Below are 88,863 nucleotides of genomic sequence, written 5' to 3'. Positions count from 1 at the left end.
TTACAAAACATATATGAGAGTGATTTGCATATTGCAGATCACTTTTTTTATATAATAAAAGCGTCAAGACTATGAATATAAATTTCTTGCTTTTATTGTGTATACTGCATTACCATAAAAAAACTTTACTAAAACCGTTGACACTTTATAAAATGCATGTTATATTTATATACGTCAGTTGAACACGACGTATTACATGCCGGTGTGGCGGAATTGGCAGACGCGCACGACTCAAAATCGTGTTCCTTCTGGAGTGCCGGTTCGACCCCGGCCACCGGTATTACTTGCTCTTTATAAGAGCCGATAAGAAATTTCAAAACGCCCCTGAATGTTGGTCTACCAATGTTCAGGGGCGTTTTGCGTTTTTGAAGAACAAGACACAAAACGATATGTTTTTAAATCTTTTTGCACAAATTTTCACAGGAACCTCATTGGCGGCCATTTCCTCAAAAATGTTTACTGTCTCATTTTCATCTCTGGGACTGACCCCTGTTTTTGAGACAGGGATCAAAACACCTTTAAACAGCCAGCTGTTTTCAGACGCACTTTCTTTGTAGGCGTGGTTACTGGTACAGTTACAAAGCTGTTTTCTTGAGAAGAATCCCCAAGAATCTCAATATTTTCGGGGTTAGGAAAACGCATCATACGATTGTATCCTAAATCTTTTTGAACACCGTTAACAACGGCATATTCAAATCCTGACCAATCTAATTGATCATCAGAATTATTTTTTAATGAATATGTAATCTGGGCATAGGTGAAGGTACTTAAATCTTCTTTTAATGAGTTTTGAAGGTCGCTATGGTATTGATCAGCCATATTACTCACAGTAAGAACTTTTACACCTGTAAGATAAACACTTAAATCTCCAACTTTTAAAACTTGGTTCAGATCTTTAGATGATTCTAAAGTGACTGTACCCACATTGGGATCTTCTACACTATCTCCTACAGTATTCAATGTCTTTCTTTCTTCTTTTGAGTTGGTTGTATCAGTGGACTTTTCAGCAGAAATTTCCGTGTTCTCTGTGGTAAGAGTTTTAGAATTGTTACTATCACATGCAGATAAAGCTAAACAAATGAATGCAGACAATAATAAAATACAATATTTCTTCATTTGTAATATTTCCCGCTTTATGCTTATGAAGCAAGAATATCACATATGAAGATAAATCTTTCCTACTTGAATAAATTTCTCAATAGCTTATTTGTTGCCTTGCCTGCAGCACGACGGGCCATCCTTTTTCCGAGTGTGCCGTTTTTGGTTGCTTGAACATCGCCGAGAATACGCGCGATCTTGTACAATAAACCCCTTGTTTTTTAATGTTCATGATTATCGGAATTACACAAACAAAAACACTTAAAATATTTTTACACAAATTTTGCAAGGGTAAAAGAAAACCTTTATATATCAATGGTTCGAGGGGTTTATTCGACCCCGGCCACTGGTATAAAATCTAAGTACACAATTTATTAAATACTATTACCGAAAAAGACAGGAAGTAATTCCCTGTCTCTTTTTGTTATTGAAAATTTTTATTTGCATAAATGTGTTTGCATCGATGGATAAAATAATGGAGTGAAGAAATGGATGAGATGAAAGATATTCGTTCAAATAAAGGTTACGACTTACTATTAAGTGAATTCTTAATATTCCTTGCTATCCCATCGTACTACCACCTAGACCCATGGTAAAATAAAGGAATAATAGAGGAGGTTTGTACCTTGGTTTCTGTGGAGTTACAAGATTATTTGCAATACCATATTGTATTAAAAAATGAGAGTTTACATGTTAGGGATGCATCGGAAGAGAATGGCATTATTCATATATCAGTAATTAAGCGAACGGCGAGAACAAGAAGGATTGTTGCAAGGCTAATGGTTGGGATTAATACGGACTTACAGGGAATAGATAAAATTCCAACAAAACTAACCAACAGTTTTAAAAGTCCGAATACGAAAAAGCAGGTTGATCTTTCTGATGAAACCTATGAATGGATTCGTTTTGGGTGGATAATTCGTGAAATTCGTTTAGAAAAAGATGAGAGAACAGTAAAAACAGAACGATACCGAATGGGCTTTATACTTTATCAACTGAGCTTAAAGGCAGAACTAGAATCAGAAAAGGAGAGTAGAAACTGGATAAGTGATTGGAATAAGCAGTGGGAAGTTGCCAGGCGTAGCAATGTGCCAGGTTTTGAACAAGACCAGCGCGCAGATGTTGTTTCCCTATTAGCAAAGCACTTAGATGAAATTGCAAGTGAGACAGATAGGGTTTTAGCTGGGGAGGCAAAATTAATTAAGAGTATTCATCCATCTTGGCGTTTAAGGAAACAAGTAGTATTCCTACATTTTTTGATTGCTTTATACCAACTGTCATGTACGGAAAAACATTTTGATTGGAAGCAAATAGGTGCCACCTACTATCGGATAATAGGTGGATCAAAGCAGTTTGATGCTTATAAAAAGGAATTTATTGAAGAAACAGAAAACCTTCTTCAGCGTCCAATTCAATTGTTAGGTCTGGCAAGTATGGGGACAATTACACCATTGTTTTTTACTGGGCCAATGCAAGGGGACTACGTGGATTATAGTTATGGTACTGTCCATGCAACGACAGATCTAGCTGTTTTTTCGGAGACGTTTAATACGAAAGCAGACGTGTTGTGGCTGGTTGAAAATAGAGGTGTGTTAACACGTATGGCCTACGAGGAAGAATTTTTAAGAGGTACGAAAAGCTTTGTATTAGGTGTGGATGGACAAGTTAGGTCTGCACATAGACTACTAATTTCGCAAGTAGTAACGTGTGTCAGTCAAGTTATTATTTGGACCGACGTTGATGAAGCAGGTTATCAGATTGCCGAGAAATTATATAAGTTAACACAAGATGAACATGTCCTAACAAAATGGATAGTGCCACCATTAACCGTGGTGACTGAATGGGAAACTTTTGCAAATAAATATCAACAATCCATACAAATGAGGAAAGAAGAGCAGGAACAAGAAATTGGAGGAGTAGAGCTGTGGAAAAAGTGGATCAATCATTAATTTCGATCTTTGCTGTTACAGATGATAAACCTGAGCTACTACAATCGATGCGTGATATTGCCCAACTTTCGGGTGTATTAACGGAATTAAGTGATAAGGAATATTTTCAGTCACCAATCCACGTACTTCGTTTCCTCCGAGTGTTAAATATTATTAATCTAGAAGCACTCGGTATCGCAGAACCAATTGAAAGCGAGGAAACGTTATTTTATCGCTATCGCAATGTATATGGCTATGATGAAGCAATTACGCAGGGTTACATGAAACATCTTGTGTTCGTTTTGGGAAAATTCAATTGGGTAGCAAAAACAGCAAAACGAATTAAAATGCGTGATGTAGGAAAACGAATGATGGATGTACTAATTCGTTTAGCTAATGATTCTCTTGCTTATTATCTTAATGATGATGTGGCAAGGTCTCTCTTTCAAGCAAAAAGAGATGCAGAACTAAGTGAAGCATATGATGATAAAGGGATTTCTGGCGGGAATAAGCTTGCTAGTATGATTAAAAACGTGGAAGAAGCTGTATTGCTTCTCTATGAGAGGGAGCTTGAGTATTTAGCAGACCGAAATGCATTAACACAAGTAGAAGTGATTCATCATCTGATGACAGAGCTAGAAGGTAAGATGGCAGAACGAATGGAGAAATTTGAAACAGTAGATCAAGAGCTTGTGTTTTCCGATATAAAACAACGAGGTACGGCTGCGATTAGTGATGGGACAAAAATTAGCCTTGGGACAATTAATAAAATTCTAAAGTTCGCCCACCTACAAGAAACGGATTTTAACCATAGAATCAAGCCAGAAGAGTTTCGCACGTTCATCGTAAAATCGTTTGATCCGCCTCTTGGTTCAGAAATACCGAATGCACATCAAATACTAAGCTTCATGGAACAAGGACAATACGAGGACGAAAATATAGATGGTCTATGGGCGCCAGTGAAATTTGCTAGCCCGCTATCACCGAGGGCCATTGATGAGGGAATTAACTATATCGAAAATTATGAACCTATTACAGAAGAGATAGAGGAAACAGTGGAAGAAGAATTTACAGGCACAGAAGAAATAATGGAAAATCAGTTGGATGAAATAATGGGTGATTCGAAATGGCAAATGACGAAACAAATGATACACACAGAGCGGATTGAAGCATATCTGGAGGAAGTAGAAGAAGCGGGCCTTGACGAACTAATTATTCGGTCTGGATCATCCAAATGGAGTGACGTACTCAACGGATTAATTGGTGTTTCAGCACTAGTGGCTAATAAAAAAGCTGACATTGATGAATATGCGAAAAAGAAACTGCTTGATAACAAAGATCAACGTGATTGGAGGTGGAGTGAGGATGAACAAGGAACATATGGAATTAGAAAACGAGGAAGAAATCACGAACGTTAATCCGTTAGCAACCCTACAATCGATAAAAGGATTTTTAACTACAGAGGAAGAGCTTGCATTTATGCAAATCCTATTCTCATCGTCTGCTACAATTCGAAGTGGGAATTTTGGACTTTCACGTAAGGAAGTAGAAAAAATAATTGGTATTACAGATGATGATCAAGCATTTTTTTCTTTTCTCAAGCGAGTAAACCAAGCTGTTAGTCGTTATATGAAAGTGATTTATGATGAGCGGAGAAATCAAGTGGTAGTCCTCATGCGCGTGCCCGCAAAACAAGCAAAAACACTATTAAATAAACAAAGTCTAGCTATTCTCATGTTTATTTTTTATCACCAGGAAGTACTACAGAATGAATATACACTCTTTTCCCAATTGATTAATAGTTTTGGTCACGAATCATTGCAGGTAACACGAAAAATTCAAGCTAACTTGGATCCGCTGAAAAAGATTGGGGCAATTGAAGTATATGATACGAGCTCAGAGGAAGAAGCCTATCAACTTACATCTATCGGTGCTCATTTGTTTTCGAATTCCTTTTTACGAAGATACACCGAGTTTAGTCAATCGAATCAGTTGCACATGGATGATATCTTGCGGTTCTTTAAACGCTACAACATGAATGGAGGCACAAGTAATGATTCCATGGAGACTTAAATTTTCAGGAATACGGGATTATACGCCGACAGTTATGGATTTCTCTGATAAAGATCACCATATTTTAATATCTGGACCAAATGGTGCTGGAAAATCAACGGTTACGTTTTGTATGGGTGGCGTTCTTTATTCAAGTAAAGTTGATCTTGAAGGGTTAAAGTCAAACAACCTTCCAACAGACCAAACGTGGCGAGCAAAGGTTGAATTGCTGTTTAAAAATGATGGGCAAATCAAGGTTGATGCGCCACAGTTTGTGCAGTTTCGATTAGACATTGAACAGAAACCGGGTGATCCGATAAAAAGAGAATTTTATATTCAAGAGGGGGAAATCATTGACAAGTGGGAACGGGAAACGAAATATTCTTCTGGAGATCGGAACTTTAACTTTACTGAATATAAAAACCAGATTCTCTATAAATATGCTGTTGATCCGGATGAATTTTATTTGATTTGGTATCAAAAAGAGGTAAACCAATTTGCAGTGATGCATCCAGAAGAACGCTTCCGTATTTTCAGTGAAATGAATGGTATTGATAGAATCCAGAAAAACTGGGAAGAAAGCAAAGAACTTGTAAAAGAAACGGAGCAGACCTTGCAGGAAGCAGAGGGTAAACAAGGTCTTAACAAACTCCAGTTAACTCAAAAGAAAACGGAATTAGACAGGTATTATAATCGAAATGAGCGGTTAGAAGACGGATTCAAGCAGTATCTTTCAGCTCTTAAATGGTTGGAAAAACATCATCTTAATCAAATGAATACTTTAAAAGATCAAATAGAGACACTAAAAGCAGACAAAGAGGAGAAAATTACAGACAAGCAGCAAGATTTAATTTTACAAGCAGACCAGAGAGAAGAGCATGAAAAGTTTCAGTCAGCAATCACTCAAATGGAGTCCCGTGAAATCGGGCTAGCCGATGAGCTAAATCATTTACAGAAAGAGATAACCAGACATACAGATAAGGTGGAGGCTATCTCAAACGAAATCGAGGAAATTACGAAGAGAGTAGAACGAATAGGCATGACTGAAGAAGAAGTAAATGAAGCTTTGGTTAATGCGGAGGAAAAGTATGTTTCTATTGATGCTTCAATGGAAGAAAAGCAACAGTTGTTGAAAAGAAATAAACAAAAATTAGATGACCTAACCCCGCAAATTGCTGAACTAAAAGTGAAGATTGACCAAGACAGTGCTAGGGAACAAGACGTGCGTAAACTTATTGATGCATATAAAAGTAGTCAAGCTGTGCAGGAAGAGATGGAGTTCAATGAGCAATGACTAGAAAATGCAAAAAATGAAAAAGGGAAACTTATAATTAAAAAAGACAATTTAGAAAAAGAACTAGAAAATCTTAGAATGAATCGCGTTTACAGTTCTCGTCAGGAAGTGTCTATCCAATACTTCAAAAAGCGAAATATAGAAGTCTATCCTTTGCGGGAGCTTGTTGAATTAGATGAAACAGCTAAGCCGAATGATGAAGATTTGTTTGATACGATAAAGTATACGTTGTTTGTGAACCAAAAGGATTTTCATGCGCCAAATGATTTATACCATGTCCCATTGCCAAATATTGTTCCGGAAAAAACAATTACACAACTTCCGGGTAAACATTTGCAGATAAAAGAAAAATTAAGAAATAATCTTTATCCGCTTGCGGTAAAAGCACTGTGGTGGGTTAAGAGCTTTTTTGAAAATGAAAAACCACAGATTCAAAATGGTGTGCTTCTCGATGCGAGAGGGATAAGAGGTCCTCAAGAGGAAAAGCGGATTATTCTAAGTGAAAAAGTTTTAAAAAAATATCAACTACAAGTAGAAGATGAGCTTGATAGGGTTGGCAATGACATTAGCATTCTATCCAATGAAATAGATGAATTAACACGTAGAAATAGTACGCTATTTCGAAGACGTGAATCTTTAAAAGATGCGGAAGCCTTTTTGATAAAAGAAAATGAACGAGAATGGCGAAAGAGTAAGCATTACAATCTAAGTAATGAAAAACTTGAACTCGAAGAAAATAGGGATGAGATTCAGGGAGAGTGGAATAGGCTCAATGAAGAGCGTGCTGACTGGAAGCAAAAGGTAGAAACCTTTAAAAACTATCAGGAAATTTTTATTCAGTATGAAAAAGAGAAGGGAAAAATAACAGAAGTACGCCAATTGAAGCAATACTTAATTGAGTTAGAAGAAGAGAAGAAGAATAAAAATGCACAGTTAGAACAACTTGGTTCTCTTTTAGATAAGAAGCGACGTGAAGAAAAGAAATTAAATCGGGACATAGAAGATTTGAAAGAAAGCCTCCTATACAAAGACCGAGAAATTGAGTCAATAGAAAGGCAAATCAAACATCGGTCTGAAGAATATTTAACAAATGAAGAGAACTATTCAACAATCAAACATGACATCCAAAGGTTATTAGATTCTGTAAAACAGGAATTAAAAGATTTTGCATTAGAGCTTACAGAACTACCTAATGTAACTAAATCTGAGGCAGAAGACATGCGAGAAAGTGGGAAAATTAAATACTCTCATGCAGCAAATGAAACAGGGATTGATGAAGCTGCTCCAGAAAATTATCAAAAAATGAAAGAAGAGTATGATCGTTCTGCAACAGAAGTGAAGACATCCAAACTATTGTTAGAGGAATATACAGAGCGTATGGAACGTCTAAAAGAAGACTTAGAAAGCACAATTAATAGTAAAGTTATTGGTGTTAATCAAAAGTTTGTCCATTATATGTCTCTGTTTGGCTTTCAAGGGGAGATAGATTGGGATATGAGAACAGACCGACGTCATCAAATCCACTATGCTTTATATATTAAAGCACGTAAAGAAGGACATCGAGGAAAATTAGAGGATGTAAGTGTTAAAGCAAGAGGCGGCAAAGTAGGAAAAGGGGTATCTGGTGGGGAAGAGTCTCTTAGTTCCTTACTATTTGCTTTGGCATTATTACAAACAATTCAAGCAACACCAGGCTATATCGTACTCGATGAGTTTGATAGTGCACTCGATGAAGGACGTAAAGATAAAGTGTTTGAGTTATATGAACAGGAATTAAAGCGGAAAATGATAATCTTAACTCCTAAGTCTCATGAAGCAGAGTATCTATATCGTTTTTCTAAAGCATATGTTGTTCATCACAATCCCAATATTCCGCAGAGTAAGATCTTTAAGGTGAAAAGAAGTGAAGAAGTGCTAAAATGATTTACAGTCATTGAAATGAACTCGTTGGTCAGACCAACTATTGGACAAATATTCAGGAAGATGGTTAGACTCATTTTTATAATCTGTATTTTATTACTTATGAACGAACACTATTGTGGTGAATTTATACAAAGTGAGTTATTATAAACCAAAAACGTAACATGATTTAGAGAACGTATTGACAACAATACGAAGCTGCTTTTCATCAATGTGTGTATAACGTAGAATACGGTCCACCGGTATATTGAAAAACACAATTCTTCATATAAGAAACGGGTTTTTATATTTGATCTAAGAAAGGAGCCAAGCTTATTTGAGAGCTCCTTTTTCTAATTTATTCAGTGTTGGTCTAGGATCTCTCCTAGCACCTCTTCAAGCTCTTCTGTATCTTCAAGCTTTGATTGGCTGAAGCGGACACGTACGAGCTGTTCTCCGTCATTATACATCTCTTCCAGCCATCCTCGCAGTCCTCTTGCCGAAAGTTTTTTTAAAAATGACCTGTTAGATCTTCCCCTTTTTCTCAACAGACATACGTAAGAAAGAGGGAAAAGAATTCGTTTGATTCATACTTTTTTCTATTATTTTCCTGCCTTCGGGCAGACTAAGAATAATATTGCTGATGAATTACACAGAATGTTTTTAGCCGGTGAGCTGCAAATCACGGTAGAGAGGATATAAACAATATTTCTGAAAGGCTGAGAAACGGCGATCTCAATTTAGAGCGATTAAGCGGTGAAGACGCGTTTATAAAAGAAACGGTAAATGAGGCTTTAAGAAGAGTGGAGCAATAAAATAAAGAGACGGTGTCTCAAGACATCGTCTTTTTTGTATGACTTTGTTTCAGTTCTCTGCAAGATAAATGCGAATCAATTTGAAATTGTTTATCCAGGAGCCAACCTTTTTCCGACAGGAGTACTGACAGTTCACCATCAAGATGGACAACTGCATCTAATTGTTCATGCAGCGCTGTGCTAAGGCAGAGATTTGCGATTTCTGTTATTGCGACAGTATACTTTTTTATGCTGGTCTGTTAAGAAAATATTTATCTCTGCGTGTATACAACTGCTATAATGAATAACAAATTTTTCGGGGGGAGTGGGATGATGAAACAGATTATTGCGATGGGCGGCGGCGGATTCTCGATGGAGCCGGAAAATTTATCCCTCGATCAATATGTCATCACGCAATCAGAGCGAAAGTCGCCTCGTATTTGTTTTTTGCCGACGGCGAGCGGTGATTCTCAAAACTATGTGCAGCGGTTTTATCGTGCATTTCAAACACTTGATTGTGTGCCGTCTCATTTATCGTTGTTTAAGCCGCCGTCAACAGATTTAACTTCTTTTCTTATGGAAAAGGACGTAATTTATGTCGGCGGGGGAAATACGCGGAATATGCTTGTGTTGTGGAAGGAGTGGGGATTGGATCTTATTCTGAGAGAAGCATGGAAGAGCGGTGTGGTGTTAGCCGGATTAAGCGCGGGTGCAATCTGCTGGTTTGAAGAAGGAGTGACAGATTCAGCCGGGCCGCTGACCAGTATGAAAAGTTTAGGTTTTTTGCAAGGGAGCTTTTGTCCTCATTATGACGGCGAAAAGGACCGGAGACCGATGTATCACCAGCTGATATCTAACGAATTCTTGTGCGGCGGCTATGCGACGGACGATGGAGCGGCTCTTCATTTCATAAATGATCAGCTGTTTCAAACAGTGAGTTCAAGACCAGTTGCAAGGGCATATCGGGTGATGAGGGGGAAACATGGAATAATTGAAACTCCATTGCCTGTCAAATATTTGGGTTGAATTTGCTGAATATTTTCTATATTCCTCTTTTTTTTCGAATGTTTTTATGTTAAGATGAGTCCGAAATCAATAGTTACTGGGGGTGCCCGTCTGAGCGGGCTGAGAGAGAAGCGGCGGCTTCTTAACCCTTTGGACCTGATCTGGTTCGTACCAGCGTGGGGAAGTAAAGGTTTTATTATTGTTGAGGAAAACAATAATAGTTTCTTTCTGACTGCAAAACCGGGTTCTCCAATGAATCCGGTTTTTTTGTGCTGGTGCTGAGCTTGGTTCTGTTATTCAAATGGATAAGGGAGAGATTTGTATGCAAAATCAATCAGTACAGCAAGCGAACATTTCTATTATGTCGAGTTTTTCAGGCAGTAAAAAGGTTTATGTAAAGGGTTCTTCGCCTGACATACGAGTGCCGATGCGGGAAATCAGCCTTAGTCCGACAACGGGGGCGTTTGGGGAAGAGGAGAACCCGCCGGTCCGTGTTTATGATACGAGCGGACCGTATACAGACCCGGATGTACAAATTCAAATTCATGAAGGTCTGAAGCCGCTCCGCACAAAGTGGATTACAAAGCGCGGCGATGTGGAGGAATATAACGGACGGACCGTGAAACCTGAGGACAACGGCTATAAAAAAGAGGGCCGTGCCGCCGAATATCCCGGTTTACAGCGGAAACCGCTGCGGGCCAAGGCAGGGAAAAATGTGACACAATTGCATTATGCGAGAAAAGGCATCATTACGCCGGAAATGGAGTTTATCGCAATTCGCGAGCATGTGTCTCCCGAATTTGTCAGAGACGAGGTAGCCAGCGGCCGGGCGATCATTCCGTCAAATATTAATCATCCTGAAAGTGAACCGATGATTATCGGCAGGAATTTTCATGTGAAAATCAATGCAAATATCGGCAACTCAGCTGTTACATCTTCTATTGAAGAAGAAGTTGAAAAAATGACGTGGGCGATTCGCTGGGGCGCCGATACGATGATGGACTTATCCACTGGGAAAGATATTCATACGACACGTGAATGGATCATCCGCAATTGCCCCGTACCTGTGGGGACGGTGCCGATTTATCAGGCGCTTGAAAAAGTAAACGGCATCGCTGAGGATTTAACGTGGGACATTTATCGAGACACATTGATTGAGCAGGCGGAGCAGGGCGTGGATTATTTCACCATCCATGCCGGCGTATTGCTTCGTTACGTCCCGTTAACGGCCAAACGCACGACGGGAATCGTATCCCGCGGCGGGGCGATTATGGCGCAATGGTGCCTGGCTCACCATCAGGAAAGCTTTCTGTACACGCACTTTGAAGAAATCTGTGAAATTATGAAGACGTATGATATTGCATTTTCTCTTGGAGATGGGCTGCGTCCCGGCTCGATTGCGGATGCTAATGATGAAGCGCAGTTTGCGGAATTGGAGACTCTCGGAGAATTGACGGAAATCGCGTGGAAGCACGATGTGCAAGTGATGATCGAAGGACCGGGTCATGTGCCGATGCATAAAATTAAAGAGAACATGGACAAACAGCTGGAAATTTGTAAAGAGGCGCCTTTTTATACACTCGGCCCATTAACGACTGATATCGCTCCGGGCTATGACCATATTACTTCGGCGATCGGCGCGGCGATGATCGGCTGGTACGGGACGGCGATGCTTTGTTATGTCACGCCGAAGGAGCATTTGGGCCTGCCGAATCGTGATGATGTAAGAGAGGGAGTCATTACGTATAAAATCGCGGCCCATGCGGCAGACCTTGCCAAAGGGCATCCGGGTGCTCAGATCCGGGATGACGCTCTGTCTAAGGCGCGGTTTGAATTCCGGTGGCGCGATCAATTTCATTTGTCGCTTGATCCTGAAAGAGCAATGGAATATCACGATGAAACGCTGCCGGCTGAAGGCGCAAAAACGGCTCACTTCTGTTCGATGTGCGGCCCGAAGTTCTGCAGCATGAGAATTTCTCAGGATATTCGCGATTATGCGAAAGAAAACGGTCTGACTGAAGACGATGCCCTCAATGAAGGATTAAAAGAAAAAGCAAAAGAGTTTGTCGAGAAGGGAAGCCATTTATATCAATAAAAAAGAAAAGATGAGGATGGAGTGTGTCCATCTTCATCTTTTTTTAGAAAAACGGTGACCGGCGAAACGGCGGAATGCTCTGCTCAAAGCGGAATACGTTTTCCGGGTCATACTTCGTTTTGACTTGGCGGAGGCGGTCAACATTTCCTCCGTAATATGTCCGCAGCCAGTTTCTGATGTCTATATCAGGCCAATTCACGTAATCCCCCATCGTTTCTCTTGAAAGAGACGTTCTCAGCTCTTCGATCCAGCGGACGTTTTGTCTTTCCTCTTCAGGAGATGTCCAGTTTGTTATATATTCCTGGGCAATGATTGCATCGCGATAGTAGAATGCCGTTTGATCCGGAGCGATCCGTCCGGCCGCCCCGCCGAGAGATTGCTGCCAGACACTGGCGTTTTTATTCGGAGCGTGCTCCAAGTAGTATTTTAAAGCAGAAATTGCGCGCGTTGACAATGGTTTTTCAATAAAGGATCCTGACCGCTTCATCTTTTGCGGCTCATTGCCTCCCGGGCTGTTAAAAAAGGCTGCCGCTCTGATAAACGGAACTGTCTTGACCATGCCGCTTGTCGGGTTTCCCGCTTTCATTAACGGAGCCAGCAGTTCTTTCAGCTCATTTTTTGTTCCGATAAATTGGCCGAGCGCTTCTATGCGGTTGACTTCTTTAGGCCAAGACTGAATGGATGAAGTAAGGCGGTTATCTGTAAATGGAGCCCAGCGCTGCCACGTATTAAATACCTCTTCGAAATCATCCCAGCCCCAAGTGACAGAAAAAACAGTCACGTACGAGATCGGCACGGCTTTAAACACCATGGATGTGACAATGCCGAAGTTGCCGCCGCCTCCGCCCTGAGACGCCCAAAATAAATCAGGATGCTTTGAGCGGTTGACTGTTATCAATTCAGCACCCGCTTTTTCGTCTGCTGTGATCATCTCGAGTTGGAGGAGACGATCGCAAGTCAGGCCGGCAGCCCTTGTTAAATATCCGATTCCTCCTCCGAGCGCCAGCCCCGTGATTCCCACATTTGCAATGGTTCCCGCGGGAAGAGTCAAGCCGTACCGCCAGAGTGTCCGGTACACTTCTCCCAAATCGGCACCCGCTTCAATCGAGACCAGCCGTTTATCTTTATTCACTCTTATTTTCTTCATTTCACTGAGATCAATGACAAGCCCGTCATTTAACAGGGAAAAATTCTCGTAGCTGTGTCTTCCGCCTCTGATGCGGAAAGGCACGTTATTCTCACGCGCCCATCTCAGTGCATTGACGGCATCATGTTTGTTTTGGCAAAACACAATGATGTCCGGATATCTTTGCAGGCTTAAATTGATATTGGTTCTTGCTTCATTATAGTCGGGGTCATCTTTTCTGACGATGCGCCCGGTCAATGTTGTCTTTTCCACACTCTCACTCTCTTTCATCGGGATCTGTTATTTCTTCTAACATATGCGGAAAAATAAGAGAGTGTATGAGGAAAACCCCCGGAATGAAACGATATTTTAAATTGTAGTTGACAGGTAGGGATTGTATGAATTAACATAGTCAGTACATATTTCCAAACGTTGGCTGATCGGATCACCGAAGGCTCTTATCTTGTAAACAGATAAGGGCCTTTTTTTGCGTGAAAGCCATTGGATGAAAAGCGGAGGGATGAAAAGTGGCGTTAAAAAAGGCATCACATGTGCGCAAAAAAAGTAAAAAGCGAAAAAAGTACAGAAAACACACATTGAATTTCGAACTGCTTGTGGAGAAAAACAAACGGGAGATTATGAGAAATGAGGAACAGATGGAGCAGATTTATATAAAGATAGATGAAAAGCATGCGGGGGTTCGATCAAAATGAAGGGGAACACTTTGAGGATGAAAACAACGGGCATCATACTCGCGCTGTCGGTATCATTCATGTTATCAGGGTGCGCGTTAGGGAGTGCCGGAGAAGAACCGTCTTCTGCGGCGGATAAAAAACAGGAAACGCGTATCGCCCATGTCAAAACAAAGAAATTTAAAGCTTCTCATCCGGAGGCGCTTCCCGTTAAATCGAAAGCCAGAACGGACACTTTTGTTGCGGGGATTTCCGCGCCGGGGGGAGTGTTTCTGCCGTACTTTTATGAAAACGGCTGGGATGGAAATGCGACAGATCCTATTTTTGAACCGTTAGTCAAGCTGGATAAAACGGGTAAGCCCGCACCGGCACTTGCTGAAAGCTGGACTATTTCCAAAGATCAGCTTACCTACACGTTCCGCTTAAGAAAAAATCTCGTTTTCAGTGACGGTTCGCCGCTCACCGCAAAGGATGCCGCATTCACTTTAACACTGCTGCATGATCCCGCTTACGCAGGCTATGAAGATATCACCACGGCCTATATTAAAGGCGGCAAGGCTTATAAAGAAGGAAAAGCAAAGACGATAGAGGGCATTCGCGTCCTTGATGACAGAACCATTAAAATCACGACTGAGAAAGTCAGTGCGAAGTCGCTGCTTCTTTTAGGCGGGCAGGTGCTGTCGGAAGCTTACTACGGAAAGAACTATCGGTTCGGCAAACTGGACTATTTAAAAGAGCTTTATGCCAAACCGCTCGGAGCAGGGCCTTATCAATTTACAGAATACCTCCCGGGACAGGAAATACGCTATCAGGCAAATAAACACTATTATTCCGGAAAACCGAAAACAGAAAAGCTGATCTATAAAATTATTGATCCGTCAACTTCCCTTCAGCTGTTTGAAACGGGTGATCTTGATTACGCTTCATTTTCTCCTGATGATGATACGGTTGAGCATTTAAAAAGCCTCGGTTTTGCGAATATAAGCGTCTCGGTCGTGAATGATTACGGGCTTGTGTACGTGAATCATAAGCGTCCGCCTTTTCAAGATAAGAAAGTGTCCCAAGCGCTTATTTACGGGCTGGACCGTCAAAAAATCGTCGATGTCCGCTTTAAACATTACGGAGAAGTCGCTAATGTGCCGGTGTCTCCGGTTTCATGGGCTTATGATGACAAAGGAGTCAATCCGTATACGTTTAATCCGGAAAAAGCCAAGAAGCTTCTTGATGAAGCAGGCTGGAAAACGGGGAAAGACGGCGTGCGTGAAAAAAACGGCAAAAAGCTTGAAATCAGCTATTACACGTCTAAAGCGGATGATGATTTCATCCCGATCGCGAAAGAAAATTACGCGGACATCGGAATCTCATTAAAACCGGAAGTGATGGATTTTAATACAGAGGTAGCGAAAATAAATGATAAACAGTACGATCTTGCCGCCGTTTCCACCTCGCAGATTCTTGATCCGAATGGCACGGTGGAAAAGCTGGCTTCCGGCCATCCCAATAATGTGACGGGGTATTCCAATCCGAAAGCGGACCGGCTGATCGAGAAAGGAGCCGGCACGCTTGATATCAGCAAAAGAAAAGAGATTTATCACCAGCTGTACCGGGAGCTCGGGGAAAACCCGCCTTACATTCTGATTCATTACCGTCAGAGCGCAAGGGCGGTCAGCGGAAAAATAAAAGGGCTTGAGCCTGACAATTATTCGGGAATCAGTTCGAGTCTCTCAAACGTGTCAATTCAGTAGAACAATGGCGCAAAATACCCGGTGTCCAGGGTATTTTGCCCTTTCAGCGGAAGGGAGAGGCTTTTTGTGAAACGGTATGCCGCAGAACGGTTCATTCAAATGCTTGTGATCTTATTCGGTACGTCCTTTATTATTTTTTTCTTATTCGCGATGCTGCCGGGCGATTACATTGATTCCAATGTCAACCTGACCCCGGAGAGGGCGAAGGAGCTAAAAGCGCTTTACGGCCTGGATCAGCCGATTTGGCAGCGTTATGTGACGTGGCTCGGCAATGTGCTCAGCGGAGATTTGGGATTCTCTTTGAAGTATCAGGAAAACGTCCTGTCACTGCTTCAGAAATATGTCTGGAATTCGTTTTTTGTCGCGTTTTTGGCTTTGCTTGTCACATGGTCAGCCGCGATGATAACGGGTGTCATATCCGCTGTCAGGAAATACTCATGGTTTGACGGGATCGTAACATTTTTTGTGATTGCTTCCATGGCGTTCCCGTCTTTTTTTATCAGCCTTCTGTTTATTAAATGGTTTGGAGTGGATTTGAAAATATTGCCCGTCGGAGGGATGGTTGATACCGGAAGCACGAGTTCTGGTTTTTCGTACGTGCTTGAAGCTGCCAGACATATGATTCTTCCGGTCGTGATTTTATCTATGCTCGGCATCGGCTCACTGACAAGATATTTCCGCTCCGGGATGCTTGATGTGATCAGGCAGGATTATATCAGAACAGCGAGAGCGAAGGGGTTGAAAGAGCGCACCGTCATTTGGAAACATGCGCTGAAAAATGCGCTCCTTCCGGCGATCACCCTGCTTGCTTTTGAACTGCCGGGTCTGTTTTCCGGGGCTATTATTATTGAACAGATTTTCGGATGGCCGGGTGTCGGCCGTATTCAGCTGGAATCTGTGCATTATCGGGACTACCCGGTTTTGATGGCGTTTACTTTGTTTTTGTCTTGTTTAACGATTGTGGGGAATTTTTTGGCGGATATCGCTTATGCCGCGGTTGATCCGCGAGTCAGGCTGAAATAGGGGGTGTTTTGGGTGAAACAACAAAAAGGGGCGCCGCCTTCTCTTTGGAAGCAGACGTACCGCCGCCTGCTGCATCATAAGCTGACGGTCATCAGTCTTCTATTCTTATGTTTTATGTTTTTATTGTGTTTTATCGGGCCGTCTTTTTCTCCGTACATAACGGATCGGACGGATATTTCAAATGCCAATCAGCATCCGGGGGTTCATCATTGGCTTGGCACCGACCAGTACGGGAGAGATGTGCTGACGAGGCTGATGCTGGCGGGGCAGATTTCTCTGACCGTGGGGCTTGCTTCGATGGTGCTGTCACTTGTCATTGGTTCATTGCTTGGGGTTGCGGCGGGATTTTATCGGGGAGCCGCTGATATGATCATTATGCGCATCGCTGATATGCTCATGTCCATCCCGGGTCTGCCGCTGCTTTTGATTTTGGCTGCGGTGATGTCGGAGTGGAAAGTGCCTTCTGAATACAGGATGTACCTGATTATGATGATGTTAAGCCTGATCGGATGGCCCGGTTTGGCGCGGCTTGTACGCGGACAGATTTTGTCGCTGAAGGAGCAGCCGTTTATGATGGCCGCGGAAGTTTTGGGGCTCAGTGATAAACGGAAAATCCTCTATCATTTGCTTCCCAATACATTGCCGTTACTCATGGTAGCGGCGACTTTGCATGTGGCGGGGGCGATGCTGAGTGAATCGGCGCTGAGTTTTCTCGGACTCGGTGTTGCTCCGCCGACTCCTTCTTGGGGAAACATGATGGAAGCGGCAAATCATTATATGGATTTTACACTCCGCCCGTGGCTGTGGATACCGCCGGGTACGGCCATTTTTCTGACCGTTGTGGCGATTCATCTGCTTGGAGACGGTTTAAGAGACGCTTTTGATCCTAAGGTAAAACGGCAGGTGAAAGTGAAATGACAAAACCGCTTTTAGAAGTGAGGCACTTGGAAACCGTTTTTTATACGGAGGAAGGTGCGGTAAAGGCCGTGGACGATGTCAGCTTTACGATTCATGAGGAGGAAACGGTTTGCATTGTAGGGGAATCCGGCTGCGGGAAAAGCATGGCGTCATTGTCCATTATGCAGCTCATTCCCGAGGCGGGAAGAATCGAACGGGGAGCGGTGCATTTTTCAGGAAGAAACCTGTTGAAACTGAAACAAAAAGAAATGCAGAAAATCCGCGGCTGCGAAATCGGGATGATTTTTCAGGAGCCGATGACCTCTTTAAATCCGGTGTTTACAATCGGTGAGCAGCTGACGGAACCGATTCGCGAGCATTTATTGCTGAGTAAGAAAGAGGCATGGAGGAAGGCGGTTGAACTTCTCACGTTAGTGGAGATCCCCCATGCCGAGCAGATGATGCACCGATATCCTCATGAGCTGAGCGGCGGCATGCTGCAGCGCATTATGACGGCTGTCGCGCTCAGCTGCGATCCGAAACTGATCATTGCCGATGAGCCGACGACGGCGCTTGACGTAACCATTCAGGCGCAGATATTGGATTTATTGCGGGATGTGAAAAAGCAATTTCACACGTCTATTTTATTCATTACCCATGACCTTGGCGTGGTTGCCGAAATGGCTGATTATGTGATTGTCATGTATGCGGGGAAAATTGTGGAGGAAGGACCGGTTGCGGAGCTGTTTTCCGATCCGAAGCATCCGTATACGAAAGGGCTGCTCGCGGCAAAACCGGTTATCGGTCAAAGGAGAGAGACGCTCTATACCATCCCGGGCCAGGTTCCCGCGCTTGCAGACCTGTCCGGATCGTCTTGTTATTTTGCGGAGCGGTGTGAACACAGCACGGCAATATGCCGGAGGTCGAGCCCGCATTTTACTGAATTCGGGAAAGGGCATCAGGCGGCGTGCTGGCTTTACGGAGAGGAGAAAGCAGATGAGTGATGTGTTGCTGGAGGTCAAAGGGCTGAAAAAATATTATGAGGAGCAGGGGGGGATGAGAAAGGCCCGCAACAATCCCGTAAAAGCGGTGGACGGCGTCAGTTTTACGATAGGAAAGGGAGAAGTGTTCGGTTTAGCGGGTGAATCGGGCAGCGGCAAGTCATCAATCGGAAAAACCATTTTAAGACTTCATGACAAAACAGAGGGAGAGGTATTTTTTCAGGGGCGAGATGTGTTCCGGATGAACCGGCGTGAGCTGAAAACATTCAGATCGGAAGCGCAGCTCATTTTTCAAGATCCGTTCAGCTCTTTAAATCCTAGGCGACGGATCGGAGAAGCCATCGGTGAAGCGATGATCGAGCACCAATTGGCGGTCAAGCGGAACGCGCGTGATAAAGCGGCGGAGGTTCTTGAATCCTGCGGTCTTTCCGCAAACTTTATCGACCGTTATCCGCATGAGTTTTCCGGAGGGCAGCGGCAGCGGATCGTGATTGCAAGAGCGATGGCGCTTAAGCCGCAATTTATCATTATGGATGAACCCGTGGCGGCATTGGATGTCTCCATTCAGGCGCAGATGATCAATTTGTTCAGCAGCCTTCAGCAACGGCACGGGCTTTCATATTTGTTCATTTCTCATGATTTAAGCGTGGTGGAGCACTTATGTACAAAGGTTGCGATTATGTATTTAGGGACGATTGTCGAATACGCGTCAAAGGAAGAGCTTTTTTCACGGCCGCTTCATCCTTATACAAAAGCGCTGTTATCAGCCGTGCCCGTTCCTGATCCAAGAGTGAAAAGGGAGCGGGTGATGTTAAAGGGTGATATTCCAAGTCCCTCTGATCCGCCCTCAGGCTGTAAATTCCGAATGAGATGTCCGGCAGCCGAGAAGATATGTGCTGAGAAAAGTCCGCCGCTGTCGGAGAAGGGGTCTCAGCATTTTGCAGCATGCCATTTTGTATAATTGAGAAAAAGCATTTTTTATTGATAATACACAGGAAAAACCTGCCGGACAGACCGGCAGGTTTTTTGATGTTATTTTGGTAACGGCAGTCCGAGCCCTTCGGCAACGCGTCTGCCGTATTCAGGGTCAGCTTTGTAGAAGTGGCCGATCTGGCGCAGCTTAATTTCTTCCTTTTCCACAGGTTTCATCGCACCGACGATATTGGCGACAAGGCGTGCGCGCTCTTCCTCGCTCATCAGGCGGTACAGATCGCCGGCTTGTGTGTAATGATCATGATGATTATAGCTTACACTGTCAGCCAAACCTGATACAGGATATGCCGCCTGTTTATCTTCAGGTGACTCTTTCGGACCTCCGAAGCTGTTAGGCTCGTAATAGACGGAGCGGCCGCCATTATCATCAAAACGCATTTGCCCGTCACGCTGATAGTTTTTCACTTCATTGCGGGAACGGTTGATCGGCAGCGCCTGGTGGTTCGCGCCGACACGGTAGCGATGGGCGTCATGGTATGCGAACAACCGGCCTTGAAGCATTTTGTCAGGTGAGACGTCGACGCCAGGGACTAATGTTCCGGGAGAGAACGTCGCCTGTTCTACTTCCGCAAAGTAATTTTCCGGATTGCGGTCCAGAACCATGCGGCCGACTTCAATGAGCGGATAGTCTTTTTGAGACCATACTTTTGTGACGTCAAACGGATCAAAGCGGTATGTGTTTGCGTCTTCTAACGGCATGATTTGAACATATAATTTCCATGCGGGGAAATCGCCGTTTTCAATCGCGTTGAATAAATCTTCCGTATGGTAATCGGGATTTTCGCCCGCGAGTTTTGCAGCTGTATTGACATCAAGGTTTTTCACGCCTTGTTCTGTTTTAAAGTGATATTTAATCCAGACACCTTCGCCTTTATCATTTGTCCATTTAAATGTATGGCTTCCGAATCCGTGCATATGGCGAAGGGTTGCCGGAATGCCCCGGTCTGACATCAGAATGGTTACCTGATGCAGTGATTCCGGTGAAAGAGACCAGAAATCCCAAACGGCCGTCGGGTTTTTCAAATGTGTTCTCGGATCTCTTTTTTGTGTATGGATAAAGTCAGGGAACTTAATAGCATCGCGGATGAAAAACACGGGTGTATTGTTTCCGACGATGTCGTAGTTTCCGTCTTCTGTATAAAACTTAACGGCAAATCCGCGCGGGTCGCGCACTGTGTCACTAGAGCCCAGTTCGCCTGCAACGGTTGAGAAACGGACAAAGAGCGGTGTGCGTTTACCGACTTCTGACAGAAATGCGGCTTTCGTATATTTTGTAACGTCATTTGTGACTTCAAAATAACCGTGTGCGCCCGCGCCTTTTGCGTGAACGACACGCTCGGGAACGCGTTCTCTGTTAAAGTGCGCCAATTTCTCAAGCAGATGGACGTCTTGTATTAAAGCAGGGCCGCGATCTCCGGCCGTCATTGAGTTTTGGTTATCTCCGACAGGAGCGCCCCAGCTGGTTGTCAATTTATTTGAACTCATGTGATCACCTCTTTAGATTTATAAAAACATAATATCACCTATCAGTAAAAAGTCAATATTATTTTATAATGATTATAAAATAATTATTTTTATTATCGGAAAGAGAATTCGGGTTTGAAAGCTTACTTGACTGACGGGAATAATGGGTTTAAGATGAGAAAAAATAGAAACCGCTGACTTGAACACAAGAGGCTCTTATTCTTTATGGGATAAGGGCTTTTTTTCATTGTCGGCGGTAAGGGAGGCGGCGATTGTATGCTTTTCCGGCAGCATTTTAAACCTGTTGATATTCACGGTCATCTGCCGTACAGCCTTGATTTCGGCAAAAATGATAAGACATTTTCCGATTATAATCGGGAGCGGTCAGAAAGAATGAATCTGACTTGGGATTTTCCTGATCCGCAAGAGGCTGATGACGGGGAAATCCCTTTGATGACAAAATGGGAGAATGAATTAGATAAGTACGGCATCGGCGTACTGAATTTTTTAACAGCGGAGAGCAATGACCGGATGGCGGCGTTTATTCAAGCCAATCCTGCGAAGTTTACCGGATTTGCATATCATCCTTTGGAGCGGGAGGATGCATATGAAGAGCTGAAAAGAGCCGTAGAAGAGCTCGGTCTGAAAGGGTATAAACTATTCGGACCGCTGACAGACATTGAGTTTCATGATCCGGCGCTGAAAAAGCTTTGGACGTATTTAGCTGACAAAAGGCTCCCTGTATTAATCCACTTCGGGCTTTTAGGGAGAGCGGGGGGCATTGTCAGCCACCGCAACATCAATCCGCTCTCCATCTATCGCGTCGCGAGAGAGTATGCTGATATACCATTCATTATTCCGCATTTCGGCGCCGGATATTATCAGGAACTGCTGCAGCTGTGCTGGAGCTGCCCGAATGTGTATATTGACACGTCCGGATCAAACCAGTGGATGAGGTGGATGCCGTACCCGCTTGATTTGGAAATTCTGTTTCGGAAGACATCCGAATTAATCGGTGCTGAACGAATCATCTTCGGGACGGATTCGAACGGATTTCCGAGAGGATACGTATACAGATATCTTCAGGAGCAGGTCCGGACCTGCCGGGAAATCAACATGCGGGAAGAAGACATAGAGAAGATTTTCGGAAACAATGCGCGGACATTGCTGAAAATCGACCAGCCGCAAAAGGAAATAAATACGTGATACAGCTGATGCGCTCTTTGGCAGGTTTATGCCGGAGGGCGCATTTTTAATTCTTATAAAAAACAGTTGACAAGTCGGAATAATTTGAATTAACATGATATTCAAATTTAAAAACAAACGGGCAGCTGATCGGACCGCCGAAGGCTCTCATCTCTACAAGCAACGGAGATGGGGGCCTTTTTGTTTTTCGATCGCATGCGGCAAAAAGAGAGGGGAAAAGACAGATGGCTGTAACCATCAGCATACAAGAAAAAGCGTTTGAGCATGAAGGACGGAAAACAGCGGTGCTGAATGATATTGAACTGTCCATTGCATCAGGAGAATTTTTGACTGTCATCGGGCCGAGCGGCTGCGGAAAAAGCACGCTTTTAAAATTGATTGCCGGGCTTGATACCGATTATAAAGGCTCTGTCGCAATAAACGGCCGCCATGTGTCGGGACCGGGCATCCGGCAGGGATTTATCTTTCAGGAGCACCGGCTGTTTCCCTGGCTGACGGTGAAACAAAACATCGCTGCCGATCTCAATATAAACGACCCGGCCGTTCGTCAAAAAGTGGATGATCTGATTGAGGTTGTCAGGCTGCAGGGAGCAGAGGACGCTTATCCGCGCGAATTATCCGGCGGCATGTCGCAGCGGGTCGCCATCGCCAGAGCCCTGTTGCGTGAGCCCGAGGTGCTGCTTTTGGATGAACCGTTCGGAGCGCTTGACGCTTTTACGAGAAAACACTTGCAGGATGTGCTGCTTGATATATGGCGCGAGAAAAAAACGACGATGATTCTGGTTACGCATGATATTGACGAATCTGTCTATTTAGGCGATAAGCTGGCAATTCTCAGGGCAAAGCCCGGCCGGCTGCACAGTCTGGTGCCGATTCAGCTTCCGCATCCGCGCAATCGGACGTCAGCTGATTTTCAGGCCGTCCGGCAGAAGGTGCTTGCTGAATTTGAGAAAACGGAAGATCTCCGGTTTGCGGATGGATCAGGGATATAGAAAGGACGAAGCGAAGTGAAAAAAACCATCATTCTTTTAGCCGCAGCAGTCATGATGTTAGCCGGATGCAGTGCCGACGGAGCAGGAGGGAGCGGGAAAACGGTGAAAGAAATCCGGATCGGCATCCAGCAGAGTTTAAGCCCGCTTCTCATTGCCAAGGAAAAAGGCTGGTTTGAAGAAGCCTTCAAAAAAGACGGAATAAAGGTAAAATGGGTCGAATTCCAAAGCGGTCCCCCGCAATTTGAAGGTCTTGCCGCCGATAAGCTTGATTTTTCCCAGGTCGGCAATTCACCGGTCATTTCCGGTCAGGCGGCAGGAATTGATTTTAAAGAGATCGGGCTGTCCCAAGACGGGTTAAAGGCAAACGGCATTCTCGTAAACAAGGGCAGCGGAATTAAGAGTCTGAAAGAGTTGAAAGGGAAAAAAATCGCCGTAGCCAAAGGCAGCAGCGGCTTTGATTTTCTTTATAAAGCTTTGGATAAAGCCGGACTTTCCGCCGATGACGTCACCATCATTCAGCTTCAGCCTGATGAGGCGGTTTCCGCTTTTGAAAACAAATCTGTTGATGCATGGTCGATTTGGGAGCCGTATTTGTCGATTGAAACGCTGCAGCACGGGGCGGAAATATTAGCGAACGGAGAGAGCACGGATTTATATTCTCCGGGTTTTACGTTAGTCAGGACCGGATTTTCCAAGGAGCACCCGGATGAGGTCGTCCGTTTTCTGAAAGTGTTCAATAAAGCAGTCACATGGCAAAAGGAACACAAAGAGGAAGCTGTCTCTTTATATGCGAAAATCAAAAATCTTGATCCCTCAGTCGTCAGAAACGTGCTCAACAATACAGAGCCTCTTAATCAACCGATTAATGATGATATTGTCAAAGTCCAGCAGAAAACCGCTGATTTTCAATATCAAACAAAAGCGATTCATAAGAAAATCAATGTAAAAGACGTTGTCGACAATTCATTTATCAAAAAGGCGCTTGAAACGGAGGGCGGTAAATAATGAAAGCAGAAGCATCAACGGCTCCCGGCACATTGAGCCAATCAGAAAAGAAAGCTGCGGCAAAGTCCCGGCGGTATTCATACCAATGGATGAAAGGGTTTGTACTCCCGGCTGCGGTTATCGCGGTATGGCAGTTTATCGCAAGTCTGGGCATCGTCTCGGCAACGGTGCTCCCGTCACCCGTCGTCATTTTACAGACTTTTCAGGAACTTCTTCTGTCAGGCGAGCTTTGGGGCCATTTAGAGATTAGCTTATATCGGGCGGCCGCCGGATTTCTGCTTGGTGCGGGCCTCGGGCTTGTTTTCGGGCTGCTGGTCGGGTTCTCAAAACGGACGGAAGCGTATCTCGATCCGTCTCTGCAAATGCTCAGGACGGTTCCGCACTTAGCGGTGACCCCGCTGTTTATTTTGTGGTTCGGATTTGATGAGACATCAAAAATTCTGCTGATCGCATTGGGGGCTTTTTTCCCTGTATACATTAATACGTTTCTCGGAATCCGCAGCGTGGACGCAAAGCTGTTTGATGTCGCCCGGGTGCTGGAATTTAACTGGTATCAGCAGATGGCGAAATTGATTCTTCCGGCGTCTCTGCCGAGTATCCTGCTCGGCATCCGGCTCTCTCTCGGTATTGCGTGGCTCGGCCTTGTGGTGGCGGAACTGATGGGATCGAGCGCGGGCGTCGGCTATATGATTATGGATGCGAGACAATTTTCACAGACAAATAAGGTGTTTGTCGGCATTATCATTTTTGCGGCTGTCGGCAAGCTGACGGATGCATTGGTCAGAATGCTCGAACGGAAACTATTAAAATGGCGGAACAGTTATGAAGGGTAGCCTATTTAAAAAAGGAGAGATTCATATGGAGATTCTTTGGTTTATTCCGACGCATGGAGACGGACGGTTTCTAGGGACGCAAACGGGAGGAAGAACCGCCGATCATCTTTATTTTAAGCAAGTGGCACAGGCGGCAGACAGACTCGGGTATACGGGAGTTCTGCTGCCGACGGGGAGATCATGTGAAGACCCATGGCTGACGGCTGCGGCTTTAGCGGGTGAAACGAAAGATTTAAAATTTTTAGTGGCGGTCCGTCCGGGACTGATGCAGCCATCTGTCGCCGCGAGAATGGCATCGACAATGGATCGGCTGTCAGACGGCCGTCTGCTCGTAAATGTCGTAGCGGGCGGAGATCCTTATGAGCTGGCGGGAGACGGGATGTTTATCAGCCACGATGAGCGCTATAAGGCGACTGAAGAATTTTTGACCGTATGGCGCGGACTCATGCGGGGAGAAACGGTGACATATGAAGGGGACCATATCAAAGTGGAAAACAGCAATCTGCTGTTTCCGCCAAAACAGGCTCCGCATCCGCCATTATATTTCGGCGGTTCATCACAGGCGGGAATTGAGGCCGCGGCGAAACATACAGATGTGTATTTAACATGGGGGGAGCCGCCGGAGCAGGTAAAAGAAAAGATTGAAACCGTCAAAAAACAGGCTGCCCAAGAAGGAAGGACAATGCGCTTTGGCATCAGGCTTCACGTGATTGTCCGGGAGACTGAGGAAGAGGCATGGAAAGCGGCAGAACGATTAATCAGCCATTTAGACGAAGAGACGATTGCGAAAGCGCAGGCTGCACTCCGGCGCGCTGATTCTTCAGGACAAAAACGGATGGCCGATCTTCATAACGGCGACCGGACGAAGCTTGAGATCAGCCCGAATCTCTGGGCCGGCATCGGGCTGGTCAGAGGCGGAGCGGGCACGGCGCTTGTTGGTGATCCCCAGACCGTCGCCGATCGAATTTTAGAGTACCGGGCACTCGGCATTGAGTCGTTTATCTTTTCAGGCTACCCGCATCTTGAAGAAGCTTATTATCTGGCTGAACTCGTGTTTCCGCTTCTGCCGTTTCAAAACGAGCGGACGAAAAAGCTTGAGCGCAGACTGGGCGAAGCAATGGGCAACGACCATTTTGCAAGAGGGAACAAAGCGACAGTCTGAATAAACAAATGCCTCTTTTTTCTGATAATGATACAATCATCAAAAAGAGGTGTTTTTTCTGAAGGTATTCAAATGGGCGGCAGCTTGCTGTCTGCTGGCTGGATTCACGGCATGCGGACATTCCAGCGGCATGCAGATAAAAGAAGCTGATTTATCAAAGACAGAGAAATACAGAATGGAAATTGCCTCGTCAGAAAGCGGAGCGGCAGCAGTGACCGGGGTCACAAAAGACTTGGCGGCCGCACAGATGTATATTGAGCATTATCAAAACGGAAAACTGACGGATAAAGCAGGGCCGCTTGAATCAGATTACAGCGGCGATGCAACTAAACCAGAAGAATTGCAATTCATCTTTTACACGGACCGAGAAGACAAAGGGAAAAAGGAAAAAGACAAAGTTCGTTTCGGTATCGTCGATGACGGCGGGAAAGTCTCTGCAGACGCTGTTTTTACCCGGAATCAGGGAGATGACAGAGCATCATCCGTGTTTATCTCCTCTGCCGAGTCAGTGACTTATGGAAAACCAGTTTTGATCGGTGCGAGTGTGAAAAATTCAGGAAAGCATGTCCATATGTCACGAGATAAAAAGATGCTGATCAGCCATTCTGACGTATTACTCTATTATGTGAAGCTGAATAAGCGGGCTTAGCGGGGGCCCGTTTTCTTTATGCCGGAAGCTTGCTTTATAAACATACGGATGATACGATATAAAACGTAATTATTACGATTTAAAAGGAGTGCTGGAATGGCTAAAAAATCAAAAGTGATCAAAGAGCTCAAGCGGCAGAAGCTTGTTGAACAATATGCGGACATCAGAAGAGAATTAAAGGCAAAAGGAGACTGGGAAGCGCTGAGCAAACTGCCGCGTGATTCTGCTCCGGCCAGACTTCATAACCGCTGTACGGTGACGGGACGGCCCCGCGGATATATGAGAAAATTTAAACTGTCCAGAATCGCGTTCAGGGAGCTGGCCCATAAAGGCCGGGTTCCCGGAGTGAAAAAAGCGAGCTGGTAACATAAAAAACTCCGGATCTGTCATGAACCGGAGTTTTTGCCGTGCTTATGAAATGTGAAAACATAAGCCAAATGCTGAATCATCATCAGAATGAAAATCAAAAGAATCGGAAAAAAGGGAAGATGCGGCTGAATCAGCGGATAAAACAAAAGCAGAACGGCTGCGGCCGGCAATGAGAAGTAAACGGCAATATACGAGGAACGGCAGGCTTTAGCCGTCATCATCCGTTCTCTTTCATCCTGTTCCTCAAATTCATCGGGCACAAGCCTGTGCTTTTTGCCGTTCCGTTTTTTCTTTTCAGTGTAGATATATAATACGGCACAAACGGTAAACAGCAGAAACGGCGTGATGTTCAGCTCAAATGAATCGTTCCCCTCCGTCTGGAAAAACTGTGCGATACGCGGCACTGCTTCCATAATGGAAATAAGCGTCCAGCAGGCCAATCCGTAGAGTGCAAGGTGAAAACACGCTTTTCTTTTTAAACTCATTTTTTCTCCTCCTCCAGCCAGAATACTTCCTCCATCGGCAGGGAGAAAGCCCGGCAGATATTAAGCGCCAATAAGAGTGATGGCACATAATCTCCTTTTTCAATCGCCGCAATCGTCTGTCTGGTGGCTCCGGCTTCTTTTCCGAGCGTTTCCTGAGAATAGCCGAATCTGGCTCTCAGCTCTTTTACTTTATTTTTCATCATCAGGCGTACCTCAAGTTTTCTTCTTTCTTATATTGTATGGTATTCTTAACAAAATGTAAACCTGACTTAACATGTGGACAAAAGAAGAATTTTTTTCGACAAATTTTTTAACATTCCCTTGACGAAAAAAAAATATGCATGTAATATTAGAAACATCAAATCGGTGCTGACAAAAAAGCATTTTGATGCGGGTGTAGTTTAGTGGTAAAACCTCAGCCTTCCAAGCTGATGTCGTGAGTTCGATTCTCATCACCCGCTCCATACATACGTTATTAACGCAGTGTTTCGTTTCTCTGATAAACGAAGTATTGCGTTTTTTTATGTGAAAAAAGACACGGAAGGCGTGTCTTTTTATGAAAGCCAAGAGACGGTATGTGTGCCTCCGTGAATTTGTTCAAACATTTTGGTTAAGGATGTTAACAGCTCATCTGCCGCGTCGGCATGAATTGAAGGCGGAAAAAAGATCAGCTGCAGCATGTCCTTTGTCCCGGCTGTTACAGGGCGGGTGTTGATTTGTCCGGTAAGGCCGCCGAAAATGCCGCCAGAGTCGGAGAAAGCCAGTACGTGTTCTTTTTCTCCGATTGTGATTGAAATCGGTTCATTCATCTTTGCGGCGTCATACGCCATGATGGGCAATGAATATTTCAAGGAGAAAAAAAGTATGGTATCATGGGCTGAATTCACACTTTCGATGAAGCGCTCCCGGGAAATATCGCCGAGCATAAGCTCCATCGGCGTTTTTTGTCCTGAAAAGGCGGGACTGAGCTGTTCCATCATACGCGCCCATTCTTTCACAAAAGGCTGTTCATCTATACCGCCGTCAGCATAATCAAAGTAAAGCGATTCTTGAAATAAACGGAGGCGGCCTTTCAGCATTTGCGGGGCAGGCCCGACTTCAATCTGTTCATATAATACGGCTGCCGCTTTGATCCCCGGCACCCGTTCAGCAATAAGAGGATCTAAACTGATGTTCAACTGTGTTCACTCCATTTCGGGATGATAAAACTCTATTATACCCGTACGGGAGCCTGATCACAAAGAAAGGAGGCTGTGCAAAAAATGAATATTCATAAACTGAAAGAAGAATTAATCGAATACGCCAAAAGCATCGGAGTCGACAAAATCGGGTTTACGACGGCTGATACGTTCGACAGTCTGCGGGACCGGCTGATTCTTCAGGAATCACTCGGCTATTTATCCGGGTTTGAAGAGCCTGATATTGAAAAACGGGTCACTCCGTCTTTGCTTCTGCCAAAAGCCAAATCGATCGTAGCCATCGCCCTTGCCTATCCTTCCAAAATGAAAGATGCGCCGAGGAGCACGAGGGACGGCCGGCGCGGCATTTTTTGCAGAGCTTCCTGGGGGAAGGATTATCATGACGTGCTGCGCGAAAAGCTTGATCTGCTGGAGAATTTTCTCCAAAGCAAACATGAGGATATCCGCACGAAGTCAATGGTGGATACGGGAGAATTGTCCGACAGGGCCGTGGCGGAACGGGCGGGAATCGGTTTCAGCGCCAAAAACTGCATGATCACCACACCTGAATACGGTTCTTACGTCTATCTCGCTGAAATGATCACCAATCTGCCCTTTGAACCGGATGTGCCGATTGAAGATATGTGCGGATCGTGCACAAAATGTTTAGACGCGTGCCCGACCGGCGCGCTCGTTAATCCCGGACAGCTTAATGCCCAGCGCTGTATTTCATTCCTGACCCAGACAAAGGGGTTTTTGCCGGATGAATTCCGCACGAAAATCGGAAACCGCCTGTACGGCTGCGACACGTGCCAGACGGTCTGCCCGATTAATAAGGGGAAAGATTTTCATCTTCATCCGCAGATGGAGCCCGATCCGGAAATCGCCAAGCCGCTGTTAAAGCCGCTCCTGACTATAAGCAACCGGGAATTTAAAGAAAAATTCGGACATGTATCCGGTTCATGGCGCGGCAAGAAGCCGATTCAGCGAAATGCTATTTTAGCATTGGCTCATTTCAAAGATGCTTCTTCTCTTCCCGAATTGACGGCTTTGATGCACCAAGACCCGCGACCCGTCATCAGGGGAACGGCCGCCTGGGCCATCGGGAAAATCGGTGATCCGGCATATGCGAAGGAATTAGAAAAAGCGCTTCACAAGGAGCAGGATGAGGAAGCCATACAGGAAATAGAAAAGGGGCTGGAGCTGCTTTCGGTTTCTGATAAGACTAAAACCGGCCCGTCCTGACATATGTATAGAGAAAAAGCACTTGGCGTGAGTTCAGGTGTTTTTTCTTTATAAAACAGTATGGTGGGTGGAGCGCTTGAAGCATATTATTGAAGACTTAGCGGAGGCCCGGCTTCATTATTTAGTCAACGGAACCGAGATGAGGCACAATGGGCAGGCCGGCGATCTTGAGGTCCTGACGAGAAAAAAAGAGCTGTTTGAAAAACGGAAAGTTGACATCGTTAAAGCGAAAGCGAAAGCCGTCATTGTCAAAAGCAGTCTTGAGGATGACGGCACGTTATGCGTCATGTACACCATTCATTTCGAATATTTGTGCAAGGAGCAGGACGGGCATCTTTATTTAGAAGAGCAGGTTGAGGAACGGAATGCTTTTCTCTATGACCAGCTGCTGATTAAAGATCGGGAAATAAAGAAAAAACCGGCCGGATTTTCCGACGGAAACAGCGTGATCGAATATGAGCGGAGTGAACGGGAAGATTTCGGGCGGGCATTTCAATACGACCGTCTGGCTGCCGTTCAGTACGCGGAAAAGTTTTGGAATAAACGAAATCCCGCTTATAAAAATTTCGGCGACAACTGCACAAATTTTATTTCCCAATGTTTACATGCCGGAAAAGCGCCGATGCGGGGGCATCCGAACAGAGGCGCAGGCTGGTGGATGAAGGAAAGCTCATGGAGCTACAGCTGGACGGTCGCGCATTCCATGAAGATGTATCTGGCCCAATCCAAGGCCGGGCTTCGCGCGGTGCAGGTGTCAAGCGCAGAGGAGCTTATGCCTGGAGATGTGATTTGCTATGATTTTGAAGGTGACGGCCGTTTTAACCATACGACGATCGTGGTCGCAAAAGATAAAAGCAATATGCCGCTCGTCAATGCCCAAACATATGACAGCAGAATGAGATATTGGTCATATGAGGATTCAACGGCATATACTCCTTCCATCAGATATGTGTTTTTTCATATTACGGATGATACGACAAAAGAGTAATTAATGATATAATGGTGGGCGGAATAAAAAACAGAGGTGAACATCGTGGCATTACATGTCGTTTTATATCAACCCGAAATCCCGGCCAATACGGGAAATATCGCACGTACTTGTGCGGCAACAGACACAACGCTTCATTTGATCCGCCCGCTCGGATTCTCAACCGATGATAAAATGCTGAAGCGCGCCGGACTCGATTATTGGGAGTTCGTCAACGTCGTTTATCATGATTCATTGGATGAATTATTTGAGGCATATGAGAACGGAAAGTTTTTCTTCATTACAAAATTCGGGCAAAAGCCGCACACATCGTTTGACTACTCAAATACGGAGGAAGACTTTTTCTTCGTATTCGGCAGAGAAACGAGCGGACTTCCGAAAGAATTGATCGAAAACAATATGGACCGCTGCCTGCGTCTTCCGATGACCGAGCATGTGAGATCATTAAACCTGTCCAACACTGCCGCGATTCTTGTATATGAAGCGCTGCGCCAGCAAAATTACAGAGATTTGACATGAGAAAAAACCGCCCGGATTCGGGCGGTTTTTTTATTGAATGCAGCGGGGATTCATACAATGTTATATGTATAGGCTTAACAACGTAACAGTGTTATGTTACAATGTGTTCATCGAAGGAGCTGGATTTATGGAGGAACAACTGATTTCTAAAAAAGAATTGCTTGAAGAAACATCAATCTCATATGGACAGCTGTATCGCTGGAAGCGGAAAAATTTAATTCCTGAGGAGTGGTTTATCCGAAAATCAACGTTTACAGGCCAGGAAACATTTTTTCCGAGAGCGGAAATCTTAAAACGCATCTCAAAAATACAGAAAATGAAAGAAAATCTGTCTCTGGATGAAATGAGGGAAATGCTGTCTCCGCAAATGGCTGATGTCGATATATCGTCTGCGGAGCTGCTTCAAAAAGGGTTGATTTCAAAGGCCGCGCTGCAAGTTTACGGAGAAGACGGCGTGACATTCACGTCCCGGGCGCTGCTGTCTTTATATGTGCTTGAAAGGCTTTTGCAGTCGGGCAATATCAGTCTTGAAGAAGGAAAAATGGCGGCAGAGGTGCTGAAAACGTATGAGGCTTCTGAGCTGAAGGCAAATACAGAGCTCGTCATGCTCCGGAAACTCGGCGTAACGACGTGCTTCATCGCTGACGCGGAACATATTCTGTTTGAACCGTCTGTCAAAGTGGCTGAACGAGTGGCGCTTGCTGCGGCATCAGAAGAATTAAAAACAAAATGGATGCAGGAGGACCATCAATGGATGTAACAGATAAATTAGTCATTAACGGTTCAGGAAGTTCAAAAGGAGGCCGTTTTCATACGGTGGAAATCAACGGCAGCGGCACGGTGTCAGGTGACGTAGAGTGCACGAGCCTTTTGTTTAACGGCAGCGGTAAAACAGACGGAAATGTCAAAACGCAAACGCTGACGATCAGCGGTTCGGGGAAAATTTCCGGCAGTGCCGAAGCCGAATCCATCCGAATCAACGGAACGGGTGTCATTAAAGGTGATGTCAAAACGAAGCGGCTGAACGTCGCGGGATTTTCATCTTTCGGCGGCGGTGTAAAAGCTGATGATATTTTCATATCCGGGAAAGCCGGGATTGAAGGGGATTGCGAGACAGAAACGTTCCGTTCGGAAGGCAAATGCAAAATCGGAGGCCTGCTGAACGCCGATGACGTCAATATGAAGCTGGCGGCGGGCGAGAGCCGGGTGAAAGAAATCGGCTGCCGTCATTTAAAGGTGATGAGCAGAAAAAGCGTGCTTGCGCGGTTTAAGCTGATGCCGGCCCCGGTGCTGACCGCAGAGCTGATTGAAGGTGACATCATTGAATTGGCGGACACGCACGCGAAGACAGTCCGCGGAAATTCTGTGCAGATCGGCGCAGGCTGTATCATTGAGATGGTGGAATACAGCGGAGATTTTACATGTGATCCGTCAGCTTTAGTAAACAAAGCCGTAAAAATATAGGAGGAGCTTCAGTGGACACAACAAAAAAATTGAGTCATTTAAAAATGTACGGAGCCGGACACGCCGCCGGGGGCTCCTACCAGAATGTAAGCATTAAAGGAGAAGGCATTGTCGGCGAAGGACTTCAAAGCGAGCGCTGCCGGATATTCGGTACGGGGCGTTTTCTCGGAGATGCCGAAATTAATCGGCTGAAAATTTTCGGGGAACATGAAACTGATGGAGATTTATCGGCACGTTCCGCAAATGTGATCGGCACGCTGAAAATCGGCGGCTCCATGCGTTTCACCACGCTGAGGCTGAAAGGACTTGCCGACATTTCCGGCGGGGCCGCGGGAGAGCAGTGTCATATTAAAGGAAGCCTCACCGTCGGCGGCGATTGCGAGACAGAGCAGCTTCATGTAACAGGCTGTATCAATGTGGCGGGATTGTTAAACGCGGGAGACGTCAATATCCATTTGCGTTATGACCGAAGCAACGTGAAGGAAATCGGCGGTACATCGATCACAGTCAGGCGGAAACCCGGTTTTCTGAAACGGAAAGCCGGCATGCTTTCGGCTGAATTGATCGAGGGAGATACGATTTACCTCGAATACACGGAAGCGGACATCGTCAGAGGAAAGCGTGTGGAAATCGGCCCGGGCTGCAAAATCGGAAAAATCGAGTATCAAACAAGCTGCAAAGCCCATGAAAAATCAACTGTCCAAGAACACATTCAAATGTGAAACATTGTTATGTTGTACAGGAAAGGGTGCTCTTCATAAGGAGCACCCTTTTTGCCGTTATTCGTTTTCAGGTTTGCTGTCGTAACCCGCCGTAAAAATGGATACTAAAAAAGTGAGAATGACCCCCAGTAAGATGATCGTTTTCATCATTTCTCCTCCTCTTTGCTTTTCCATTTGATGTCCGAGTCTGGATGAAACTGTATTTCTTTCATTATGAACGGTGCACCAGACCCTTGTCAATGACCGCCCTTGAGCCGCCTTTATTTTTAAGAAACGAAAAGCATGTATTATCACGTCACCGCATAGATTGTAACAAAGTACCTTATTTCTAGTGCATTAACCATGATAGAGGAGGTTCTTATGGATATATTAAAGAAAATTGAAAAGTACAGAGAGGAAGAGCAGCGTCTCAAATGGGAAGGGACGTTCGCTGATTATTTGGAGATCATAAAAGAAAATCCATTGGTCGCGCAGTCTGCTCATTCTCGCGTTTTTAATATGATAAAAGACAGCGGAATCGAGGAGGATGACGGGAAAAAGACATACAGTTTTTTCTCGCGGGAACTGTTCGGCCTTGAAGAATCTCTGGAACGGCTCGTGGAGGAATACTTTCACCCGGCTGCCAAACGGCTCGATGTAAGAAAACGGATCTTACTATTAATGGGGCCTGTCAGCGGCGGGAAATCAACCCTTGTCACCATGCTGAAAAAAGGGCTTGAAGCCTACTCGTTGACAGACAACGGGGCAGTTTACGCCATCAAAGGCTGCCCGATGCATGAAGATCCTCTCCATCTCATTCCCCATCATCTGCGCGAAGACTTCTACAGAGAATACGGGATCAGAATCGAGGGAAGCCTGTCTCCGCTTAATGTCATGCGGCTTGAAGAAGAATACGGCGGCAGAATTGAGGATGTAAAGGTTGAACGCATTTTCTTCTCGGAGGATAAGCGTACCGGAATCGGAACCTTCAGCCCGTCTGATCCGAAATCACAGGATATCGCCGATTTGACGGGAAGCATTGATTTTTCAACGATTGCCGAATACGGCTCGGAATCAGATCCGCGCGCTTATCGGTTTGACGGTGAATTAAATAAAGCGAACCGCGGAATGATGGAGTTTCAGGAAATGCTGAAATGCGATGAAAAATTTCTCTGGCACCTTCTGTCACTCACACAGGAAGGGAATTTTAAAGCCGGACGGTTTGCGCTCATCTCAGCCGACGAATTGATTGTTGCGCATACGAACGAAACGGAGTACCGCTCGTTTATCGCCAATAAAAAAAATGAAGCCCTTCACTCCAGAATCATCGTGATGCCTGTTCCTTATAATTTAAAGGTGTCCGAGGAAGAACGGATTTATGAAAAAATGATTTCGGAAAGTGATGTTTCTGACGTTCACATCGCCCCCCATACATTAAAAGTGGCCGCGATGTTTTCTATTTTGACCCGGCTGAAGGAACCGAACCGGTCTGATATTGATCTCGTTAAAAAAATGAGGCTCTATGACGGAGAAAGCGTTGAAGGTTACAATTCCGTTGATCTGGAGGATATGAAGAAGGAATTCCATGATGAAGGAATGAGCGGAATTGACCCGCGTTATGTCATCAACCGTATTTCCTCAACGATTATCAGGAAAAATATGGAATCCATCAATTCGCTTGACGTGCTGCGTTCCTTAAAGGAAGGACTCGATCAGCATCCGTCCATTTCCGCTGAGGACAAAGAGCGGTATATGAATTTTATTTCCGCCGCCAGGAAAGAGTACGATGACATCGCCAAAAAAGAGGTGCAGAAGGCGTTTGTTTATTCATATGAAGAATCCGCGAAAACACTCATGGATAATTATTTAGATAATGTGGAAGCGTACTGCAACAAAAATAAGCTCCGCGATCCGCTGACGGGTGAAGAAATGAACCCTGACGAAAAGCTGATGAGATCCATTGAAGAGCAGATCGGCATTTCAGAAAACGCCAAAAAAGCATTCCGCGAAGAAATTTTAATCCGCATATCCGCTTATGCAAGAAAAGGAAAACGCTTCGACTATAACTCACACGAAAGACTCCGCGAAGCGATTCAGAAAAAGCTTTTCGCAGACTTAAAAGATGTAGTGAAAATTACGACCTCAACCAAAACGCCGGATGAGCAGCAGCTTAAAAAGGTTAATGAGGTAGTGGCGCGGTTAATAGATGAACACGGTTATAATTCGACAAGCGCAAATGAACTGCTGAAGTATGTCGGAAGCCTGCTCAACCGCTGATGCTTGATTGATGAAAGGCCCGTCCGTACAAGGACGGGTTCTTTTGTCTATGTTTCAAAATTGTTTGTCAATTGAAAAGTCCGTCCGGCATAAGATAAGAATAAATCTTTTCGCCGGACTTGTTTCATAAACAGGACCAAGCCGGAATACACATGTAAAACGACCATAACGGTTAAGGAGGGGAATTCATGTCCCGTAATGACAGCGGAAATTTTTTGATTTCAGAGGAAGACTGGTCCCTCCATCGCAAAGGCTTTGACGACCAGCAGCGTCACCAAAAGAAAGTACAGGAAGCGATAAAAAACAACCTTCCGGACCTTGTCACTGAGGAAAGCATTATTATGTCCAACGGAAAAGATGTCGTGAAAATCCCGATTCGTTCGCTTGATGAATATAAAATCCGTTATAACTATGATAAAAACAAACATGTCGGCCAAGGTGACGGCGACAGCGAAATCGGCGATGTCGTCGCAAGAGACGGCGCAGATAAAAAGCAGGGGGCCGGAAAAGGCCAGGGAGCCGGCGATCAGGCAGGCGAGGATTATTATGAAGCCGAGGTCTCATTGATGGACCTGGAAGAAGCGCTGTTTCAGGAATTAGAACTGCCGAATCTGCAGCAAAAGGAAAGGGACAATATCGTTCATACCGATATTGAATTTAATGATATCCGGAAAACCGGGCTGACAGGGAATATTGATAAGAAACGAACGATGCTGTCTGCCTATAAACGAAACGCCATGTCAGGCAAGCCGTCGTTTTATCCAATTTATCCGGAAGATCTGAAATACAAAACATGGAATGATGTGACGAAGCCGGAATCGAAAGCTGTCGTTTTAGCCATGATGGATACAAGCGGTTCGATGGGCGTATGGGAAAAGTATATGGCGAGGAGCTTCTTTTTTTGGATGACACGATTTTTACGGACAAAGTATGAAACGGTAGATATCGAATTTATCGCCCACCACACGGAAGCGAAGGTGGTGTCGGAAGAAGATTTCTTCTCGAAAGGCGAGAGCGGGGGAACCATCTGCTCCTCCGTCTACCGGAAGTCTCTTGAATTAATTGATGAAAAATATGACCCCGCCCGCTACAACATCTATCCGTTCCATTTTTCAGACGGGGATAATTTAACATCGGATAACGCCCGATGCGTAAAGCTCGTCAATGACATCATGAAAAAATCGAATCTGTTCTGCTACGGTGAGGTTAATCAATATAACAGGCATTCAACACTCATGTCCGCCTATAAAAACGTCAAAGATGATAAATTTAAATATTACATCTTAAAGCAGAAATCAGACGTTTTTCAAGCGCTGAAAAGCTTCTTTAAAAAAGAGGAAGCGGGGGTAAGCAAAGCATAAGTATTAAACATAAAGCCGAGTGAAGAATCGTGCGGCCGCGGTTCTTCACTCGGCTTTTTTAAATTAAAAATAAAGAGAAAAAAAAGGCATAAAAAAAATCCTTTAAAAATAAAACTTTTCTCTTTACAAATCTTCTTTCATTTATTAATATTTTATCTTGTGAACTATTATTAAGGGAATGAGGTGAAAATACGGTGATTGAATCAGAGCTCGCTTTGCTCAGTTTTGAACAACTGTTTGATACTTCCAGATCAATTTACAAAAAGCAGAAAATGATCTTGGAGACAGTTCTTGAACCTTTTGATATTACAGTCCTGCAGTATCTGCTGATGTTCAAAATACATAAGAGCAAAAGCACGCAGCTTTCAAGGCTGGCTTTGTCGCTTGATCTGAAACCGGCGTCTGTCACGAGAATGACCGATATTCTGTATAAGCGCCGCTTAATGGTTCGGAGCGACTATCACGACGACCGGCGTGTTGTTATGATTCAGTTAACCGAAGAGGGGGAAGAACTTCTAAAGACAGCTGCTGTTCAATATGCCGAAAAAGCGGCAGTCTTATACCGGCAGCTCAATACCGCTGAACTGCAGTACCTGCGCAAGCTGGCGGAAAGTTTAACGAAGCTTGCAAACGGCTGTGCAGTGAAAAACGGAAAATAAAAAAATCCCCACATATTTTTATCATCATTCCACAAAATGATAGAGGAAGAAACGAAAGGAGAAAACAAAATGAACAGAGGACGTTTAATTCTGACCAACATTATCGGTTTGATTGTTGTTCTTGCAATTATAGGCGGAGGTGCTTACTACTATTATCAAAGCACGCACTATGTAAAAACCGATGAAGCAAAAGTTGCCGGCGACATGGCTGCTATCACAGCTCCTGCTGCGGGTAAAGTAACTGACTGGAACCTTGATGAGGGGAAAGAAGTAAGCAAAAACGACGTTGTTGCAAAAATCAAAGGACAGCAAAATGCTGACGTTAAAGCCATCATGGATGGAACAATCGTGAAAAACGAAGTGAAAAACGGTCAAATGGTGCAAGCCGGTACGACAATTGCCCAAGAAATTGACATGAAACACCTTTACATCACTGCAAACATTAAAGAAACTGACATCAGAGACATTGAAGTAGGAAACAAAGTAGACGTCATTGTTGACGGTGACCCTAATACAACATTTGACGGAACTGTAGAAGAAATCGGCTATGCGACAAATTCAACTTTTGATATGCTGCCTTCTTCAAACTCAAGCGGCAACTACACAAAAGTAACGCAAAAAGTTCCTGTTAAAATTTCACTCAGCAACCCATCTGACAAGGTGCTTCCTGGTATGAACGCATCTGTAAAAATCTCTGAATAATACAGATCAGTCATCAAACCATGAAGGGAGGTTGTCTTAGGTGGCTAAATCAGATAATCAAGTAAAAAGTCCTAAAACATTGCTTATTGTGCTTATGGCCGGGTTATTCCTGGCGATCTTGAACCAAACGCTTCTTAACGTGGCGATGCCGCACTTAATGACCGAGTTCGGTGTGAGTGCGACGACGATTCAGTGGCTGACGACCGGATACATGCTGGTCAACGGTGTTTTGATTCCGTTATCGGCCTTCTTAATTACCCGGTTCGGGCAAAGAAGCCTCTTTCTCGTAGCCATGTTCTGTTTTACAGCGGGAACGTTAGTCTGCGGAATCGCGCCTAACTTCTCAACCATGCTGATCGGCCGGTTAATTCAGGCGGTCGGCGGCGGTATCTTGCAGCCGCTGGTCATGACAACCATTCTGCTTATCTTCCCGCCTGAAAGCAGGGGGAAAGGAATGGGGATTTTCGGTCTTGCGATGATGTTTGCTCCGGCGGTCGGACCGACTCTTTCCGGCTGGATCATTGAGCATTACACATGGCGCATTATGTTCTACGGCCTTGTTCCGATCGGGGCGATCGTTATTGTCATAGCGTTTTTCCTCTTTAAGAACTTGGTGGAACCGCAAAAAATCAAACTCGACAGCTTGGGTGCGATTCTATCCATTGTCGGATTCGCCTCCTTGCTTTACGGAGTCAGTGAAGCGGGAAGCGACGGCTGGGGAGACCCAATCGTTCTGTCTACCGTCATTGTCGGTATCGTCGCGATTGCCGCGTTTGTCATTCAGCAATTGCGCTCTGAAAAACCGATGCTTGACTTCCGGGTATTTAAATATGATATTTTCTCACTTTCCAGTGTGATTAACATCATTATTACCGTTGCGCTTTACACAGGAATGTTCCTGCTTCCGATTTATCTGCAGAACTTAGTCGGCTTTACGGCGCTGCAATCAGGCCTCTTGCTATTGCCGGGCGCGATTGTCATGCTGATCATGTCGCCGATTTCCGGTATTCTGTTTGACAAAATCGGTCCGAGACCGCTTGCGATCGTCGGGCTGGTCATTACGGTCGCAACGACATTCCAGTATACAAAATTGACAATTGACACACCTTATACGCATATCATGCTTGTCTATGCCATCCGCGCATTCGGTATGTCACTGTTAATGATGCCTGTAATGACAGCCGGAATGAACCAGCTTCCGGCACGGTTGAACAGCCACGGCACGGCGATGAGCAACACGCTCCGCCAGATCAGCGGTTCAATCGGAACAAGTTTGATCACAACGATCTATACGAACCGCACGACGATGCATTATTCGCAGATTGCGGATAAAACAAGCACGGCAGATCCAAGCTTCATGCAGTCGTTCCAAAGCGCGGTTTCGAATTTAATGGTCAACATGAACATGTCGCTTGATGCGGCGAAACAAACCGTTTATGCCTATCTCTACAAAACGGCTTCACTTAATTCCAACGTTATGGGAATTAATGACGCATTTATGTGGGCGACGATCTTTGCGGTTATCGGCGTAGTCTTGAGCCTGTTCTTGCGTGACGTACGGAAAGACAAACAGCGGGCGAAGAAAAAAGAGGAGCTGTCATTGCTTCCGGCCCCTAAAGAAGTGAAGGAATCTTAATCATCTGAATGGGAGGTTTCCTGAATGAAAATTTACGTAGTGTACGATAGTGAAGGCGAACACACAAAATACCTTGCCGAAGCCATTGCGGAAGGAGCAAGTGAAAACGCTGATGCTGAAGTCTTGATTGACCATGTCGATCAAGCCGACATCCGCAAGCTGAAGGACATGGATGCGATTATCTGGGGATGCCCTGGACACTTCGGCACCATCAGTTCAGGCTTAAAAGCGTGGATCGACAGACTCGGCTATTTGTGGGCTGAGGGCGAGCTGATTGATAAAGTCGGCGCCGTATTCTGTACGACTGCGACAACCCATGGCGGATTAGAAATGACAATGCACAATCTGATCACTCCTATGTTTCACCAAGGCATGATTGTTGTCGGTCTTCCCGGCAACGTTCCTGAAAATGCGCTGTACGGTTCTTACTACGGCGCGGGCGTCACATGCCCGGTTGACAGCGATGTGCTGATGACGGAAGAAGGCCTTCAATTAGGCCGTGCGCTTGGCAGACGTGTCAGCCAGGTCACAGGTAATTTAACTGCCGGACGACAGTAAGGAGAGGGTTATATGGCCATTATTATAGCGGTTATTGCTGCTGTCATTGTGATTGCACTTCTTATCACATTCAATGTCCGCAGCACTGCTGCAGGACAGGATGTCAAAGAAGAAAAGAGAGAAGCGATCGGCACTACAGCCGAACAGCCGGAAAAGCATGATCCGGCCGAGGAACGCTCAGCCGAGCATGTTCCCGTCGTTGTAAAATCTGAATCTCCCCGCGAGAAAAAGAATACAATGGGCGATGATGTGTACCGTCAGGCGCTTCAGAAGTTCAAGACTTCTGAGACGGATCAGGAAACAACAGATCCCGAAAGCAGCGGCAAAATGCAGGATAGCAGCTATCGTGATGCGCTGCTCTCCTTAAAAAACAAAAAGAAGTAATTGAAAAGGCAAATCTGCGTAAGAGCGGATTTGCCTTTTTTTTATTGAAGATATTGTAATTTGTGATGATCTAGTGTACTATGTGACTCATACACTGGTCCCGAATGGAGAGAGAAAGAATGACATCGTTTTTAGGTCTGCTGAAAAAAGATGCGAAGGTTTCATGGGTCTGGCTGGCGGTTTGGCTTTGCGGCATGATCTTCTGGGCGGCGGCAGCCCACGTTATTGCTGTCCGTCAGAAAGAACCGCTCGTCATTTTCGGCTTTTTTGCGGCAATGGGGTTTTTTCAATTTCTTGCGGCGCCGCTTTTTATGTACTATCACCTCCGCAAAGAAGGGAAAAATCAGCTGTGGCTTTACAATCCGAATGGCGGGTTTTATCTGCTGGCTTCCAAGCTGACGGCCTCACTGCTGTATCAGTTTATCGGGCAGCTGGCGCTGACCGGCTACGGTATTTGGATGTACCGGATGCTTGCTGCAAAAGGAGCGCTGGAACACACCATTCCCCTGGCCGGCACATTAACAGGACTGAATGCTTACCTGCTGATCAGCTCAGCATACTTATCTGTGATCGTGGCCGTATTTTGGACTGTTTTTCACTCGTTAAAATATTTCCCCGTTCTCCGCTGGGTGATCTGCATCGTGCTTGCGTTTGTCTGGGCCTATATTGACGATAAACTCATTACGCCTTTCACTTCATCTCAACACGATCTATGGCCGGTAAAAGTGTATGCGAATTTTGAATTTCATTATACAAAATTGGCCGGCTGGACGATGGAGCTGAACGCCGTCCACATCCCGCTTTTCAGCTTCCTGGCCGTGATTGTGCTTGCGGCGCTCTGTCTCGCGCTGGCCTCAATGCTGCTGAATCGCAAGGTTGAGGTGTAATGATGAAGCATGAATTTCAATCATCAAAGCCGATTTATCTGCAAATTGCCGACCGTGTATATTACCGGCTGATTCGAAACGAGCTTTCGCCGGGTGACAAACTGCCGTCCGTAAGAGAGATGGCCGTGCAGATGAAAGTGAATCCGAATACGATACAAAGAACGTACAGTGAAATGGAAAGGCTGGGGATCGTGGAAACGAGAAGAGGACAGGGAACCTTTATAGCTGAAAGGCCCGATCTGAAAGAAGAGCTGAAAGACAGGCTGACAAAAGACGTATTCAAACGCTTTATTCAGGAAATGGCGGAGCTGGGGTTATCTCCTGAAGAAATGCTCGACGGGATCAAACAATATGCGGAGGAAGCAGACGATGAATCTTGATTTTGAACACGTTACAAAAAAATACGGCCGCAGGCTCGCGGTCAGCGATGTATCATTTTCATTGTCTCCGGGTAAGATCTACGGAATATTAGGACCGAACGGAAGCGGTAAATCAACAACGCTGAAAATGCTTGCCGGGCTTGCATTTCCCACCTCGGGCGCTGTTCGGATCGGCGGACGTGCCGTAAGCCGGAAAATGCTTTTTCGTACGGCTTATTTAACCGAACATGATACGTTTTTCGCCCGGACGACTGTCGGTGATATGCTCACATTTTATCATTCACAATTCCCGGATTTTCAGCTGGAAAAAGCACGGAATCTATTATCGGAAATGAATCTCTCAGCGGAGCAGAAAATAAAAGAGCTGTCTAAAGGCAGCCGGGGCAGGCTGAAAATCGTCCTGGCCCTGTCGAGAAAAGCATCCGTCATTCTGCTGGATGAGCCGTTTTCCGGTCTGGATCCGGCGGTCCGGGAATCAATCGTCAACAGTCTCGTATCGTATATTGATTTTGACAGTCAGATCGTAGTTATCGCCACACATGAGATCGATGAGATTGAGACGCTTTTGGACGAAGTGATGGTGTTCAGAAAAGGGAAAATCGCTGAACGGCGTGAAGTCGAAGAGCTCAGGGAGCAGGAAGGAATGTCCGTGCTGCAATGGTATAAAAGCATTATGCAGGCGTACGAAAAAGAAGGGGGATTCTAATTGGAAACAGTATTGGAATTGCAACAGGTAAAGAAAACGATTAAAGGACGAACGATTATTCATGATCTGAGCTTCTCCGTCCGGGCAGGCGAAGTGTTTGGGTTTCTGGGACCGAACGGAGCGGGGAAAACGACTACGATCAGAATGATGGTCGGATTAATGAAACTGTCTCATGGAGACATCGTAATCTGCGGAGAATCCATTACGAAGAACTATGCAAAAGCGGTCAGGCATATCGGAGCCATCGTGGAAAATCCGGAGCTGTACAAATTCCTGAGCGGCTATAAAAATTTACAGCAGTACGCCAGAATGGTAAAAGGCGTTACGAAAGAAAAAATAGATGAGGTCATCGAGCTCGTCGGATTACAGGACAGAATTCATGACAAAGTAAAGACCTATTCTCTCGGGATGAGACAGCGCCTCGGTCTTGCTCAGAGTCTGCTGCATAACCCGAAGGTGCTGATTCTGGATGAACCGACAAACGGCCTTGATCCCGCCGGTATCAGGGAAATCAGAGATCATCTGAAAAAACTGACACGAGAAAAAGGAATGGCGGTGATCGTCTCGAGCCATCTGCTGTCCGAAATGGAATTGATGTGCGATCGAATCGGGATTTTGCAAAAAGGAGAGCTTGTTGATATTCAAAAGGTAAGAGATGAAGGAACAGAAGAAAAAGATACATACTTTTTCCATATTGAACAAAGGGAAGAGGCGCTTGCCGTCCTGAGTCAGTTTGACTGTGTGAAGAAGACAAGCGGCTTTGAGATCAAGCTGTCAAAACAGGAAGTGCCTGATGTGATTTCACTTCTCGTCCGTGAAAATATCCGCTTATATGAAGTGAAAATCATAACAAAATCTTTAGAAGACCGTTTCCTGGAAATTACCGGCGGGACGAAAGAGGAGGCTCAATATGCTTAAACTGATCTATAATGAATGGATTAAAATCTTCAGCCGTGTCGGCACGTGGGCTATGATTGTGATTTTAGGCCTTGCGATGACCGGCTTTGCACTTCTGTCAAACCATTTCACCTCCAACGAAGCCAATCCGAATTGGAAGCAGGAGCTCCAGGGTGCAAACAAAGAAATGAAACAGCAGATGAAGGAAACCGGAAATCAGACTGTCATTGATAGTCTGAAACAGAATATCGCGATAAATGAATACCGTATGGATCATAATATCCCCGAGGATACAGGGTACACCGTGTGGTCATACGTAGCTGATTCTTCGATGATGACGGTTTTGACCGGCTTGTTCACGATTATCATCGCAGCAGGCATCGTGGCGAATGAGTTCAACTGGGGAACCATCAAACTGCTGGCCATCCGTCCGCTCAGCCGTTTTCAAATTTTGCTTTCTAAATATATGACGGTGCTGTTGTTCGGACTGTTGATGCTTGTGATTTTATTTGCCGGTTCCGCTCTGTTGGGATTGCTCTTTTTCGGTACAGGCGGAGATACTGCGGCCAATGTCCATCTCGTATACAAAGACGGCCGTGTTTTTGAACAAAATATCATCGCCTTTCTCGCTAAAACATATATCTATGAATCTGTCTCCGCTTTTATGCTTGCGACGATGGCGTTTATGCTATCTGCGGTATTCCGAAACAGCTCATTAGCGGTCGGATTCTCTATTTTTCTATTGGTTATGGGCAACACGGCGACTGTATTTCTTGCCACGAAATTTGAATGGACGAAATATATTTTATTCGCGAACACGGATTTGTCGCAATATATGAACGGGACTCCTTTAGTAGAGGGGATGACGATGACATTTTCGGTTGTGATGCTTGTGATTTACTTCATTATTTTTATGGCGCTCGCATTCGGCGTCTTCTTAAAACGGGATATTGCTACCTGATGTAAAAAAGCTGTTTTGCCTAGGCAAAACAGCTTTTAGATATAAAAAAAACCGCCGGCTTGCACCGGCAGGTTTTTTTAAGACATTTATGCTTTTGTTACGTTAGCAGCTTGTGGTCCGCGGTTTCCTTCAACGATTTCGAAAGAAACAGATTGGCCTTCTTCTAAAGTTTTGAAGCCTTCGCCTTGAATAGCAGAGAAGTGAACGAATACATCGTCTTGACCTTCTACTTCGATGAATCCGAATCCTTTTTCAGAGTTGAACCATTTTACTTTACCTTCTAACATGAAATTTCCTCCTAAAGCGACATAACGCTTAAATTCACTATTCTTGCTCTAAAACAAACTTCCAAGACGAAAACTCTTACAAAACTTTCTTCTTAAAGATAGTTCGAACAAAAATAATTACCTTTACTCTACCAGTAATCCGGAGAAAAAACAACTGCTAAATGTAACTTTTTTTGAAATAACATTTTTAAAGTCGAAATCGCGCGGATACGGAAGGCTGATCTGAGATTGAACAGCACATTTTGCAGCTCATAAAAGCCGCTCTCTACAACCTTAACTTAATCATGAGCCCGAATGCATGGTGCAGTGCTGCACATAAAAATAGATAGGGAGTAGGTCATCTTGAAGCTGCGGATTATAAAGAATCTGGTTTCTCTTCATTTTGATCATGCCGCTTACTTCATGCCACGATCCCGCTTGGAATCGAGCCATTACTATTGGAATCAATGAATGTCATCCATTTATCTGGGGATTTGTTGCAAAAAGCCGGAGAGGAAGGATTGAAACTTTCATTGGTAACGTTTTCGGATTATGCCGAGGCTGATTTGGCATTTGCCAGCGGGGATTTTGATGCCGATACATTTCAAACCGTTGCTTATTTTAAATGTTTGCCGACTATTGGAAAAAAGAAGCTGCCCCTTTAGGAACGACGTAATGCGGCGTGTGCTCGGCATTTATTCCAAGCAGTATAAACGGCTGAAGGATGTACCGGACGTAGAGGTCATGATCATGCCTGATGAAGCTGTGGGTTTCGGCAGAGCGCTCTTTTTTATGCCAGGAGGCGGGCTGATTACATAGAAAAGGCGTGACGCAGCAGTTTTCGCCAAAAAAGCAGGATTTCATGCGGCTGCAAGAACTCCTGTCTTTGTATCGAATATCAGGACAGCCTGATTCTCGTTTTCCAGCCGGGCGCCGTTGTCACTGAAAAGAAAGAATGATTCTCCCTGTGGCGATCATTCTTTTTTTTCAGTGCTGCACACTTGATTGCGTCCTGAGGTTTTCGCTTTGTACAGCATCCGGTCTGCGATCAGAGGCAGGGTCTGCGGATCCGCCGTATTTGTCGGAAAGTGCGCGATGCCGATAGAAACGGTCACGAAAATTGTATCTCCGCTCGTCAGCAGAATCGGGTTCCCGTCCATCGTCTGCCTGATTTCTTCTGCGAGGTGAAGCCCTTTTGTATACGTGCAATTCGGTATAAGCACCGCAAACTCTTCGCCGCCGATACGGGCTGACGGATCAGAACTGCTGATTAAGAACCTCAGCCGCGTCCCCAGTTCTTTCAGCACTTGATCACCTTCATAATGGCCGTATTGATCATTGATCTGTTTAAAGTGATCAATATCTAAATAAATAAGCGCAAGCTGAGATGAGGATGATTGAGATGCCCGGTCGTACAGGACACGCGAGATCTCCTCGAATTTTCTTTTATTAAAAATCCCCGTCAGAAAATCATAATTCGCTTGAAACTTGTATTTCTTGAATAAAAGTCGGGCATCGGCTTCGTGTTTGATGATATACAGTGACAGCATTCCGCCCAAAGTGGAAATGAGCCAATAATAAACGAGGATTCCGGCAGGCTGTTCAGGCACAAGAAACAGCAGCGTCAGGGTGAAAATAACGTTTGAGAAAAGCAGCATAACGAACGCCTTTTTGCGATTCGGCTTTTTTCCTCTGAATACTGCCACAGAAAGTATGGCAATCATGCCGACTGCGGCGATGGAATAAATGGCGCTGGCATTGAAATTGATCAGGATACGGCCTGCCACAATAATCGCAAAGGCAACTGCCGTAGACACCCAGCCTCCGTAAAGAGCGGCGATGATAATCGGGATATTTCTGAGATCAATGATAGAATCAGAGTAAGAAAATCCGAAAGCAATCAGAAAAACCCCTAAAAGCCCGCAAGCCGCCCCCTTCAGTAATTGAAACATCGGACGGTCTTCTTTATACGACAGCGACTCTTTAAAAAGAAGGGTGAAGAGATAATTAAATGTGATTAAAATCGTCAAATTAAGAAACAGTTCCTTCAGCATAACAATCACCCTTATATAAGTTACTAAAGAAAGGGTGGAAAGAAAAGAGAAAAGTCTATAAAAATACATATATTGTAAAATCATACTTGACCGATCGGAATTCATATAATATAGTGTGTAAGGAAAATGAGCAAGGGAGTGTTTACCTGTTTTGGAGAATTTATTTGTAGTCTTACATGTTTTCATTATGCTTCTGCTTATAGCAGGTCTGTTTGTGATGCAAAAAAAACACGTTTCCTTTTCTAAACGTGTTTTTACCGCGCTCGGATTAGGCATTGTATTCGGTTTTGCACTGCAATTGATTTACGGACCGGCTTCACATATCGTGACACAAACAGCTGATTGGTTTAATATCGCCGGCGGCGGTTATGTCAAGTTGCTCCAGATGATCGTCATGCCGCTTGTCTTTATTTCCATTCTGGGCGCATTTACGAAGCTGAAACTGACCCATAACATCGGAAAAATCAGCGGCCTGATCATCGGAATTTTGATCGCCACGACAGCAATTGCCGCGGCAGTCGGAATTGTTTCGGCGCTTTCCTTTGATCTGAAGGCCGTTCATATCGACCAGGGGAGCACTGAGCTATCAAGAGGCCAGGAGCTTCAGCAAAAATCGGAGGATATGACGGCCAAAACGCTTCCTCAGCAAATCGTTGAGCTTCTGCCGGGAAATCCGTTTCTTGATTTCACCGGGGCCAGACCGACTTCCACCATCGGAGTCGTTATTTTCGCCGCTTTTCTCGGCATCGCTTTCCTTGGCGTGAAACGGAAGCAGCCGGAGCACGCCGCGACATTCAGCGGAATTGTCGATGCGGTTTACGCGATTATTATGCGCGTCGTGACATTAATTTTAAGACTGACGCCTTACGGGGTGTTGGCGATTATGACCAAAACGATCGCGACAAGCGACATCGACAGCATTGCGAAACTGGGGATGTTTGTGATCGCATCATATGCCGCGCTTATCGTCATGTTTATCATTCACTTGCTGCTGATTACGTTCAGCGGTTTAAATCCGATCACATACGTGAAAAAAGCATTTCCGGTCATGGTGTTTGCGTTTACGTCCCGTTCAAGCGCAGGGGCTTTGCCGCTCAATATTAAAACGCAAAAAAGCATGGGCGTACCGGAAGGAATTGCGAACTTCGCCGGTTCATTCGGCTTATCGATCGGTCAAAACGGCTGTGCCGGCATTTATCCTGCAATGCTCGCGATGATGATTGCGCCGACAGTGGGGCAAAATCCGTTTGAACCCGGATTTATTATTTCGGTCATCGCGATAGTGGCAATCAGTTCGTTCGGTGTAGCAGGCGTAGGAGGCGGCGCGACATTTGCGGCTCTTCTCGTCTTATCCGCTTTAAATATGCCTGTTGCGCTTGCCGGGCTGCTCATCTCAATTGAGCCGTTAATTGACATGGGGCGCACTGCCTTAAATGTCAGCGGCAGCATGACCGCGGGACTGTTAACAAGTAAAATGACGAAGGAAACCGATACCTCGGTTTACAATGATTCCTCAATCGTCGTTGAAGCTGAAGAAGCTTAAAAAGAGGATCATCAGCAAAAACCAGCCGTGACGCATCACTTTGCTGTGAAGCCGCACTGTATGGTTAGCAAGATCTTTCCTCAATCTGAAAAGCCTTAACTTCACCTGAAGTTAAGGCTTTTTTAGCGGGAACAACATTATCCGCTCCCCGGCGTTATGATTAAGGGAACTTCTTCAAATCGGTTAAAAAACGAAGTCGCGTATTTTTAATGATTTCCGGGTTCCAGATCTTCCAGCATATTCATCACGGTGCTGTCATTTAAAACATTTACCGCGCTTTCTTCAAAGTGAATCGGCTCCGTATAGTGAGGCTTTGCCGAAGTCTCTTTTCGGCGGTCCGCCTGTCCGTCCGTATGGCTCCGGCTATGTTCATGAGACGATGAAGATGAGCCGGAGTGTTGGCCGGAAGTCTGCTCATGCCGCTGTCCGCCGGATTCTCCGCCGAAAGCCTGTTTGATCATCTCGGCGGGCTGCATGGAGCCGCTTGGTGAATGCCGTGCTTTGTCCGTGTGCCGCTGTCCGCCGGATTCTCCGCCGAAAGCCTGTTTGATCATCTCGGCAGGCTGCATGGAGCCGCCTTGTGAGTGCCGTGCTTTGTCCGTGTGCTGCTGTCCGCCGGATTCTCCGCCGAAAGCCTGCTTAATCATCTCAGCAGGCTGCATGGAGTGTGCGTCATCTTTATGCTGCATTCGGCCTGAAACCATTCCGGTGATTTTGCGGCGGATTTCCGGTGATAAAGCTGCAATCAAAAGTGATGAGCCGATCAGCAGCGCTGTCGGGCTGATGCCTTTTTTTTGTCTGAACAAGTTAAATCCCTCCTCATTCTAGTGATTACATTTATCTTTTCCTTTCCTTCTGATATTTATCCAAACCGCTCAAAATGCAAACGGAGTGCATAAATCCAGCCGAATAGAAAAACCTATACGTAAAGTGAGAAAGGAGGAATTCACATGATAAAAAAACAAGCAGTTATCTCTGCCCTTCTTCTGCCGATGCTGATTACAGCAGGGTGCAGTATGGGAAACCAGGGAGAAGGAAAACGAAATGACAACCGCACCCAAAATGTAAATTACCGCAACACGCCTAACGACGGTGCGACAAATATGAATACAGGGAACCGTCATAACCAAAACACCGCAGATCACAATAACGACCGTAACCTGAGCGTTGCCGATAAAGCCGCAGACAAGGTGACTGATCTGAAAGAAGTTAAAAATGCAACTGTGATCATTGCCGGAAACACCGCTTATGTTGCTGTTGTTTTGACAAACGGGCAAAAAGGCGCCATCGCCAACCATTTGAAAAATAAGATTACCGATAAGGTGAAATCAGCCGATAAACATGTCCGGACAGTATATGTATCAGCGAATCCGGATTTCGTGGAACGTATGCAAGGCTACGGAAAACGAATCAAAAACGGCCACCCGGTATCCGGTCTGTTTGATGAATTCGGCCAAATGGTGCAGCGTGTATTCCCAACCCCCAATAAATAAATGAAATGAATGGAAAAGCCGCATTTGCTGCGGCTTTTTTATTTTATCTGCCGTCACGGCCAAACCTTCCGGCGCATAAAGTAAAGAATGAGATGAAAATTGAAGGATCGGGGAGGGAGCTTGTTTGCGTGACGGCATGGGGAAACGGGCGGCATTCACTCTGATCCTGTGCGGGGTCCTTGTCATATTGGCTGTCAGTTCAGCCATTTCGGTAAGTTTGATGTACGTCCTGTCGGGCCAAAACAGCCGCTTTGTTCCGACGAAGGAACAAGTGACTGAACACATGAATAAAGAAATTTACAAACATACAGCGATTTACTATACGGCGGATGAAAAGCCGCTCTTGGACCTGACCAAGCTTACGTTAGACTACGCAAAGCGTATCAATCAAATCATTGTCGGCTATAAAGGAACAGCGCCTCTTGAACTTATTTTCTTTGCGGATGAAGCTGAAATTGAGCAATATTCCGGCTTGAAAAACGTAGTCGGTTTTTATTCAGAGCAGGAGCAGATGATGGGGCTTTTGCCTGAAGAGAAAAAACAGCTTTTGAAAAAAGATGAGCTGGCCGTTTTTATGTATAAACAATTGATTATTCATGAATATACGCACTATGCGTTTCATCAAAAAACGCGGCAAATGGGAACGTCTACGTCTGAATTTCCGCTTTGGTTTCATGAGGGGCTGAGCGAATGGGTTGCGCATTATGATGTAGTCATTGATCCGATTGCATTTTCCGTCGTGCCGTTTGATCAATTAACGACCGACCGAAAATGGCAGAAATCGCGGATGGTATATGAGACGGATGTATATTTGCAAAGCTTCTATATGATAAAGGATTTAACCGATACATTCGGAGAAGGCATTATCTTAACCATTATCAACAAAACCGCCGAAACACAGGATTTTGAAAAAGGCTTTGAAGCGGCCGCCAAAGAAACCCTGAAACAGTTTGAACGTGATTTCACAAAAACATATGAAAAAAAGAAAACGGCATTGGAGAGTCGGGTATCCAACGCCGTTTCTTAATCAATGCAGGTTTTGCTGCTGCCCCATTTGTCCTTTAATCGGAGGCATTTGCGGCTGTCCCTGAGCCGGCCCAAATGAATTCAGCATCGTCTGCATATCTTGTGCATTAAGCTGAGGAACTTGATAATAACCGTGTTTGTTTTGGTACAAGAAGATTTCAAATGCCATTTCAACATATTGCTGAATTTGGGCGGAGAGCACTCTTCTTATCACGGGATTGGTCATTTCAAGCGAGCTCATCGTCAAAAGAGAAGCTTGAGCTTTAATCAGGCCGAGCATATGGCCGCTTATCCCGAGATCTTTGACATCATTTAAGGATTGATTCGGTTTTTTCGGCTGTGTCGGTTTTATGCCGTACACGGCTTGGTTCTGTTCCTTCATCATATATGTCGAAGTTTCCTGAGAAGGCTTTTGGCCGGTCTTAAAGCATTCTGCCGTCAGATTATAAAGTCCGAGAATGAATTGGTATTGGCGGTCAAGAATATCCGCCAGCTGCTGATCCTGTATAAATTGTCTGAGCATCATAAATTGATCCAGGACGCCGACTGTTCCGGCCAGGACTTCATGCATATCGAAAAGCTCATGTCCTCCGTGATTCACTTGCGGTGAACCCGGCATCCCCTGATTTACTGGCGGCTGCTGATTCTGCTGCTGTTCCACTGATTGTTTTCCTCCTTCATGTCAAATCATCATTAAGATGTGAAAAAAGCTGATCCGTTATACGTGCAGACCGATTTCGTTACATGGGGACTATTTACTATTTTGCGCCAGTGAAGACAATCTTTACAAAAAAAGTGGTGTGATTTTTAAGAAAATAAGCTAACGTATTTCTTAGAAGACAAGGGGGGAAATGAATGAAGAAAAAAAGGGGGATGCGTCTTTCGTGCTGTGTGCTGATGGCTTGTTTTATGGTCTCCGGCGTGAAAGATGCGGCAGCAATCGGACAAGCCGGACCGCTGAATGAGAGTAGAACGGATAAGGCGAATCAAGAACAGCATACTGAAGACACCGGCCGTGTCCCGCTCAGAATCATCAGCATGAATGATCTGCACGGAAAAATTGATCAGCAATATGAGCTTGATCTTAACGGAGATGGTAAACCGGATGACATGTTCGGCCGAATGGACTACGCTGCGGCGTACATTAAAAAAGCAAAAGCCGAAAAAGAACACGCCTTCGTGGTGCACGCGGGCGATATGATCGGGGGCAGTTCTCCCGTGTCAGCCCTTTTTCAAGATGAACCGACAGTAGAACTGATGGAAGACATCGGGTTTGACGCCGGGACTGTCGGCAATCATGAATTCGATGAAGGAACAAATGAGCTTAAACGGATCATCAATGGAGGAGATCATCCGGACGGAAAGGGGACAAGCGGTTATGACGGCCAAAATTTCCCGCTCGTCTGCGCCAACTGTAAACTGAAATCAGGAGAGCCCTTTCTGCCGCCGTATGAAATCAAATACGTTTCCGGAATTCCGGTTGCATTTATCGGAGTTGTAACCAGATCGGCAGCAGGAATGGTCATTCCGGACGGAATTAAAAACATCACGTTTACGGATGAGGTAAAAGCCGTCAATGCCGCCGCCGCTGACCTGAAGAAAAAAGGAATTAAAGCCATCGCCGTGCTCGCTCATATGTCTGCTGAACAAAACGGCAGTGCGATCACGGGAGAAGCCGCAAAGCTTGCCGGCGGGACAGACTCAGAGATTGACGTGATTTTCGCCGCGCACAATCATAAAGTCGTAAACGGAGAAGTCAACGGCAAGCTGATCGTGCAGGCATTTGAATACGGAAAAGCAATCGGAATCGCCGATCTTGAACTTGATAAAGAGTCGAAGGATATCGTGAAAAAATCAGCGGAAATCCAATATATCGACCAAAGTAAAATCAAGCCGGACCCGGATGCGGCAGGCATATTAAGCAAATATGAAGAGAAAGTGAAACCGATTATCAGCGAAGCGGTCGGGGAAGCGGCCCATGATATAACGGGCGGCTATTCAAATGACGGCGACACGGCGCTTGGAAATCTGATTGCCGACGGTATGAAAACGAAGATGAAATCCGATTTTGCGCTTATGAATGGCGGCGGCATCCGGGACGGCATAAAAAAAGGACCGATTACATGGGGAGACCTTTATAATGTTCAGCCGTTCGGCAATGTGCTGACGAAGCTTGAAATCAAAGGAAAAGATTTGCGGGAGATCATCAACGCGCAAATTTCTCCGGTTTACGGACCGGATTACAGCATCAGCGGTTTTTCCTATACATGGAACCCGGAAACCGGAAAAGCGATTGATATGAAAATGGCGGACGGGACAGACATACAGCCCGAGAAAGGATATACATTAACAGTCAATCAATTTATGGCAACGGCAGCGGGGGCCAAATACGGCCCGATCGGGAAACTCGGCAAGAATCCGGTGACGGGGCCTGAGGATTTGGAAGCGACAGTAGACTATGTCAAAAGCTTTTCCGCTCCGATTTCTTATCAAACCGACGGCCGCATCCGCACGGCATCAGCAACCGAAACACCTGATGACACCGGCAGTCAGCCGGGAAAAGGGGAAACACCGGGCGGCACCAGACCTGATAAAACAGAAAAACCCCAAGCGGAAAAACCCGCTAAAAACCCGGATGCTGCAAAACAGCCTGACCAAGCCAAAAAACCAGAGCGTCCCATTATAAAAGAAACAGCTTCCAAAACCCGTCCGTCGCCGGCGGCAAATCCGGAAGAAAGCACAAAACAGACTGAAAGCGGCACACAAAAAGGCCGTCCATTACCTGATACTTCAGCGGGCAGCCATCAGACGGCACTGGCCGGACTGGTGATCACAGGCGCCGGCGTATATTGGCTTTTCAGAAAGAAAAGGAGCAACCGCACACCATGAATAAACTGAAACATATTCCGCTTCTTGTCATCATTATCGGTGTCATCGTCACATGCTACGGAAGCTGGAAGATCGTCGATTCACATATGAAGACAAACCAATCGCTTCAAGAAGCAAAAAAAACGGCTGAACCCGTTCTGGCAAAGAAAGAAACGAATAGAGCCGTTTTGGCGCAGCGCAAAAAAGAATTTCATCCTAAAACAGGTGAAGCAAGCGGTATTTTAGAGATCCCTAAAATTGATGCTGAGCTCCCGATCGTGGAAGGGACTGACGCAGACGATTTAGCAAAAGGCGTCGGCCATTACAAAGACAGCTATTATCCGGATGAACACGGCCAAATCGTATTATCCGGCCACAGGGACACGGTGTTCCGACGGACCGGCGAACTGAAAAAAGGAGACAGGCTGAACGTGATTCTGTCTTACGGCGCGTTTTCTTATAAAATCAGCCATACAAAAATCGTCAGCCGGAATGATACGTCCGTCATCACCCTTCAGCACGAGCGGGAGGAACTGATCCTGACCACTTGCTATCCGTTTTCTTACATCGGAAATGCACCGAAACGATATATTATATATGCTTACCCGGTTTAAGAAAAATACGTGTCGGCAAAGTGTGCCAGATCAGCGGGCATCGGCGCTTCGGCAATGATTTCTTCTCCGGAGACCGGATGGACGACGCTGACCTTTTTGGCGTGAAGCGCCTGTCTGTGAAACAGCGCCCGGCTTCCGCCGTACAGGTCATCTCCCGCTAACGGATGGCCGATGCTTGCCATATGCACTCTGATTTGATGTGTTCTTCCGGTTTCCAATTCAAGCTCGACCAGAGAAAGCTGCGCGCCGGAATGATAGCCTTTTACCTTGTAATGGGTGACGGCGGCTTGTCCGCCGGGTGAGACGCGCCGTCTGACGGAATGTGACCTGTCGCGGCCGATCGGCGAATCAACCGTGCCTTTTTTCGGCGTCACTTTTCCTTCCGCTGCGGCGATATAGGTTCGTTTTAATGTTTTGGTTTCAAGCTGCCGATCGAGGATGGCATGAGCCAGGCGGTGTTTAGCGAAAACGACCGCACCTGACGTGTCCCGGTCAAGCCGGTGAACATGGCGGACTTTCGCTTGTTCGCCGTTGATTTGAAAATGGTAAGCGATCAGATTGCTGAGGGTTCCGGTCTGACCCTCTTCATTCGGATGAGTCGGCATCCCCGCCGGCTTATTTGCAATCAGCATATGATTGTCCTCAAATAAGATTTCCGCTTCCCCGTATTCCGGGATCACCGATGACTCCGTTTTTTCCTGAAGATCAATGAACAGGCGGTCTCCGGTTTTCAGGATGATGTTGTTTTTGGGAGATGTGCGATTGACCTGAATGCTTTCTTGGTTCATCCATTCGGTTATCACGGGTTTTGATGCCTGAAATTCTGATTTCAGGACTGAAAACAGCCATTGTCCGGCGTGCTTTTCCGTTATCAGAAGTTCCAGCCCGCGGTCATTTTGTTTCATATCATAAAGCTCCTTTTTCAAGCGGAAAGCGGCTGTTCCAATAGGAAACACTTACCTTAGCTTTCGCGTTTTTTTCTGTGCTATTCTTGATAAAGATTAAGGATATTCACATGGCAAGAAAGGTGATTGATGTGAGAATTGTCAACGCAGCGACTGACGGACAAGAAAGCGCGATACAAGAGCTTTCCTCTGAACTGTTCCAAAATGTCTTTCCTCTTTATTTCTCCGAACTGGAAATGCAGCGCTTTAAAAAAAAGGGCGTATTGTCTTTACAAAACCAACTTTACCAAGGAACGTTAAAAGAAGCATTTCAAATTATGGCTTGTCTGCAAACGGTACATATCATGCTGTCAAAGCCGCACGCGGTATATGATGCCAAAGAGCGGGCGCTGTTTGATAAAAATTGCGCTTTGCTGAATGATTGCGGAATGAATTTTCCGTTTACCTATGATGATTTCGAGACAAGAGCCGAATCAGAAGCCTGCGGTCACAGAAGGCTGATCTGACGGATGTAAAGAGCCTTTTTACAGGCTCTTTTTTGCTTCTTTGACATGATACCACAATTTCTTTCCTCTAACTCCCTTTATAATGAGACAAACCCCTGAGCATAATAAATGGCGAAAGGGGTGCTTTACAATGAGTTCAATCAAACAATCAATGACTACCCACGTGGCTACCGTTTCTCCCAATCAAACGATTCAGGAAGCGGCCGCGCTGATGCATCAGCATAATGTCGGAGCGATTCCCGTCGTTGACGGAGGGGAATTAAAAGGGATGCTGACAGACCGTGATATCGCATTGAGAACAACGGCTCAAGGCCGCGACGGCCAAACACCTGTTTCGCACGTGATGTCTTCTAAAGTAGTATCCGGAAACCCGGAGATGAGTCTTGAAGAGGCGTCACACCTGATGGCCCAACACCAAATCCGCCGCCTTCCCATTGTTGATCAAAATCATTTGGTCGGGATCGTTGCGCTTGGAGACTTAGCGGTCGATCAGCGTTCAAACGAGTCTGCGGGAGCAGCTCTTTCTAATATTTCCAGCCAAAACTCACAGTAACGGATCAAGAGAGCTTGCATTCATGCAGGCTCTTCTTTCCGTCCGAATGTTACATTTTGAACGCGAAAGAAATTCACGGTATAGTGTATACATAGGTCACAATACGTTAACTAAAGGAGCTGTAAGCAGTGATAAAAGCATTAATCTTTGATTTTGACGGGTTAATTTTAGATACAGAAACCCATGAATATGAAGTGCTGCAAGAAATGTTTGAAGAACACGGATCGACATTGCCTTTATCTGTCTGGGGAAAGGTGATCGGAACGGCCGCGGGGTTTAAGCCGTTCGCGTATTTAGAGGAGCAGCTGGGAAGAAAGCTCGATCATGACGAACTGACGGCGATCAGACGTGCGCGCTTCGATCAGCGGATGAAAACGGAAACGGCGCGTCCCGGGGTGGAGGCTTATTTAGCCGCGGCGAAAGAATTAGGATTGAAGGTGGGGCTTGCTTCAAGCTCAGATTTCAAATGGGTATCGGGCCACCTGAAGGAGTTAGGCCTGTTTGATGAATTTGAAGTGATTCAGACGGCGGATGACGTAGAAGAAGTGAAGCCGAATCCGGAACTCTATTTGAAAGCGGCGGAACATTTAGGCGTCGAACCTTCCGAATGTCTTGCTTTTGAGGATTCCGTCAATGGCTCAATCGCAGCCAAACGTGCCGGCATGAAATGTGTGATCGTACCGAATAAGGTAACAAGCGCCCTGTTGTTTGAAGAATACGATCACAGACTGGAATCGATGGCGGAAATGGAACTTGAATTACTTTTACAGCGCTTGAACAATCAAAACGAATCGGCAGGGGGAAGCGGCATTGTCTGAGAAACTTGATCTGACCCGTTTTGAAAAGAAAATGGTCATACGGAACATGGAAGAGAAAGATATCAACAAAATTATTGAGCTGCAAAAGGATTGTTTCCCGGGGATGGAGCCTTGGGAGCCTGAGCATTTAATCAGCCATCTCGCGCATTTTCCGGAAGGTCAGTTTTGCGCCGAGTATGAAGGGGAAATTATCGGATCATGCTCCAGCCTGATCATCAATTTCGATGAATACGATGACCGCCACACATGGCAGGACATTACAGACGACGGTTACATCACGAACCACAATCCGGACTGTACGGAATTGAAGTGATGGTGCATCCGGCATACAGACGGATGAAGATCGGACACCGGCTGTATGAAGCGAGAAAAGACCTGGCGAGACGATTAAACCTGAAAAGCATCATTATCGGCGGACGGATTCCGAATTACCATAAATATGCGGAAGAAATGACGGCGAGAGCCTATGTCGAACAGGTGACGCGCCATCAGATTTATGATCCGGTGCTTTCCTTTCAGCTGATGAACGGATTTACGCTCATGCGGATCAATCCGAATTATCTCCCGGATGACACCGCGTCCATTAAATATGCGACATTAATGGAGTGGAACAATGTCGATTACCTGCCGCAGTCGAAGCGCTATTACAAATCGGCATTTCCGGTGCGTATTTGCGTCATCCAGTATGAAATGAAAAAGATTTATTCCTTCGAGGAATTTGCCAATCAGGTTGAATATTATGTGGATGTGGCTTCCGATGCAAGATCTGATTTCGCGGTATTTCCGGAGATTTTCACGACGCAGCTCATGTCATTCCTCGAGGAGCGTTCTCCGAGTCTGGCCATTCAGAGGATTACCGAATATACAGAGGACTATATCAGCCTCTTTACAGATCTCGCGGTGAAATATAATGTCAACATCATCGGCGGCTCCCACTTCGTTGAAGAAGAAGGGAAAATTTATAACATCGCTTACTTATTCAGACGTGACGGCACGATTGAAAAACAGTATAAGCTTCACATTACGCCGAATGAGCGGAAATGGTGGGGCATCAGCGCCGGAGACAGAGTGCGCGTATTTGATACAGACTGCGGAAAGATCGCCATTCAGATCTGCTACGATATTGAATTTCCGGAGCTTGCGAGAATTGCCGCGGATCAAGGGGCGAAAATTATCTTTACGCCGTTCTGCACTGAAGACCGCCAAGGCTACTTGCGCGTAAGATACTGCTCTCAGGCGAGAGCGGTTGAAAACCAAATTTACACTGTCATCTCAGGTACGGTCGGGAACCTGCCGCAAACAGAAAATATGGACATTCAATACGCACAGTCAGCCATTTTTGCTCCGTCTGATTTTGAATTTGCCAGAGACGGAATCGTCGGTGAAACGAACCCGAATATCGAAATGGTTGTGATCGGGGACGTTGACCTTGAAATTTTAAGAAGGCAGCGTGAAAACGGAACCGTGCGCCAGCTGAAAGACCGGCGCAAAGACATTTACCGGATTACGCATCTTAAATGAAAAAAGCCCGCTCCGGTTTAAGGAGCGGGTTTTTTTATAAAAATACTTGCACCGTCCCCGGTTTCGGGATATGCTCTTGTAGCCCTTTCGCTTTCTGGGAGAAAGCGTTTTTTTAATTGCCGCCGCTTTATTGACTCGCCCATGCCGCGCCTTTATATTCTTATTAAGAGGAAAACTTCACCAAGAGAATCGGCGCCAGAAGCCGGGCAGCTTTCGATACAGTGCAATGATATTGAAAGGGAGATGAGCGGTGTGGAACATGTACAAAAAAATCAGTCACTCAAACAAAAGGATAAAGAGCTGATTTGGCACGCGATGAAAGGGGCGGAGCCGGATGACAGCATAATTGTCCAAAAAGGGGAAGGCGCCTGGGTTACGGACATTGACGGCAGGCGGTATTTGGACGGCATGTCAGGACTGTGGTGCGTCAATATCGGATACGGGAGAAAGGAGCTTGCCGATGCGGCATACAGCCAATTGAAGGAGCTTCCTTATTATCCGCTGACCCAAAGCCATCAACCTGCGATTGAACTTGCGGAAAAACTGAATGAATGGCTCGGCGGCGATTATGTAATCTTCTTTTCCAACAGCGGATCGGAAGCAAATGAAACCGCGTTCAAAATTGCCCGCCAATACCACATTGAAAACGGCGATCACAGCCGCTTCAAATTCATCTCCCGGTACAGAGGCTATCACGGCAATACGATGGGGGCGCTCGCCGCTACCGGCCAGGCGCAGAGAAAATACAAATACGAGCCGCTCTCCCAAGGATTTTTGCATGCGGCGCCGCCTGATCTCTATCGGAATCCCGCCGATGCTGACACATTGGAAAGCGCACATGAAATCGACCGGATCATGACGTGGGAATTAAGCGAAACGATTGCCGGCGTTATTATGGAACCGATTATTACAGGCGGAGGTATACTGATGCCCCCGGACGGGTATATGGCAAAGGTAGAGGACATTTGCCGCCGCCACGGCGCGCTGCTTATCAGTGATGAAGTCATCTGCGGTTTCGGCCGCACGGGAGAGCCGTTCGGATTTCAGCATTACGGCGTTTCACCGGACATCGTCACAATGGCAAAAGGCATCACGAGCGCTTACCTGCCGCTGTCGGCGACGGCGGTGAAACGGGAGATTTTTGAAGCGTATTCGGACGGTGAGCCGTACGGCCGTTTCCGGCACGTGAATACATTCGGAGGCAATCCGGCAGCCTGCGCCCTTGCTTTGAAAAACCTGCAATTGATGGAGGAGGAAAATCTGATCGCCCGTTCCCGGGAGCTTGGCGAAAGGCTGCTCAGGGAGCTTCAGCCGCTCAGAGAACATCCCGCGGTCGGAGATGTACGGGGAAAGGGCCTTCTTGCCGGCATCGAGCTCGTAAAGGACAAAATCACGAAAGAACCCGCTGATGCCGCCGCTGTCCAGCACGTCATCACCGCCTGTAAGAAAAAAGGCCTGCTCGTCGGGAAAAATGGCGATACCGCAGCGGGATATAATAATGTCATTCAGCTTTCACCGCCTTTCTGCCTTTCTGACGAGGAGCTTTCTTTCATCATTTCAACGGTCAAAGAAAGCGTGCTGAGCATTGATTTTTAATGTAAAGGAGTAAAACATGAGTTTTCACAACCAGCAGATTTTACCGGCTATCCGGAACATGAAGCAATTCGATGCATTTTTAGAAAGTCCGTTCTTATACGGCGTTATTTTAGATATTCACCTCGGTCAATTAAAAGGTGTCGTGAATGAAGCGAAAAAACACGGAAAACACCTGATGGTTCACGTCGATTTAATTCACGGCATTAAGCATGATGAATACGGGGCTGAATTTATTTGTCAGGACATCCGGCCCGCCGGCATCATTTCGACGAGATCGGCCGTCATCGTCAAAGCGAAACAAAAGAAAATATATGCGATCCAGCGTCTGTTTCTCTTGGATACGAGCGCGATGGAAAAGAGCATGGAATTCGTCGGGAAGCATAAGCCTGACTTTATCGAGGTTCTCCCGGGCATCGTTCCGACTTTAATCCGGGAAATTAAAGAGATGACGGGCATTCCGATTTTTGCCGGCGGCTTTATCCGCACGGAACAGGATGTTGAAAACGCTTTGCAGGCGGGGGCCACGGCTGTCACGACTTCAGACACCGAGCTGTGGGCTAAATATGAACATTCTATGACAAAAAAAGATTGACACCGCTTACACCCGTTGTTACAATAGACCTAGGTTAATACTATGTGATGGAGACCCGGAGACCCACAACAGCTCTTTACGGCAGCAATAAAGCGTAAAGCGGTCTGTTGTGGGTTTTTTATTCTCTATAACTCTGTCAAACCTGCTATTATGTCATTTAGGAGGAATGATGATGACAGCATTTTGGGGAGAAGTAATCGGTACAATGCTGCTTATTATTTTCGGCGGCGGCGTTTGTGCGGGAGTCAATTTAAAGAAATCGCTTTCATACCAATCCGGATGGATTGTTGTTGTATTCGGCTGGGGGCTTGGAGTAGCCATGGCGGCATATGCTGTCGGCGGAATCAGCGGCGCTCACTTGAATCCGGCTTTAACGATAGGCCTTGCGCTTGAAGGCAGTTTTCCTTGGAAAGAAGTCCCTGTCTATATTGCTGGACAGATGATCGGAGCAATAATCGGTGCGGTTATTGTGTACCTTCATTATCTGCCGCATTGGAAGGCGACGGATGATCCGGCCGCTAAGCTGGGCGTTTTCTCGACCGGACCGAGTATTCCTCATACATTTGGGAATATGATAAGTGAAGTCATTGGGACATTTGTGCTTGTGCTCGGCATTTTGGCAATCGGAGCGAATGAATTTACAAAAGGGCTGAACCCGCTGATTGTCGGATTCCTCATCGTGGCTATCGGAATTTCTCTCGGAGGAACGACCGGGTATGCGATCAACCCTGCGCGGGATTTGGGGCCGAGAATCGCGCACGCCTTTCTGCCGATCCCGAAAAAAGGACCGTCAAATTGGAAATATGCCTGGATTCCCGTTATCGGTCCGATTATGGGCGGTGCGTTCGGCGGCGTATTTTACAATGCCGCGTTTAAAGGAAATGTGACATCTAGCTTTTGGTTTGTAAGCGTTATAATGGTTGTATTGCTTTTCATACTCTATGTTTATACCAAGAAATCTCAATCACGAAAAACATTATCAAATTCTGAATATATTTAAAAAGGAGAGCGGCATCATGGAGACCTATATTTTATCAATTGACCAAGGCACAACAAGTTCAAGAGCGATTCTTTTTAATAAAGAAGGAAAAATCGTGCATTCCGCTCAAAAGGAATTCACACAGCACTTCCCTCAGCCGGGCTGGGTGGAGCATAATGCGAACGAAATCTGGGGATCGGTGCTCGCCGTTATCGCGACTGTGATCTCAGAGTCCGGAATCAGCGCGGACCAAATTTCCGGCATCGGCATCACGAACCAAAGGGAAACGACGGTCGTATGGGATAAAGATACCGGAAAGCCGGTATACAATGCGATTGTGTGGCAATCGAGACAAACATCCGGCATTTGCGAAGAGCTTCGTGAAAAAGGATATAATGATACATTCAGAGAAAAAACGGGACTTTTGATCGACCCTTATTTCTCAGGAACGAAAGTCAAATGGATTCTTGACAATGTAGAAGGCGCGCGGGAAAAAGCGGAAAACGGAAATCTCCTTTTCGGAACGATTGATTCATGGCTCATCTGGAAAATGTCCGGAGGCGCGGCGCACGTAACGGATTATTCCAACGCTTCAAGAACGCTGATGTTTAATATCCATGAATTAAAATGGGATGACGAGCTTCTTGACATTTTAGGCGTGCCGAAATCAATGCTGCCGGAAGTGAAACCGTCTTCTCATGTGTACGCGAAAACGGTTGATTATCATTTCTTCGGCAAAAATATTCCGATTGCGGGTGCGGCCGGAGACCAGCAGTCAGCGCTGTTCGGTCAGGCGTGCTTTGAAGAAGGCATGGGGAAAAACACATACGGCACAGGCTGCTTTATGCTCATGAATACCGGAGAAAAAGCCATTGCTTCAGAGCACGGCCTTCTGACGACGATCGCCTGGGGATTAGACGGAAAAGTCGAGTATGCGCTGGAAGGAAGCATCTTTGTCGCAGGTTCTGCCATCCAATGGCTGAGAGACGGCATGCGGATGTTCCATGATTCGAAAGAAAGCGAGACGTACGCAGAGCGTGTGGATTCCGCTGACGGTGTTTATGTCGTGCCCGCTTTCGTCGGATTGGGCACACCGTACTGGGACAGTGACGTGCGCGGCTCGGTTTTCGGCCTGACACGCGGAACGACGAAGGAGCATTTTATCCGGGCTACGCTTGAATCTCTCGCTTATCAGGCGAAAGATGTGCTTGATGCCATGGAAGCTGATTCAGGCATCTCTTTAAAAACGTTGCGTGTAGACGGCGGAGCGGTTAAAAATAATTTCCTTATGCAGTTCCAAAGCGACTTGCTTGATGTGCCGGTCGAACGTCCGGAAATTAATGAAACGACGGCGCTCGGTGCCGCGTATTTGGCCGGAATCGCTGTCGGCTACTGGAAAGACAGCACTGAAATCGCCGATCAGTGGAATCTGGATAAGCAATTCAAACCGGAAATGGAAGATGAAAAACGCGATGAATTGTACGGCGGATGGAAAAAAGCAGTAAATGCAGCTATGGCTTTTAAGTAAGATAAAATTATGATATACTGAAAACAAGTTAATAGGAACGGTCCTGAGATGAGGAGAGACCACAGCACCAAAGTGATAACATGCGCTTTGGCTGTTGTGGTCTCTTTTTCTATACCGTGACAACAAGGAGGAAACGTAATGATGAATCACCAATTTTCGAGTTTGGAACGGGATCATATGCTGGAAGACATGACTAAAAAAACATACGATCTGTTTATTATAGGCGGAGGCATTACGGGTGCCGGTACGGCGCTTGACGCTGCTTCAAGGGGAATGAAAGTCGCTTTGAGCGAAATGCAGGATTTCGCGGCCGGCACATCAAGCCGATCCACAAAGCTTGTCCACGGCGGTTTGCGTTATCTGAAGCAATTCGAAGTCAAAATGGTGGCTGAAGTCGGTAAAGAACGTGCCATTGTATACGAAAACGGCCCGCACGTCACGACGCCGGAATGGATGCTGCTTCCGTTCCATAAAGGAGGCACATTCGGTTCATTCTCTACGTCCATCGGTCTGCGTGTATATGACTATTTAGCAGGGGTAAAAAAATCAGAGCGCAGAAGCATGCTGTCTGCAAAAGAAACGCTGCAAAAAGAACCGCTCGTCAAAAAAGACGGCTTAAAAGGCGGAGGCTACTATGTAGAGTACCGGACGGACGACGCCAGACTGACGATTGAAGTCATGAAAGAAGCCGTTAAATTCGGTGCGGAGCCTGTCAACTATTCTAAAGTGAAAGAGCTGCTTTATGAAAAAGGAAAAGTCGTCGGCGTTTTAATTGAAGATCTGCTGTCAGGCAAGGAATACAAAGTTTACGCAAAAAAAATCGTCAATGCGACAGGTCCTTGGGTCGACGAGCTGAGAGAAAAAGACCACAGCAAAAGCGGAAAGCATCTCCAGCATACAAAAGGGGTCCATCTCGTATTCGACCAATCCGTATTCCCGCTTAAACAGGCTGTATATTTTGACACGCCGGACGGACGGATGGTGTTCGCCATTCCGCGTGAAGGAAAAACATACGTGGGCACGACAGACACGGTTTATAAACAAAAGCTTGAGCATCCGCGCATGACGGTGCAGGATCGTGATTATGTCGTCAGCTCCATCAATTATATGTTCCCGGAACTGAATATTACGGCGGACGATATTGAATCAAGCTGGGCCGGCCTCAGACCGCTCATTCACGAAGAAGGAAAAGATCCGTCCGAGATCTCCCGTAAAGATGAAATCTGGACATCTCAATCTGGCTTGATCACAATCGCCGGAGGAAAACTGACGGGCTACCGTAAAATGGCTGAGCACATTGTCGATCTTGTCCGCGACCGCTTAAAAGAAGAGGGCGGCCAGGACTTCGGCGGCTGTAAGACGAAGTCCTGGCCGATTTCCGGCGGACATGTCGGCGGCTCTAAAAACTTCGAGTCATTTGTGGAAGCAAAGACAAAAGACGGATTGAAAATCGGTTTATCACAGGAAACAGCTAAACAGTTAGCCATCAGATACGGCTCTAACGTCGAAAATGTATTCAGCCGGATTGAAGGCCTGAAAGATGAAGCGGCAAAACGCCAGATTCCGGTTCACATTCTGGCGGAAGCGGCTTACAGCATTGAAGAAGAGATGGCTGCGACACCTGCTGATTTCTTCGTCCGCAGAACGGGCAGACTGTTCTTCGACATCAAATGGGTGCAAACGTATAAAACGGCTGTGATTGATTACATGAGCGACCGGTTCCAATGGGATGACGAAACGAAAGCGAAACATACCGAGTGGTTAAACACGCTGCTGCACGATGCGGTTGTTCCGCTCGAACAATAATAACCGGAGGGCTGTGCCGAAAAGGCATGAGCCCTTCTTTTTACATAAAGCGCTGTGTTAAGTTATCAAGTGACACGGACAGCCGCTTCATATTAAAATATGGTCATAAGCTGAAATTATAGGAGGACGAACATGAGTTGGAGTAAGAGTTACGAACGCTGGAATCAGGCCGAACAATTAGATTCAGAATTAAAAAAATTATTGGCGGACGCAGAAGGAAACGAGCAGCTGCTGGAAGACTTTTTCTACAAAAATCTTGAGTTCGGAACAGGAGGCATGAGAGGAGAAATCGGGCCGGGCACAAACAGAATGAACATTTACACGGTCCGCAAAGCATCCGCCGGGCTTGCTGCGTATATCGCAAAACAAGGAGAAGAAGCGAAAAAAAGAGGCGTTGCGATCGCGTACGACTCCCGTCATAAATCTCCTGAGTTTGCGATGGAAGCAGCCAAAACCCTTGCTTCCCAAGGCATTCAAACATACGTATTTGATGAGCTCCGCCCGACGCCTGAGCTGTCTTTTGCGGTGAGAGAACTGAACGCTTATGCGGGTATCGTCGTGACGGCCAGCCATAACCCGCCTGAATATAACGGATATAAAGTGTACGGCGATGACGGGGCACAGCTGCCGCCGAAAGAAGCGGACATCGTCATTGCGGAAGTGAATGCGATTGAAAATGAATTAACGATTCAAGTTGAAGATGAACAGGCGTTGAAGGAAAAAGGTTTAATTAAGATCATCGGCGAAGAAATTGATACATCCTATACTGAAAAACTGACTTCCATCTCCGTCCATCCCGAGCTTTCGGAAGAAGTCGACGTGAGCGTCGTGTTCACTCCGCTGCACGGCACGGCGAATAAACCGGTACGCCGCGGTCTCGAAGCGCTAGGTTACAAAAACGTCACTGTCGTAAAGGAACAGGAGCTTCCGGATCCGGATTTTTCAACCGTCAAATCGCCAAATCCTGAAGAGCACGCGGCATTCGAATATGCCATTAAACTGGGAGAAGAACAAAACGCCGATATTCTCGTCGCTACGGACCCGGATGCCGACCGTCTCGGCATTGCCGCAAAAAACAGTGAAGGCAAGTATACGGTGCTGACGGGGAACCAGACAGGCGCGCTTTTATTGCACTACCTGCTTTCTGAAAAGAAAAAACAGGGCGTCCTTCCTGAGAACGGCGTCGTCATGAAAACGATTGTCACAAGTGAATTGGGCCGCGCCGTCGCTTCATCGTTCGGGTTAGATACGGTCGACACGCTGACAGGCTTCAAATTTATCGGTGAAAAGATCAAAGAATATGAAAAAACCGGACAATACACGTTCCAGTTCGGGTATGAAGAAAGCTACGGCTACTTAATCGGCGATTTCGCGCGTGACAAAGATGCGATCCAGGCTGCGCTGTTAGCCGTCGAAGTATGCGCCTTTTATAAAAAGCAGGGCATGTCGCTTTATGACGCGCTGCTGTCCATTTTTAAAGAATACGGTTATTACCGTGAAGGTTTGAAGTCATTGACGTTAAAAGGAAAACAGGGAGCAGAGCAGATTTCCGCTATCCTGACGTCATTCCGAAACGATCCGCCGAAGCAGATGGCCGGAAAACAAATCACGCAGGCTGAAGACTATTCAACGGGAAAACGGACTGTATTTGCCGATCATCGTGAAGAAGATATTGATCTTCCGAAGTCAAATGTTCTGAAATATTTCCTTGAAGACGGCTCTTGGTTCTGCCTCCGTCCATCCGGAACGGAGCCGAAAGTCAAGTTCTACTTCGCAGTGAAGGGAACTTCTTTACAAGACAGCGAACAGCGTCTTGCCGCATTATCTGAAGCCGTCATGAAAACGGTGGATGCCATAGTGGAAAAAACGAAATAAACAAAAAACCGCCGGAAGCGATATCCGGCGGTTTTTTTACGCCTCATCCGAAAGTATGAGGAAAAATCATGCTGAAGCAAAGGCAAATACAGATTAGAATTGATATAATATGGATAATTCTGAATGGCCGGAGTGAGGGAGTTTGACGAAAACGACGGTAGAAACCTTAAAAACCTTAAAAGCGATTGCGGAAACCTTAAACCAATGCCACGATATGAAGGAAGCGCTTGATAAAGTCCTGCGCGAACTGCTCAGCCTGACCGGGCTGCAGACAGGGTGGATTTTTCTGATTGATCCGGACGGGTCCTATACGCTCGCCGCATCCGCTTATTTACCGCCGGCTCTCGGTCAGCGGGAAAACGCATTAATGTGCAGCGGGGACTGCTATTGTCTGACCAAATTCAGCAATGGCGGATTGACCAAGGCTGTAAACATTATGAATTGTAAACGGATTGAATTTGCGGAACAGACGACGGACTGCAGCGACACCGAAGGCATTACCCATCATGCGACTGTTCCGCTTGAAGACGGCGGCCGGACATTCGGTTTATTAAACGTCGCTGCAGGAGAAAAGACGTTTTTCAGCGAAGAAGAACTGCATCTTCTTGAAGGGGTCGCATTCCAAATCGGAACGGCGATCCAGCGGATGAAACTGGCCGAATTTGCGCAGCAGAACGCCCTGCTGATGGAACGGAGCAGACTGGCGCAAGAGCTGCATGATTCCGTCAATCAGATGCTGTTTTCCGTCAGCTTAACGGCAAAAGCCGCTAAAAGCTTTACAGATGATGAACGGCTCCGGCAGATGATTACGTTCATCCAAGAGCTGTCGCAGGATGCGTTGACAGAAATGAGGACGCTTATTTGGCAGCTGAGACCGGAAAGTTTAACGAAAGGGCTGTATGCGTCGATCAAAAGCTATGCCGCTCTCATCGGTCTGGAAGCCGTCTGTGACATGGAAGATGAACTGAAGCTTACGGATGAACAGGAACACGCGCTTTGGCGGATCGCTCAAGAAGCCTTGAATAACTGTAAAAAGCATGCGGGAACGGACCGGGTTATCATTTCTGCCGTTAAAAAGCCGGATCATGCTGAGCTTCGCATTATCGACCATGGAGCGGGCTTCAGCGCTGATGCGCATGCGGGACTGCCGTCACTTGGCATTGCGGGTATGAAATCGCGCGCCGAAGCAATCGGAGGCCGGTTTGCATTGCAATCTGAGCTTGGCGCCGGTACGATTGTCTCCGTTCGGCTTCCATTTTACGGGATAGGAGGTCTGATTGATGAAAATTGTGATCGCTGATGATCATCACGTTGTCCGCAAAGGACTGCGCTTTTTCTTCGCCACTCAGGAAGATATTGAAGTTGTCGGTGAGGCGTCTACCGGTGCTGAAGCGCTTCAGCAAGCTGAACTAACGAAGCCTGACATCGTTTAATGGATTTATCAATGCCTGATATGGACGGCATTGAAGCGGCAAAAATCGCGGCTGAACGATTTCCGGACATCCGTATCGTCGTTTTGACGAGCTATTCCGACCCGCAGCATGTCATTCCCGCCCTTAAAGCCGGGGCCAAAGCGTATCAGCTGAAAGACGCCCAGCCCGATGATTTAGTGAAAACACTCCGGGAAGTGTATTCCGGACGGTACCGGCTCTCTGCGGATATTGTGCCTCACGTGCTGACACATATGGTTCAGGAGGATCAGGATAAGGAAAAATATGATCAGCTGACTCCCCGTGAAAAAGATGTTCTTCAAGAAATAGCCAAAGGGAAAAGCAATAAGGAAATTGCCGCAGCTCTGTTTATTTCTGAAAAAACAGTGAAGACCCATGTGTCCAATCTGCTGTCAAAGCTGAATCTTTCAGACAGGACACAAGCGGCATTGTATGCCGTAAAATACAATGTTTCCGGAAAGGCGGTAAACTAAATGAGCATATTAGTGATCAGCGGCACGCCGAGAAAAAACGGGCGGACAAGAATTGCCGCTTCGTATAACAGAGACCGGTTTCAAACCGATTTTATTGATTTAAGCAAAAGTGAACTGCCGCTTTATAACGGTGAAGAAGAACAGAACGATCTGCCCTCAGTGCAAGAGTTAAGGCGGCAGGTGAAAAAGTCGTCTGCCGTCGTCTTATTATCTCCCGAGTATCACAGCGGCATGAGCGGCGCTTTAAAAAACGCCATTGATTTTTTAAGCAGTGACTGCTGGAGATACAAACCGGCGGCCATCATTGCAGCGGCGGGCGGGGGAAAAGGCGGCATGAACGCGCTGGCGAATATGCGGACTGTGATGAGGGGCGTCTATGCAAATGTCATCCCGAAACAGCTGGTCTTAGACCCGATTCACATCGACATGGAGCGCCGGACCGTATCTGAGGATATGGCGGTCAGCCTGACAGACATGATGGAAGAGCTGAATATGTTTACAAACATGGGGAATCCCGGCGCGTGACGCCGGGATTGTTTTTATGTCAGCATGGCTAATTGATCTTCATACGCGAGCTCTGCCGCATGATCAATATACCTGAGAAGGGAATACAGCTCTTTTTCAAGCACCGCATAATCAAGTTCAAAATGATATGCATGCAGAAAGTGCTCAATACGCTTTGATAACAAATCATCTTTCGTACGCACCATCAAAATTAATAAATTGTCCCATTGAGACCGGTGTGTGTAATATAAGGCTTTATCATAATCGGCATGATCCATCTTACGCTTCCCCTTTCAATGAGAAGTTCTCCGTTAGTGTATGCCGCCGAAGCCCGGATGCAACGGGGGAAAAGTTGGTGTCCGTATAAATTGGGCATAGCAATATGAGGGAGACATAAAATAAAAACGCATATCCGTCTCTTCTTTGGACACGCTAAGATTGACAAAAACGACTCAGGAGAACATAAAGATGAAATTCCTTCCATTTACGCTTGCCCTCTTGTTTTGCGGCATTCTCATTGCCTCAATCGCTGAAAAAGGGCATACAGAACACCTCGATCCATCAGCCGGAAAATGGGAGCAGCTTGCATGGAACCAGCTGGAACGTGAATACAAGGGGGCCGAGCTTACCGATTATTCGTACATGGGCCGTACGAAAGTAAACCGGGAACAGACGAAAGACGTGTTTCGCGTAACGGTGCAAACAAAAAAAGAGACGTTTTCCTCCCGTGCTGAAGTGTATTTTCACCCCGTGACTAAACATGTGATCAGCATTAATATTTTCAGGCTGTAAAAAAAGCTGCACAGCCTTTTCGGCTGTGCAGCTTGTCTGTATCAGAAGAATCGTTTCGCTCCGAGGTAGCGCTGTTTCCAATAGGAATTGTTCATGCTGGAAATGACGACACCCGAATCGTTGGCATTAATAAACTGTCCGTTTCCGAGATAAATGCCGACGTGAGAAGGACCGGCTTTATAAGTTGAGAAAAAGACAAAGTCACCGACCGCCGGCTGGCTGACTGATGTCATCGTATTCCAGTAGCCTGCGGCTGAAAGTCTGGATACGGAAGTGACCTTATTAAGAACGTAATAAATAAAACCGCTGCAGTCAAAGCCTCTCGGCGTTGTCCCGCCCCATACATACGGTACACCCAGCTGAGCTTTTGCGGCATCGATCATTACATTAATCTTCGCGCTTGTTGAACCTGTGCCGCCTGTGCTGCCGGACTGATTCGGTGTCGTGTTTGACTGCTGTCCTGTAATCGTCAGCTTCTGTCCGATTTGAAGCACATCTGTTTTCAAATTGTTTTTCTCGCGGATCTGCTGGGCGGTCACATTGAACTTTTGGGCGATCACCCATAAAGAATCCCCGCTTTTCACGGTATATGTAGTGGTTTTCCCTGTATCTCCGGACGGGTTCGGAGCTGACGGTGAAGACGAAGAACCGGAAGATGACGTTTTTGTCAGCTTCAGCACTTGTCCGACCCGCAGCATGTCTGACGTCAGTTTATTGATGCTTCTGATTTGCTGAACCGTCATATTGTATGCGTTTGCGATCTTCCAGAGCGAGTCTCCGCTTTTTACTGTATAAGATGATGTTTGCGTCTGGTTTTGATTTTTGTTTGAATTGTCTTTTGACGGCGTGTTTCCCGAAGAAGACGTTCCTTTTGTTTTCAGGACTTGGTTTACGTAGATCGTATCCGTTTTTAAGTTGTTTAATACTTTGAGTTCCGCAATGGTCATATTGACGCTGTTTGCGATCTTCCAGAGCGAATCGCCGAGTTTGACTTTATATGTCCCGGAAGATGAAGATGACTGATTTTTACTGCTGTTTGAGCTGCTGCCCGGCACGGTTTTTGTCTTGTCGGTGCTTGAGGAAACGTTCCCCCTCACTTGCAGCTTCTGTCCGGCGCGGATTAAGTCGCTTGACAGGCCGTTCAGTTTTTTCAGTTCCTGTACGGACATTTTAAAATCAGACGCGATCAGCCACAGCGAGTCTCCGCTTTTCACCGTATACACACTTGTCGTCTTGCTGCTGTTCTTTGAAGATGGCGCCGGGCTGCCGGAATCTGATTTGCCGTTAGGGATGTTGAGCGTCTGCCCGATGGAAATAACGGTGGATTTTAAATGATTGGCTGATGAAATGGCATCCACGCTTGTATTGTAGGTTTGGGCAAGCTTCCATAATGAATCTCCGCTTTTGACCTTAATCGTTTGTGCTTCTGCCGGTGTTACAGCTAACGCAGACCCGACAATCGCAGATGCAGTCAAACCGACCGCTACCTTTTTTTTCATAGTGAATCTCCTTTTTCCTGCGATGATTTTACTATCCCCATTCGTTGCAGCCGCAAGGTGAGGATAACAGTAATGATAATCTTTATATCGGCACTTGTCTGCAATCATTTATCATATTAGTAGAAATAGTTCTTTTTTCTTATGCAGGCATAAAAAAAGAAGGAATGCGGGCATTCCTTCAGCTTCTGAGCAGTCTCATAATCTCCTCTTTATTTTTGACCAGGTCCCTTAACGTATATTTGTCCAAAACGGCCAGATAAGCTTGCAGGGCTTCATTCAGCAGATTCTTTAAGTTGCAGGCGGGAGATATGATACAGAGATTTTTTTGGGAGTCAAAGCATTCTACGATGTTGAAGTCGTCTTCTGTATGCCGAACGACTTCTCCAATGTTAATGTCTTCCGGTTTCATTCCTAATCGGATTCCGCCTCCGCGGCCCCGGATCGTTTCCACATACCCGAGCTGTCCGAGACGGTAAATGACTTTCATGAGGTGGTTTTTAGAGATGGAATATGTGTCGGCGATTTCTTTTATGTTGGAAAGTTCTTCGGAATGTCTGGAAGCCAAAAAAATCAAAACGCGTAAAGAATAATCGGTATAGTTCGTTAATTTCATAGAATGACCTCGAAAAAAGAGATTTTGCTTCTGTTACAGTTTATCATATAGGATTTCAAAATGAAAAAAAAGGAATTTGCCCATCAATCTCAAAAAAAAAAAACGTGCGCTCCTTCCGAGCACACGTTTTTTTCGTTAAGACATCGGCGGTTTACGGTCATCAGCCGATTGATGTTTTTCAATTTTGCGGTCCAATTTCGCCAGATAACGGGAAGCAAATTCTTTTCCGCCAAGACCGAATGAAAGTCCGAAGGCAAGCGCGAAACCGCCCAGGATCAGAATAAATGCGGCATTTACGATCGTGTCGGCGACACCGAGCTGATCCAGCGCCATAAAGATTGAGAGCGTGATAATCGTATATTTCGCAAGAGGCGCCAGGAATCTGAATTCTTTCCCGCTCAGCATGCCGACAAGCAGTCTGCTGACAAGCTGTCCGGCCAAAAGCCCGATTCCGAGAATAAATACAGCGGCCAGAACATTAGGCAGGTAAGCGATAATCCCGGTCGCGATGACGACGAGAAATTCGAGATGAACCAGCTGCAGCGCCTCTGCCGTAAAGAGCAGGACGATGATGATCTGCGCAATCATGCCGACCGTTTGAGAAAGCGTAAGCTTCGGACGATCCGCCTGTTCAAAGCCCATTTTTCCGAGAAGAGAGTCAAACCCGGCCCGGTGCAGCAGCCCTGATACAATACTGTTTACCCATTTTCCGATCCAGATGCTGGCGATAATCAGCACAATACCGATGATGATATTAGGAAGCATTGTAAAGACCGTGTTCAGCATGGCTGAGGCGGGTTCAGAAATGCCCGCAATATCAAGCCGGTCAAGCGCAGAAATGACCACCGGAATGAAAATCAGCACGTAGACAATCGTTCCGATGATTGCCGACAGGCTTGTATCCTTCAGGTAAATAGAAAGCCCCATACGTGCGGCAAGTCTTTCCGTGCCGATACTCGCCAGAAAGTTTGTGACGATATCACGGACGAGACGGGCAACAAGCCAGCCGATTAAGACAATCAGCGCCGCGGCGAATAATTTCGGTATAAAGGATAACACGCTTTGGATCATATGTGTAAACGGCCCTGATACTCCGCTGATTTGAAGAGCGGACAAGACGCCCGGCAGGAACAGGAGCAAGACGAAATAAAAAACGATTCGTGAAGCGGCCGTAACGGACTTGCTCATCTCCGCCTCTTCAGAAACCATGGTCCATTTTCTGATCCAGCCGTTTTCAGCCAGTTTCATGCCCGCTTTTTTGACGAGATAGCTGAAAAGCGAAGCAGCCGCCCATCCCAAGAGCAGAATCAAACCGGCTTTTAAAATGCTCGGCACAGCCGCCGTTATCGCCGACAGCATGCTGACAAAAGGCGAAGCCACGGTTGTCAGATGCAGAATGTTAAAGAATAGAATAAAAACGATAATTAATGCGATAAAATAAATGACTTTACTGATGACTTTTTCCGAGGAATAGCGCGCCGGCTTTTTTTCGGCGAACAGCCTGTCGTCGATTTTTGTTTTTTGCAGGCCTTTGTATACGGCTTTTTCAATGATTTTCGCAATGCCCCAGCCGATAAGCAGGACGAGCAGTGCAATGATCAGATTCGGCAGTTTGCTGAGATACGTAGTAAGCATGTCTGCTGTGTTCAAGTAGAATCGCTCCTTTTTCTTTTTTTTTATGGGGTATGGTGTGTGTTTTACCCACTTACATATAAAGCAAACGGGACGGATGTGCCGAAAGTTTTCAGACGGAAACCCGCCTGTTATTTCATCTTTTGAGAGGAGGGGTCATACATTATAAATAAGTCCAAGTAGGGGGGATTCGGTTGAACGCGGAGGAGACAAAAGGTTTACAGCGGGCAATTGAGGAAATAACCGACATTGCGAAGGGTTTCGGCCTTGATTTCTACCCGATGAGATACGAAATTTGCCCGGCTGAAATTATTTATACATTCGGCGCGTACGGCATGCCGACGAGATTCAGCCACTGGAGTTTCGGCAAACAATTTCACAAGATGAAACTCCATTATGATCTTGGTTTGAGCAAAATTTATGAGCTTGTCATTAATTCCAACCCTTGCTACGCTTTTTTGCTGGACAGCAATTCGCTGATCCAAAATAAATTAATTGTAGCCCATGTCCTGGCCCATTGTGATTTTTTCAAAAATAACTGCCGCTTTCAAAATACGAACCGGGACATGGTCGAGAGTATGGCGGCTGCGGCGGAGCGGATTAAGCATTATGAAAGAATTCACGGAATTAAAGAGGTGGAGTCCTTTTTAGATGCCATTCTGGCGGTTCAGGAGCATATTGATCCGTCGCTCGTCAGGCCGAAGCTGCAGTGGAGCGTCGATGACGAGGAGGACGACGAAGAGGAAAACGCGTCATCGCCTTACGATGATTTATGGGGAATGGATAAGCCGAAGCCGGTTAAAAAGAAAAAAGGGAAAAAAGCGTTTCCGCCCCGGCCGGAAAAAGACATTCTGCTGTTTATCGAGGAGCATTCCCGGGAGCTTGAACCGTGGCAGCGAGATATTTTAACCATGATGAGAGAAGAAATGCTGTATTTCTGGCCTCAGCTGGAAACAAAAATCATGAACGAAGGCTGGGCATCCTATTGGCATCAGCGGATTATCCGCGAGCTTGATTTGACTTCAGATGAAGCCATCGAATTTGCGAAGCTGAACGCAGGCGTCGTTCAGCCGTCAAAAACGGGAATCAACCCGTATTATTTAGGGCTGAAAATTTTTGAAGACATTGAAGAGCGCTACGACAATCCGACAGAAGAAATGAAAAAAACAGGGGTAAAGCCCGGTTCCGGCCGTGAAAAAATGTTTGAGGTCAGGGAAATTGAATCAGATATTTCTTTTATCCGCAATTATTTGACGAAAGATCTCGTGCTGCGCGAGGATCTGTATTTATTCCAAAAGCAGGGCAGGGACTATAAAGTGATCGACAAGGAATGGAAGGCCGTCCGCGATCAGCTCGTGAACATGCGGGTAAACGGCGGGTTTCCTTATCTGACCGTCAATGATGGGGATTATCTGAAGAATAATGAGCTTTATATTAAGCATTGGTATGAGGGAATTGAGCTTGATCTGAAATATTTGGAGAAGGTGCTGCCGTACTTGTACCAGCTGTGGGGCAGGAGCGTGCATATCGAATCAGTTCTTGAAGATAAGGAAGTGATGTTCTCGTATGACGGCAAAGGAGTGCACCGGAGATATCTGTAAAGAAAAAAGGATGCAGGAAAACCCCGCATCCTTTTTTTATTTGCCGTTTTTTAGAATGTGAAAGATCTTTTTCGCCTGGTCCGTGTTGTTTAATAGGCCTGTAAACGATTCTTTGCCCGGTCCGTATGTGTAAACCGGAACTTCTTCGCCGGTATGATCGCCGGTTGTCCAGCCGCTGTTGGTTTTCGCATTAAAGAGCTTAATGATCGCTTTGTAGGCGCCCTTGTCCTTATCTTGCTTTGCCGCCGTTTCGATCTGGTTGATTTCGGCTTTTGAGCATTTCAGGCCGGTATAACGCGCAAGTACGGAAGATACGGATTTGCCCGCTTTGATTTGGTCAGCCATAAATGCCGGTGTTTTTTTCGCGGCAAGAATCGGTTCAACATGCCAGTTTTTATCGTTATTCGCGCCGATCGTCAATCCGCCGGTCGTATGATCAGCAGTGGCAATGACAAGCGTATGTTTGTCCTTTTTGGCAAATGCGATCGCTGCTTTATACGCTTTTTCAAAATCCTTCATTTCGCTCATTGCGCCGACGATATCATTGTCATGTCCCGCCCAGTCAATTTGGCTGCCTTCGACCATTAAGAAAAACCCTTTTTTATTCTTATTCAGTCTGTCGATCGCCGCTGTTGTCATGTCTTCTAATGAAGGCACGTCGTTTGAGCGGTCGATTGCTTTGTCGAGTCCGCCATCGGCAAACAGGCCGAGAACGTTTTTATTGCGGTCCTTTTTAAGCTCCTGTTTTGATGTCACGTAGCTGTATCCCGCTTTTTTGAAATCCTTCGTTATATTGCGGTCTTTACGGATAAAGTTTGATTTGCCGCCGCCGAGGAGTACATCCACTTTCTGCTTCCCGTTGATGCGGTCATCAAAGTAGCTGCTTGCGATTTCATCCATATTTTTTCTTGATTTGTTATGCGCGCCGAAAGCCGCAGGGGTGGCGTGGGCAATCTCTGAAGTTGCGACAAGTCCGGTGGATTTGCCTCTTTGTTTCGCTTCTTCGAGGACAGATTTTACCCGCTTTCCTTTTTTATCGACTCCGATCGCCGCGTTATACGTTTTCACGCCGGTGGCCATTGCCGTGCCGGCTGCCGCGGAATCGGTGATAGTGGAATCAGGATCGTCGGGATAAGTCATCATCATCCCGGTGAGATTGGGGTCAAATGCCGTCAGTTTCATGCCGTCTGAAGGCTTTCCTTTGTTAATGACCGAACGGTAGGCGTTCATGTATGGCGTTCCCATTCCGTCTCCGACCATGAAGATGACGTTTCTGATCTCATTTTTGTCAGGCTGTTTTTTTGCCGCAGCCTGTTCGGAGTGCTGAAATCCCGCACCCGCAATCAAACCGGCTGTCAGCACGGATACGGCTGCCGCCGGCAGAAGTTTTGACCGAACCTGTTTAAATAGACTCATTCTCAAATCGTCCTCCTTTAATCGTGGTCTGCATGTCTAATGGTAGGGGATGTTTGTAAAGAACGCCTGTCCCTCCTGTAAATTTCAGGTGAAACATTGTTAGAAATGTAAATTCCCAAGTAAGGTTATGTTTTCAAGAAAATGTGAAAATCATTCACTTTTTCAAAAAAGATGAGGGTTTTTTTAACAAGGGGTAATATGGGAAATAAATTTCTTTATTTTCCAAAACACGAGGATCACAGGAAAAAAACATGACAAAAAGACTCTTTTTTCGTCACGTTTGAAATCAAATTGAAATATTTAATACCCTTAAAAACTTTTTTCAAAAACGAATTAGTAAGAAATTTGTCACGGGAAGTCAAGTCTATTTCTAGTGGAAATTGAACCTTATAATAGGAAACAGATAAAAACTTTAAAAAATAGACTTATAAAATAGATAGAATCATTCAGGGAGGAAAAAATGAAAAAGCAACTTGTTACAGCAACGACGGCAGTGGTTTTAGGGACGACTTTGTTTGCGGGTGCGGCATCTGCGCAAACAATTAAGGTAAAAAAAGGCGATACATTATGGGGACTTTCAAATCGGTACGGAACGTCAATTAATTCCATTAAATCTGAAAATAAATTAAAATCGGATATCATTTACATCGGCCAGACGCTTTCGATCAATGGTAAATCATCTTCAGGTTCAAATTCGGGCAGCAAGTCATCATCGTCTACATATAAAGTCGTAAAAGGCGACAGCCTTTGGAAAATTGCGAATAAATATAAAATGACTGTAAACCAATTGAAAAGCTTAAACGGTTTAAAAACGGACCTGATCCGCATCGGGCAAGTGCTTAAAGTAAAAGGATCAACTTCCGGTTCAGCGTCTTCAGGTTCTTCGTCATCAAAGCAGCCTTCATCCAGCCATAATGCTGCACAGACGAGCCTGAATGTAAACAAGCTGATTTCTGATGCGCAATCTTTAATCGGCACGCCGTATGTATGGGGCGGAACAACGACTTCCGGCTTTGACTGCAGCGGATTTATCTGGTACCTGCTGAACAAACAGACGAGTGTCGGAAGAACAAGCACTGCGGGTTACTGGAGCTCAATGAAGAGCGTGTCCAGCCCGTCTAAAGGCGACTTCGTCTTCTTTACAACATATCAGGCCGGCCCTTCACACATGGGTGTGTACATCGGAAACAACAAGTTCATCCATGCCGGTTCTGACGGCGTCGCAACAAGTGACCTGAATAACAGCTACTGGAAGCCGCGCTACCTGGGTGCGAAAAGATTCTAGCAGCCAGAGAAACCCGTTCATCAGAACGGGTTTTTTATTTAGACGGAACAGCGCTCCATTTGTTTCACCTAAAAATGAAAATGTGATAAAAAATCTAAAAAGGTTTTCTTTTTTTCATTTTCATGGAGGGCGATGGCGTAGGCGCCCGCGCTCGGCATCTGGGCGAAATCGCACGGGATTTCTATTATGCTGCCTTCGGCGAGTTCGGCCCGTACCGCTGACAGAGGCAGAAATGAGACGCCCAGCCCCTCTTTAATAAATCGTTTCGTAATATGTGTCTGTGTCACCTTCATCGTTCTGACAAAGGGGAACTGTATTCTGACCTGACGGAGCAAATCATCCCAATAGTCAGGATGGTTATGGGTCAAAAGCAGATATCGTCCGAGCAGGTCTTTCACTTCATCCGCTTTCCCTGATCCTGGTTTTCGGCCGGGGGGCGCGACGAGCACAACGGGGTCATTGTACAGGGGGCGGCATGTGAGGGAAGATGATTGCACCTTTAAGCAGCTCAGTCCGATATCGGCTGAGCCGTTTCTGATTTGAGAGGCGATTTCTTCCGATTCGTAAATGGTGACCGTCATTTCGGTCTCTTTATTGTCCTCTGTGTAACGCTTCATGACAGACGGAAGAACGGTGTCGGCGATAAGCGGCGAAACAGCGAGCGTCAGCGTGTGGAAGTAGCCTTGGCGAACCCTGTGCAGCTCCGCCATGCTGTTTTCATAGTCTTCCAAAAGCCTCATGGCAAACGGAACGTATGCTTTTCCTTCCTCCGTCAATTGTATTTTCCGGCCGCTTCGCTGAAACAGCTTACAGCTGATTTCTTTCTCTAACAATTTTATATGAACGGTGACGGTCGGCTGGGATAAAAAAAGTGTTTCCGCCGTTTTTCTGAAATTCTCATATTTTGCTGCGGTGACGAAGGTGTGAAGCCATTTAAAATCCATAGATGCACTCCTCTGATTAAAAGTTTTAATTAATTCCCTTAAAAATATTCATTATTTTTTAAATATTATATTTACTATAATAACAGAAAGAGGATAAGGGGGAATGAAATTGATTTATCATGGATTGAAAGGAATTACTTGTGCAGAAACGGCGATCAGCCACATTGACGGAGAAAAGGGGCATTTGATATATCGCGGATATAACGCGAAGGATATCGCGCTCCAATCCAGTTTTGAAGAAGCGGCGTATCTCATCTTAAACGGGACGCTTCCTGATGAACAGCAATTGCTTGCGTTTCAGGAAAAACTTGCAGCCGAGCGCGGACTGCCGAAACATCTGATCGACCTGCTGGAAACGCTTCCGGACAATATGGACGATATGGCGGTGCTGAGAACGGCTGTTTCAGGTTTGGGGACAGATTCATTTACATATCCGCCTAAGCCGGAAGAAGCGATTAAACTGATTGCCGTCACACCGACGATTATTGCGTACAGATACCGCCGTAAACAAGGGCAGGAAGCACTGCCGCCTGAGGCGCGATACGGGCACGTTGAAAACTATTTGTATATGCTGACCGGCAGGCAGCCGTCCGAAGCTCAAAAGAAAGCGCTTGAAACGTATATGATTCTGGCGATGGAGCACGGGATGAATGCATCGACTTTTTCAGCGAGAGTCACCGTTTCCACTGAATCCGACTTAGTGTCTGCCGTCACTTCCGCACTGGGCACGATGAAAGGGCCGCTGCACGGAGGCGCGCCTTCCGGTGTAACGAAAATGCTTGAAGACATTGGACAGAAAGAAAACGCAGAAGCATATTTGACAGCAAAGCTTATGAGGGGAGAGCGCCTGATGGGCTTCGGGCACAGAGTATACAAAACAAAAGATCCGCGGGCGGAAGCATTGCGCATAAAGGCTGAAGAGGTGGCCGGAAATGATCCGTCGCTTGATTTGGCGCTTTATGTGGAGAAGGAAGCTATCCGTTTATTAGAGCAATATAAGCCCGGACGGAAGCTGTATACAAATGTAGAATTTTACGCGGCGGCCGTCATGCAGGCTATTGATGTGGATAATGCTTTGTTTACGCCGACTTTTTCGGCAAGCCGAATGGCGGGCTGGTGCGCACACGTGCTTGAACAGTCAGCTGACAACATGATTTTCAGGCCGTCTGCGCAATACACCGGAGCCTTTCCCGAAACGGCTCAGCAGCTTTAAGCATCGGCATATTTGTCCGTTTAGTGATCCGCACTCCGTGGTATCGTCTCAGTAATACCAAATGCAGGAGTGTGAGAACATGAATCCGATGGACAGACAGACAGAAGGTCAAAAACCGCAGGTGCAAAACCGCCAGCCCGGCACTGAGTCAGAAATGGAGCCGAAACCGCTCTTGGAATACCCGGATGTAAAAGGGTCGGGCAGACTAAAAGGAAAAGTCGCCGTCATCACGGGCGGAGACAGCGGCATCGGCGCAGCGGCTGCGATTGCTTACGCGAAGGAGGGAGCAGATCTTGCCATCCTGTACCTTGACGAACATGCCGATGCCGAGAGAACGAAAAAGCGTGCGGAAGAATGTCAGGCCGAATGCCTGTTAATTCCGGGAGACGTCGGTGATGAGGCGCATTGTCAGAAGGCGGTCCGGCAAGTGTTGGATCACTACGGAAAAATTGATATTCTTGTGAATAATGCCGCTGAGCAGCATCCGCAAAACGGGATCCTTGATATTACGGCTGAACAGCTGGAGAAGACCTTCCGCACAAACATGTTTTCCATGTTTCATATGACAAAGGCTGTGCTGCCTCATCTGAAAAGAGGGAGCGCCATTATTAACACAACATCTATTACCGCTTATCAGGGCGATACATCATTGATTGACTATTCGTGCACGAAAGGCGGCATCGTTTCCTTTACACGTTCGATGGCGAAGTCATTGGCCGATCAGGGGATCAGGGTAAATGCAGTGGCCCCGGGCCCGATCTGGACCGCTTTGATCCCTGCGACATTTACTGAAGAAAAGGTGGAAAAGCACGGTCTGGATACCCCGATGGGAAGACCGGGACAGCCTGCTGAACACGCCGGAGCCTACGTGCTTTTGGCTTCAGACGAATCTTCCTATATGACAGGACAGACCATTCACGTAAATGGAGGCAGATTTATTTCAACATAATCCTTAAGTCTTATCCCGCACTTTTAAAAGTGCGGGATTTTTATTTCTATATAATGTTAAAAAACCTGTCGTCAGGTCAATCGTGAATTCAAAGATGATAATAGGCGTTAACCCGCTGTAATAACGGGACGTTTTCCCATTCATGTTCTGTTTTGTAAATACATTAAATTTAATATAGAGAATTTTCAAAAAAGTTATTTTCATTTTTTTATTTTTCGTTATAATATGATGTAGGAGAAAGGAATGATGTATTGAGACATTTCATGCGAAAAATAAGAATTTAGTCATTATCGTTGTTGTTATCTGAATATTCTAACTTAAGAGATTGATATACAAGGAGTGAAGCGGATGAAGGGGAGCATATTCAGAAAGAAAAGCATTCAGGACCTGCTTGCCGCAACGGGCGGCGAAAAGTCGCTGAAAAGGGAATTGGGGGCCTTTGATCTGACCCTTCTCGGGATAGGGGCCATCATCGGAACGGGTATTTTTGTTTTAACCGGAACAGGCGCAGTTACGGCTGGACCCGGGCTGACCGTTTCATTTGTCATAGCCGCTTTAGCATGTTTATTTGCGGCTTTGTCATATGCTGAATTTGCTTCAAGCGTCCCGGTTTCAGGTTCCGTCTACACATTTACTTATGCGACATTGGGTGAACTTCTCGCGTTTATCATCGGATGGGATTTAATCTTGGAATATATGCTCGCCGTCAGCGCGGTTTCGGTCGGCTGGTCCGGTTATTTTCAATCATTTTTGGCGGGGGTCGGCATCCATCTTCCGACCGCATTAACGGCCGCTCCGGGTTCTGTTAAAGGCACGGTCACATTCTTTAATCTTCCAGCATTTGTTATTGTGCTTGCGATTACATTCCTTCTCTACTTAGGCATTAAGGAATCGAAGCGGGTCAATAATATTATGGTAATTCTGAAAATTCTGGTTGTTTTGTTGTTTATCGCCGTTGCGGCCGTATATGTCAAACCGCACAACTGGCAGCCGTTTATGCCGATGGGGTTCGGCGGTGTTTTCAGTGCCGCGGCGCTCGTTTTCTTCTCCTTTATCGGTTTTGACGCCGTCTCTTCCGCCGCAGAGGAAACGAAAAATCCGGCGAAGGATCTGCCGAAAGGAATTATTTTTTCATTAATCATCTGCACCGTGCTGTATGTGACCGTATCGGCGATTATGACGGGCGTTGTACCGTTTGCCGGTTTTGAAGGCGTTGACCATCCCGTTTCTCTCGTCCTGCAGATGGCGGGTCAGAATTGGGTGGCCGGGATTATTGATATCGGCGCAGTGTTGGGAATGACGACGGTGATGCTCGTCATGCTGTACGGCCAGACGAGGGTGATGTTTGCCATGTCCCGTGACGGTTTAGTGCCGGGGGCGCTTTCAAAAGTCCATCCGAAGCATAAAACGCCGCACGTGGTGACGTGGGTGTTCGGTATTCTGTCGGCATTGCTGGGAGCGCTCGTCCCGCTTGATGAACTGGCGAAGCTCGTAAACATCGGAACGCTTGCCGCGTTTGTCATGATTTCCGTGGCGGTTATCGTGCTGAGAAAGAAACAGCCTGATCTGCCGAGGGCTTTTAAATGTCCGGGAGTTCCCTTTATTCCGATGTTGTCCATTCTGTTCTGCGTGTTTTTGATTATTAACCTTGGCGCTGCCACTATCATCCGTTTCTTTATCTGGCTGATCATAGGTCTGGTGATTTATTTCTTATATTCGAGAAAGCATTCGAAATTAAACGGATAATTGGCAAAAGGAGCGGTATCTGCCGCTCTTTTTGTGTTTTTCAGAATAGTTAAACATATTGAAATGGGCTTAAGTTATCGCGGTGAATAAGGGATAATATAGGGCGGAAGGGAAGTGGAAAGTGGTGTCTGACCAAAAAAGGGTTCAATGGGCCTCAAAAATAGGATTTATTATGGCCGCCGCCGGTTCGGCGATCGGCCTGGGAGCCATTTGGAAGTTCCCTTACGTAGCGGGTACAAACGGGGGAGGCGCTTTTTTTCTTGTATTCGTCCTCTTTACCGTGCTTTTAGGCTATCCGCTTTTGCTCGGTGAATTTATTTTCGGAAGACGGAGCCAGACAAACGCGATTGATGCCTACAAACAAGCCGCGCCGAAGTCGGTATGGCACCTTACGGGTTATGTGGGTGTGGCGGCCTGTTTTTTAGTTTTGTCTTTTTACAGTGTTGTCGGCGGGTGGATTTTGCTCTATGTGCTGAAAGCCGTTACCGGTTCTTTATCCGGGCTCACTCAGGAGCAGTACGGCACGGTATTCGGGACGGTCATTGAAAATCCGCTCCAGACTCTCGCCGCACAGCTGGTATTTATGATCATGACGGTGGCGGTCGTCGCAAAAGGCGTGCAGAAAGGGATTGAACGTGTCAGTGCGGTGCTGATGCCGATTTTATTCGTGCTGTTTCTGCTGCTTGTGCTGCGTTCTGTCACGCTTGACCATGCCGTTGAGGGAATTAAATTTTTATTGGTTCCGCACTTTGAAGATTTGACGCCGGAATCCATCCTTTATGCTTTAGGACAGGCGTTTTTTACATTAACGCTCGGCGTATCGGTCATGGTGACGTACAGTTCGTATCTGCCGAAAAACCAAAACCTTCCGGGATCGGCGGGTTCCATTGTCATCATGAATGTGCTCGTCACGCTGTTTGCGGGACTGGCCATTTTTCCGGCGGTTTTTTCGTTCGGCTTTAAACCGGATGAAGGGCCTACACTGCTGTTTACCGTACTGCCGGCTGTGTTTGACCGGCTGCCGTTCGGCTCGCTGTTTTTCATCAGCTTTCTGGCGGTCTTTTTCTTTGCCGCACTGACTTCGGCCTTTTCGATGGTGGAAATTATCGTGGCGACTGTAGGGAAAGGTGATGAAACGAAAAGGAAGAAGCTGTCGTGGACAAGCGGTCTGCTCATTTTCTTAGTCGGAATTCCGTCGTGTTTATCATACGGTGTTCTCAGTGATGTTCATTTGTTCGGAAAAACGTTTTTTGATCTGGCGGATTTCACAGTGAGCAATGTGCTGATTCCGCTCGGCGCTTTATTAATATCAATCTTCATCCCGCTGAAAATACCGAAGCGGGAGCTGTTTGCCGAGATGAAAAGCGGTTCCGCCGTCGGCTATCGTTTCTTTCAGCTGTGGTATTTCCTTTTGAAATATCTTGTGCCGCTGGCTATCATTGTCGTATTGCTGCATTTAATCGGCGTTCTTTCATTTTAAAAAAACAGGCCCTGTCAAAGGGCCTCAGCTTGTAGAGAAAACGATGTTTTTTCTACAAGCTTTTTTGTTTTATACAGTTTCTTTAGATATTCATCAGGTTTCAGATGCAGAAAAAGAGCTCCCACATGCCTAGCCTTGTTTGGCTAGGTATGTGGCAATCTTCTTCATATTCTGGCATGCGGCTGTGAGGAGGACTTGCTCGCTCACATTCCGCTTTCCCCTCAACCTGCAATAGCGAAGCCCATGCAGCTGTTTTGAATCTGCAAAGCTTCGCTCTATTTTTTCTTTTCTTTTTTTGTAGAGGTTTTTTCCTGAAACAGACAAGCGATTTTGTCTGACCCTTTCTTTATGGTCCTCCCATACATGCCGGGTGATGACCTTTTGGCGGTTCTTTGATTTTGTGCATTGTGCAAGCAATGGGCATGCGGAACAGATTTCAGGATTTGATTTATATGACCGGTAGCCTTTTCGGTCAGTTGTTGAGTATGTAAGTGTTTGGTGATTTGGACAAATGTATCTATCTTGTTCACTGTCATAATGAAATTTCCATTTTGGAAACAAGCCTCTGGCAGGGTGATATCGTCTATAGGCAATAACGCCAAAAATATGGCGGTCAGCTAATCCTTTACAGATCGGGGTCGTTAAATAACCAGAATCAAGAGCGACGGCTTCTACATCAAAATCAAATCGTGCGATTTGGTGATCCAATCGGTCAAGATAAGGTACAGAATCATGGACATTTCCGGGCGTGACATAGGCGTCGGTGATAATGTTATGTTTCATATCCGTTGTTCGGTGATCTAAATAAAAGAAACCCTCCGGTTTATTTTCACGATACATATATCCACTTTCCGGATCAGTTGTACTGTGGCGGATCTCTTTTTCAGCTTTCACCTCCTCTTTGACTTTTAACGGCTTTTTTCCGTGTTCCTCCCGATCCTCTTGTATGGCTTCATTTAAATCCTTGATATAGTTTTGGGTATCCTGCGCAATTGTTTTTCTTGTGTATTTATGCTTGTTGGCATTGGCTTTCAGATGAGTTGAATCAGTGAATAGGACACGTCCGCCCACCATGTCATGATTGATGGCCTGAAGAACGATCTCATCAAAGATGTCTTGGAAGATGGTTGTATCTTTAAAGCGTGTGCGTCTGTTCCAGCTGATGGTGGAGTGATGCGGAACTGGATCATTTATGTTCAATCCGAGAAACCATCTGTATGCCATATTGTAGTAAATTTCTTTTTCGAGCTGTCTTTCTGAACGGATACCGTAGAGGTAGCCGATAAACATCATTTTGAATAAAATCAGCGGATCGAGTGAAGGGCGGCCTTTGTTTTCGCTGTAGTAAGGCTTAACCTTTTCAATGATAAAAGAGAAGTCTATGTGTTTATCAATTTTTCGAAGCAGATGATCTTCTTCGACGAGTTGGTCAAGCAAAACAAATTCGGCTGTGTTTTGAGAAGAGTTTCTTGTGTGGAACATGAGAAAGACACCGTCCTTTTTAGTCTTTCTTTTATTTTAATACAGGAGAATGGATATTTTAAGGAAAAATAAAGGCTGTCGAGATTTTCTCGACAGCCTTTATTTTATGGTTAAAAACCGAATTGCAGATTCGTATCAACCGCAACGATTGTATATACACATACAATGACGAAAAGGTTGAGGATGACGCCGAGCAGTCCCGGGCCCGTCCGGCCTTTTTTAATAAACAGCTCAATGATGCCGAACGGCACGGCGGCCATTGCAAACGGCAGCATCTGATAAGAATAGAAAGTTACATTGCTGATGATTGCCACGTTCAACAGCAGCAGCGACAAAATCGCGGTACCGACTGATATCCAGCCGAAAACATTATGCTCTTTAAAAATTCTTACCAATTCCATAATTCCACCTCACCGATGTTTGCTGCTTTTACTGTTTTGTTTTTCAGCAGACGTTCGATTTCTTTTGTCGGCCCCGTCACGACAGAGCCGTATACATTCATTCCGTGATGTTCGACATAGTCGATTCTGCTGCCCAGGTTCATGTCTTTGCGTTTCGATATCGCATGCGCCCATTTTTTATGGCGGGACATAAATTCAAGAGCGCTGGTGAATTGTTCTCTGTCTGTCTGTCCCTGCGCTTCAAAAGAGGAAGCCATCTTAGAATCTTTCCCGGGAAATCCTAACGGCTCGGCATAAGGACTGTCTTTCAGATTTTTCTCGGTTTCGACCGCGTTCCATAAAAACTTCACATCGTATTTTTTAAAGGCTGAATATATTTGGGAAGAAGGGTAGGCCCGGTCATAGGAAAGATAGACCTCAGCCACGCTGCCTTCAGGCAATTTTTTTAATGTCTGTCCGGCTCTGTCGACCGTACGTTTCTTTAAGCCGGAAGGATGGGCGAAATAATGCTTTGCCTGTGCCGCGTCTAAATCATAGTAGTTAACGGCAGGCGATTTGACCGTATCTAAAAACATTTCAATCCGTTCTCCGCCGACGGATTTCGTTTTTGTGCCGATCTGCTTTTGCAGCGGAAATTCTGTATTCATTCCAAACAGCTTCACCTGGCTTTTCAGCCCGGAGGTATCGACGAGGACGTTCGGCATTGTGGTCGCCACCGTCACGGCCGCGGTCTCCATTAATTGATTACCGGTGCTTTCTTTTCCTCCCAAACCATAATAGAGGTAGCTTCCTAAAGTGCAAAGCGGCAAAATCATCAAAGTGGAGATGACGGCGAGAACTGAAATCCGCAAATACGATTTGCGTTTTCCGTATGATAAAATGGCCTTCTGTTTTTCCGGGCTGATGCCGACGTCCCATTCCCGGTCGTCCTGCATTTCGCTTTCAATCAGCTCCTGATAGACTTCCAGCTTTTCCAGCTCTTCTTCAAAGGCGGCCATTTCCCGGTCGCTCATTTCTCCATTTTTGTATTGGTAAAAACGCTTTTTAAATTCTTCATTCATCATTAACACCTCTATTATAAAGTGCTTTCAGCCGCTGTCTGGCACGAAATAAAACACTTTTAAAATTAGCCTCTGAAATATTCATAATATGGGATGCTTCTTTGTAATTCAGTTCTTTTAAATAATACAGTGTTAAGGCCTCCCGATAATTGTCGGGAAGTTCGGACATATACCCTGTCAGCACTTCCTTGATTTCAATCTGATGAGCCGGGCTTTGAACAGCCGTCTGAAAAAGGCTCCCAATTAAGTCATCGGAAATGGTCACTTCCTTCTTATGTTTTCTGACATAATCTATAAACGCATTTCTCGCCACTTGAAAAAGCCATGGCTTTACTTTGCTGTGATCGTAGGAGTGAATGTGTATGTATGCCCTCATAAAGGTTTCCTGCAGCAAATCTTCAGCGAGATGCTTGTCTTTTGTCATGGAGAGCAGGAACCGGTAAACATCATTCATATACATTTGGTAAA

84 protein-coding genes, 2 tRNA genes, 4 pseudogenes and 1 riboswitch (1 of these 91 running past the window's edge) are annotated in these 88,863 nt (G+C 45.9%); of the genes and pseudogenes, 68 read left to right on the top strand and 22 right to left on the bottom strand.

Annotation, left to right across the window (positions count from 1 at the left end):
- The first annotated feature begins 198 nt into the window (after positions 1 to 198).
- Positions 199 to 280, top strand: a tRNA-Leu gene (locus tag AUL54_RS06140).
- Between the two features lie 227 nt (positions 281 to 507).
- Here AUL54_RS06140 and AUL54_RS06135 read toward each other — a convergent pair.
- A complete protein-coding gene (locus AUL54_RS06135) occupies positions 508 to 1,116 on the bottom strand; it encodes a hypothetical protein (protein ID WP_060963247.1) in 609 nt (202 codons plus the stop codon).
- A 617-nt stretch (positions 1,117 to 1,733) separates the two neighbouring features.
- Between AUL54_RS06135 and AUL54_RS06130 the strand changes: the two genes are divergently transcribed.
- From AUL54_RS06130 to AUL54_RS21640, 5 genes are all read left to right on the top strand, one after another.
- Entirely contained in the window at positions 1,734 to 3,047 is a 1,314-nt protein-coding gene (locus tag AUL54_RS06130; RefSeq protein ID WP_235588412.1) for a toprim domain-containing protein, read from the top strand.
- On the top strand, positions 3,023 to 4,444 hold the full coding sequence (locus AUL54_RS06125) for a hypothetical protein (protein ID WP_060963245.1): 1,422 nt from the start codon (positions 3,023 to 3,025) through the stop codon (positions 4,442 to 4,444). The genes AUL54_RS06130 and AUL54_RS06125 overlap by 25 nt, the downstream gene beginning before the upstream one ends.
- Positions 4,392 to 5,099, top strand: a complete 708-nt coding sequence (locus tag AUL54_RS06120; protein ID WP_060963244.1) for a hypothetical protein — start codon at positions 4,392 to 4,394, stop codon at positions 5,097 to 5,099. Before AUL54_RS06125 ends, AUL54_RS06120 begins: the two co-directional genes overlap by 53 nt.
- Positions 5,080 to 6,372: a coiled-coil domain-containing protein gene (locus AUL54_RS21645; protein ID WP_235588404.1), complete on the top strand. Its 1,293-nt coding sequence runs from the start codon at positions 5,080 to 5,082 to the stop codon at positions 6,370 to 6,372. Before AUL54_RS06120 ends, AUL54_RS21645 begins: the two co-directional genes overlap by 20 nt.
- Before the next feature lie 78 nt (positions 6,373 to 6,450).
- Complete coding sequence (locus AUL54_RS21640) at positions 6,451 to 8,295, top strand: coiled-coil domain-containing protein (protein WP_235588403.1); 1,845 nt, start codon at positions 6,451 to 6,453, stop codon at positions 8,293 to 8,295.
- Positions 8,296 to 8,633: 338 nt separating this feature from the next.
- Here AUL54_RS21640 and AUL54_RS20565 read toward each other — a convergent pair.
- A pseudogene (locus tag AUL54_RS20565) lies at positions 8,634 to 8,771 on the bottom strand (sporulation protein); the annotation flags it as partial.
- A 157-nt stretch (positions 8,772 to 8,928) separates the two neighbouring features.
- On the opposite strand from AUL54_RS20565, the pseudogene AUL54_RS21130 reads away from it, so the two are divergent.
- The 3 genes and pseudogenes from AUL54_RS21130 to thiC all read left to right on the top strand — a co-directional run bounded on the left by AUL54_RS21130 (position 8,929) and on the right by thiC (position 12,165).
- Positions 8,929 to 9,086 (top strand): annotated as a pseudogene (locus tag AUL54_RS21130) (hypothetical protein).
- Between the two features lie 312 nt (positions 9,087 to 9,398).
- Positions 9,399 to 10,091, top strand: a complete 693-nt coding sequence (locus tag AUL54_RS06110; RefSeq protein ID WP_060965064.1) for a Type 1 glutamine amidotransferase-like domain-containing protein — start codon at positions 9,399 to 9,401, stop codon at positions 10,089 to 10,091.
- 68 nt (positions 10,092 to 10,159) lie between these two features.
- A riboswitch (TPP riboswitch) is annotated at positions 10,160 to 10,270 on the top strand.
- Positions 10,271 to 10,392: 122 nt separating this feature from the next.
- Positions 10,393 to 12,165: a phosphomethylpyrimidine synthase ThiC gene (gene thiC / locus AUL54_RS06105; RefSeq protein WP_060963243.1), complete on the top strand. Its 1,773-nt coding sequence runs from the start codon at positions 10,393 to 10,395 to the stop codon at positions 12,163 to 12,165.
- A gap of 43 nt (positions 12,166 to 12,208) precedes the next feature.
- Here thiC and AUL54_RS06100 read toward each other — a convergent pair whose 3' ends face one another.
- Entirely contained in the window at positions 12,209 to 13,564 is a 1,356-nt protein-coding gene (locus tag AUL54_RS06100) for an FAD-binding oxidoreductase (RefSeq protein WP_060963242.1), read from the bottom strand.
- A gap of 254 nt (positions 13,565 to 13,818) precedes the next feature.
- On the opposite strand from AUL54_RS06100, the gene AUL54_RS06095 reads away from it, so the two are divergent.
- The 6 genes from AUL54_RS06095 (at position 13,819) to AUL54_RS06070 (ending at position 19,610) form a co-directional block, all read left to right on the top strand.
- The gene (locus AUL54_RS06095; protein WP_060963241.1) at positions 13,819 to 14,004 is read left to right on the top strand and encodes an FbpB family small basic protein; all 186 of its coding nucleotides are present in this window, start codon (positions 13,819 to 13,821) and stop codon (positions 14,002 to 14,004) included.
- Positions 14,001 to 15,728 (top strand): ABC transporter substrate-binding protein, encoded by a 1,728-nt coding sequence (locus AUL54_RS06090; RefSeq protein ID WP_060963240.1) that lies wholly within the window; start codon positions 14,001 to 14,003, stop codon positions 15,726 to 15,728. The genes AUL54_RS06095 and AUL54_RS06090 overlap by 4 nt, the downstream gene beginning before the upstream one ends.
- A gap of 99 nt (positions 15,729 to 15,827) precedes the next feature.
- Positions 15,828 to 16,751, top strand: coding sequence for an ABC transporter permease (locus AUL54_RS06085; RefSeq protein WP_235588411.1), 924 nt, complete (start codon positions 15,828 to 15,830; stop codon positions 16,749 to 16,751).
- A 12-nt stretch (positions 16,752 to 16,763) separates the two neighbouring features.
- The gene (gene opp4C, locus AUL54_RS06080) at positions 16,764 to 17,669 is read left to right on the top strand and encodes an oligopeptide ABC transporter permease (protein ID WP_060963238.1); all 906 of its coding nucleotides are present in this window, start codon (positions 16,764 to 16,766) and stop codon (positions 17,667 to 17,669) included.
- The gene (locus AUL54_RS06075) at positions 17,666 to 18,652 is read left to right on the top strand and encodes an ABC transporter ATP-binding protein (protein ID WP_060963237.1); all 987 of its coding nucleotides are present in this window, start codon (positions 17,666 to 17,668) and stop codon (positions 18,650 to 18,652) included. Before opp4C ends, AUL54_RS06075 begins: the two co-directional genes overlap by 4 nt.
- Positions 18,645 to 19,610, top strand: a complete 966-nt coding sequence (locus AUL54_RS06070) for an ABC transporter ATP-binding protein (protein ID WP_060963236.1) — start codon at positions 18,645 to 18,647, stop codon at positions 19,608 to 19,610. Before AUL54_RS06075 ends, AUL54_RS06070 begins: the two co-directional genes overlap by 8 nt.
- A 71-nt stretch (positions 19,611 to 19,681) precedes the next feature.
- Here the strand turns inward: AUL54_RS06070 and katA are convergent, their stop codons facing one another.
- On the bottom strand, positions 19,682 to 21,127 hold the full coding sequence (katA, locus tag AUL54_RS06065; RefSeq protein ID WP_060963235.1) for a catalase KatA: 1,446 nt from the start codon (positions 21,125 to 21,127) through the stop codon (positions 19,682 to 19,684).
- A gap of 255 nt (positions 21,128 to 21,382) precedes the next feature.
- On the opposite strand from katA, the gene AUL54_RS06060 reads away from it, so the two are divergent.
- The 7 genes from AUL54_RS06060 to rpsN all read left to right on the top strand — a co-directional run bounded on the left by AUL54_RS06060 (position 21,383) and on the right by rpsN (position 27,319).
- Positions 21,383 to 22,312, top strand: coding sequence for an amidohydrolase family protein (locus tag AUL54_RS06060; RefSeq protein ID WP_060963234.1), 930 nt, complete (start codon positions 21,383 to 21,385; stop codon positions 22,310 to 22,312).
- A gap of 224 nt (positions 22,313 to 22,536) precedes the next feature.
- Entirely contained in the window at positions 22,537 to 23,304 is a 768-nt protein-coding gene (locus tag AUL54_RS06055; protein ID WP_060963233.1) for an ABC transporter ATP-binding protein, read from the top strand.
- Between the two features lie 15 nt (positions 23,305 to 23,319).
- Complete coding sequence (locus AUL54_RS06050) at positions 23,320 to 24,309, top strand: aliphatic sulfonate ABC transporter substrate-binding protein (protein ID WP_060963232.1); 990 nt, start codon at positions 23,320 to 23,322, stop codon at positions 24,307 to 24,309.
- Entirely contained in the window at positions 24,306 to 25,142 is an 837-nt protein-coding gene (locus AUL54_RS06045; protein WP_101605567.1) for an ABC transporter permease, read from the top strand. The genes AUL54_RS06050 and AUL54_RS06045 overlap by 4 nt, the downstream gene beginning before the upstream one ends.
- A 25-nt stretch (positions 25,143 to 25,167) precedes the next feature.
- Entirely contained in the window at positions 25,168 to 26,304 is a 1,137-nt protein-coding gene (ssuD, locus tag AUL54_RS06040; RefSeq protein WP_060963230.1) for an FMNH2-dependent alkanesulfonate monooxygenase, read from the top strand.
- Between the two features lie 130 nt (positions 26,305 to 26,434).
- On the top strand, positions 26,435 to 26,953 hold the full coding sequence (locus tag AUL54_RS21475) for a sulfur oxidation protein (protein WP_235588402.1): 519 nt from the start codon (positions 26,435 to 26,437) through the stop codon (positions 26,951 to 26,953).
- 96 nt (positions 26,954 to 27,049) lie between these two features.
- Complete coding sequence (rpsN, locus tag AUL54_RS06030) at positions 27,050 to 27,319, top strand: 30S ribosomal protein S14 (protein ID WP_014417259.1); 270 nt, start codon at positions 27,050 to 27,052, stop codon at positions 27,317 to 27,319.
- A gap of 20 nt (positions 27,320 to 27,339) precedes the next feature.
- Here rpsN and AUL54_RS06025 read toward each other — a convergent pair whose 3' ends face one another.
- A complete protein-coding gene (locus tag AUL54_RS06025; protein WP_060963229.1) occupies positions 27,340 to 27,807 on the bottom strand; it encodes a hypothetical protein in 468 nt (155 codons plus the stop codon).
- Positions 27,804 to 28,007 carry a helix-turn-helix transcriptional regulator gene (locus tag AUL54_RS06020; protein ID WP_003155407.1) on the bottom strand — a complete coding sequence of 68 codons (204 nt, stop codon included), beginning with the start codon at positions 28,005 to 28,007 and terminating at the stop codon, positions 27,804 to 27,806. Before AUL54_RS06020 ends, AUL54_RS06025 begins: the two co-directional genes overlap by 4 nt.
- 190 nt (positions 28,008 to 28,197) lie before the next feature.
- Between AUL54_RS06020 and AUL54_RS06015 the strand changes: the two genes are divergently transcribed.
- Positions 28,198 to 28,271, top strand: a tRNA-Gly gene (locus AUL54_RS06015).
- Positions 28,272 to 28,361: 90 nt separating this feature from the next.
- On the opposite strand, the gene AUL54_RS06010 is transcribed toward AUL54_RS06015, so the two are convergent.
- Positions 28,362 to 28,985 carry a hypothetical protein gene (locus AUL54_RS06010; protein WP_060963228.1) on the bottom strand — a complete coding sequence of 208 codons (624 nt, stop codon included), beginning with the start codon at positions 28,983 to 28,985 and terminating at the stop codon, positions 28,362 to 28,364.
- Between the two features lie 84 nt (positions 28,986 to 29,069).
- On the opposite strand from AUL54_RS06010, the gene queG reads away from it, so the two are divergent.
- The 18 genes from queG (at position 29,070) to AUL54_RS05920 (ending at position 45,310) form a co-directional block, all read left to right on the top strand.
- The gene (gene queG / locus AUL54_RS06005; protein WP_060963227.1) at positions 29,070 to 30,230 is read left to right on the top strand and encodes a tRNA epoxyqueuosine(34) reductase QueG; all 1,161 of its coding nucleotides are present in this window, start codon (positions 29,070 to 29,072) and stop codon (positions 30,228 to 30,230) included.
- Positions 30,231 to 30,306: 76 nt separating this feature from the next.
- A complete protein-coding gene (locus AUL54_RS06000; RefSeq protein ID WP_060963226.1) occupies positions 30,307 to 31,218 on the top strand; it encodes an amidase domain-containing protein in 912 nt (303 codons plus the stop codon).
- Positions 31,219 to 31,254: 36 nt separating this feature from the next.
- Entirely contained in the window at positions 31,255 to 31,737 is a 483-nt protein-coding gene (gene trmL, locus AUL54_RS05995; RefSeq protein ID WP_101605566.1) for a tRNA (uridine(34)/cytosine(34)/5-carboxymethylaminomethyluridine(34)-2'-O)-methyltransferase TrmL, read from the top strand.
- Positions 31,738 to 31,864: 127 nt separating this feature from the next.
- The gene (locus AUL54_RS05990) at positions 31,865 to 32,497 is read left to right on the top strand and encodes a YhbD family protein (RefSeq protein WP_060963225.1); all 633 of its coding nucleotides are present in this window, start codon (positions 31,865 to 31,867) and stop codon (positions 32,495 to 32,497) included.
- Complete coding sequence (locus tag AUL54_RS05985) at positions 32,488 to 33,201, top strand: polymer-forming cytoskeletal protein (protein WP_060963224.1); 714 nt, start codon at positions 32,488 to 32,490, stop codon at positions 33,199 to 33,201. Before AUL54_RS05990 ends, AUL54_RS05985 begins: the two co-directional genes overlap by 10 nt.
- Positions 33,202 to 33,212: 11 nt before the next feature.
- Positions 33,213 to 33,923 carry a hypothetical protein gene (locus tag AUL54_RS05980; RefSeq protein WP_060963223.1) on the top strand — a complete coding sequence of 237 codons (711 nt, stop codon included), beginning with the start codon at positions 33,213 to 33,215 and terminating at the stop codon, positions 33,921 to 33,923.
- A gap of 360 nt (positions 33,924 to 34,283) precedes the next feature.
- Entirely contained in the window at positions 34,284 to 36,179 is a 1,896-nt protein-coding gene (gene prkA, locus AUL54_RS05975; protein WP_016938434.1) for a serine/threonine protein kinase PrkA, read from the top strand.
- 188 nt (positions 36,180 to 36,367) lie between these two features.
- Positions 36,368 to 37,540 (top strand): sporulation protein YhbH, encoded by a 1,173-nt coding sequence (yhbH, locus tag AUL54_RS05970; RefSeq protein ID WP_060963222.1) that lies wholly within the window; start codon positions 36,368 to 36,370, stop codon positions 37,538 to 37,540.
- Positions 37,541 to 37,734: 194 nt separating this feature from the next.
- The gene (locus AUL54_RS05965; protein ID WP_016938432.1) at positions 37,735 to 38,199 is read left to right on the top strand and encodes a MarR family transcriptional regulator; all 465 of its coding nucleotides are present in this window, start codon (positions 37,735 to 37,737) and stop codon (positions 38,197 to 38,199) included.
- Between the two features lie 36 nt (positions 38,200 to 38,235).
- The gene (locus AUL54_RS05960) at positions 38,236 to 38,901 is read left to right on the top strand and encodes an HlyD family secretion protein (protein WP_007610259.1); all 666 of its coding nucleotides are present in this window, start codon (positions 38,236 to 38,238) and stop codon (positions 38,899 to 38,901) included.
- 94 nt (positions 38,902 to 38,995) lie between these two features.
- Positions 38,996 to 40,537: a DHA2 family efflux MFS transporter permease subunit gene (locus AUL54_RS05955; protein ID WP_101605615.1), complete on the top strand. Its 1,542-nt coding sequence runs from the start codon at positions 38,996 to 38,998 to the stop codon at positions 40,535 to 40,537.
- Positions 40,538 to 40,561: 24 nt separating this feature from the next.
- Positions 40,562 to 41,095: an NAD(P)H-dependent oxidoreductase gene (locus tag AUL54_RS05950; protein WP_016938430.1), complete on the top strand. Its 534-nt coding sequence runs from the start codon at positions 40,562 to 40,564 to the stop codon at positions 41,093 to 41,095.
- A gap of 12 nt (positions 41,096 to 41,107) precedes the next feature.
- Positions 41,108 to 41,479, top strand: a complete 372-nt coding sequence (locus tag AUL54_RS05945; RefSeq protein WP_060963220.1) for a hypothetical protein — start codon at positions 41,108 to 41,110, stop codon at positions 41,477 to 41,479.
- A gap of 119 nt (positions 41,480 to 41,598) precedes the next feature.
- On the top strand, positions 41,599 to 42,366 hold the full coding sequence (locus tag AUL54_RS05940; RefSeq protein ID WP_060963219.1) for a hypothetical protein: 768 nt from the start codon (positions 41,599 to 41,601) through the stop codon (positions 42,364 to 42,366).
- A gap of 2 nt (positions 42,367 to 42,368) precedes the next feature.
- The gene (locus AUL54_RS05935; RefSeq protein WP_029575338.1) at positions 42,369 to 42,746 is read left to right on the top strand and encodes a GntR family transcriptional regulator; all 378 of its coding nucleotides are present in this window, start codon (positions 42,369 to 42,371) and stop codon (positions 42,744 to 42,746) included.
- Positions 42,736 to 43,452, top strand: a complete 717-nt coding sequence (locus AUL54_RS05930; protein ID WP_060963218.1) for an ABC transporter ATP-binding protein — start codon at positions 42,736 to 42,738, stop codon at positions 43,450 to 43,452. Before AUL54_RS05935 ends, AUL54_RS05930 begins: the two co-directional genes overlap by 11 nt.
- Positions 43,453 to 44,370: an ABC transporter ATP-binding protein gene (locus AUL54_RS05925; protein ID WP_060963217.1), complete on the top strand. Its 918-nt coding sequence runs from the start codon at positions 43,453 to 43,455 to the stop codon at positions 44,368 to 44,370. It begins immediately after the preceding gene.
- Positions 44,363 to 45,310, top strand: a complete 948-nt coding sequence (locus tag AUL54_RS05920) for an ABC transporter permease (RefSeq protein ID WP_060963216.1) — start codon at positions 44,363 to 44,365, stop codon at positions 45,308 to 45,310. The genes AUL54_RS05925 and AUL54_RS05920 overlap by 8 nt, the downstream gene beginning before the upstream one ends.
- Before the next feature lie 86 nt (positions 45,311 to 45,396).
- On the opposite strand, the gene cspB is transcribed toward AUL54_RS05920, so the two are convergent.
- A complete protein-coding gene (gene cspB, locus AUL54_RS05915; RefSeq protein ID WP_003155376.1) occupies positions 45,397 to 45,597 on the bottom strand; it encodes a cold shock-like protein CspB in 201 nt (66 codons plus the stop codon).
- A 446-nt stretch (positions 45,598 to 46,043) separates the two neighbouring features.
- Between cspB and AUL54_RS21780 the strand changes: the two genes are divergently transcribed.
- The gene (locus AUL54_RS21780) at positions 46,044 to 46,241 is read left to right on the top strand and encodes a MetQ/NlpA family ABC transporter substrate-binding protein (protein WP_250637043.1); all 198 of its coding nucleotides are present in this window, start codon (positions 46,044 to 46,046) and stop codon (positions 46,239 to 46,241) included.
- A 10-nt stretch (positions 46,242 to 46,251) separates the two neighbouring features.
- Entirely contained in the window at positions 46,252 to 46,395 is a 144-nt protein-coding gene (locus AUL54_RS21775) for a MetQ/NlpA family ABC transporter substrate-binding protein (RefSeq protein ID WP_250637042.1), read from the top strand.
- Between the two features lie 155 nt (positions 46,396 to 46,550).
- Here AUL54_RS21775 and AUL54_RS05910 read toward each other — a convergent pair whose 3' ends face one another.
- Positions 46,551 to 47,630: a GGDEF domain-containing protein gene (locus AUL54_RS05910; RefSeq protein WP_060963215.1), complete on the bottom strand. Its 1,080-nt coding sequence runs from the start codon at positions 47,628 to 47,630 to the stop codon at positions 46,551 to 46,553.
- 151 nt (positions 47,631 to 47,781) lie between these two features.
- On the opposite strand from AUL54_RS05910, the gene AUL54_RS05905 reads away from it, so the two are divergent.
- Positions 47,782 to 49,173, top strand: a complete 1,392-nt coding sequence (locus tag AUL54_RS05905; protein ID WP_082761611.1) for an L-cystine transporter — start codon at positions 47,782 to 47,784, stop codon at positions 49,171 to 49,173.
- A 206-nt stretch (positions 49,174 to 49,379) separates the two neighbouring features.
- Here the strand turns inward: AUL54_RS05905 and AUL54_RS05900 are convergent, their stop codons facing one another.
- Positions 49,380 to 49,979, bottom strand: a complete 600-nt coding sequence (locus tag AUL54_RS05900) for a hypothetical protein (protein WP_060963214.1) — start codon at positions 49,977 to 49,979, stop codon at positions 49,380 to 49,382.
- Between the two features lie 144 nt (positions 49,980 to 50,123).
- Here AUL54_RS05900 and AUL54_RS05895 point away from each other — a divergent pair, with 144 nt between their 5' ends.
- Together AUL54_RS05895 and AUL54_RS05890 are read left to right on the top strand one after the other, a co-directional pair.
- Positions 50,124 to 50,666, top strand: coding sequence for a YhcN/YlaJ family sporulation lipoprotein (locus tag AUL54_RS05895; protein WP_060963213.1), 543 nt, complete (start codon positions 50,124 to 50,126; stop codon positions 50,664 to 50,666).
- Positions 50,667 to 50,790: 124 nt separating this feature from the next.
- A complete protein-coding gene (locus tag AUL54_RS05890) occupies positions 50,791 to 51,693 on the top strand; it encodes a hypothetical protein (RefSeq protein WP_060963212.1) in 903 nt (300 codons plus the stop codon).
- Here AUL54_RS05890 and AUL54_RS05885 read toward each other — a convergent pair whose 3' ends face one another.
- A complete protein-coding gene (locus AUL54_RS05885; RefSeq protein ID WP_060963211.1) occupies positions 51,694 to 52,353 on the bottom strand; it encodes a spore coat protein in 660 nt (219 codons plus the stop codon).
- A 194-nt stretch (positions 52,354 to 52,547) separates the two neighbouring features.
- Between AUL54_RS05885 and AUL54_RS05880 the strand changes: the two genes are divergently transcribed.
- Entirely contained in the window at positions 52,548 to 54,581 is a 2,034-nt protein-coding gene (locus AUL54_RS05880; protein ID WP_060963210.1) for a 5'-nucleotidase C-terminal domain-containing protein, read from the top strand.
- Positions 54,578 to 55,174 (top strand): class D sortase, encoded by a 597-nt coding sequence (locus AUL54_RS05875; RefSeq protein ID WP_060963209.1) that lies wholly within the window; start codon positions 54,578 to 54,580, stop codon positions 55,172 to 55,174. The genes AUL54_RS05880 and AUL54_RS05875 overlap by 4 nt, the downstream gene beginning before the upstream one ends.
- On the opposite strand, the gene AUL54_RS05870 is transcribed toward AUL54_RS05875, so the two are convergent.
- Positions 55,171 to 56,079 carry an RluA family pseudouridine synthase gene (locus tag AUL54_RS05870; protein ID WP_060963208.1) on the bottom strand — a complete coding sequence of 303 codons (909 nt, stop codon included), beginning with the start codon at positions 56,077 to 56,079 and terminating at the stop codon, positions 55,171 to 55,173. The two genes, AUL54_RS05875 and AUL54_RS05870, sit on opposite strands and share 4 nt — an antisense overlap.
- A gap of 110 nt (positions 56,080 to 56,189) precedes the next feature.
- Here AUL54_RS05870 and AUL54_RS05865 point away from each other — a divergent pair, with 110 nt between their 5' ends.
- The 13 genes and pseudogenes from AUL54_RS05865 (at position 56,190) to AUL54_RS05805 (ending at position 70,302) form a co-directional block, all read left to right on the top strand.
- Positions 56,190 to 56,585, top strand: coding sequence for a DUF5365 family protein (locus AUL54_RS05865; protein WP_060963207.1), 396 nt, complete (start codon positions 56,190 to 56,192; stop codon positions 56,583 to 56,585).
- 130 nt (positions 56,586 to 56,715) lie between these two features.
- Positions 56,716 to 57,138 (top strand): CBS domain-containing protein, encoded by a 423-nt coding sequence (locus AUL54_RS05860; protein WP_016938414.1) that lies wholly within the window; start codon positions 56,716 to 56,718, stop codon positions 57,136 to 57,138.
- Positions 57,139 to 57,266: 128 nt separating this feature from the next.
- Complete coding sequence (locus AUL54_RS05855; RefSeq protein WP_060963206.1) at positions 57,267 to 57,956, top strand: HAD family hydrolase; 690 nt, start codon at positions 57,267 to 57,269, stop codon at positions 57,954 to 57,956.
- Positions 57,949 to 59,477: pseudogene (locus AUL54_RS05850) on the top strand (GNAT family N-acetyltransferase). Before AUL54_RS05855 ends, AUL54_RS05850 begins: the two are co-directional and overlap by 8 nt.
- Before the next feature lie 243 nt (positions 59,478 to 59,720).
- A complete protein-coding gene (locus AUL54_RS05845; protein ID WP_101605564.1) occupies positions 59,721 to 61,073 on the top strand; it encodes an aspartate aminotransferase family protein in 1,353 nt (450 codons plus the stop codon).
- A 16-nt stretch (positions 61,074 to 61,089) separates the two neighbouring features.
- Positions 61,090 to 61,665 carry a glycerol-3-phosphate responsive antiterminator gene (locus tag AUL54_RS05840; RefSeq protein ID WP_016938410.1) on the top strand — a complete coding sequence of 192 codons (576 nt, stop codon included), beginning with the start codon at positions 61,090 to 61,092 and terminating at the stop codon, positions 61,663 to 61,665.
- A gap of 172 nt (positions 61,666 to 61,837) precedes the next feature.
- Positions 61,838 to 62,665 carry an MIP/aquaporin family protein gene (locus tag AUL54_RS05835; protein WP_060963204.1) on the top strand — a complete coding sequence of 276 codons (828 nt, stop codon included), beginning with the start codon at positions 61,838 to 61,840 and terminating at the stop codon, positions 62,663 to 62,665.
- A gap of 16 nt (positions 62,666 to 62,681) precedes the next feature.
- Positions 62,682 to 64,172, top strand: a complete 1,491-nt coding sequence (glpK, locus tag AUL54_RS05830; protein ID WP_060963203.1) for a glycerol kinase GlpK — start codon at positions 62,682 to 62,684, stop codon at positions 64,170 to 64,172.
- A gap of 138 nt (positions 64,173 to 64,310) precedes the next feature.
- Positions 64,311 to 65,978 carry a glycerol-3-phosphate dehydrogenase gene (gene glpD / locus AUL54_RS05825; protein WP_060963202.1) on the top strand — a complete coding sequence of 556 codons (1,668 nt, stop codon included), beginning with the start codon at positions 64,311 to 64,313 and terminating at the stop codon, positions 65,976 to 65,978.
- Positions 65,979 to 66,110: 132 nt separating this feature from the next.
- A complete protein-coding gene (locus AUL54_RS05820) occupies positions 66,111 to 67,853 on the top strand; it encodes a phospho-sugar mutase (RefSeq protein ID WP_060963201.1) in 1,743 nt (580 codons plus the stop codon).
- Positions 67,854 to 67,995: 142 nt separating this feature from the next.
- Entirely contained in the window at positions 67,996 to 69,153 is a 1,158-nt protein-coding gene (locus tag AUL54_RS05815; protein ID WP_060963200.1) for a GAF domain-containing sensor histidine kinase, read from the top strand.
- Positions 69,134 to 69,777, top strand: a pseudogene (locus AUL54_RS05810) (response regulator). Before AUL54_RS05815 ends, AUL54_RS05810 begins: the two are co-directional and overlap by 20 nt.
- Complete coding sequence (locus tag AUL54_RS05805; RefSeq protein ID WP_060963199.1) at positions 69,778 to 70,302, top strand: NADPH-dependent FMN reductase; 525 nt, start codon at positions 69,778 to 69,780, stop codon at positions 70,300 to 70,302. It abuts the pseudogene before it with no gap.
- 14 nt (positions 70,303 to 70,316) lie between these two features.
- Here the strand turns inward: AUL54_RS05805 and AUL54_RS05800 are convergent, their stop codons facing one another.
- A complete protein-coding gene (locus AUL54_RS05800) occupies positions 70,317 to 70,559 on the bottom strand; it encodes a YhdB family protein (RefSeq protein WP_016938402.1) in 243 nt (80 codons plus the stop codon).
- 190 nt (positions 70,560 to 70,749) lie between these two features.
- Between AUL54_RS05800 and AUL54_RS05795 the strand changes: the two genes are divergently transcribed.
- Positions 70,750 to 71,073 carry a DUF3889 domain-containing protein gene (locus AUL54_RS05795; protein WP_060963198.1) on the top strand — a complete coding sequence of 108 codons (324 nt, stop codon included), beginning with the start codon at positions 70,750 to 70,752 and terminating at the stop codon, positions 71,071 to 71,073.
- A 41-nt stretch (positions 71,074 to 71,114) separates the two neighbouring features.
- Here the strand turns inward: AUL54_RS05795 and AUL54_RS05790 are convergent, their stop codons facing one another.
- From AUL54_RS05790 to AUL54_RS05780, 3 genes are all read right to left on the bottom strand, one after another.
- The gene (locus tag AUL54_RS05790; protein WP_060963197.1) at positions 71,115 to 72,572 is read right to left on the bottom strand and encodes a peptidoglycan endopeptidase LytF; all 1,458 of its coding nucleotides are present in this window, start codon (positions 72,570 to 72,572) and stop codon (positions 71,115 to 71,117) included.
- Between the two features lie 178 nt (positions 72,573 to 72,750).
- Positions 72,751 to 73,185, bottom strand: a complete 435-nt coding sequence (nsrR, locus tag AUL54_RS05785; RefSeq protein ID WP_060963196.1) for a nitric oxide-sensing transcriptional repressor NsrR — start codon at positions 73,183 to 73,185, stop codon at positions 72,751 to 72,753.
- 135 nt (positions 73,186 to 73,320) lie between these two features.
- Complete coding sequence (locus AUL54_RS05780; protein ID WP_060963195.1) at positions 73,321 to 74,835, bottom strand: mechanosensitive ion channel; 1,515 nt, start codon at positions 74,833 to 74,835, stop codon at positions 73,321 to 73,323.
- Between the two features lie 176 nt (positions 74,836 to 75,011).
- Between AUL54_RS05780 and AUL54_RS05775 the strand changes: the two genes are divergently transcribed.
- A complete protein-coding gene (locus AUL54_RS05775; protein ID WP_060963194.1) occupies positions 75,012 to 76,418 on the top strand; it encodes a SpoVR family protein in 1,407 nt (468 codons plus the stop codon).
- Between the two features lie 36 nt (positions 76,419 to 76,454).
- Here the strand turns inward: AUL54_RS05775 and AUL54_RS05770 are convergent, their stop codons facing one another.
- On the bottom strand, positions 76,455 to 77,834 hold the full coding sequence (locus tag AUL54_RS05770; RefSeq protein WP_060963193.1) for an alkaline phosphatase PhoA: 1,380 nt from the start codon (positions 77,832 to 77,834) through the stop codon (positions 76,455 to 76,457).
- A 460-nt stretch (positions 77,835 to 78,294) separates the two neighbouring features.
- On the opposite strand from AUL54_RS05770, the gene AUL54_RS05765 reads away from it, so the two are divergent.
- Positions 78,295 to 79,119, top strand: coding sequence for a C40 family peptidase (locus tag AUL54_RS05765; RefSeq protein ID WP_060963192.1), 825 nt, complete (start codon positions 78,295 to 78,297; stop codon positions 79,117 to 79,119).
- A 68-nt stretch (positions 79,120 to 79,187) separates the two neighbouring features.
- Here the strand turns inward: AUL54_RS05765 and AUL54_RS05760 are convergent, their stop codons facing one another.
- Complete coding sequence (locus AUL54_RS05760) at positions 79,188 to 80,063, bottom strand: transcriptional regulator CitR (RefSeq protein ID WP_060963191.1); 876 nt, start codon at positions 80,061 to 80,063, stop codon at positions 79,188 to 79,190.
- Positions 80,064 to 80,172: 109 nt separating this feature from the next.
- On the opposite strand from AUL54_RS05760, the gene AUL54_RS05755 reads away from it, so the two are divergent.
- The 4 genes from AUL54_RS05755 (at position 80,173) to AUL54_RS05735 (ending at position 85,451) form a co-directional block, all read left to right on the top strand.
- On the top strand, positions 80,173 to 81,276 hold the full coding sequence (locus tag AUL54_RS05755; protein WP_060965061.1) for a citrate synthase/methylcitrate synthase: 1,104 nt from the start codon (positions 80,173 to 80,175) through the stop codon (positions 81,274 to 81,276).
- A gap of 79 nt (positions 81,277 to 81,355) precedes the next feature.
- Positions 81,356 to 82,225: an SDR family oxidoreductase gene (locus tag AUL54_RS05750; RefSeq protein ID WP_060963190.1), complete on the top strand. Its 870-nt coding sequence runs from the start codon at positions 81,356 to 81,358 to the stop codon at positions 82,223 to 82,225.
- A 348-nt stretch (positions 82,226 to 82,573) separates the two neighbouring features.
- Positions 82,574 to 83,971, top strand: a complete 1,398-nt coding sequence (locus AUL54_RS05740) for a branched-chain amino acid transporter BcaP (RefSeq protein ID WP_060963188.1) — start codon at positions 82,574 to 82,576, stop codon at positions 83,969 to 83,971.
- A 124-nt stretch (positions 83,972 to 84,095) separates the two neighbouring features.
- On the top strand, positions 84,096 to 85,451 hold the full coding sequence (locus AUL54_RS05735) for a sodium-dependent transporter (RefSeq protein WP_049628811.1): 1,356 nt from the start codon (positions 84,096 to 84,098) through the stop codon (positions 85,449 to 85,451).
- Between the two features lie 129 nt (positions 85,452 to 85,580).
- Here AUL54_RS05735 and AUL54_RS05730 read toward each other — a convergent pair whose 3' ends face one another.
- From AUL54_RS05730 to sigM, 4 genes are all read right to left on the bottom strand, one after another.
- Positions 85,581 to 86,933: an IS1182 family transposase gene (locus tag AUL54_RS05730; protein ID WP_060963187.1), complete on the bottom strand. Its 1,353-nt coding sequence runs from the start codon at positions 86,931 to 86,933 to the stop codon at positions 85,581 to 85,583.
- A gap of 110 nt (positions 86,934 to 87,043) precedes the next feature.
- Positions 87,044 to 87,334: an anti-sigma-M factor gene (locus tag AUL54_RS05725; RefSeq protein ID WP_003155315.1), complete on the bottom strand. Its 291-nt coding sequence runs from the start codon at positions 87,332 to 87,334 to the stop codon at positions 87,044 to 87,046.
- Positions 87,322 to 88,395, bottom strand: coding sequence for an anti-sigma factor (locus AUL54_RS05720; protein ID WP_060963186.1), 1,074 nt, complete (start codon positions 88,393 to 88,395; stop codon positions 87,322 to 87,324). The genes AUL54_RS05725 and AUL54_RS05720 overlap by 13 nt, the downstream gene beginning before the upstream one ends.
- Positions 88,388 to 88,863, bottom strand: partial view of an RNA polymerase sigma factor SigM gene (gene sigM, locus AUL54_RS05715; protein WP_003155312.1) — the 3' portion only. 16 nt of this gene lie beyond the right edge of the window; only the last 476 of its 492 coding nucleotides appear in the window; its start codon lies beyond the right edge, outside the window — the gene reads right to left on this strand; it ends in the stop codon at positions 88,388 to 88,390. The genes AUL54_RS05720 and sigM overlap by 8 nt, the downstream gene beginning before the upstream one ends.

This window comes from Bacillus sp. SDLI1 (assembly GCF_001553895.1).
GTDB lineage: Bacteria > Bacillota > Bacilli > Bacillales > Bacillaceae > Bacillus > Bacillus siamensis.
The sequence above is the reverse complement of the archived record's forward strand: the minus strand, read 5'-3'. Positions and strand labels throughout refer to the sequence as shown.

Coding starts and splice junctions, on each gene's coding strand:
- AUL54_RS06135 (WP_060963247.1), bottom strand. CDS start 1,116: ATGAAGAAATATTGTATTTTATTATTGTCTGCATTCATTTGTTTAGCT.
- AUL54_RS06120 (WP_060963244.1), top strand. CDS start 4,392: ATGAACAAGGAACATATGGAATTAGAAAACGAGGAAGAAATCACGAAC.
- AUL54_RS21645 (WP_235588404.1), top strand. CDS start 5,080: ATGATTCCATGGAGACTTAAATTTTCAGGAATACGGGATTATACGCCG.
- AUL54_RS21640 (WP_235588403.1), top strand. CDS start 6,451: ATGAATCGCGTTTACAGTTCTCGTCAGGAAGTGTCTATCCAATACTTC.
- AUL54_RS06110 (WP_060965064.1), top strand. CDS start 9,399: ATGAAACAGATTATTGCGATGGGCGGCGGCGGATTCTCGATGGAGCCG.
- thiC (WP_060963243.1), top strand. CDS start 10,393: ATGCAAAATCAATCAGTACAGCAAGCGAACATTTCTATTATGTCGAGT.
- AUL54_RS06090 (WP_060963240.1), top strand. CDS start 14,001: ATGAAGGGGAACACTTTGAGGATGAAAACAACGGGCATCATACTCGCG.
- AUL54_RS06085 (WP_235588411.1), top strand. CDS start 15,828: ATGCTTGTGATCTTATTCGGTACGTCCTTTATTATTTTTTTCTTATTC.
- AUL54_RS06075 (WP_060963237.1), top strand. CDS start 17,666: ATGACAAAACCGCTTTTAGAAGTGAGGCACTTGGAAACCGTTTTTTAT.
- AUL54_RS06070 (WP_060963236.1), top strand. CDS start 18,645: ATGAGTGATGTGTTGCTGGAGGTCAAAGGGCTGAAAAAATATTATGAG.
- katA (WP_060963235.1), bottom strand. CDS start 21,127: ATGAGTTCAAATAAATTGACAACCAGCTGGGGCGCTCCTGTCGGAGAT.
- AUL54_RS06060 (WP_060963234.1), top strand. CDS start 21,383: ATGCTTTTCCGGCAGCATTTTAAACCTGTTGATATTCACGGTCATCTG.
- AUL54_RS06055 (WP_060963233.1), top strand. CDS start 22,537: ATGGCTGTAACCATCAGCATACAAGAAAAAGCGTTTGAGCATGAAGGA.
- ssuD (WP_060963230.1), top strand. CDS start 25,168: ATGGAGATTCTTTGGTTTATTCCGACGCATGGAGACGGACGGTTTCTA.
- AUL54_RS21475 (WP_235588402.1), top strand. CDS start 26,435: ATGCAGATAAAAGAAGCTGATTTATCAAAGACAGAGAAATACAGAATG.
- rpsN (WP_014417259.1), top strand. CDS start 27,050: ATGGCTAAAAAATCAAAAGTGATCAAAGAGCTCAAGCGGCAGAAGCTT.
- AUL54_RS06025 (WP_060963229.1), bottom strand. CDS start 27,807: ATGAGTTTAAAAAGAAAAGCGTGTTTTCACCTTGCACTCTACGGATTG.
- AUL54_RS06020 (WP_003155407.1), bottom strand. CDS start 28,007: ATGAAAAATAAAGTAAAAGAGCTGAGAGCCAGATTCGGCTATTCTCAG.
- queG (WP_060963227.1), top strand. CDS start 29,070: ATGAATATTCATAAACTGAAAGAAGAATTAATCGAATACGCCAAAAGC.
- AUL54_RS05990 (WP_060963225.1), top strand. CDS start 31,865: ATGGAGGAACAACTGATTTCTAAAAAAGAATTGCTTGAAGAAACATCA.
- AUL54_RS05985 (WP_060963224.1), top strand. CDS start 32,488: ATGGATGTAACAGATAAATTAGTCATTAACGGTTCAGGAAGTTCAAAA.
- prkA (WP_016938434.1), top strand. CDS start 34,284: ATGGATATATTAAAGAAAATTGAAAAGTACAGAGAGGAAGAGCAGCGT.
- yhbH (WP_060963222.1), top strand. CDS start 36,368: ATGTCCCGTAATGACAGCGGAAATTTTTTGATTTCAGAGGAAGACTGG.
- AUL54_RS05960 (WP_007610259.1), top strand. CDS start 38,236: ATGATAGAGGAAGAAACGAAAGGAGAAAACAAAATGAACAGAGGACGT.
- AUL54_RS05955 (WP_101605615.1), top strand. CDS start 38,996: ATGGCCGGGTTATTCCTGGCGATCTTGAACCAAACGCTTCTTAACGTG.
- AUL54_RS05950 (WP_016938430.1), top strand. CDS start 40,562: ATGAAAATTTACGTAGTGTACGATAGTGAAGGCGAACACACAAAATAC.
- AUL54_RS05945 (WP_060963220.1), top strand. CDS start 41,108: ATGGCCATTATTATAGCGGTTATTGCTGCTGTCATTGTGATTGCACTT.
- AUL54_RS05940 (WP_060963219.1), top strand. CDS start 41,599: ATGACATCGTTTTTAGGTCTGCTGAAAAAAGATGCGAAGGTTTCATGG.
- AUL54_RS05935 (WP_029575338.1), top strand. CDS start 42,369: ATGAAGCATGAATTTCAATCATCAAAGCCGATTTATCTGCAAATTGCC.
- AUL54_RS05930 (WP_060963218.1), top strand. CDS start 42,736: ATGAATCTTGATTTTGAACACGTTACAAAAAAATACGGCCGCAGGCTC.
- AUL54_RS05920 (WP_060963216.1), top strand. CDS start 44,363: ATGCTTAAACTGATCTATAATGAATGGATTAAAATCTTCAGCCGTGTC.
- cspB (WP_003155376.1), bottom strand. CDS start 45,597: ATGTTAGAAGGTAAAGTAAAATGGTTCAACTCTGAAAAAGGATTCGGA.
- AUL54_RS21780 (WP_250637043.1), top strand. CDS start 46,044: ATGAATGTCATCCATTTATCTGGGGATTTGTTGCAAAAAGCCGGAGAG.
- AUL54_RS21775 (WP_250637042.1), top strand. CDS start 46,252: ATGCGGCGTGTGCTCGGCATTTATTCCAAGCAGTATAAACGGCTGAAG.
- AUL54_RS05910 (WP_060963215.1), bottom strand. CDS start 47,630: ATGCTGAAGGAACTGTTTCTTAATTTGACGATTTTAATCACATTTAAT.
- AUL54_RS05895 (WP_060963213.1), top strand. CDS start 50,124: ATGATAAAAAAACAAGCAGTTATCTCTGCCCTTCTTCTGCCGATGCTG.
- AUL54_RS05880 (WP_060963210.1), top strand. CDS start 52,548: ATGAAGAAAAAAAGGGGGATGCGTCTTTCGTGCTGTGTGCTGATGGCT.
- AUL54_RS05875 (WP_060963209.1), top strand. CDS start 54,578: ATGAATAAACTGAAACATATTCCGCTTCTTGTCATCATTATCGGTGTC.
- AUL54_RS05870 (WP_060963208.1), bottom strand. CDS start 56,079: ATGAAACAAAATGACCGCGGGCTGGAACTTCTGATAACGGAAAAGCAC.
- AUL54_RS05865 (WP_060963207.1), top strand. CDS start 56,190: ATGGCAAGAAAGGTGATTGATGTGAGAATTGTCAACGCAGCGACTGAC.
- AUL54_RS05860 (WP_016938414.1), top strand. CDS start 56,716: ATGAGTTCAATCAAACAATCAATGACTACCCACGTGGCTACCGTTTCT.
- AUL54_RS05845 (WP_101605564.1), top strand. CDS start 59,721: ATGAGCGGTGTGGAACATGTACAAAAAAATCAGTCACTCAAACAAAAG.
- AUL54_RS05840 (WP_016938410.1), top strand. CDS start 61,090: ATGAGTTTTCACAACCAGCAGATTTTACCGGCTATCCGGAACATGAAG.
- AUL54_RS05835 (WP_060963204.1), top strand. CDS start 61,838: ATGACAGCATTTTGGGGAGAAGTAATCGGTACAATGCTGCTTATTATT.
- glpK (WP_060963203.1), top strand. CDS start 62,682: ATGGAGACCTATATTTTATCAATTGACCAAGGCACAACAAGTTCAAGA.
- glpD (WP_060963202.1), top strand. CDS start 64,311: ATGATGAATCACCAATTTTCGAGTTTGGAACGGGATCATATGCTGGAA.
- AUL54_RS05820 (WP_060963201.1), top strand. CDS start 66,111: ATGAGTTGGAGTAAGAGTTACGAACGCTGGAATCAGGCCGAACAATTA.
- AUL54_RS05805 (WP_060963199.1), top strand. CDS start 69,778: ATGAGCATATTAGTGATCAGCGGCACGCCGAGAAAAAACGGGCGGACA.
- AUL54_RS05800 (WP_016938402.1), bottom strand. CDS start 70,559: ATGGATCATGCCGATTATGATAAAGCCTTATATTACACACACCGGTCT.
- AUL54_RS05795 (WP_060963198.1), top strand. CDS start 70,750: ATGAAATTCCTTCCATTTACGCTTGCCCTCTTGTTTTGCGGCATTCTC.
- AUL54_RS05790 (WP_060963197.1), bottom strand. CDS start 72,572: ATGAAAAAAAAGGTAGCGGTCGGTTTGACTGCATCTGCGATTGTCGGG.
- nsrR (WP_060963196.1), bottom strand. CDS start 73,185: ATGAAATTAACGAACTATACCGATTATTCTTTACGCGTTTTGATTTTT.
- AUL54_RS05770 (WP_060963193.1), bottom strand. CDS start 77,834: ATGAGTCTATTTAAACAGGTTCGGTCAAAACTTCTGCCGGCGGCAGCC.
- AUL54_RS05765 (WP_060963192.1), top strand. CDS start 78,295: ATGAAAAAGCAACTTGTTACAGCAACGACGGCAGTGGTTTTAGGGACG.
- AUL54_RS05760 (WP_060963191.1), bottom strand. CDS start 80,063: ATGGATTTTAAATGGCTTCACACCTTCGTCACCGCAGCAAAATATGAG.
- AUL54_RS05750 (WP_060963190.1), top strand. CDS start 81,356: ATGAATCCGATGGACAGACAGACAGAAGGTCAAAAACCGCAGGTGCAA.
- AUL54_RS05740 (WP_060963188.1), top strand. CDS start 82,574: ATGAAGGGGAGCATATTCAGAAAGAAAAGCATTCAGGACCTGCTTGCC.
- AUL54_RS05730 (WP_060963187.1), bottom strand. CDS start 86,933: ATGTTCCACACAAGAAACTCTTCTCAAAACACAGCCGAATTTGTTTTG.
- AUL54_RS05725 (WP_003155315.1), bottom strand. CDS start 87,334: ATGGAATTGGTAAGAATTTTTAAAGAGCATAATGTTTTCGGCTGGATA.
- AUL54_RS05720 (WP_060963186.1), bottom strand. CDS start 88,395: ATGAATGAAGAATTTAAAAAGCGTTTTTACCAATACAAAAATGGAGAA.